Source organism: Micromonospora sp. WMMA1363 (assembly GCF_030345795.1).
Classification (GTDB): Bacteria; Actinomycetota; Actinomycetes; order Mycobacteriales; family Micromonosporaceae; genus Micromonospora.
Map to the genome: position 1 here is coordinate 788,014 of NZ_JAUALB010000001.1, position 113,818 is coordinate 901,831.

101 protein-coding genes, 4 pseudogenes and 1 riboswitch (1 of these 106 cut by a window edge) are annotated in these 113,818 nt (G+C 72.0%); of the genes and pseudogenes, 67 read left to right on the forward strand and 38 right to left on the reverse strand.

Going from position 1 to position 113,818, the window contains the following annotated elements; genetic code table 11:
- Both QTQ03_RS03615 and QTQ03_RS03620 read left to right on the forward strand, forming a co-directional pair.
- Positions 1 to 124, forward strand: the end of a protein-coding gene (locus QTQ03_RS03615; RefSeq protein WP_289276711.1) for an ABC transporter permease. The gene continues 632 nt to the left of window position 1, outside the view; the window shows 124 of its 756 coding nt (coding positions 633–756); the start codon falls outside the window, past its left edge; it ends in the stop codon at positions 122 to 124.
- Entirely contained in the window at positions 121 to 2,061 is a 1,941-nt protein-coding gene (locus tag QTQ03_RS03620; RefSeq protein ID WP_289276712.1) for a TOMM precursor leader peptide-binding protein, read from the forward strand. Before QTQ03_RS03615 ends, QTQ03_RS03620 begins: the two co-directional genes overlap by 4 nt.
- A gap of 185 nt (positions 2,062 to 2,246) precedes the next feature.
- Here the strand turns inward: QTQ03_RS03620 and QTQ03_RS03625 are convergent, their stop codons facing one another.
- Positions 2,247 to 2,423 carry a thiazolylpeptide-type bacteriocin gene (locus QTQ03_RS03625; RefSeq protein ID WP_012182712.1) on the reverse strand — a complete coding sequence of 59 codons (177 nt, stop codon included), beginning with the start codon at positions 2,421 to 2,423 and terminating at the stop codon, positions 2,247 to 2,249.
- 148 nt (positions 2,424 to 2,571) lie between these two features.
- Between QTQ03_RS03625 and QTQ03_RS03630 the strand changes: the two genes are divergently transcribed.
- Positions 2,572 to 3,858: an amidohydrolase gene (locus QTQ03_RS03630; RefSeq protein WP_289276713.1), complete on the forward strand. Its 1,287-nt coding sequence runs from the start codon at positions 2,572 to 2,574 to the stop codon at positions 3,856 to 3,858.
- Positions 3,859 to 3,986: 128 nt separating this feature from the next.
- Here the strand turns inward: QTQ03_RS03630 and QTQ03_RS03635 are convergent, their stop codons facing one another.
- Positions 3,987 to 6,239, reverse strand: a complete 2,253-nt coding sequence (locus tag QTQ03_RS03635) for an FUSC family protein (protein ID WP_289276714.1) — start codon at positions 6,237 to 6,239, stop codon at positions 3,987 to 3,989.
- Between the two features lie 198 nt (positions 6,240 to 6,437).
- On the opposite strand from QTQ03_RS03635, the pseudogene QTQ03_RS03640 reads away from it, so the two are divergent.
- From QTQ03_RS03640 to recD2, 4 genes and pseudogenes are all read left to right on the forward strand, one after another.
- Positions 6,438 to 6,611, forward strand: a pseudogene (locus tag QTQ03_RS03640) (YrrC family ATP-dependent DNA helicase); the annotation flags it as partial.
- Positions 6,612 to 6,671: 60 nt separating this feature from the next.
- Positions 6,672 to 6,992: a transposase gene (locus tag QTQ03_RS03645; RefSeq protein WP_502889683.1), complete on the forward strand. Its 321-nt coding sequence runs from the start codon at positions 6,672 to 6,674 to the stop codon at positions 6,990 to 6,992.
- Positions 6,989 to 7,885 (forward strand): IS3 family transposase, encoded by an 897-nt coding sequence (locus QTQ03_RS03650; RefSeq protein ID WP_289276716.1) that lies wholly within the window; start codon positions 6,989 to 6,991, stop codon positions 7,883 to 7,885. The genes QTQ03_RS03645 and QTQ03_RS03650 overlap by 4 nt, the downstream gene beginning before the upstream one ends.
- 34 nt (positions 7,886 to 7,919) lie before the next feature.
- Positions 7,920 to 9,980 (forward strand): annotated as a pseudogene (recD2, locus tag QTQ03_RS03655) (SF1B family DNA helicase RecD2); the annotation flags it as partial.
- 352 nt (positions 9,981 to 10,332) lie between these two features.
- Here recD2 and QTQ03_RS03660 read toward each other — a convergent pair.
- The 3 genes from QTQ03_RS03660 to QTQ03_RS03670 all read right to left on the reverse strand — a co-directional run bounded on the left by QTQ03_RS03660 (position 10,333) and on the right by QTQ03_RS03670 (position 13,075).
- Positions 10,333 to 11,118 (reverse strand): MBL fold metallo-hydrolase, encoded by a 786-nt coding sequence (locus QTQ03_RS03660; protein ID WP_289276717.1) that lies wholly within the window; start codon positions 11,116 to 11,118, stop codon positions 10,333 to 10,335.
- A gap of 227 nt (positions 11,119 to 11,345) precedes the next feature.
- Entirely contained in the window at positions 11,346 to 12,821 is a 1,476-nt protein-coding gene (locus QTQ03_RS03665) for an MFS transporter (protein WP_289280656.1), read from the reverse strand.
- Complete coding sequence (locus QTQ03_RS03670) at positions 12,815 to 13,075, reverse strand: hypothetical protein (protein WP_289281028.1); 261 nt, start codon at positions 13,073 to 13,075, stop codon at positions 12,815 to 12,817. The genes QTQ03_RS03665 and QTQ03_RS03670 overlap by 7 nt, the downstream gene beginning before the upstream one ends.
- 466 nt (positions 13,076 to 13,541) lie before the next feature.
- Between QTQ03_RS03670 and QTQ03_RS03675 the strand changes: the two genes are divergently transcribed.
- The 4 genes from QTQ03_RS03675 to QTQ03_RS03690 all read left to right on the forward strand — a co-directional run bounded on the left by QTQ03_RS03675 (position 13,542) and on the right by QTQ03_RS03690 (position 15,985).
- On the forward strand, positions 13,542 to 14,627 hold the full coding sequence (locus tag QTQ03_RS03675) for a metallophosphoesterase (protein ID WP_289276718.1): 1,086 nt from the start codon (positions 13,542 to 13,544) through the stop codon (positions 14,625 to 14,627).
- Complete coding sequence (locus QTQ03_RS03680) at positions 14,624 to 14,995, forward strand: hypothetical protein (protein WP_289276719.1); 372 nt, start codon at positions 14,624 to 14,626, stop codon at positions 14,993 to 14,995. Before QTQ03_RS03675 ends, QTQ03_RS03680 begins: the two co-directional genes overlap by 4 nt.
- 171 nt (positions 14,996 to 15,166) lie before the next feature.
- Entirely contained in the window at positions 15,167 to 15,397 is a 231-nt protein-coding gene (locus QTQ03_RS03685; protein ID WP_502889836.1) for a LamG-like jellyroll fold domain-containing protein, read from the forward strand.
- A gap of 156 nt (positions 15,398 to 15,553) precedes the next feature.
- Positions 15,554 to 15,985 carry a DUF2399 domain-containing protein gene (locus QTQ03_RS03690; protein ID WP_289276720.1) on the forward strand — a complete coding sequence of 144 codons (432 nt, stop codon included), beginning with the start codon at positions 15,554 to 15,556 and terminating at the stop codon, positions 15,983 to 15,985.
- Positions 15,986 to 16,045: 60 nt separating this feature from the next.
- On the opposite strand, the gene QTQ03_RS03695 is transcribed toward QTQ03_RS03690, so the two are convergent.
- From QTQ03_RS03695 to QTQ03_RS03705, 3 genes are all read right to left on the reverse strand, one after another.
- On the reverse strand, positions 16,046 to 16,924 hold the full coding sequence (locus QTQ03_RS03695; protein WP_289276721.1) for an LLM class flavin-dependent oxidoreductase: 879 nt from the start codon (positions 16,922 to 16,924) through the stop codon (positions 16,046 to 16,048).
- Positions 16,925 to 17,297: 373 nt separating this feature from the next.
- A complete protein-coding gene (locus QTQ03_RS03700) occupies positions 17,298 to 18,707 on the reverse strand; it encodes an acyl-CoA synthetase (protein WP_289276722.1) in 1,410 nt (469 codons plus the stop codon).
- A 193-nt stretch (positions 18,708 to 18,900) separates the two neighbouring features.
- A complete protein-coding gene (locus tag QTQ03_RS03705; protein ID WP_289276723.1) occupies positions 18,901 to 19,902 on the reverse strand; it encodes a calcium/sodium antiporter in 1,002 nt (333 codons plus the stop codon).
- Between the two features lie 366 nt (positions 19,903 to 20,268).
- Between QTQ03_RS03705 and QTQ03_RS03710 the strand changes: the two genes are divergently transcribed.
- Positions 20,269 to 21,333 carry a MerR family transcriptional regulator gene (locus QTQ03_RS03710; RefSeq protein ID WP_289276724.1) on the forward strand — a complete coding sequence of 355 codons (1,065 nt, stop codon included), beginning with the start codon at positions 20,269 to 20,271 and terminating at the stop codon, positions 21,331 to 21,333.
- A 238-nt stretch (positions 21,334 to 21,571) separates the two neighbouring features.
- Here QTQ03_RS03710 and QTQ03_RS03715 read toward each other — a convergent pair whose 3' ends face one another.
- Positions 21,572 to 22,792, reverse strand: coding sequence for a PucR family transcriptional regulator (locus QTQ03_RS03715; RefSeq protein WP_289276725.1), 1,221 nt, complete (start codon positions 22,790 to 22,792; stop codon positions 21,572 to 21,574).
- 84 nt (positions 22,793 to 22,876) lie between these two features.
- Here QTQ03_RS03715 and QTQ03_RS03720 point away from each other — a divergent pair, with 84 nt between their 5' ends.
- Together QTQ03_RS03720 and QTQ03_RS03725 are read left to right on the forward strand one after the other, a co-directional pair.
- Positions 22,877 to 23,968: a ferredoxin reductase gene (locus QTQ03_RS03720; protein WP_289276726.1), complete on the forward strand. Its 1,092-nt coding sequence runs from the start codon at positions 22,877 to 22,879 to the stop codon at positions 23,966 to 23,968.
- A gap of 14 nt (positions 23,969 to 23,982) precedes the next feature.
- Complete coding sequence (locus QTQ03_RS03725) at positions 23,983 to 25,116, forward strand: fatty acid desaturase family protein (protein ID WP_289276727.1); 1,134 nt, start codon at positions 23,983 to 23,985, stop codon at positions 25,114 to 25,116.
- 127 nt (positions 25,117 to 25,243) lie between these two features.
- Here QTQ03_RS03725 and QTQ03_RS03730 read toward each other — a convergent pair whose 3' ends face one another.
- Together QTQ03_RS03730 and QTQ03_RS03735 are read right to left on the reverse strand one after the other, a co-directional pair.
- Positions 25,244 to 26,362: a glycosyltransferase gene (locus QTQ03_RS03730; protein WP_289276728.1), complete on the reverse strand. Its 1,119-nt coding sequence runs from the start codon at positions 26,360 to 26,362 to the stop codon at positions 25,244 to 25,246.
- 27 nt (positions 26,363 to 26,389) lie between these two features.
- Entirely contained in the window at positions 26,390 to 27,418 is a 1,029-nt protein-coding gene (locus tag QTQ03_RS03735) for a glycosyltransferase family 2 protein (protein ID WP_289276729.1), read from the reverse strand.
- Between the two features lie 279 nt (positions 27,419 to 27,697).
- Between QTQ03_RS03735 and QTQ03_RS03740 the strand changes: the two genes are divergently transcribed.
- Together QTQ03_RS03740 and QTQ03_RS03745 are read left to right on the forward strand one after the other, a co-directional pair.
- Positions 27,698 to 29,080, forward strand: a complete 1,383-nt coding sequence (locus QTQ03_RS03740; protein ID WP_289276730.1) for a glycosyltransferase family 4 protein — start codon at positions 27,698 to 27,700, stop codon at positions 29,078 to 29,080.
- Entirely contained in the window at positions 29,077 to 30,654 is a 1,578-nt protein-coding gene (locus tag QTQ03_RS03745) for a glycosyltransferase family 2 protein (RefSeq protein ID WP_289276731.1), read from the forward strand. The genes QTQ03_RS03740 and QTQ03_RS03745 overlap by 4 nt, the downstream gene beginning before the upstream one ends.
- Before the next feature lie 202 nt (positions 30,655 to 30,856).
- Here the strand turns inward: QTQ03_RS03745 and QTQ03_RS03750 are convergent, their stop codons facing one another.
- The 4 genes from QTQ03_RS03750 to QTQ03_RS03765 form a co-directional block, all read right to left on the reverse strand.
- Positions 30,857 to 31,033, reverse strand: coding sequence for a hypothetical protein (locus QTQ03_RS03750; RefSeq protein ID WP_289276732.1), 177 nt, complete (start codon positions 31,031 to 31,033; stop codon positions 30,857 to 30,859).
- Between the two features lie 97 nt (positions 31,034 to 31,130).
- Complete coding sequence (locus QTQ03_RS03755) at positions 31,131 to 31,847, reverse strand: polyamine aminopropyltransferase (protein WP_289276733.1); 717 nt, start codon at positions 31,845 to 31,847, stop codon at positions 31,131 to 31,133.
- 74 nt (positions 31,848 to 31,921) lie between these two features.
- On the reverse strand, positions 31,922 to 33,322 hold the full coding sequence (locus QTQ03_RS03760; protein WP_289276734.1) for an MBL fold metallo-hydrolase: 1,401 nt from the start codon (positions 33,320 to 33,322) through the stop codon (positions 31,922 to 31,924).
- A gap of 127 nt (positions 33,323 to 33,449) precedes the next feature.
- Entirely contained in the window at positions 33,450 to 33,719 is a 270-nt protein-coding gene (locus QTQ03_RS03765; RefSeq protein ID WP_289276735.1) for a metal-sensitive transcriptional regulator, read from the reverse strand.
- 226 nt (positions 33,720 to 33,945) lie between these two features.
- Between QTQ03_RS03765 and QTQ03_RS03770 the strand changes: the two genes are divergently transcribed.
- From QTQ03_RS03770 to QTQ03_RS03790, 6 genes and pseudogenes are all read left to right on the forward strand, one after another.
- Positions 33,946 to 34,533 (forward strand): rhodanese-like domain-containing protein, encoded by a 588-nt coding sequence (locus tag QTQ03_RS03770; RefSeq protein WP_289276736.1) that lies wholly within the window; start codon positions 33,946 to 33,948, stop codon positions 34,531 to 34,533.
- On the forward strand, positions 34,530 to 36,296 hold the full coding sequence (locus QTQ03_RS03775; protein ID WP_289276737.1) for a SulP family inorganic anion transporter: 1,767 nt from the start codon (positions 34,530 to 34,532) through the stop codon (positions 36,294 to 36,296). The genes QTQ03_RS03770 and QTQ03_RS03775 overlap by 4 nt, the downstream gene beginning before the upstream one ends.
- A gap of 2 nt (positions 36,297 to 36,298) precedes the next feature.
- Positions 36,299 to 36,634 (forward strand): annotated as a pseudogene (locus tag QTQ03_RS30190) (carbonic anhydrase); the annotation flags it as partial.
- A 147-nt stretch (positions 36,635 to 36,781) separates the two neighbouring features.
- On the forward strand, positions 36,782 to 38,167 hold the full coding sequence (locus QTQ03_RS03780) for an MBL fold metallo-hydrolase (RefSeq protein ID WP_353890624.1): 1,386 nt from the start codon (positions 36,782 to 36,784) through the stop codon (positions 38,165 to 38,167).
- Between the two features lie 193 nt (positions 38,168 to 38,360).
- Positions 38,361 to 39,749, forward strand: a complete 1,389-nt coding sequence (gene eccB, locus QTQ03_RS03785; RefSeq protein ID WP_289276739.1) for a type VII secretion protein EccB — start codon at positions 38,361 to 38,363, stop codon at positions 39,747 to 39,749.
- A 119-nt stretch (positions 39,750 to 39,868) separates the two neighbouring features.
- A complete protein-coding gene (locus QTQ03_RS03790; RefSeq protein WP_289276740.1) occupies positions 39,869 to 40,279 on the forward strand; it encodes a DUF2267 domain-containing protein in 411 nt (136 codons plus the stop codon).
- Positions 40,280 to 40,323: 44 nt separating this feature from the next.
- On the opposite strand, the gene QTQ03_RS03795 is transcribed toward QTQ03_RS03790, so the two are convergent.
- Both QTQ03_RS03795 and QTQ03_RS03800 read right to left on the reverse strand, forming a co-directional pair.
- Positions 40,324 to 41,565 carry a hypothetical protein gene (locus QTQ03_RS03795; RefSeq protein WP_289276741.1) on the reverse strand — a complete coding sequence of 414 codons (1,242 nt, stop codon included), beginning with the start codon at positions 41,563 to 41,565 and terminating at the stop codon, positions 40,324 to 40,326.
- Positions 41,566 to 41,597: 32 nt separating this feature from the next.
- On the reverse strand, positions 41,598 to 41,963 hold the full coding sequence (locus QTQ03_RS03800) for an NUDIX domain-containing protein (protein ID WP_289276742.1): 366 nt from the start codon (positions 41,961 to 41,963) through the stop codon (positions 41,598 to 41,600).
- 382 nt (positions 41,964 to 42,345) lie between these two features.
- Here QTQ03_RS03800 and QTQ03_RS03805 point away from each other — a divergent pair, with 382 nt between their 5' ends.
- Positions 42,346 to 42,828: a type II toxin-antitoxin system PemK/MazF family toxin gene (locus QTQ03_RS03805; protein WP_289276743.1), complete on the forward strand. Its 483-nt coding sequence runs from the start codon at positions 42,346 to 42,348 to the stop codon at positions 42,826 to 42,828.
- Positions 42,829 to 42,924: 96 nt separating this feature from the next.
- On the opposite strand, the gene QTQ03_RS03810 is transcribed toward QTQ03_RS03805, so the two are convergent.
- Entirely contained in the window at positions 42,925 to 43,575 is a 651-nt protein-coding gene (locus QTQ03_RS03810) for a flavodoxin family protein (protein ID WP_289276744.1), read from the reverse strand.
- 113 nt (positions 43,576 to 43,688) lie between these two features.
- A complete protein-coding gene (locus QTQ03_RS03815) occupies positions 43,689 to 44,339 on the reverse strand; it encodes a GGDEF domain-containing protein (RefSeq protein ID WP_289276745.1) in 651 nt (216 codons plus the stop codon).
- A 252-nt stretch (positions 44,340 to 44,591) separates the two neighbouring features.
- Here QTQ03_RS03815 and QTQ03_RS03820 point away from each other — a divergent pair, with 252 nt between their 5' ends.
- From QTQ03_RS03820 to QTQ03_RS03835, 4 genes are all read left to right on the forward strand, one after another.
- Entirely contained in the window at positions 44,592 to 44,831 is a 240-nt protein-coding gene (locus tag QTQ03_RS03820) for a DUF397 domain-containing protein (RefSeq protein ID WP_289276746.1), read from the forward strand.
- Positions 44,832 to 44,963: 132 nt separating this feature from the next.
- Complete coding sequence (locus QTQ03_RS03825) at positions 44,964 to 45,851, forward strand: Sco1979 family transcriptional regulator (RefSeq protein ID WP_289276747.1); 888 nt, start codon at positions 44,964 to 44,966, stop codon at positions 45,849 to 45,851.
- A 206-nt stretch (positions 45,852 to 46,057) separates the two neighbouring features.
- The gene (locus QTQ03_RS03830; protein ID WP_289276748.1) at positions 46,058 to 47,515 is read left to right on the forward strand and encodes a serine/threonine protein kinase; all 1,458 of its coding nucleotides are present in this window, start codon (positions 46,058 to 46,060) and stop codon (positions 47,513 to 47,515) included.
- A 161-nt stretch (positions 47,516 to 47,676) separates the two neighbouring features.
- A complete protein-coding gene (locus QTQ03_RS03835; protein ID WP_289276749.1) occupies positions 47,677 to 48,486 on the forward strand; it encodes a DedA family protein in 810 nt (269 codons plus the stop codon).
- 77 nt (positions 48,487 to 48,563) lie between these two features.
- On the opposite strand, the gene QTQ03_RS03840 is transcribed toward QTQ03_RS03835, so the two are convergent.
- Entirely contained in the window at positions 48,564 to 50,000 is a 1,437-nt protein-coding gene (locus tag QTQ03_RS03840; protein WP_289276750.1) for a glycine hydroxymethyltransferase, read from the reverse strand.
- Positions 50,001 to 50,018: 18 nt separating this feature from the next.
- A riboswitch (ZMP/ZTP riboswitch) is annotated at positions 50,019 to 50,109 on the reverse strand.
- A 161-nt stretch (positions 50,110 to 50,270) separates the two neighbouring features.
- Here QTQ03_RS03840 and QTQ03_RS03845 point away from each other — a divergent pair.
- Complete coding sequence (locus QTQ03_RS03845) at positions 50,271 to 51,149, forward strand: metallophosphoesterase family protein (protein WP_289280658.1); 879 nt, start codon at positions 50,271 to 50,273, stop codon at positions 51,147 to 51,149.
- A 133-nt stretch (positions 51,150 to 51,282) separates the two neighbouring features.
- Positions 51,283 to 51,513 carry a hypothetical protein gene (locus QTQ03_RS03850; RefSeq protein ID WP_289280659.1) on the forward strand — a complete coding sequence of 77 codons (231 nt, stop codon included), beginning with the start codon at positions 51,283 to 51,285 and terminating at the stop codon, positions 51,511 to 51,513.
- A gap of 54 nt (positions 51,514 to 51,567) precedes the next feature.
- Here QTQ03_RS03850 and QTQ03_RS03855 read toward each other — a convergent pair whose 3' ends face one another.
- The gene (locus tag QTQ03_RS03855) at positions 51,568 to 53,811 is read right to left on the reverse strand and encodes a WD40/YVTN/BNR-like repeat-containing protein (protein ID WP_289276751.1); all 2,244 of its coding nucleotides are present in this window, start codon (positions 53,809 to 53,811) and stop codon (positions 51,568 to 51,570) included.
- A gap of 138 nt (positions 53,812 to 53,949) precedes the next feature.
- Here QTQ03_RS03855 and QTQ03_RS03860 point away from each other — a divergent pair, with 138 nt between their 5' ends.
- From QTQ03_RS03860 to QTQ03_RS03875, 4 genes are all read left to right on the forward strand, one after another.
- On the forward strand, positions 53,950 to 54,915 hold the full coding sequence (locus QTQ03_RS03860) for a DNA polymerase domain-containing protein (protein ID WP_289276752.1): 966 nt from the start codon (positions 53,950 to 53,952) through the stop codon (positions 54,913 to 54,915).
- Between the two features lie 79 nt (positions 54,916 to 54,994).
- Positions 54,995 to 55,384, forward strand: coding sequence for a MerR family transcriptional regulator (locus QTQ03_RS03865; protein WP_289276753.1), 390 nt, complete (start codon positions 54,995 to 54,997; stop codon positions 55,382 to 55,384).
- Positions 55,381 to 56,385 (forward strand): aldo/keto reductase, encoded by a 1,005-nt coding sequence (locus tag QTQ03_RS03870; RefSeq protein WP_289276754.1) that lies wholly within the window; start codon positions 55,381 to 55,383, stop codon positions 56,383 to 56,385. Before QTQ03_RS03865 ends, QTQ03_RS03870 begins: the two co-directional genes overlap by 4 nt.
- 234 nt (positions 56,386 to 56,619) lie before the next feature.
- Complete coding sequence (locus QTQ03_RS03875; protein WP_289280660.1) at positions 56,620 to 58,053, forward strand: ISKra4 family transposase; 1,434 nt, start codon at positions 56,620 to 56,622, stop codon at positions 58,051 to 58,053.
- 148 nt (positions 58,054 to 58,201) lie between these two features.
- Here QTQ03_RS03875 and QTQ03_RS03880 read toward each other — a convergent pair whose 3' ends face one another.
- Positions 58,202 to 58,708, reverse strand: a complete 507-nt coding sequence (locus tag QTQ03_RS03880) for an Lrp/AsnC family transcriptional regulator (protein ID WP_289276755.1) — start codon at positions 58,706 to 58,708, stop codon at positions 58,202 to 58,204.
- Positions 58,709 to 58,780: 72 nt separating this feature from the next.
- On the opposite strand from QTQ03_RS03880, the gene pdhA reads away from it, so the two are divergent.
- On the forward strand, positions 58,781 to 59,977 hold the full coding sequence (gene pdhA, locus QTQ03_RS03885) for a pyruvate dehydrogenase (acetyl-transferring) E1 component subunit alpha (protein WP_289280661.1): 1,197 nt from the start codon (positions 58,781 to 58,783) through the stop codon (positions 59,975 to 59,977).
- Positions 59,977 to 60,981 carry an alpha-ketoacid dehydrogenase subunit beta gene (locus tag QTQ03_RS03890; protein ID WP_289276756.1) on the forward strand — a complete coding sequence of 335 codons (1,005 nt, stop codon included), beginning with the start codon at positions 59,977 to 59,979 and terminating at the stop codon, positions 60,979 to 60,981. The genes pdhA and QTQ03_RS03890 overlap by 1 nt, the downstream gene beginning before the upstream one ends.
- Positions 60,982 to 60,992: 11 nt before the next feature.
- On the opposite strand, the gene QTQ03_RS03895 is transcribed toward QTQ03_RS03890, so the two are convergent.
- Positions 60,993 to 61,622 carry a transposase gene (locus tag QTQ03_RS03895; protein WP_353890625.1) on the reverse strand — a complete coding sequence of 210 codons (630 nt, stop codon included), beginning with the start codon at positions 61,620 to 61,622 and terminating at the stop codon, positions 60,993 to 60,995.
- Positions 61,623 to 62,246 (reverse strand): IS110 family transposase, encoded by a 624-nt coding sequence (locus tag QTQ03_RS03900; RefSeq protein ID WP_289276757.1) that lies wholly within the window; start codon positions 62,244 to 62,246, stop codon positions 61,623 to 61,625.
- 275 nt (positions 62,247 to 62,521) lie between these two features.
- Between QTQ03_RS03900 and QTQ03_RS03905 the strand changes: the two genes are divergently transcribed.
- From QTQ03_RS03905 to QTQ03_RS03915, 4 genes and pseudogenes are all read left to right on the forward strand, one after another.
- The gene (locus QTQ03_RS03905; protein WP_289276758.1) at positions 62,522 to 63,913 is read left to right on the forward strand and encodes a dihydrolipoamide acetyltransferase family protein; all 1,392 of its coding nucleotides are present in this window, start codon (positions 62,522 to 62,524) and stop codon (positions 63,911 to 63,913) included.
- Positions 63,914 to 64,216: 303 nt separating this feature from the next.
- Positions 64,217 to 65,202 (forward strand): annotated as a pseudogene (locus QTQ03_RS03910) (L,D-transpeptidase); the annotation flags it as partial.
- A 30-nt stretch (positions 65,203 to 65,232) separates the two neighbouring features.
- The gene (locus QTQ03_RS30195; protein ID WP_353890657.1) at positions 65,233 to 65,454 is read left to right on the forward strand and encodes a hypothetical protein; all 222 of its coding nucleotides are present in this window, start codon (positions 65,233 to 65,235) and stop codon (positions 65,452 to 65,454) included.
- A gap of 258 nt (positions 65,455 to 65,712) precedes the next feature.
- Positions 65,713 to 66,081 (forward strand): STAS domain-containing protein, encoded by a 369-nt coding sequence (locus tag QTQ03_RS03915; protein ID WP_289276759.1) that lies wholly within the window; start codon positions 65,713 to 65,715, stop codon positions 66,079 to 66,081.
- A gap of 112 nt (positions 66,082 to 66,193) precedes the next feature.
- On the opposite strand, the gene QTQ03_RS03920 is transcribed toward QTQ03_RS03915, so the two are convergent.
- Complete coding sequence (locus QTQ03_RS03920; protein WP_289276760.1) at positions 66,194 to 66,571, reverse strand: FKBP-type peptidyl-prolyl cis-trans isomerase; 378 nt, start codon at positions 66,569 to 66,571, stop codon at positions 66,194 to 66,196.
- 465 nt (positions 66,572 to 67,036) lie between these two features.
- Between QTQ03_RS03920 and QTQ03_RS03925 the strand changes: the two genes are divergently transcribed.
- Positions 67,037 to 67,945, forward strand: a complete 909-nt coding sequence (locus QTQ03_RS03925) for a TerC/Alx family metal homeostasis membrane protein (RefSeq protein ID WP_502889837.1) — start codon at positions 67,037 to 67,039, stop codon at positions 67,943 to 67,945.
- On the opposite strand, the gene QTQ03_RS03930 is transcribed toward QTQ03_RS03925, so the two are convergent.
- Positions 67,926 to 68,657, reverse strand: a complete 732-nt coding sequence (locus QTQ03_RS03930; RefSeq protein WP_289280663.1) for a helical backbone metal receptor — start codon at positions 68,655 to 68,657, stop codon at positions 67,926 to 67,928. The two genes, QTQ03_RS03925 and QTQ03_RS03930, sit on opposite strands and share 20 nt — an antisense overlap.
- 193 nt (positions 68,658 to 68,850) lie before the next feature.
- Between QTQ03_RS03930 and QTQ03_RS03935 the strand changes: the two genes are divergently transcribed.
- The 3 genes from QTQ03_RS03935 (at position 68,851) to QTQ03_RS03945 (ending at position 71,375) form a co-directional block, all read left to right on the forward strand.
- Positions 68,851 to 69,417 (forward strand): nitroreductase family protein, encoded by a 567-nt coding sequence (locus QTQ03_RS03935; RefSeq protein ID WP_502889838.1) that lies wholly within the window; start codon positions 68,851 to 68,853, stop codon positions 69,415 to 69,417.
- Between the two features lie 312 nt (positions 69,418 to 69,729).
- Positions 69,730 to 69,867: a hypothetical protein gene (locus QTQ03_RS03940; protein ID WP_289276763.1), complete on the forward strand. Its 138-nt coding sequence runs from the start codon at positions 69,730 to 69,732 to the stop codon at positions 69,865 to 69,867.
- 551 nt (positions 69,868 to 70,418) lie between these two features.
- Complete coding sequence (locus QTQ03_RS03945; RefSeq protein ID WP_353890562.1) at positions 70,419 to 71,375, forward strand: hypothetical protein; 957 nt, start codon at positions 70,419 to 70,421, stop codon at positions 71,373 to 71,375.
- Positions 71,376 to 71,637: 262 nt separating this feature from the next.
- Here QTQ03_RS03945 and QTQ03_RS03950 read toward each other — a convergent pair whose 3' ends face one another.
- Together QTQ03_RS03950 and QTQ03_RS03955 are read right to left on the reverse strand one after the other, a co-directional pair.
- On the reverse strand, positions 71,638 to 72,480 hold the full coding sequence (locus tag QTQ03_RS03950) for a transposase family protein (protein WP_289276277.1): 843 nt from the start codon (positions 72,478 to 72,480) through the stop codon (positions 71,638 to 71,640).
- 219 nt (positions 72,481 to 72,699) lie between these two features.
- Positions 72,700 to 73,044 (reverse strand): histone-like nucleoid-structuring protein Lsr2, encoded by a 345-nt coding sequence (locus QTQ03_RS03955; RefSeq protein ID WP_289276764.1) that lies wholly within the window; start codon positions 73,042 to 73,044, stop codon positions 72,700 to 72,702.
- A 305-nt stretch (positions 73,045 to 73,349) separates the two neighbouring features.
- On the opposite strand from QTQ03_RS03955, the gene lon reads away from it, so the two are divergent.
- The gene (lon, locus tag QTQ03_RS03960; protein WP_289276765.1) at positions 73,350 to 75,686 is read left to right on the forward strand and encodes an endopeptidase La; all 2,337 of its coding nucleotides are present in this window, start codon (positions 73,350 to 73,352) and stop codon (positions 75,684 to 75,686) included.
- 223 nt (positions 75,687 to 75,909) lie between these two features.
- Here the strand turns inward: lon and QTQ03_RS03965 are convergent, their stop codons facing one another.
- The 5 genes from QTQ03_RS03965 to QTQ03_RS03985 form a co-directional block, all read right to left on the reverse strand.
- Positions 75,910 to 77,673 carry a DEAD/DEAH box helicase gene (locus QTQ03_RS03965; protein ID WP_289276766.1) on the reverse strand — a complete coding sequence of 588 codons (1,764 nt, stop codon included), beginning with the start codon at positions 77,671 to 77,673 and terminating at the stop codon, positions 75,910 to 75,912.
- A gap of 111 nt (positions 77,674 to 77,784) precedes the next feature.
- The gene (locus tag QTQ03_RS03970) at positions 77,785 to 79,977 is read right to left on the reverse strand and encodes an MMPL family transporter (RefSeq protein WP_289276767.1); all 2,193 of its coding nucleotides are present in this window, start codon (positions 79,975 to 79,977) and stop codon (positions 77,785 to 77,787) included.
- Positions 79,978 to 80,444: 467 nt separating this feature from the next.
- A complete protein-coding gene (locus QTQ03_RS03975; RefSeq protein WP_289276768.1) occupies positions 80,445 to 81,425 on the reverse strand; it encodes an NAD(P)-dependent alcohol dehydrogenase in 981 nt (326 codons plus the stop codon).
- A gap of 10 nt (positions 81,426 to 81,435) precedes the next feature.
- Positions 81,436 to 81,717, reverse strand: a complete 282-nt coding sequence (locus tag QTQ03_RS03980; protein WP_289276769.1) for a hypothetical protein — start codon at positions 81,715 to 81,717, stop codon at positions 81,436 to 81,438.
- Entirely contained in the window at positions 81,717 to 82,067 is a 351-nt protein-coding gene (locus QTQ03_RS03985; RefSeq protein ID WP_289276770.1) for an ArsR/SmtB family transcription factor, read from the reverse strand. The genes QTQ03_RS03980 and QTQ03_RS03985 overlap by 1 nt, the downstream gene beginning before the upstream one ends.
- A gap of 125 nt (positions 82,068 to 82,192) precedes the next feature.
- Here QTQ03_RS03985 and QTQ03_RS30200 point away from each other — a divergent pair, with 125 nt between their 5' ends.
- The 4 genes from QTQ03_RS30200 to QTQ03_RS04000 all read left to right on the forward strand — a co-directional run bounded on the left by QTQ03_RS30200 (position 82,193) and on the right by QTQ03_RS04000 (position 84,057).
- On the forward strand, positions 82,193 to 82,492 hold the full coding sequence (locus QTQ03_RS30200; RefSeq protein ID WP_353890563.1) for a hypothetical protein: 300 nt from the start codon (positions 82,193 to 82,195) through the stop codon (positions 82,490 to 82,492).
- Entirely contained in the window at positions 82,492 to 83,244 is a 753-nt protein-coding gene (locus tag QTQ03_RS30205) for a polymorphic toxin-type HINT domain-containing protein (protein WP_353890564.1), read from the forward strand. The genes QTQ03_RS30200 and QTQ03_RS30205 overlap by 1 nt, the downstream gene beginning before the upstream one ends.
- Before the next feature lie 6 nt (positions 83,245 to 83,250).
- Entirely contained in the window at positions 83,251 to 83,655 is a 405-nt protein-coding gene (locus QTQ03_RS30575) for a DUF6896 domain-containing protein (protein ID WP_502889687.1), read from the forward strand.
- 105 nt (positions 83,656 to 83,760) lie between these two features.
- On the forward strand, positions 83,761 to 84,057 hold the full coding sequence (locus tag QTQ03_RS04000; RefSeq protein WP_289276771.1) for a hypothetical protein: 297 nt from the start codon (positions 83,761 to 83,763) through the stop codon (positions 84,055 to 84,057).
- 202 nt (positions 84,058 to 84,259) lie between these two features.
- Here the strand turns inward: QTQ03_RS04000 and QTQ03_RS04005 are convergent, their stop codons facing one another.
- A complete protein-coding gene (locus QTQ03_RS04005; RefSeq protein WP_289276772.1) occupies positions 84,260 to 84,526 on the reverse strand; it encodes a flavin reductase in 267 nt (88 codons plus the stop codon).
- A 174-nt stretch (positions 84,527 to 84,700) separates the two neighbouring features.
- Here QTQ03_RS04005 and QTQ03_RS04010 point away from each other — a divergent pair, with 174 nt between their 5' ends.
- The 9 genes from QTQ03_RS04010 (at position 84,701) to QTQ03_RS04050 (ending at position 96,191) form a co-directional block, all read left to right on the forward strand.
- Complete coding sequence (locus tag QTQ03_RS04010) at positions 84,701 to 85,894, forward strand: helix-turn-helix domain-containing protein (RefSeq protein WP_289276773.1); 1,194 nt, start codon at positions 84,701 to 84,703, stop codon at positions 85,892 to 85,894.
- Positions 85,895 to 86,375: 481 nt separating this feature from the next.
- Positions 86,376 to 87,167: an ABC transporter ATP-binding protein gene (locus QTQ03_RS04015; RefSeq protein WP_289276774.1), complete on the forward strand. Its 792-nt coding sequence runs from the start codon at positions 86,376 to 86,378 to the stop codon at positions 87,165 to 87,167.
- The gene (locus QTQ03_RS04020) at positions 87,164 to 87,943 is read left to right on the forward strand and encodes an ABC transporter ATP-binding protein (protein WP_289276775.1); all 780 of its coding nucleotides are present in this window, start codon (positions 87,164 to 87,166) and stop codon (positions 87,941 to 87,943) included. Before QTQ03_RS04015 ends, QTQ03_RS04020 begins: the two co-directional genes overlap by 4 nt.
- Positions 87,944 to 88,019: 76 nt before the next feature.
- Positions 88,020 to 89,912 (forward strand): AMP-dependent synthetase/ligase, encoded by a 1,893-nt coding sequence (locus QTQ03_RS04025; RefSeq protein ID WP_289276776.1) that lies wholly within the window; start codon positions 88,020 to 88,022, stop codon positions 89,910 to 89,912.
- Positions 89,909 to 90,793: a branched-chain amino acid ABC transporter permease gene (locus QTQ03_RS04030; protein ID WP_289276777.1), complete on the forward strand. Its 885-nt coding sequence runs from the start codon at positions 89,909 to 89,911 to the stop codon at positions 90,791 to 90,793. The genes QTQ03_RS04025 and QTQ03_RS04030 overlap by 4 nt, the downstream gene beginning before the upstream one ends.
- On the forward strand, positions 90,790 to 91,905 hold the full coding sequence (locus tag QTQ03_RS04035) for a branched-chain amino acid ABC transporter permease (protein WP_289276778.1): 1,116 nt from the start codon (positions 90,790 to 90,792) through the stop codon (positions 91,903 to 91,905). Before QTQ03_RS04030 ends, QTQ03_RS04035 begins: the two co-directional genes overlap by 4 nt.
- Position 91,906: 1 nt before the next feature.
- The gene (locus QTQ03_RS04040; protein WP_289276779.1) at positions 91,907 to 93,220 is read left to right on the forward strand and encodes an ABC transporter substrate-binding protein; all 1,314 of its coding nucleotides are present in this window, start codon (positions 91,907 to 91,909) and stop codon (positions 93,218 to 93,220) included.
- A 390-nt stretch (positions 93,221 to 93,610) separates the two neighbouring features.
- Complete coding sequence (locus QTQ03_RS04045) at positions 93,611 to 94,579, forward strand: DUF5715 family protein (RefSeq protein ID WP_289276780.1); 969 nt, start codon at positions 93,611 to 93,613, stop codon at positions 94,577 to 94,579.
- Positions 94,580 to 94,583: 4 nt separating this feature from the next.
- A complete protein-coding gene (locus tag QTQ03_RS04050; protein ID WP_289276781.1) occupies positions 94,584 to 96,191 on the forward strand; it encodes an asparagine synthetase B family protein in 1,608 nt (535 codons plus the stop codon).
- 47 nt (positions 96,192 to 96,238) lie between these two features.
- Here QTQ03_RS04050 and QTQ03_RS04055 read toward each other — a convergent pair whose 3' ends face one another.
- The gene (locus QTQ03_RS04055) at positions 96,239 to 97,675 is read right to left on the reverse strand and encodes an LVIVD repeat-containing protein (RefSeq protein ID WP_289276782.1); all 1,437 of its coding nucleotides are present in this window, start codon (positions 97,673 to 97,675) and stop codon (positions 96,239 to 96,241) included.
- Positions 97,676 to 97,961: 286 nt separating this feature from the next.
- Between QTQ03_RS04055 and QTQ03_RS04060 the strand changes: the two genes are divergently transcribed.
- From QTQ03_RS04060 to QTQ03_RS04080, 5 genes are all read left to right on the forward strand, one after another.
- Positions 97,962 to 98,642 (forward strand): DUF305 domain-containing protein, encoded by a 681-nt coding sequence (locus QTQ03_RS04060; RefSeq protein ID WP_289276783.1) that lies wholly within the window; start codon positions 97,962 to 97,964, stop codon positions 98,640 to 98,642.
- Positions 98,643 to 98,699: 57 nt separating this feature from the next.
- Entirely contained in the window at positions 98,700 to 99,911 is a 1,212-nt protein-coding gene (locus tag QTQ03_RS04065) for a sensor histidine kinase (RefSeq protein WP_289276784.1), read from the forward strand.
- Complete coding sequence (locus QTQ03_RS04070) at positions 99,908 to 100,573, forward strand: response regulator (protein WP_289276785.1); 666 nt, start codon at positions 99,908 to 99,910, stop codon at positions 100,571 to 100,573. The genes QTQ03_RS04065 and QTQ03_RS04070 overlap by 4 nt, the downstream gene beginning before the upstream one ends.
- Positions 100,574 to 100,718: 145 nt before the next feature.
- Positions 100,719 to 101,078 (forward strand): ATP-binding cassette domain-containing protein, encoded by a 360-nt coding sequence (locus tag QTQ03_RS04075; RefSeq protein ID WP_289276786.1) that lies wholly within the window; start codon positions 100,719 to 100,721, stop codon positions 101,076 to 101,078.
- 4 nt (positions 101,079 to 101,082) lie between these two features.
- Entirely contained in the window at positions 101,083 to 103,566 is a 2,484-nt protein-coding gene (locus tag QTQ03_RS04080) for an ABC transporter permease (RefSeq protein ID WP_289276787.1), read from the forward strand.
- Between the two features lie 14 nt (positions 103,567 to 103,580).
- Here the strand turns inward: QTQ03_RS04080 and QTQ03_RS04085 are convergent, their stop codons facing one another.
- A complete protein-coding gene (locus tag QTQ03_RS04085; RefSeq protein WP_289276788.1) occupies positions 103,581 to 104,939 on the reverse strand; it encodes a serine/threonine-protein kinase in 1,359 nt (452 codons plus the stop codon).
- 597 nt (positions 104,940 to 105,536) lie between these two features.
- Here QTQ03_RS04085 and egtA point away from each other — a divergent pair.
- Genes egtA through egtD form a run of 4 tightly spaced genes read left to right on the forward strand, consistent with a single transcriptional unit; the run spans position 105,537 to position 109,866 of the window.
- Entirely contained in the window at positions 105,537 to 106,772 is a 1,236-nt protein-coding gene (gene egtA / locus QTQ03_RS04090; protein ID WP_289276789.1) for an ergothioneine biosynthesis glutamate--cysteine ligase EgtA, read from the forward strand.
- Positions 106,769 to 108,118, forward strand: a complete 1,350-nt coding sequence (gene egtB / locus QTQ03_RS04095) for an ergothioneine biosynthesis protein EgtB (RefSeq protein WP_289276790.1) — start codon at positions 106,769 to 106,771, stop codon at positions 108,116 to 108,118. Before egtA ends, egtB begins: the two co-directional genes overlap by 4 nt.
- On the forward strand, positions 108,118 to 108,864 hold the full coding sequence (gene egtC, locus QTQ03_RS04100) for an ergothioneine biosynthesis protein EgtC (protein ID WP_289276791.1): 747 nt from the start codon (positions 108,118 to 108,120) through the stop codon (positions 108,862 to 108,864). The genes egtB and egtC overlap by 1 nt, the downstream gene beginning before the upstream one ends.
- A gap of 36 nt (positions 108,865 to 108,900) precedes the next feature.
- A complete protein-coding gene (gene egtD, locus QTQ03_RS04105; protein WP_289276792.1) occupies positions 108,901 to 109,866 on the forward strand; it encodes an L-histidine N(alpha)-methyltransferase in 966 nt (321 codons plus the stop codon).
- 225 nt (positions 109,867 to 110,091) lie between these two features.
- On the opposite strand, the gene nhaA is transcribed toward egtD, so the two are convergent.
- A complete protein-coding gene (nhaA, locus tag QTQ03_RS04110; RefSeq protein ID WP_289276793.1) occupies positions 110,092 to 111,408 on the reverse strand; it encodes a Na+/H+ antiporter NhaA in 1,317 nt (438 codons plus the stop codon).
- A 299-nt stretch (positions 111,409 to 111,707) separates the two neighbouring features.
- On the opposite strand from nhaA, the gene QTQ03_RS04115 reads away from it, so the two are divergent.
- Positions 111,708 to 113,168, forward strand: a complete 1,461-nt coding sequence (locus QTQ03_RS04115) for a tyrosine-protein kinase domain-containing protein (RefSeq protein ID WP_289276794.1) — start codon at positions 111,708 to 111,710, stop codon at positions 113,166 to 113,168.
- On the opposite strand, the gene QTQ03_RS04120 is transcribed toward QTQ03_RS04115, so the two are convergent.
- Complete coding sequence (locus QTQ03_RS04120) at positions 113,149 to 113,706, reverse strand: arsenate reductase/protein-tyrosine-phosphatase family protein (RefSeq protein ID WP_289276795.1); 558 nt, start codon at positions 113,704 to 113,706, stop codon at positions 113,149 to 113,151. The two genes, QTQ03_RS04115 and QTQ03_RS04120, sit on opposite strands and share 20 nt — an antisense overlap.
- Positions 113,707 to 113,818: the final 112 nt, after the last annotated feature.

The following is a 113,818-nucleotide window of genomic DNA, read 5'->3' on the forward strand; positions in this document are numbered from 1 at the left end:
GTACGCCTTCACCGGCTTCGGCACCATGAATGGCTACCTGCTTTCCTGCGCCGCGCTGGTCGCTTTCACCGCGGTGTTCGTGGTCGTCGGGGTGCGCACCTTCCGCTGGAGCAACGACTCATGACCCGCACCGCGGCGGCGGCAGCGCGCCCTACCCCGCTCTCCGCCGCCGCGGCCCGGCTGCGAGGGCACCTGCGTCGCCGGTGGACGGCGCAGCCGGTGGGCGGTGAACCGCGGGTGGTGACGCTGGGCGACGCCGACGCACTCGCAGCGCCCGCCGCGGCCGATCCCGACCGTCGCGACGCGGCCGTGCACCTCGACGCCGCCACCGTGCTGATCGGTCCGTCCGGCGGCGCGGCGGGCCGGGCCTGCGGGCACTGCCTGGCCATCCGGTGGCAGCGACTACGTACCCGTAGCCAACGCGACGCCCTGGAGGTCGGCGACCGGACGACCGCGGTCGGTCCGTGGCCGCAGCTGACCGCCTACCAGCTCGACGCCGTCTGGGATCTCTACCGCGCCGTCCACGCCGGCCCACCACTGCCACCGCCGCCGAGCTGGGACCGGCACAGCACCCAGCTGCCCCGGGTCAGCCAGCTCGACCTCGGTAGCCTGCGGGTACGCAGCTACCCGCTGCTGGCCGAGCCGCGCTGCCCCAGTTGCTCCGTTCCACGACCCGATGCCCCCGACGGTCCGGTGCTCGCGCAACAGTCCCGGCCCAAGCCGCGCCCCGACGGGTACCGGCTGCGCGCACCGGACGGCTATCCGCTGCCGCGAACCGCGCTGGTCAACCCGGTCTGCGGCATGCTTGGCGTGGGCACCCAGCTCACCATCACATCACCGACAACCGCGCCGGTGACCGGCAGCGTCTTCATCCGCGGCTACGGCGGGCTGCTCGACGTCTCGTGGAGCGGCCAGTCCAGCGGCTACGACGCCAGTCGTTCGTTGGCGTACCTCGAAGGGCTGGAGCGCTACGCGGGGACCCACCGGCGGCGCAACGTCAGCCCGGTCGTCGCCGCGTACGCCGACCTCGGTGCGCAGGCCCTGCACCCGGATCGCTGCGGCGCCTACCCCGACGCGGTGTACGAGGCCGACCCGATCCTGCGCCGGTTCGACCCGCAGCGGCCGATCCCCTGGGTGTGGGGGCGGAACCTGCACACCGACACGCCCGTGCTGGTGCCCCGTCGGCTGTGCTTCTACAGTTCGCCGGCCGCCGGCGACACCTTCGTGCTGGCCTCCTCCAGCGGCTGCGCCACCGGTAGCTGCCTGGAGGAGGCGGCCCTGTTCGGGATGTTGGAGTTGATCGAGCGCGACGCGTTTCTGCTCGCCTGGTACGGCAACCTGACACTGCCCCGGATTGACCTCGACACCTGTCCGTCGGTGGTACGTGCGTTGGTCGATCACGCCGAGTTGCAGGGCTACCGCCTCTACGCCTTCGACAACCGGATCGACCTCGACGTCCCTGTGGTCACCAGCCTCGCCGTCCGTCACGATGGTGGTCCCGGCCTGCTGTCGTTCGCTGCGGCAGCGCACATCGACCCGTCGCAGGCGGTCACCGGTGCGCTCGCCGAGGCGCTCACCTACATTCCGCACCAACCCGCCACGGTGCGTCGGCGGCGGGCCGAGCTGGAGCGGATGGCCGACGACTACACTCTGGTCCGACGGCTGCCGGACCACTCAGCGCTCTTCGGCCTGCCCCGCATGGCCGTGCACGCCGACAGCTACCTCAACAGTGGTGATCCGCTGCCCGCCGGCCAGGTGTTCGCCGGCTACCGCCCCCCGGGCACCCGGGACCTGCGCGACGACCTGCACCGGGTGCTCGATCTGCTGGGTGCGCGGGGGTTCGAGGCAATCATGGTGGATCAGACCTCACCGGAACAGGAAGCGGTCGGTCTCCACTCGGTCTGCATGATCGTGCCCGGCCTGCTTCCGATCGACTTCGGCTGGATCCGGCAGCGGGCGCCGTACCTGCCGCGGCTGCGGACCGCGCCCGCGGTGGCGGGCCTCGCCGACGCCGACCTCACCGACGCCGATCTCCGCCTCGTACCGCACCCCTTCCCGTAGGCCGGTTCCACGAGTGGGACGGGGAGCCACAGTGTCGCGAGGTTCCCGGCGACGGGCACGTCGCACGGATCAGGATCGTGCCCGGTCGCCCCGCGCGGACGTGTCCGCGCCGGGACGTCGCGCCGCGCCGGGCACACGGAGACGTCGGGCCGCGACCGGGCGGCCCGACGTCGTGCCGCCGGCGGTCAGGCCGAGCAGCTGGTGGTGGAGGTGGTGCTGCTGCACGTCGAGGTGGTAGCCGACGAGGAGCACGAGGCGAGGATCGCCTCGGACGCGTCGGCGTAGTCGGAGATCGCGAAGGTCTCCGACTCCAGTTCCAGGATCTCCTCGGCGAGGGCGTTGAGGTCGGTCTCGGGCGCCATGGTGGCTCCTCACGGTTGGTGTCCGGCCGGCTTGTCCGGCCCACCGCAAGCACACCCCAGCGCGCTCACCGATCGCCCACAGCCACCATCGCAAACCGCTGTCATCCGATGTCAGTGGGGTGACAGCGGCCTGCGCTTGGCTGGTGTCATGGCACCACCCGCAGCGCAGACCGCCACCCGCCCCGCTGATCCGACAGTCGATCGGGAGATCGTCGCCGCCGCGGCCCGGCTCTACCGTGACCTGCACGCACATCCGGAGCTCTCCGGGGCGGAGGAGCGCACCGCGGCCCGCTTCGCGGCCGCGCTGCGGGGGATCGGGTGCCAGGTCACGACCGGGGTCGGCGGGCACGGAGTGGTCGGCGTCCTCCGCAACGGGGCCGGCCCGAGTGTCCTGATCCGGGCAGAGCTGGACGCGCTTCCGGTCGCCGAGGAGACCGGCCTGCCGTATGCCAGCACCGCTACCGGCGTGGCCGCCGACGGCCGGACCGTGCCCGTCATGCACGCCTGCGGGCATGACCTGCACCTGGCCGCGGCGGTCGGCGCCGCCGCCCACCTGGCCCGGGACCGGGACGACTGGCGGGGAACGCTGCTGATCCTGGGCCAGCCGGCCGAGGAGACCCTACGGGGTGCGGCGGCGCTGCTCGACGACGGCCTCTACGAGCGCTTCGGCCGCCCCGACCTGCTCCTTGCCCAGCACGCCGCGCCGCTACCGGCCGGAATGGTCGCCCACGGCACCGGCCCGATGACGGCTGGCTGCGTCACGCTGGACGTCACCGTGCCCGGACGTGGTGGGCACGCCGCCACTCCGCACCTCTGCGTGGACCCCGTGGTGCTCGCCGCGACCATCGTCGTGCAGTTGCAGGCCGTGGTGGCCCGGCAGGTCAGCCCGGCCGATCAGGTGGCGCTCACCGTCGGTACGCTGCGCGCCGGCCACCATCCAGGCGTGATCGCCGAGCAGGCCAGCCTCGGGGTGACGATCCGGGCGCTGCACGAGCCGACGCTGGATCGCGTGCTGGACAGGGTGACCCGCACCGTCCGGGCCGCCTGCGAGGCCGCCGGCAGCCCGCGTGAACCCACGGTACGGGTCGTCTCGCGTACCCCCGTCTATCTGGGGGACCGGGCCGCGACCGCGCGGGTGCGGGCCGCCCACGAGCGGGTGTTCGGGCCAGAGCGGGTCGGTTGGTGGCCGCCCTCCCTGGCGTCCGAGGACTTTCCGCTGTTGACCGCCGGGGGAGTACCCAGCAGCTACTGGATGCTCGGCACCGTGGGGCCGCGCCAGTGGCGGGCGGTGCCCGGCGCCAACGCGGCCGAGAAGCTCGGTGGCCTTCCGACGAACCACAGCCCGGCCTTCGCTCCGAGCGTCGAGCTGGCCCTGCCGACTGGTGTGGTGGCCCTTGTTTCCGCCGCCCGGACGCTACTCGCCACGAGTTCGTGACCGGCTGCGCCGATGTCCGTGCCGTGGCGGTCGGCCCCGCATGCCGGTCGTGAACCGTGCCGACGGCTCCTCTGGGTGCCAGCGACACGACCTGGAGACCGTTCAGTGGGCGACTTCGTCGGCGCTGGTCACGGACCTGGCGATGGTGGATCATCGGTGGTGCGGACGGCCCGCCGGGCCGGTGCGGGGACCCGGGTGAGGCATCGGGCGAGGTCGGCGAGCCAGAAGTCGACCGCGACCAGGCACAGGACGTCGGCCCGGCGTTCGCCGCCCTGGATGATCTGGTGGACCTGCTCGACGACACCCGTCGTGGCTGTCGAGTCGGGCGCTACGGGCCGGAATCGGCCCTGCGGCAGGTGGCTGGCAACATCGGTGTAGGCGGAGCGCAGCCGCTCGGCCCGGCGCACGAGCCGGGCCGTGGGCTCGGGCCACCACGGTGTCAGTGTTCTGGCCCGGTCACCGGCGAGGAACTCCTCCGCGCCGCGCACGATCCGATGCCCGGCGGCCAGGATCGCCTCCCAGTTCACCTCGGCCAGTCGCGGATCGTGGCGCTCGGAGTGGTACTGGCAGAACGACGCGTCGGTCAGGGCCTGCGCCCGGTGCGCCGCCTCGACCGCATGTCGGCCACCGTTTCGTCCCGCCAGTGTCGTGACGGTCTCCTCGATCGCGTGGGCTCCGGCGTCGAGGTAGGCGGCCATGCGGCGGCAGAGTTCACCGCCACCGCCCCGCGGCCACATGAGGATGCCGGAGACGACGCCGACGGCCGCGCCGATCAGGACGTCCAGCAGGCGGACACCGGCCAGTTGCCAGTCGGTCGGGGTGAGCTGAGCGAAGACGGCGATCAGCAGCAGTGTGAGCAGCGCCTGCCCCCAGACCAGCCCGAGCAGTGGACCCACGCCCAAAGCCAACAGCAGGGTCAGTGGCAGAATAACCGCGTACGTCTCCGGCCGGGGGGAGGCCAGCAGGAGCAGGGCTCCGGCGGCGGCGCCGACGACCGTACCGGTCAGCGCCAGGCCAAACGTGGCGCTGGTGTCCGCGGCGGAGGTCCGCAGGAGGGTGAGGACGGCCAGGAGCACCCAGAAACCGTGCATCAGGTCCAACGTGTCGGCGATCAGCCGGGCAGCGGCCAGAGCAACGGCGAGCCGAAGCGCCCACTGGAAGTACACCGAGCGCGGGGTGAGGTGCGTGCGCAGCCGTTGCCAGTACAGCGACGGGACGCTGCGCCGCACATACCAGAACACGTCCGGTCCGGCCGGCGGTTGCGTCGTGTCCAGCCGGTCGGCGTGGTTGTTGAGCACCGCCCGGCGTCGGCCGCCCGCGACCCGGACGGCCGACGCGACGAAGTCGGTATGCTGTGCCAGCGTCTGGGTGATCGTATCCACGCGCAGGTGGCTGGCGGTAGCCGACCGCCACGCGTCCGGCCGCCGGCGCCGCGTTGTCACGGCGGAATCCGGAGGCGCGGGCTCCGTTCCCCACGGTGCCACGGCCGCGTCCGGAGACGCCGGCTCCGTTCCCGACAGGGCGTCGGCGGAGCGGCGGAGGGACGCCGCGCAGCTCCGGAGTAGCGCGGCCGCGTCCACGTCTGTTGTCGCCGCGCCGTTCGGCAGGAGTGCCTCGGCGATCCGGACCGTCTGGTGCAGGCCGGTGGTCGCGTCCCGCAGCGCACGGTCGCGCCGGCTCGCCGACGTCGCCCGCTCGGTCGGCGGCAGGCGCCACATCTGTGTCTGCTCGACGGCGTCGTCCGCTCGGGCGTGGCGCCGCCGTGCCTCCTCGTCGGCGCCCGGTTGCCCGGCCAGTACGTCCGCAAGCGCGGCGACGAACGCGGCGACGCCTCGCGCGGCACCGGCCAGGCGCTGTGCGAAGGTGACCGGCGCGGGGCCGGGCCAAAGCGTCACCTGGGCGACGCCGACCAGCCCGACGGCGAGCGTTACCCCGGCCAGCCGGGCCGGCAGCGTGTCGGGCTGGTACGGCGGGAAGCAGGCCAGGATGTAGAAGAGCTGAAACGCGCCGGCCAGGCCGATCAGACGAGGTCCGCCGACACCGGCGAACGCGACGGTGAACCCGACCACGAACATGCCGGCCGCGGCGGCCCAGGGGTTCGCGGCCAGCACCGTGCCGGCGGCCACCAGCATCCACACGACGGGCAGCGCGGCGAGCAGCGTCCGTGTCCGCTGGGCCGGCCGCCCCGGCAGCGGGGCGAACACTCCGGTGGCGACGACACCGAGCAACGCGTACGTCGCCATGATCGGGTTACCGAGGCCGTAACGGCATCCGTAGAAGGCAAGGCAGCCGACGAGGGTCAGCCGTGTCGCGCGGCGGGTGAGGCGGTAGTCCGGGTCACGCTGGTGAAGCCGGTCCAGGACACCGCGCCGCGACCACACGTGCGCAGGCTATCGAACCGACCGCTGGCCATCCGGTTTTTCGGCGGATCGGGAAAGCGCCCCTGCTCGTTCTCCATCGGCTGGTTCCACGTGTTTCGGCACACCTGCCACGTCACTTCGTGGCGGGTGTGCCCAGTACGTGCGGCAGGCGAGCGGCTGGCCGGGTGGGTGTCGGTGGCCCGGTCGGCAGGCGGCACGATGGGTACCGTGAACGCTCCTGCCCGCGCACCCCTCGCCACGTTGGAAGCGGTGCTCGAACGGCTGACCTACGTCAACGAAGACACGGGCTACACCGTCGCCCGGGTCGCCACCGACCGGGGCAGCGACCTGTTGACTGTGGTGGGCGCGTTGGTGGGCGCGCAGCCGGGCGAGTGGGCCTGACCCGGTTTGACGGACATCCCAGCTCAGAGGGGCTGTGTGCTCCTCGGGAGGATGTTCATCATGGAAGGCATGGGCAAGAAACCACGCCGGCCGCGCAGAGCGTTCACGCCGGAGTTCAAGGCGGAGATCGTCGAGGTGTGCCGGCGGGGTGACCGATCGGTGGCGCAGGTCGTGAGGGACTTCGACCTGACCGAGACCGCGGTCCGTGAGTGGGTCAGGCAGGCCGACATCGACGCCGGCACCCGCAGCGACGGGTTGACCAGCGACGAGCGCGACGAGCTGGCGCGGCTGCGGCGGGAGAACCGCCGGCTCCGCGAGGACGTCGACATCCTGAAACGGGCCACGGCTTTCTTCGTGAGGGAGACCCGGTGAACGTGTACCCGTTCATCGAGGCGGAGAAGGCGCGGCCCGACGGGAACGTGAAGCGTTCCTGTGAGCTGCTGGAGGTCTCCCGGTCCGCCTACTACCAGCACCGTGCCGGGCCGTCGCGGCGGGAACGCGACGACGCAGACCTCGCCGCCCGCATCGCGCAGATCCACGCCGACTCGGCCGGCACCTACGGCGCACCCCGGGTCCGCGCCGAACTCGCCGGCCAGGGGCGGCGGCACTCCGGCAAGCGGGTCGCCCGGCTGATGCGGGGCGCCGGGTTGTGCGGCCGCACGCCGAAGCGGTGGCGCACCACGACCGTGCCCGACCCGGGGGCGGCGTTGTCGGCGGACCTGATCCGCCGGGACTTCGACGTCGCCGCCGGCCGGGTCGACACCCGCTGGTGCGGCGACATCACCTACATCCACACGTGGGAGGGCTGGCTGTACCTCGCCACCGTCATCGACATCGCCTCACGCCGGGTTGTGGGCTGGGCGACCGCCGACCACCTACGGACCGATCTGCCCGCTCAGGCGTTGTCCAACGCGATCGCCGTCCGACGCCCGACCGGGCCGGTGATCTTCCACAGCGACCGGGGTTGCCAGTACACGAGTGCGCAGTACGCCCGGCTGGCCGACCGCAACGGGGTGCGGTTGTCGGTTGGTGGGCGGGGTCAGTGCTGGGACAACGCCGTCGCGGAGTCGTTCTTCGCCACGATCAAGACCGAACTGCTCGACCGGAGGGCGTGGCCGACCCGGGCCGCCGCCCGTGCGGCGATCTTCGAGTGGATCGAGGGGTGGTACAACACCCGCCGCCGCCATTCCACCCTGGACTACATGAGCCCGGCCGAGTATGAGGCGACGGCCTATTCCCGCAGGCCAACGAGCAAGGTAGCGTGAGATCAACTTACCGACCCTGTCCGTCAAACCGGGTCAACCCCACGAGACGTTGCGGTTGCACGGGCGGTGGTCGTCGCATCCGCGCTACGGTCGGCAGTTCGAGGTCGACTCCTACACCACCGTGCTGCCGGCCACCATCCAGGGCATCCAGCGCTACCTCGGGTCCGGACTGGTGAAAGGCATCGGGCCGGTGTTCGCCGAGCGGATCGTCGCTCACTTCGGCCTGCAAACCCTGCGGGTCATCGAGGAGGAACCCGCCCGGCTGGTGGAGGTGCCGGGGCTGGGTCCGAAACGCACGGCGAAGATCACCGCGGCGTGGGAGGAACAGAAGGCCATCAAGGAGGTGATGGTCTTTCTTCAGGGCGTCGGCGTCTCGACCTCCCTGGCGGTGCGGATCTACAAGCAGTACGGCGACGCGTCCACCGACGTGGTCACCAAGGAGCCGTACCGGCTGGCCGCCGACGTGTGGGGCATCGGGTTCAAGACGGCCGACACCATCGCCCAATCTGTGGGAATCCCGCATGACAGTCCGCAGCGGGTCATGGCCGGCCTGCAGTACACCCTGTCCGAGGCCACCGACAACGGCCACTGCTACCTACCCGAACCCGAGCTGGTCGCCGACGCGACGAAGATCCTCGACGTGCCCGCCGCCCTCATCACCCGCTGCCTCGGCGACCTGGTTGCCGACGAGGGTGTCGTCCGTGAGTCCCTGCCCCGCGACGGCGGCCAGCCGGTGAGCGCGGTGTACCTGGTGCCGTTCCACCGCGCGGAGCAGTCCCTTGCCACCTGCCTGACGCGCCTGCTCAACGGCCCGGCTGACCGGCTGCCCCACTTCGCCGCCGTCGCCTGGGGGAAGGCCCTGGCCTGGCTCAAGGCCCGCACCGGCAACGACCTCGCCCCGGAACAGGAGCAGGCGGTCCGCCTCGCCCTGACCTCGAAGGTCGCGGTACTGACCGGCGGGCCGGGCTGCGGCAAGAGCTTCACCGTACGGTCGATCGTCGAACTCGCCACCGCCAAGAAAGCCAAGGTCACCCTCGCCGCCCCGACCGGCCGGGCCGCCAAGCGCCTCGCCGAGTTGACCGGGCACCCCGCCGCGACCGTGCACCGGCTGCTCCAGCTGCGCCCCGGCGGGGACGCCTCCTACGACCGGGACAACCCCCTCGACGTCGACCTGCTCGTCGTCGACGAGGCATCCATGCTCGACCTCATCCTCGCCAACAAACTCGTCAAGGCCGTCCCGCCCGGCGCACACCTGCTCCTGGTCGGCGATGTCGACCAGTTGCCCTCCGTCGGCGCCGGCGAAGTCCTACGGGACCTGCTCGCCGCTCCCACCGTCCCGCGGGTGCGGCTGACGCAGATCTTCCGCCAGGCCGCCCAGTCCGGTGTCGTCACCAACGCCCACCGCATCAACGCCGGCCGCCCACCCCTGCTCCAAGGCCTACCGGATTTCTTCCTGTTCGCCTGCGACGACACCGAGACCGCCGCGGCGCTCACCGTCGACGTCGCCTGCACCCGCATCCCCGCGCGCTTCGGGCTCGACCCGCGCCGGGACGTGCAGGTCCTCACCCCCATGCACCGTGGCCCGGCCGGCGCGGGCGCCCTCAACGGCATGGTGCAGCAGCGGCTCACCCCGCACCGCGAGGGCCAGCCGGAGCGGCGGGCGGGCGGGCGTGTGTTCCGCATCGGCGACAAGGTCACCCAGATCCGCAACAACTACGACAAGGGTCAAGCCGGGGTCTTCAACGGCACCCTCGGCATCGTCACCGCTCTGTCCACCGAGGAACAGACTCTGACGGTCCGCACCGACGAGGACGAGACCATCGACTACGACTTCGACGAGCTCGACGAACTCGCCCACGCCTACGCCATGACCATCCACCGCGCGCAAGGCTCCGAATACCCCGCCGTGGTCATCCCCCTGACCACCAGCGCCTGGATGATGTTGCAACGCAACCTGCTCTACACCGCCGTCACCCGCGCCAAACACCTCGTCGTCCTCGTGGGGTCCCGCCGCGCCCTCGCCGCCGCCGTGCGCACCGTCGGCGCCGGGCGCCGCCACACCGCCCTCGGAAACCGCCTCGCTGCCGGTCGCTGACACGCTCGGCGGCAGCCGCCGTCCTGGCGCCGGCGCTCCTGCCACCGATCGCCGTCACGTTCACCGACGCACGCGGGCGCGCCAATGCGTTCGGCGTCTACGGGCCCCGCAGGGCGCGGGCGGAGCCGTACGCACCGCCCACCGCTGCCCGCCCCTGCCAGCCGTCCCGCGCCGCGACCGTGCGGCGGTGCGGGACGGCGGCACCGGGCCCGGATGCCGTCGAGGTGTGACAGACTCCGCGGTCGACAACCTCGTCCGCAACATCCTACGGCGTGTCACACGCGCCCCGAAGGACGCGGATTCGCCCTGCTCGAGCCGGCCGAAAGCACTGGGCGAATCGCCGGCGCGGACGCTAGCCGGCGGTGCTGAGGATGGCGAACGCGGCCGGGTCGTGAGCGGAGAAGATCGTCAGATCCGGTTCCGCGCTGGCCTGCACGGCTGCGAGGCGGGCGTGGTTCTCGTGTACCTTCTTGCGATCGTATGCGACGAGAGTCTCCATCGCGCGCAGGGCGAGCGGCACGCCGCCGCGTCCGCCGATACTGCCCGGGTGATAGAAGGCGTCGCCGGCATGAAACAGCCAGCGATCGCCCGCGTCAACCGCCACGCAGGCGTGGCCGCGGGTGTGACCAGGCAGGGGGACCAGCACGATCCCGGGTGCGATCTCGTCCAGGGGCTTCGCGGCCGCGAAACCGCGCCACGGCTCGCCGGTCGTACCGTGTTCGACGATGCGTGGACCGTGCTCCCACTGGGCGGGGCGGAACCGGCTCCGCTCGCGCCAGGTCGGCGGGGTCCGGGCGCCGAGCACCTCGTCGGCGGTGGCGTGAACGGTCGCGTGCGGGAAGTCGGAGAGGCCGCCGATGTGGTCGGCGTCGAAGTGGGTGACGACGATGTGTCGTACGTCGTCACGCCGGAAGCCGAGGCGTTCCACGTGCCGTGCGGCTGTCTCGTCGGGATCGAGCACGGGCCGCACGACGCCCCGCACCGGGCCGATGCGGCGCTTGGGATCGGCGATGTCGTCGAGGCCGTGGCCAGTGTCGACGAGGACGAGGCCGTTGTCGGTCTCGACGAGCAGCACGTGGCACACCAGAGTCGCGGTGAGTATCCGCATGGTCCCGCAGTTGAGGTGGTGCACCTTCACTGTGCTGCGGCCTGACGGGGCGGTTCGGGCGGGGCGGTGTGGGCGGAGTTCACCGGCAAATTAGATCTACTGTGTGGGTTCCTGTCCAGTGGCCCCGGTGAATGCGACCCGAGCTTGGAAGATCCACCGCCGGCGAGGCCAACCTGGTCCGGCCACGATACCGCCGGGTGAGACGAGACCAGAGTTCCGCTGGACTACCTGGCCTCAGCCAGACGACTGTGCCGGTCTTACGCGTTGGTGCGGTGTCGCCTGAGGTGGTGGAGATCGGCAACTGCCGCGACGAGCCCGATGACCAGAAAGCAGATGATGATCAGCAGCGGCAGCCGGAACGCGAGTGTCCAGGTGCCGGTGCGGTCCAGGCTCTCGAAGAGGGCGGCCCCGACGACGGCGACCCCCAAACCGCCGCCGAACCGCTGCCCGGTCTGGAGCATGCCACCGGCGCTGCCCGCTTCGGCGCGCGGGACCTCGGACAGCGTCAGCGTCTGGTTCGGGGCCACGACCATCCCGCCGCCCACGCCAGCGGCGGCCAACCCACCACCCAGACCGGCCAGCAACAACGGCAACGTCGCCGTGTGCGGTGAGCCCGGGCCGGGCAGGAAGATGTCGACGACGGTCAGCGCGGTGATCCCCACCGCCGCCAGGAGCAGCCCCGCGGCGACCAGCGGGCGACCGATCCGCCCCGCCTTCGCCCCGGCCACGACCGAACCGACGGTTGCGCCCAGGGCCAGTGGGGTGAGAGCGACTCCGGCGGCCAGTTCGTCGTGCCCGAGCCCGTCCTGCAGGTACTCCGAGAACAGGTAGTAGAGGGCGTCGTAGCCGGCGTGGTAGAACGTCGCGACGAACAAACCCAACGCGAACGAGCGGACCCCGAACAGGCTCAGGTTGAACAGCGGTTCACCACGCCGGGTGTAACGACGCTCCCAGACCGCGAAGCCCACCAGGGCCGCCAGACCGGCCAGCAGGAGCAGCGCCCGCACCAGAAGCGACAACCCCTCGCCCTGGATCAGCCACAGCGACGTCAAACCGGTGACCAGCAACAGCACCGCCACCACATCCATCTTCGGCCGCTCGGCGGACTCGGCGACGGGGAACAGCCGCCACCCCGCGACAGCGACGGTCAGCCCGATCGGAACGTTCAGCAGGAACACCCACCGCCAGCCGAACTCGGTCCCACCGGCCACGATCAGCCCACCACCGAGCAACGGCCCCAACAGCCGGGCGAGACTGACCCCCGCCGCCACCACACCGAACGGCAGACCCCGATCCCGGGGTGCGAACAGACGCTGGATCAGCCCGAACACCTGCGGCGTGGTCATCCCGGCCGCCAGGCCCTGCACCAGCCGGGCGACGATCAGCACTCCCCCCGACGGGGCCGAACCCGCGACCACACTGGCCACCACGAACAACGCGGCACCGACCACGAAGATGTTGCGCCGCCCCCGCACGTCCCCGTACCGGCCGGCGGGCACCAACGCCAGCCCGAACGTGAGGAAGTAGCCCGACACCAGCCACTGCTGGTCACCGTCGGTCAGGTCGAACACCTCGTCGATGAGCGGCACCGCAATGATCATCGCGGAGATGTTGAGTCCCGCCATGAACGCGACGAGGGCACTCACCGCGACCACCGGCCAACGCCGAACCGGCCGCCCCTTCGCCGTCCGGGGCGCCTGGTCCTCTTCGGGCACGCGTTCCGCGTTCACCAGACCGGTCGGACGAGGTGGCGGGCGCGGCCGGGACTGCCGGGCGCCGAACGCTCGCAACCCGGTGGCACCCGCTCCGCTCCCGCCCACGACGCCGACACCAGCCGACCGGCGGTCTGGATCTCACCGCGGGTTCCGACCTGCTGGACCGGACCATCCGTACCGGCACCGGCCAGCGGGACGACACGGCTGACCGGACGATGCCGGGCGGCGGTCCGGCCGGGTAGCTCGTACGCACCACGAGCTGACCGTTGCATAGGATCTTCGCCCCCCTTTCTGGGACGCCCTACCCCAGGCCGGCGAGCGGGTTTCCCCATCCAGCGCCGATCATGCCGCGGTTCGTGGCCGGATCCGTGGGCCGGTGCGGCGTCGCGCCGCCGCGACTACCGGGACGCGATGCGCGCGGGTTGGCGCCCGGACGACCCCGGGCGGGCGCACGAGCACCTCGCCACCGGTCACGAGTGATCCGCTGCTGCCGCGCGCCCACCCGTACGACACCCGGACCAGCACACCGGCGACCAGCTTTCCGGCCCGAGAAGTCCCAGCTCACGGGCGCCTGAGGAGCCACCGACCTGCGTCTGCCGATGGCAGACGGGCCGAGTTCCGGCGCGGTACAGGTCTTCGGTCGGCAGCCCGACACCGTTCAGATCGGCGTCGGAGAGCGCTCACCGCGGTGCGGGAGGGTGCACGGCGTTCACCCGCAGCAGCTACCCGGGAGGCCGGATGACCACCAGCGGCGACCAACCGAACGTCGATCGGCGGAGCCTTCTGCAGGCCGCGCTGGCCGCGCCTGCGGCGGCCGGCGCGGCCACGGCACTGCTCGGCGCCCCCGCGGCGGCCGAGGCGGCGCCTGGCCGGGTGGATTCGGACAGCCCCCGCTTCGCGCTCGCGGTGCTGCCGGACACGCAGTACCTCTTCGACGAGGACAGCTCGGACCCGGAGCCGCTGAAGGCGACCTTCCGCTACCTCAGCCGGGAACGCAGGGACGCGAACATCGTGTTCATGACCCACCTCGGTGACGTGACCGAGCACGGCACCGAACACGAGATCACGCTCGCCAGCGACGCCTTTCACCGGCTCGACGGCAAGCTGCCGTACAGCGTCCTCGCCGGCAACCACGACATCCGCGGTGGTGACGACCAGCGCGGTGACAGCGTCTATCTGCGCGCCTTCGGACCGCAGCGGTTCGCCCGGATGCCGACGTTCGGCGGCGCCTCGCCCGACGGCTACAACAGCTACCACGTCCTGCGCGCGGGTGGACGCGACTGGCTGGTCATGGCGCTGGACTGGCGGGTGTCGGACAAGGGGCTCGGGTGGGCGCTCGGGGTGCTCGACGAGCACCGCAGCCTGCCGGTCATCCTCACCACCCATGATCTGGCCTGGGCCGACGCCGCCGGTGAGGCCCGCCTGTCGAGCCACGGCCAACGGCTCTGGGACCGGCTGATCCGGGACAACGACCAGATCTTCCTCACCCTCAACGGCCACTACTGGCCGCCCGGCCGCACCACCCTCACCAACGCCGCCGGCAACGACGTGCAGGTCCACATCACCAACTACCAGGACCGCTACTACGGTGGCGCGGCCATGATCCGCCTCTACCACTTCGACCTGGCCCGCAACGTCATCGACGTCGAGACCTTCTCGCCCTGGTTCCTCTCCCGAGACCCACGGAAGCGGACGCCCCTGGAGGCCGAGACGATCGAACTCACCGGCCCGGTCGACCGGTTCAGCATGAAGATCGATTTCGCCGCTCGGTTCAGTGGGTTCGCGCCGGTGACCCCGCCGGCCCGCGTCCCCCGGTCGCGGTGACGCCGCGTGGCACGGTCGGATACTGGCGGTTCGACTCGTACGGGCTGACGACCGGTGCGGCCGGCAGCCCGGTCGCCGACGGAACCGTCGTACGGGACCTCAGCGGAAACGGAAACAACCCCACCGCCCGGCGTATCAACGCCGGTGGCTCCGACGCGCTGACCTACTCGACCGAGCACCACCCTGGCCAGCCGGCACACGCCAGCCTTCGCTTCGACGGTGGCAAGGGCCCGGACCGTGGCGCGATCCTGCAGGCCGCTCCGGACGCACCGATCAACAGTATGACGTTCACCAGCGGCTACACCATCGAGGCGTTCGTCAAGCTACCCGACCCGTACGAAGGCGACCACGCCTGGATCCTGAGCTGAGAGGGGCGCAGCGGCGACGCCGGCAAGACCACCGGCTGGTCCCCCCTGGAGTGCACCTGCAGCCTCAACATCTCTCCGGAACGGTTCCTCCAGTACGTCGTCTACCCGGCCAAGCAGGACGCCGATCCGACCTCGTGGAGCCATACCCTTCCGATCGGACGCTGGACCCACATCGCGGTGGTCAACGACGGCCGGCAGACCGTCGTGTACATCGACGGGTCGAAGATCGCCCGGAACCCCACCCAGCCGTCGACCGGCATCGCCACGCTCGGCCGTCCGTTCGTGATCGGCGCCACCTCCTTCGACCTCAGGTACGGCCAGGGCTTCTACGGCTGGATCGGAGACGTCCGGATCACCGCGAAGGCGTTGCGCCCGAAGAACTTCCTGGCACCGTACGCGTAACGTGCAGCCACCCGTCGACAGGACACTTCCGTCCTTGACGAGATGATCCCGAGGCCGTCCGGTCGGCTTCCTGCCCGGTCGCGCCCGGGCTGGGGAGAGGGGTTGGCGGCCACTCGCCGGCCGGACGGGGGCGTAGCCCTGGTCACGCTTGCGCAGGTGCGGCACGAGCCGCTCGGGCCGCTGCCCGCAACGGTCTTCGTCGTCGAGAACCCTGCCGTCGTCGCGGCCGCTCTCCGCCGCTTCGGCGCCGTCTGTCCACCCGTGGTCTGTACTGCCGGCTGGCCCAGCACGGCCGCGATCCTGCTGTTGCGCGGCCTCGCTGCGGCTGGGGCGCAGCTGAGGTACCGCGGCGATATCGACGGGGACGGCCTGCGGATCGCCGCCCACGTGATGAGCAAGACGACCGCCCGGCCATGGCTGCTCGGCGCCGACGACTACCAGCGTGCCGTTCCGGTCGCCGGTCCACCGGTGGGCCGGGTCGACCACACGCCGTGGGACGCACACCTGGCTGAGGCCGTCCGCGCACACGGCGTCGCGCTGCTCGAGGAGGGGGTCGTCGACTCCCTCCTCGCCGACATGAGCCGCTAGGCCGAGACGTCCGCGGCGCGGGCCGGACGAACGGGCCATCCGCGGGCCCCGCCCGTCGGGTCAGAGCTCAGGCAGAATTTCCGCTACCTGTTCCAGCACCGTCATGCTGGCGTTGAACGGTGGTTGGTCGGGAAACGGCACGACCATGTCGGTGATACCCGCCTCGGTGTATGCGGCGACAGCCGACCGGAACGCGCCCAGGGAGGCGAGCACCGACGGCTCTCTGTTCACGTTCATCAGCAGCCTGCGCACGGTTGCCGGGTCGCGGCCGACGTGCTCGCAGCGGCTGGCGAGTTGACGTACCTGTGTCGCGACGTCGTCGGGCCTTGCCACCGGCGGAACGAGGCCGTGGCGTGGCGACCGGCCGTTCGTGACCCAGGTGGCGGCGAGACGCGCCGCCAGTGCCATGCCACGTTTCCCGGTCGCGGCGATCGCCAGTGGAATCTGTCGAGGCGGCGCGTCCACCGGCGTGATGTGCGCCCGTCGAGCCTTGTAGAAGGTGCCGTTCGCGTCGGTGACCGGTGCGGACAGCAGCTTGGCCGTCAGCTCCACGAACTCGGCGAACCGCTGGGCGCGTTCGACCGGTGTCCATTCTTCTTGCCCGAGGCAGTTGGCGTCGAGCCCGCCGCCGCCGGCGCCGAGCCCCACAACGAACCGTCCACCGCTGACGTCGTCGAGCGTGATGATCTCTTTGGCGAACGGCACCGGATGGCGGAAGTTCGGTGACGAGACGAGGGTGCCGATCTGGATTCGACGCGTCCCGACCGCCGCGGCGGCCAGCGACGGCACCGCGGCGTACCACTCCTGACCGGCCAGGTCCTGCCACGCGATGTGATCACTCGTCCAGGCGTGCGCGAATCCCATCTCGTCAGCGAGTTGCCACATGCGTTCTGCGCGTTTCCACGTCGTGGACGGCAGAATGAGCACTCCAATCCGCATGATCAGACCTCACCGTTGGCGACAGCGCCCGCAGCTGCCCGGACTGTGGTCGAGTACGAGCACCTCGACGAAGGCGACACGACCCGGCAGGGTGCTGCTCGTGCGACCCTGTCAGCTCGATCATCCTAATATAGACTAATGGGATAATTCTGGCTGCGGTTGTCCGAGTGCGGACAACCGCAGCCGCCCAGCGCCGCCACACTCATGCCGGCCGTTGCCCGCTCGGCCCCACACCACCGCGGGACCGCAGAACCAGCCACACCGGCCCTCGACGAGCGTGCCGACCCGCAACAGGGCGGGCGCCTGTGGACGCCGACGGACCGCCAGCGCGGCCGTACGGCCGTCGACCACTGGTCCATCTCTCCCGGCTGGGTCAGTCCGCCGTCAGCCGGGACTTCTGCACCTTGCCCAGGGCGTTGCGTGGCAGCGCGTCGACCAGCCGCACCTGACGGGGCCGCTTGTGCCCGGACAACCGCCGGGCCACGAAGTCGATCAGTTCCGCCTCGCCCACGCCGTCGCCCACCACGTACGCGGTCACCTGCTCGCCAAGGTCCGGGTGGGGTGTGCCGACCACGGCGGCCTCCCAGACGCCGGGGTGTGCCAGCAGGGCGTCCTCCACCTCCCCGGCACCGATGCGGTATCCGCCGCTCTTGATCAGGTCGGTGGCGGCCCGGCCGACGATGCGGTGCCAGCCGTCCGGGCCGATCGTGGCCACATCGCCGGTGCGGAACCAGCCGTCGGATGTCCGGGCGGCCGCGCCGGCGTCCGGCCGGTTCAGGTACCCGTCGAAGAGTGTCGGCCCGTGTACCTGCAACTCGCCCATCGACGTGCCGTCCGCGGGAAGGACACCACCCTGCTCGTCGACCAGCCGGGTGCACACCCCGGGCAGCGGCACCCCGACGGTGCCGGGCCGGCGGGGTCCGTCGGCCTGGGCACTGATGGTGATCAGTGTCTCGGTCATGCCGTACCGCTCCACGACCTGGTGGCCGGTGAGTGTGGCAAGGTCGGCGAAAACCGTCGCGGGCAGCGCGGCGCTTCCCGACACGAGTAACCGGGCCGATCTCAGCGCACGGGCCGCGTCCGGGGCTGCGGCGATCCGGGACCAGATCGTGGGAACGCCGAAGTAGAGCGTTCCGGCTGCGGCGGCGTACCGCTCCGGGCGAGGCTGTCCGACGTGGTGCAGCCGGCCGCCGAGCCGCAGCGGACCCAGCACGCCCAGTACGAGGCCGTGTACGTGGAACAGGGGAAGCCCGTGTACGAGCAGGTCGTCGGGTGTCCAGTGCCAGGCCTCGGCGAGCCCGTCCAGGCATGCGGCGACGGCCCGCCGGGACAGCACCGCGCCCTTCGGCGCGCCGGTGGTGCCGCTGGTGTAGAGGATCAGCGCCGGGTCCGCCGGGTCCGGTTCGGGGTGCACGGTGCCGGCGTGGCGGCTCAGGTCGACCGGAATCACCGGCCGTCCCCATCGGGTGCCCGGATGCTCGTCGCGCGCCGGGACGAGCACCGCGCTGGCCGCCGAGTCCGACAGGACGTGGTCGCGTTCCATCGGCCCGGCGTCCGGCGGCACCGGCACGACCGCGACCCCGGCCAACAGCGCACCAGCCGCGCCGACCACCGTTTCCAGGCTGGCGGTGGCTCCGATCGCCACCCGGTCGACCCCGCGCAGGTCGTCGGCGACGGCGGTGGCCAGGTGGCGCAGCTCTATCCAGGACACCGCCCGGTCGCCGACCTTGACCGCGTCCGGCCGGTCGTCGGTGGACTCGGACAGCCAGGTCAGCAGCCGCACGATGACGCCCCTCTCTCCCGGTCGAACCCCTGCTCCGGCGTGCGGGTACGGCCGGCCCGGCAGGTGGTGGACCACAGCCGGCGTTCACGCCGGACGCCCCGACCGTAGTCGGGACGCCCCGCCGCGGCCACCCCGTCGGCACCGAGCCACCACCCGTCGCGTCGGCCCGGCCTCCACGGGCGGAACGTTCCGCTCACGCGGCCAGCAGCAGCGGCATCGTCAGCACGTACGCCGCGAGCAACACCGAGCCCTCCGGGCGGGTGAGTGAGTTGCTCCGACGTAGCAGCGCCCACGCCGCCAGCGCGGTCAGGCCCATCACCACGACGAGTGCGACGTTCGCACGGGGGACGCTGGCTGGCGCGGCGAAGGCGATCACCGCACCGCCGACGAGGCTGTTGAACAGATTGGACCCGAACAGGTTGCCCACGAGCAGGTCGGACTCACCGCGTCGCTGGGCCTGGATCGTGGTCACCAACTCCGGCAGCGAGGTGCCCACCGCGACCAACGTGATCCCGACGACCAGCTGGGGGACACCCAGGTCGGTGGCGATGGTGGCGGCGTTGACGACCAGCAGCTGCGCCCCGGCCAGGACCCCGGCCAGGCCGAGCACGGTGCGGACCGGCTCGAACCAGGCCGGCCGTTGCCGCTGTGCCGCCTCGCGTGACGCGGCGACCGTAGCCGGGTCGGCGCCGGTGACGTCATCGCCGTCCGCGTAGTCGATGATCTCTCTGGCCAGGGCGGTGTTGCGTCCCTCGCCGGCCCACCGCACCAGCAGCCACAGGGCCCCCGCGACGGCGAGCACGAGCACCGCGCCGGTGACGACCGTCAGGCCGGTCCAGGCCAGGAGACCGAAGAGCAGCACCGCCGTGACCGCCAGCGGCACCTCGCGGTGGATCACCGTCGACCTCACCGTGACCTTGGCGACCAGCGCGGCGACGCCGAGGACCATGGTCAGGTTGAGGATGTTGGAGCCGGTGATGTTGCCCAGGGCGATGCCCGCGTCGCCTCGGGCCGCAGCCACCGCGGAGACCAACAGCTCCGGTGCCGAGGTGCCCAGGCCGATCACCACGACGCCGACGACGACTGGACTGATCCGTAGCCGGGGGGCGAGCCGGGACGCACCGACAACGAGGTGGTCGGCGGCCACGGCGAGCAGCAGCAGACCGGCGACGGCGAGGAGAATCCGGATCGTCATGAATGCGCTCCACATAAGGCGTCGACCACGTTGCCCTGATAAGGCGTCGACCACGTTGCCCTGCCGACCAGGCGTCCGGCATACCGGCGCCCAACCTACCGGCTCGTCGACCCCGGGCCGGGTGCGGGCGTCGGTGAACCGGCGCGCGCCCCGTCGACCGGCGTGGGGACGTGGTGCCCGAGGGGATCCCGCTGACGGCCTCGGTCATCTGGTCCGGTCCAATCCGATGCGAGCCGGACGAGGCGGAAGCTCACGGCGCCCGGACGTCCGGGCGGAACGGGCGCCGGCCGGTCGTTTGACCCTGCCCCTGGGGGAAGGCCCAGCCTGGGTGCCGGCCGCGGTGGCCGGCACGAGGAGGACGGCGACATGGAGCGGCTGACCATCGGGTCATCCGCCCGGGCGGCGGGACTGACACCGAAGGCGCTGCGCCTGTACGACGGGACGGGTCTGCTGCCACCGGCCGCCGTCGACGGCGAATCCGGCTACCGGTTCTACGCCCCGGATCAACTTGACCGAGCCCGGTTGATCGCCACGCTGCGCCGGGTCGGCATGCCACTGGTCGAGATCGGGAGGGTGGGCGAGCTTCCGCCGGCTGCGGCGGCCGAGGCGATCGTGGCGTACCGGCGGACGGTTGCCACCGACGCCGTGACCCGGAGCCGGGCCGCCACCCACCTCGTGGATTTCCTCTCCGGAAGGGACTCGACGATGACCGACCCGAACCACGCCCTGGGCCTGCGCTACGCCGTGCGCTGCGAGACCGGAGCGGTACGCGACAGCAACGAGGACGCCGCGTACGCGAGCGGACGGTTGTTGGCCGTCGCCGATGGGATGCGCGGACCCGGTGGTGCGACGGCCAGCGCTGCCGCGGTCGACGCTCTCCGGCCGCTGGAGTTCGCCGAGGTGCCGGCGACTGAACTGCTCGCCCTGCTGGCCGACGCGGTCGTCGACGCCGACCGCGCCGTCCGCCGGGCGGGTACCGGCGACCACCAGCCGGTCACCACCCTGACGGCACTGCTGCGCTCCGGCGACCGATTCGCGCTGGTGCACGTCGGTGACACCCGGGCGTACCTGCGGCGCGACGGGGAACTGTCCCAGCTGACCAGCGACCACACGTACGTCCAGTCGCTGGTCGACCAGGGCCGGCTCGGCGCCGACGCGGTGGCGTCCCATCCGCGGCGGGCGCTGCTGGTGCGGGCGCTGGGCGCTGGCCCCGACGTGGAGGTCGACCTGGCGCTGCGCACGGCGCATGTCGGCGACCGGTACCTGCTGCTCGGACGCCTGTCGGCCGTCGCGGACCGCGCCGAGTTGTCCGCCGTCCTCAGCGCCGACGCGGATCCCGAGCAGGCCGTGGATCGGCTGACGGAGCTGGCGCACGCCCACGGCGCGCCGGACAACATCGCCTGCGTCGTCGCGGACGTCGTCGCCGCGTAGGGCGCCCCGCCGTCCGTCGCGCCAACGTGGCCGGGGTGGGTGGGTGACCGGCCCGTGGGCCCGGCTCACCCACCCGCCGAGCCGCCAGGCCCCGCAGTCGCCAAGCCCGGCGGAGCCGCTGCGACATGCCGAGCCGGGCGTTGGGCTCGACGAATCCCGTCATGCTCCGACGCGCGGTCGACCTGCTCCAGGAGCGGGCGGCGGCGTCGGTGGCGCCGCGGCTGATGGACGGGCGGCGTCACAGCGCCGGCGGCCCGGCGGCGAGGGCGAGGGTGAGGTCGAGGACCGCCCGCGGATCGGTGAGGCGATCACCATACAGCTCCCGGAGTTGGCCCATCCGGTAGCGCACGGTCTGCGGGTGAACGAACAGGTCGGCGGCGACGTCGTCGCGGCGACCGTGATGCAGCAGCCACGAGCGTAGCGTTTCGGCGAGCCGGCTGGCGGTGGCCGGAGGCAGCGCCGCGAGTGGTCGCAGCACCTGGGCCCGCAGGTCGGCCAACGCCTCGGTGTCGGCCCCGAGCAGCAGTTCCGCCAGGTGCCGCTCGGTGTCCAGCGGCCCGTGGTCGGCGGGATGAGCGATCCCGAGGGCGAGTAGGCGGGTGGCCCGCCGGTAGGAGCTGGCGACCCGGGTCCACGGCCGGGCGGGGCCGAGCACCGCTCGGCCGTCGTGCAGGATCCGCGCGAGCTGCCTCCGCCGGTCACCGTGCCCGTCGGGGACCAGGAGCACGGCCCTCTCCTCGCCCGGCCCGGTCGCCGGCAGGTCGTCGCCGCTTTCCAGGGTGTGCTCGTCGAGCAGCGCCAGCGTCGGCCGCAGGTTGGTGCGGGGCAGCAGAACGACGGTGAGCGTCTGCGGGACCGGCCAGTCGGCCCGCTCGGCACTGTGGGTGAGCACCTCCTCGGGTTCGCCGGCGAGTAGCTGCTGGGCGAGGCGCTCCAGGTTGCGGCGACGGGCCCGACCGACGCTGGCCAGCTCGTCGGCGTGCCCGGCGACGCTCGCGGCGGACAGTTCGTCGATGTAGGCGAACATCAGCTCGGCGAACTCGGCGACGGTCCCCGCCGTGAGCCCACCGCGCACCGCGATGGTGGACATCTCCCGCCAGGAGACCCGGGCCCCCACCCGGTACGCGGCCAGCAGCGCGTCCACGCTCCGCCCCGAGCGGGCCTCGCCGCTGCCCAGGGCGTACGCGGCCTCCAGGGCGGGGACCAGGGGGGTGCTCGGGTCCGGGCCGTGGGAGCGTTCGATCAGCTGCAGGAACGTGCCGAGGGCGATCTGCACCGCATTCTCGATCTTGTCCCGCATCTGGCCGGTGAGGGTGCCGGAATAACTGGGAACCTCGGCGGTGATCGCGGTCACGGTCCGCTCGGCGAGCAGGGGCAGTCGGTCGCACAGCGCGCCGGCCACCCGCTCGTCGAGATCCAGTCGGGCGGCGCGACGGGTCGCTTCGGACCGGTCCGGCACGATTGTTCCCTCCGTACAAAACGATGGGCCCAGTTCACCTGCGCGGGCCAAGATTTTATGTCAGTGTGCCGCAACCATCGGGATATGACCACCACCGTCCCGCGTCCACCCGCGACGGCGTCGCTGCGGCGCCGGATTCTGCGGCTCGCCGCGGCGGTGACCACCCCGCTGCTACCCGACGACTACCTCGACCTGGTCGCCCCGCTGCGCGCCGGCGCCGACCTGCGGGGGCGGATCGTCGCCGTGCGGCCGGAGACCCGGGACGCGGCGACGGTGGTCGTCCAACCGGGACGGGACTGGCGGGGGCACGTCCCCGGGCAGTACGTCCGCTTCGGCGTGGACGTCGACGGCGTACGGCTCTGGCGGGCGTACTCGGTGACCTCCGCTCCCCGGGATCGCCGCGGCCCGATCTCGATCACCGTGAAGGCGATCCCGGACGGGGTGGTCAGCAACCATCTCGTCCGGCGCGTGCGGCGGGGGACGATCGTGCAACTCGACCAGGCCCAGGGTGACTTCGTGTTGCCCACGCCGGCGCCGGCGCGGGTGCTCTTCGTCACCGCGGGCAGCGGGATCACCCCGGTGATGGGGATGCTGCGCGGTGGTGCCCTCGCCGGCGCCGACGTCACCCTCGTGCACTCCGCGCCCACCCCGGCAGAGGTGATCTTCGGCGCGGAGCTGCGTGAACTCGCCAAGACGGGCGCGCTGCGACTGGTGGAGCGGCACACCGACCGCGACGGCGAGCTCGGTGTCGCCGACCTGGCCGATCTCGTACCCGACCACCTCGACCGGGAGACCTGGGCGTGCGGCCCGGTCGGTCTGCTCGACGTCCTGTCGGCGCACTGGGCCGCCGCGGGCCGGGCGGAGCGGCTGCACACCGAGCGGTTCCGCCCGACGGTCGTCTCGCCCGGCGAGGGCGGCACCGTCACGTTCGGCCGGACCGGTGTGACGGTGACCGCCGACGGCGCCACGCCACTGCTCGACGCCGGTGAGGCGGCCGGTGTGCTGATGCCCTCGGGCTGCCGGATGGGCATCTGCTTCGGCTGCGTCCTGCCACTGCGCCAGGGCGCGGTCCGCGACCTGCGTAACGGGGCGCTCACCACGGCGGTGCCCGGCGACGGCGTCCTTATCCAGACCTGCGTGTCGGCCCCGGCCGGCCCCTGCGACCTCGACCACTGACCCGGAGTGCCTACGTGACCGTCATCCAGCGCAAGTCCGTCAGCCCGATCGCTCACCTCACCGCCCAGGACATCGAGGTCATCGGCAAGGAACTCGACGCGATCCGGGACCGGGTTCTGGCCGACCGGGGCGAACGGGACGCCCGGTACATTCGCCGGGTCATCAAGACCCAGCGGAGTCTGGAACTGGGCAGCCGGGCGGTGCTGCTGTTCTCGCTCTTCCCGCCCGCGTGGGTCGTCGGTACGGCCGGGCTCACCGTGGCCAAGATCCTGGAGAACATGGAGGTCGGGCACAACGTCCTGCACGGCCAGTGGGACTGGATGCGCGACCCGAAGATCCACTCGACCACCTGGGAGTGGGACCACGTGTCCCCGGCCGACCAGTGGAAGCACTCGCACAACGAGCTGCACCACCGCTACACCAACGTGGTCGGCAAGGACAACGACCTCGGGTACGGCATCATGCGCGTGGACGAGGACCAGCCGTGGCACCCGGCTTACCTGGGGCAGCCGTTGTGGAACTTCATCAACGCCTGCTTCTTCGAGTACGGCATCGCCGCGTACGACCTGGAACTGGGCCGCAACCTGAAGAAGGGTCGGCACAAGGACCCGGAGTTCCGGGCCCGGGCCCGGGCGGTCGGGCGCAAGATCCGCCGACAGGTTCTTAAGGACTACGTGCTGCACCCGCTGCTGTCCGGCCCGTCCTTCCTCAGCACCCTCGCCGCGACGTTCACCGCGAACCTGATCCGTAACCTGTGGAGCCACTCAGTGATCATGTGCGGGCACTTCCCGGAGGGCGTGGAGACCTTCGAGAAGAGCTCGATCGAGGGCGAGACGCGGGGTGAGTGGTACCTGCGGCAGATACTCGGCTCGGCCAACATCAGCGGCAGCCGGCTCATGCACATCATGACCGGTAACCTGTCCCACCAGATCGAGCACCACCTCTTCCCGGACCTGCCCAGCAACCGCTACCGGGAGGTCGCCCCGCAGGTGCGGGCGCTGTTCGACCGGTACGGGCTGACCTACACGGCGGGTTCCCTGCCCCGGCAGGTGTTCTCGGCGTGGCGGAAGGTCTTCCGCCTGTCGCTGCCCAACCGTCGGCGGACCGATGACCGGTCGACGCGGGCGCTTGCCCCGTCCGGCGTCTGAGAAGGTCTCGCACGCGCCGGCCGACGGGACCGCCGTAGCCGGGCCGGTCGTGCGGGATCAGGCGGACGTCGTCGGCGACCAGCGGTTCCGACGCCGGGACGTCGACCTCGACCGTCAGGGCGGCAGCCTAGCGACCGACCGGCGGGGTTCCGGCGACCTCGTCGTACAACTTCTCCAGCCGGCGGGTCTGCTTGTGCAGGTCGAAGCGGTCCTCGACGTGCCGGCGGGCCTCGTGGCCGAGCCGCTGGCGCAGGGCGTCGTCGTCGAGCAGGCGGGCGATGTTCCCGGCCAGCGCCGGCCGGTCGCCCTCGGCGCCGAGCAGGCCGGTCTCGCCGGGCACGACGGCCTCGGGGATGCCGCTGTGGTACGTCGACACGACCGGCAGGCCGAGGCTTGCCGCCTCGAGGATGGTGATGGGCAGGCCCTCGGAGTCGCCGTCCGCCGCCGTTCGCGACGGCGCGGCGAACAGCTTCGACTGCGCCAGGTGGTGGCTGACCACCGCCGGTGGCTGTGCGCCGAGGAACGTGGCGTCGAGGTCGAGTTGTGCCGCCCGGGCGCGCAGCGGCCCCTCCAGCGGCCCGGTGCCGATGAACAGCACCCGCGGCCGCCGGGGCCGTAGCAGCCCGAGCGCCTCGACGAGATCGTCGACCCCCTTCTTCTCGACGAACCGGCCGACGAAGGCCACGTCCCACACCGGCGGGGTGGCCGCCGGCAGGGCCGGGATCGGCACGCCGATGTGGTGCACCTGGACCTTGGCCGGGTCGGCGCCGAGGGCGATCGCCCGGTCGCGGATGAAGTCGCTGACCGCGACGACGACCGCCGCTCGCTCGAACGCCACGCGCAGGTTGCGCCGCTGCCGCGCCCCGCGTAGGCCGGGAAGGGCGGGCTGGCGGGTGACGTCCCGGCCATGCACGGTGACGACCAGGGGGATGCGCAGGTCGGCGGCGGTGCGGCTGATCAGCCAGCCGTCGCCGCCGAAGTGGGCGTGTACCAGAGCCGGCCGCAGTCGCCGCAGCAGTCGGGTGAGCCGGGCCGACCGGCCGGTGACCTTCAGCGCGAGCAGGTCCCGCCGGTCCGGGCCGGTGCCACGGAAGGCGAGCACGTCGGTGTCGCGGGACAGCGCGGACACGACCCGCACGGCCCCGAGGTAGGTGGGCCGCCAGGTGGTGAGCGCGTCGGCCTGGTTGCGGATGAACGTCTCCGAGCCGGCCAGCAGGTGGCTGCGCCAGATGACGACGTGGGGCATCGATGGATCAGGATACCGCAGCACGGGTCACGGGTTTCCGGAGTCGGCGGCGACCTGGTCGGACCGGGCTGGTGGGAGGTCCGCGCCGGTGTGGTCGGCAGCCGTCCGTGGGCCGGTCGGACGGCGACGGCGGTCCAGGATCCGATCCCGCAGGGCGTGCCGGAGATGCGGTGGGACCATCCAGATCTGCAGGTACGTAAGGTAGTCGATCGCGCCCGGCTGGCCGTGCCGGCGGGCGTCGGCGAGCACCGTCCGGAAGACCTTCGGGTCGCGTGTCGTCGCCGCCATCGAGCCGACGACGCTGAGCGCGATGGCCGCGTACGCTTTGCGGGTGAGCAGGGGGCGGGTGGAGCGTAGCCACTCGAGCTGCGCAGCCCACGGGGAGGAGAGGCTGATCCGGGGCCGGTCCTCGTCCTGGTGCCACAGCACCAGCGGCTCGGCGGCCATCAGCAACTCCACGTCGTCGTGCTCGAGGGCCCGCAGCGTCCAGTCCAGCTCCTGCTGCCGGCGCAGGCCGACGGTGAACGGGACTCGGCGCAGCAGCTCGGTGGGTGCCATGATCGTCGAGGTCTGGATGAAGCCGTCGCCGTGGAACAGGCCTCGCCGAACGGTGAGGTACTCACAGATCGGCTCGCCCGCCGCGGGTAGCCGGCGGGGCAGCACGAACTCGGCGCGCGGGGTGCGGTTCACCAGGCGGCTGGCGACGATCGGGGATCCGGCCGTCGCGGTGGCGGCGAGGGCGAGCTGCACCTCCAGCTTGCGGGGCAGCCACTCGTCGTCGTCGTCGAGGAACGCCGTCCAGCGGGCACGGGCCGCGCGGACCCCGACGTTGCGGGCGTTCGGCGCGCCGCCCCGCTCGGGTAGCGGCAGCACGCGCAGCCGCGGGTCGGGGATCGCGGCGAGCGCGGCCTGCGTGCCGGCGTCCGCTCCATCCACCACGACGACGACCTCGATCTCCGCCACCGACTGAGCGAGGGCGCTGCGGACCGCGCGGGTCACCAGGGCCGGCCGGTCGCAGGTCGGGATGACCACGCTGACGTCAGGTGTGCGCGACATGAATACCCGCTTACGCATTGATTGCGGTTGCCTCGGGAGCCAGCGAATCGAGGGTGCCCGGGGTCGACCGGACCACCTTACCTGACCTCACCGGGTCGAGGGTAAGTGCCGATGAGGCGACGATGTCCAGCAGGTATACGAACGGTTGCTGGATCGCTGCGCAGGGTGCGGGTGGTGGGAAGTCGTCACGGCGCGGGGCAGCGCCTGATCCATGTCGCGGGACGAAACTGCCGTAGACTCGCCGGGCGTCCGCTGGTCTGAGGAATCGGAGAACCATTCGTGCAGCTCGACGGTGTCGCCGCGGCCGGCGGTGGCCGGGTGGTCATGCTCGTGGACAACGGGGTCGACGGCGACTCCCGGGTGCAGAAGGCGGCCCGGTCGGCCGCCGACGCGGGCTGGGACGTCACACTGCTGGGCTGCGCCGACGTCGAGCGGGAGTGGCGGCTGGGCGGCGCCCAGGTTCGGGTGCTGCCGATGGGCGGGAACCGCGGCGGTGGCCGCACCGGCCTGCGGCAACGCCTGGTCGCCCGTGGCGGGCCGCTGCTGCGGGCGGCCCGGCTGGCCCGACGACCGGTCGAGCACGCCCAGGTCTTCTTCTGGCGCACGGTCGCCGGAGACCGCGCGTGGCGGCACCTCGAACCGGGGCTGTGGACCTACGAGCGGGTGTTCGGACCGGTGGTCGACGCCCTGGCGCCGGATCTGATCCACGCCCACGACTTCCGGATGCTCGGCGTGGCCGCGCGGGCGGTCGACCGGGCCCGGACCGCCGGCCGGGAGGTGCGGCTCGTGTGGGACGCACACGAGTGGCTGCCGGGCGCGAGACCGCGGCGCGACAACGTACGGTGGTTGCCCGCTCACCTCGCCTACCTGCGGGAGTACGTGTCGCACGCCGACGCGGTCGTCACCGTCTCGGAGGCTCTGGCCGAGCTGCTCCAGGACGAGCACGGGCTGGCCGAACGCCCCACCGTGCTGCTCAACGCCCCGGCCGTGACGGACCCGTCGCCGACCCCGGCGGAGGTGCCCGACCTGCGGGACCGGTGTGGCGTCGGGCCGGAGACGCCGCTGCTCGTCTACAGCGGCACGCTCGTCGAGCAGCGGGGGGTGGCGACGGTCGTCGAGGCGCTGCCCCGGCTACCCGGAGCCCACCTCGCGCTCGTGGTCGCCGACCCCTCCGCGCCGTACGTCAGGCGCCTGCTCGCGGTCGCCGCCCGGCTCGGCGTGGCCGAGCGGGTGCACCCCGTGCCGTACGTGCCGCACGGGCAGGTGAGCGCCTTCCTGAGCGCCGCGGACGTCGGACTGATCCCGATCCACCACTGGCCGAACCACGAGATCGCCCTGATCACGAAGTTCTTCGAGTACGCGCACGCCCGGCTCCCCGTCGTGGTCAGTGACGTCCGCACGATGGCCGACACCGTCCAGGCCACCGGGCAGGGCGAGGTGTTCCGGGCGGGTGACGCCACCGACCTGGTCCGCGCCGTGCGGGCCGTGCTCGCCGACCCACAGCGGTACCGCCGGGTGTACGACGGCCCGGCCTCACCGCTGCCCGACTGGACCTGGGAGGCGCAGGCCGAGCGGCTCGACGCCGTCTACCGGCGCCTGCTGGGCGGCGGGGATCCACCGGGTCGGTCTACCACCACGCCGGCTGTGGTGCAGGCGCCGTGAGCGCGCCCGACGTCACCGTGGTGGTGCCGGTCTACAACACCATGCCGTACCTGACCCGGTGCCTGGACTCGCTGGTGGGGCAGACCATCGGGCTGGACCGGTTGCAGGTGGTGGCGGTGGACGACGGCTCCACCGACCGCAGTGGCGCCGAGTTGGACCGTTTCGCCGCCCGGCACCCCGGCGTGTTCACGGTCATCCACCAGGCCAACTCCGGCGGTCCGGCCGGCCCGTGTAACCGCGCGCTCGACGTCGCCGCCGGCCGGTACGTCTTCTTCGTCGGCGCCGACGACCATCTCGGCCCGGAGGCGCTGCGACGGCTGGTCGCAGCCGCCGACGAGTGGGACTCCGACGTCGTGCTCGGCAAGGTGGTCGGGGTCAACAGCCGGCACATCTACCAGGACATCTTCGCCGCCAACCAGGTCGACGTCGATCTGTTCGACTCGCCCTTGCCCCGGTCGCTGGCCAACACCAAGCTGTTCCGGCGGGACCTGCTGGAACAGCACCGGATCCGCTACCGGGAGGACCTGCCGCTCGGCAGTGACCTGCCGTTCACGCTGGAGGCGTGCTACCGGGCGCGGCGCGTCTCGGTGCTGGCCGACTACGAGTTCTACTTCGCCGTCCGGCGGTTCAGCGCCACCAACATCACCTACCTGAGCCGACACCTCGACCGGCTGCGTACCGTCGAGGCGACCACGGAGTTCGTCGCTGACCTGATCGGTCCGGGTAAACAGCGCGACGCCGTCATGGCCCGCCGGTTCGACCACGAGATCGCCAAACTGGTCGAGGACGACCTGCTGCGGCTGGACCGCGACACGCAGCAGCGGGTACACGACGGCGTCGGGCGGCTGGCGGCGGCGTACCTCACCGATGACATCGCCCGCGAGCTGAACGCCGAGACACGCATCCGGCTCACCCTGACCCGGGACGGCCGACTTGACGACCTGCTCGCCGCGATCGGGCAGGACGCCTGCACCGGCGTGCCGCCGACGGTCGTCGAGGGCGGTCGTCGGTACGCGGCGTACCCCGGGTTCCGCACCGGCGTGTCCGATTCCTGCTTCGACGTCACGACGGCGCCGGACTGGACCGCGAAGCTCGACGTCACCGCCATCGCCTGGGAGACCGACGAGCGCGGCGAGCGGGTGCTCACCCTCACCGCGACCACCCCGGTGCCGGACCTCGGGCGGGTCAGTGTCAGCGCCGAGGAGATCGTCGCCGAGACCACGACGGTGTCGGCCGGCCCGGACGGCACCACGCTGCGGATTCGCTTCCGCGCCGCCGATCTGCTCGCCGCGACCGGACCCACCGGTCAGCGGCGGGCGTTGTCGGCCCAGCCCGGGGGGTTCGACCCCGGCCTGGCCCAGGGAGCCAACCGGGCCACCGGGGCGGGTGGCTCGGCGGCGCTTCGCGCGCCCCGCCTGCGGGCGACCGCGCCGCTGCTGCGTCGGCGCGGCGCCCGGCTGTACGTGGTCACGCCGGTCGTCGACGACTCCGGCCGACTGATGCTCTCCGTGGTGCCGGTGACCCCGAACCGGGTTTTCGCCCAGGTCCGTCGGACCCTGCGCCGACGCCACTAGCCGCCCCGCGCCGCGGACCTCGGCGGTGCCGGCCTCCGGCGCGGCCGGAGGGCGGCCGTCGCGCCGGAGCTGGCGTACCGGACCGATTGCCAGGTCCACCCCATGCTCGCGGGCGGCGGTGGCGAGCTTCTCGCCCATCGGGGCACGGCGGGCAGGAAGGCGGGGCGACGGAATACTCCACGGTCGCGTCGGTACGCGTCGCCTAGCGGCGGCTGGGCGGGCGATGCATCAGCTGCCGTCCCTTGACGACGGCCAGGGCGATCACCACGACCAGCGCGATCACGCCGATGATCATCAGCCACCGGGCCGCTTCCAGGAGCAGCCCGAGCAGGACGAGCGCGCCGGCGACGACGCCGACGACCCAGAGCATTGCCCGCATGTCGACCTCCCGTCCGCACCCCGCGTGCCTGCGGGGCGTTTCCGGTGACCTTCCCGCCCTCGCCGACAACATGCGAGCCGACCAGTGGAAACGGTCCTCAGGACGGGGTGTGTGCGCGGTAGACGGTGTTGGCGGATTCGCCGCCGGTCAGCGGGTTGGAGAAGTGGACGACGTGGGACACCGCATGCGTGAAAACGCTGGCGAGGAGGTCCTCGAACGCTCGATCGGGTGGGTCGTCGGACCACAGGGCGAACACCCCTTCCGGGCGTAGCGACGCCGCGAGCCGGCGCAGGCCGGCGCGTGTGTAGAACCCGGCGTGGCTCGGGTGCAGGAGGTTGCGCGGGGAATGGTCGACGTCGAGCAGCACCGCGTCGAACCGCCGCCCGGGGCGGTCCGGGTCGAGGCCCGGGCCCGCCACGGCGGCGAAGAAGTCGGCACTCACGAAGCGGGTGCGAGGGTCGGCGGCGAGCCCGGCCGCGAACGGCAGCAGGCCCCGCCGGTGCCAGTCGATGACGTCCTCGACCGCCTCCACCACCACCATCGAGGCGACCCGATCGTCCTCCAGCACGGTGCGCGCTGTGTAGCCCAGGCCCAGACCACCGACGGCCACGTCGAGTTCGCGCCCGGCGAGCGGGGCGAGCCCCAGCCGGGCCAGTTCGATCTCCGCGACCGGAAAGAGGCTGGACATCAGGAACTCGTCGTCGAGCTTCACCTCGTACACCTCGACATCGAGTGCGGGGTCGCGGCGCCGGCGCAGGCTGATGGCGCCGATCGGCGTCTCTCGCCAGGCCAGCTCCTCGAACCGTGTGCCCACGGATCCGGATGCTAGCGGCTGGCCGGAGCCGGGTCCGGGCGGCCCGGGCGGCCCGGGCGTGTCGGTCGAGCCGGTCAGACCGGGGCCACCATGGCCACCCCCGCCGCCTGCGCGTTCCCGAACCGGTCGTCGATGACGACGACCCGCCGACCGGCGTTGGCCAGCAGTGAGGCCGCGGCGGTGGCGCGGTACCCGGACCCGCAGTGCACCCACACGGTGCCCTGCGGGACCTCGGCCACCCGCCGCGGCAGGTCCGGTAGCGGGATGTGCACGGTGCCTTCGACGTGGCCGGTCTTCCACTCGTTGGTCATCCGCACGTCCAGGACGACGTCGGCGGCGGGGAGGCCGGACGGAGCGTTCCCCGCCCGGGCCGCGGCGAGTGCCGCGAAGTCCGCGACGGGCAACCGGCGCAGGTGGGTCGGATCGTCCACCCACTCCTCCGGGTGACCGGTCGCCCGGGCGGCGGGCCGGTCGATGCCGATGCGGACCAGCTCCCGCTGGGCCTCCGCGACCCGCTCCGGCGTGTCGGCGAGCAGGGTGAGCGGCGATCCCCAGTCGATCAGCCAGCCCAGCCAGGTCGACATCGGGCCGTCGAGTCCCAGGCTGACCGTGCCGGCCAGGTGCGACGTGGCGTACGCCGTGCGGTGTCGCAGGTCGACCACCCACTCGCCGCCGGCGATCCGCCCCCGCAGCGCGCCGGCGTCGGCGCGGGCCACCGGCGTGAGGTCGACCGGCGCCGGGCCGGCCGCGTTGGCCACGCCCATGTGGGCGTAGTACGCCGGGTAGGCGTCGAGTCCGGCCAGGGTCTCCCTGACGAAGTCGTCCGCGGCCAGCCGCAGCACGGGGTTCAACCTCTTCTCCCGGCCGATCGTGGACTCCGGCGCGTCAGCCTGGCCGGCGGAGCAGAAGCTGCCGAATCCGTGGGTCGGCCACACCTCCGCTCCGTCGGGAAGCAGGTCGGCCAGGCGCCACGCCGAGGCGTGTTGGCGTAGGGCCAGTTCGTGGGCGTGCTCCTGACCGAGCAGGTCGGTCCGGCCGGTCGTGCCGAACAGCAGTGACCCGCCGGTGAAGACCCCGCTCGGCGTCCAGCCGTCCCCGTTGGGTTCCTGGAGAACGTATGAGTGGTGGTGGAGGGTGTGACCGGGGGTGGTCACCGCCCGCAGGCGCATTCCGTCCGACACCTCGACGACAGCTCCGTGCTCGACGGGCACCCGTTCGAAGTTCACCTGCTCGGCGGCCGCGACCAGGTATGTCGCGCCGGTCACCTGGGCGAGTTGCCGGCCGCCGGACACGTAGTCGTTGTGCAGGTGCGTCTCGACCACGTGGGTGATCCGGACACCGAGCTTCCCCGCCAGGGCAACGACCCGGTCGATGTCGCGCTGTGGGTCCACGACCACGGCCGCCCGTCCGTCCGATGCCAGGTAGCTGCGGTCACCGAGGGACGAGGTCGCGATGACCGACACGTCGACTGCCATTGCGGCTGCTCCTTCGGAGACGCGCTACCCCATGGGGTATGTGGCGGCCGGAGGCCCAGACGGGCTGCCAGCGCGTCCGGGGTACCCGCCCGCCGCCGCGCTACACGTGGTGGCGGCGTCGGTCCGATCAGGCCAGGGCCAGGAAGAGCTTCTCCAACTCCTCCTCCGTCATCTCCGGTTCCTCGCCGCGCTCACGGGCCGCGTTGCAGTGCCGCATGCCGGAAGCGATGATCTTGTAGCCGGCTCGATCGAGGGCTTTCGACACGGCGGCAAGCTGGGTGAGGGTGTCGCGGCAGTCCTGGCCACTCTCCATCATCTCGATAACCGCGTTCAGTTGACCCCGCGCCCGCTTCAGGCGGGTCAGCGCCTCGCTCGTCATCTCGGGTCGAAGCCTCATCGCGTTAACCACCTCCTGCCGGGAAATATACCCGCGGGGGTACCTGGGCGCCACCCTGTTGCGTCGTCGTCGGCGGCGGCGCCCGCCCGGTGCTGGCGGCGGGTTGCGGCTCGCCGTTCGGCTCGCACATACTCGGAGGCAGATACCCCCGGGGGTACCCGGTTCTCCCTCGCCGGGCGGCACGTCGCCCCGAGTCCTGGATCGGAGGAATTGGAGTGAACACGACATGAGCCCGCAGAACGGTTCCACGATCGACGTGGCTACCGCCCGCGCCCTGATGGCGAACAACCCCGACACGCTCGTCGTGGACGTGCGGACGCCCGGAGAGTTCGAGACGGCGCACCTTCCCGGCTCGATCAACCTGCCGCTCGACCAGGTGGACGCGCACCTGGAGCGGATCGTCCGGGATGCCGGTGGCCGGATGCTGCTGATGTGCCAGTCCGGCAGTCGGGCCACCCAGGCGTGTACCAAGCTGACGAAGGCCGGTCTCGCCGGCGGCGCCGTCATCACCGGCGGCATGAACGCCTGGCTGGCGGCAGGCGGGCCGGTCGAGCGCGGACGCGAACGGTGGAGCCTCGAGCGGCAGGTCCGCCTCGTCGCCGGATCGATGGTGCTGGCATCGATCCTGGCGAGCATCTGGGCGCCGGCGGCCCGGTACGTGGCCGGCTTCATCGGTGCCGGATTGACCTACGCCGCCGTGAGCGACACCTGCGCGATGGGGATGCTGTTGGCGAAGCTGCCGTACAACGCCGGGGCGACCTGCGACGTCAACACCTCGCTGGAGCGGCTCCGGAGGGAGGAGTCGACGGCATGACCTCGGACGGGTACCTCCAGCGGGACACGTCCGGGGTCGCCCGCTTCCTGCCGCTGCTCGGCTGGCGGCGCGGTTACGACGGCAAGGTGCTGCGGCACGACCTGATCGCCGGCCTCACGGTCGCCGTGATGCTCGTGCCGCAGAGCATGGCCTACGCGGCCCTGGCCGGGATGCCGCCGGTGGCGGGGCTCTACGCGTCGATCGTGCCGCTGACGGTCTACGCGCTGCTCGGCACGTCCGGGTCGCTGGCCGTCGGGCCGGTCGCCATCACCGCGCTGATGACCAGCGCGGCGCTGGCCCCACTGGCCGGCAACGATCCGGCGCGCCACGCCGCGCTGGCAGGACTGCTCGCGCTCCTGGTCGGTGCGATCCAGGTGCTGATGGGGCTGCTACGTCTCGGCGTACTGGTCAACTTCATGTCCCATTCGGTGCTGTCCGGCTTCACCTCGGCCGCCGCGATCGTGATCGCTGCCAGCCAGGTGAAGGACCTGTTCGGCTTGCGGGCGGAACGCGCGGAGGCGTTCCCGGGGATCGTCGCATCCGTCTGGCATTCCGCCGGTACGGCGCACGGGCTGACCATCCTGGTCTCCGCGGTGAGCATCGCCCTGCTGGTGCTGCTGCGCCGGTACGTACCGAAGCTGCCCGGTGCCCTGCTGGTCGTGGCCGGGACAACCCTGGTGAGTGCCGCACTCTCCTTCGAGGACCGGGGCGTGCGGATCCTCGCCGAGGTACCGGGCGGCATCCCCGCACCCGCGCTGCCCGCGCTGTCCGGCCAGGACATCCGGGCACTGATGCCGGCGGCGGTGGCGATCGCTCTGGTCTCCTACATGGAGGGCATCGCGGTGGCCAAGTCGCTGGCCGCCAAGTCGCGCCTACAGGTCTCGGCGAACCAGGAGCTGGTCGGAGTTGGGGCGGCGAACATCTCGGCGGGTCTGTTCCAGGCATTCCCGGTGGCCGGCGGCTTCTCGCGCAGCGCCGTGAACTTCTCGGCCGGCGCCCGGACGCCGGTGGCGACGCTGGTGACGGCGGCGGTGGTGGCGCTGACCGCGGTCGCGCTGACGCCTGCCTTCTACCATCTGCCCAAGGCTGTGCTGGGGGCGATCGTGGTGGTTGCCGTGCTCGGCCTGGTCGACTTCAAAGGCGCGATGACGGTCTGGCGGGCCCGTCAGGTGGACGGCCTCACCCTGGTGCTCACGTTCCTCGTCACCCTGTGGTTGGGAGTGGAGCCGGGGCTTGCCGCCGGGGTGGCGTTCAGCCTCGGGGTCTTCCTGTGGCGCTCCGCCCGGCCGCACACGGCGGAACTGGGCCGGGTTCCGGGGACCAGCCTGTACCGCAACCTCGCCCGACACGGTGAACTGGCCACCGACCCCCGGGTCGGGATCATCCGGATGGACGGTCCGCTCTACTTCGCCAGCGCCCAGAGCCTCAAGGACCGGGTGCTCGGACTCGCCGACGAGCGGAAGGAGCTGACGGCGATCGTGCTCGATGCGAGCGCGATCAGCGACATCGACGCCGACGGCGCCCACGCCCTCGCGGATCTGCGCGACCGTACTGCGGACCGGGGGGTGGCGCTGCACCTCGCCACCGTCCGGGGGCCGGTGGCCGACCTGCTCGACCGGGCCGGGATGTGGCGGGCGCTGCGCGCGGCCGGGCGGGTGCACCGGGATGTGGCCGCCGCGGTGGCGGCGACCCGGATCGACGGCCGGCTCCGTCCCGAGTGGCCGGAACTCGAACAGGCCACAACGTCAGGAAACGTGTGGTGACCGTGCCTCGCTTTGCCACCTTGTTCACCTGTATCGACGGGCGCATCCAGCAGCCGCTCAACGAGTGGGTGACCAGACGGCTGGGCGTCGAGTACCTGGACACGATCACCGAGCCGGGGCCGGAGGCGATGCTCGCCACGACCGACGAGCGGTCACTGTCGGCCGTTCTGGGCAAGGTGGCCGTCTCACAGCGTGCTCACGGCAGCAGCGTGCTGGTCATCGCGGCGCACTCCGACTGTGCCGGCAACCCGGTCTCCGACGAGGAGCGCCGCCGTCAACTCCAACAGGGCCTGGCGCGTCTCGCCGGCAAGCTGCCCGGCACCAGGATCCTCGCGATCCACACCGGCCGCTGCGGCGACCGGTGCTGGGATCCCGAACTCGTCGCGGAGGCCGGGCCGGCGGCTGGCGACTCCATGTCGACCGGGTGGCGGCTGGGTCCCGGTCTGGCTGCATCGTTGGTTATCACTGCAAAGGAGGGCATCACCATGCTGTTCACCCAGTACTACCTGGATTGCCTGTCCCAGGCATCGTATCTCGTCGCTGACGAGGCAAGCGGCCGGGCGGTGCTCGTCGACCCACGCCGGGACATCGACGAGTATCTGGCCGACGCTCGGGAACGCGGCCTGACGATCGAAGGGGTGATCAACACCCACTTCCACGCGGACTTCCTGGCCGGCCACCTCGAGGTCGCCGCCGCCACCGGCGCCTGGATCGGCTACGGGTGGCGGGCCGAGACCGAGTACCCGATCCGCAAGCTCGCCGACGGGGAGCGGATCGAACTCGGCGACGTGACGTTGGAGATCATGGAGACGCCGGGGCACACCCCGGAGTCGATCAGCATCCTGGTCTGTGAGCACGCCGATGACACCGTGCCGTACGGTGTCATGACCGGTGACGCGCTCTTCATCGGGGACGTGGGCCGCCCCGACCTGCTTGCCTCGCTCGGCGTGACCGCCGACGAGCTGGGTCGGATGCTCTACGACAGCGTGCAGCGCAAGCTGATGGGTCTGCCCGACGGGGTGCGGGTCTTCCCCGCTCACGGGGCCGGCTCCGCCTGTGGCAAGAACCTCTCCACCGAGCGGCAGTCCACCATCGGGGAGCAGCGGCGCACCAACTACGCCTGCGCGCCGATGAGCGAGGAGCAGTTCCTCGAACTGGTCACCGGCGGGCAGCCGGCGGCACCCCGCTACTTCGCCTTCGACGCAGCGCTCAACCGCAAGGCCCGCGAGCTGTTCGACCACGGCAAGGCGCCACGGCCGCTCGGTGTCGCCGAGTTCACGCGGTCCCGGGCCGAAGGCGCCGTGGTGATGGACACCCGCGACCCGCAGGAGTTCGCCGCCGGCCACGTACGCGGAGCGATCAACATCCCCGCCGATGGCCGCTTCGCCGAGACGGCGGGCAGCGTGGTCGCGCCGGACCGCACGGTCGTCGTGGTGGCGCCGCAGGACCGGGAGGAGGAGATCGTGGTGCGGCTCGCCCGGATCGGCTTCGACCGGGTGGTCGGCTACCTGCGCGAGCCGGAGGGCGCCTTCCGCGAGATGGTCGCCGACATGGCGCCGGCCAGCCGGGTCACCGCCGTCCAGCTGCGCGAGTCGCTGGAGCGGAGCGAGCCGCCGATTGTCCTCGACGTCCGCAACGTCGGCGAGCGGGAGCAGGGGGCGGTCGAGGGGTCGCTGCACATCCCGCTTGCCGAGTTGGTCCGCCGCCTCGACGAGGTGCCGGCGGACCGGCCGGCGGTGGTGCACTGCGCCGGCGGATACCGATCCTCCGTCGCGGCGAGCCTGCTTCGCGACGCCGGCCGGGCCGACGTCTCCGACCTGCTCGGCGGGTACGGCGCCTGGCGGAGCGCGCTGGACTCCGCCGCTGCCTGAGTGCGGTTGGACCAGGGCGTGGTCGGCAGGTGACCGGGGCCCAGCCCTCGGTCACCTGCCGAGGATCGGGGGTGGACCGGCTGGAGGGGCCGACGGTCGCGGCTCGGCCGCGCGGGCGGTGGCGACGCTGGGTCCTCGGGACATCGACGCAACGCCTATCCTGTGCCCCGAACCCGCCACCGGAAGGGATCCCATGCCGTCGCGGCAGGACCAGCTGCACTCGTACCAGTTCACCGTCCAACGGGCGGTGGCCGCGTTGGTGATGCGCGAGACCGATCCCGCGCAGTCGCCGTTTCGGCGGTTGGCCGGTGCCGGGCTGGCCAGCATCCTGGTGGCGGTGATCGCGCTGGGCGGGTTCGCTGTGTACGGGCTGTTCGTCGGCGGCGGTAGCAAGTGGCGCGACGAGGCCGCGGTGATCGTGGAGAAGGAGTCCGGGGCCAGGTTCGTCTACCGCGACCAGAAGCTGCACCCGGTCCTCAACTACGCCTCGGCTCTGCTCGTCGTCGGGGCGGAGCAACCCAAGACGGTGTTGGTCTCCCGGCGCTCCATCGCGGGGGTGCCGCGCGGGCTGCCGTTGGGCATCGCCGACGCACCCGATTCGTTGCCCGCCGCCAGCGGACTGTCCACCGCGCCGTGGACGGTCTGCTCGGTGGCCGGCGCCGACGGCGGCGGGCCCGGGCCCCGATCCGCCCTCTTGATCGGCCGGGAGGCACCGGGCGGGCGTCCGCTGGGCGAGGAGGGCCTGCTGCTGCGGCACCCAGACGGCGGTCTGCACCTGGTCTGGCGGCAGCGCCGCCACGCGATCCGTGATCCCGACCGGGTGCTCGCCGCGCTCGCGGCCACCCGGGCCCGGGCCGTGCCGGTCGCACCCGCACTGCTGCACTCGTTGCCGGTGGGCGTCGACCTGGCCCCGCCGGCCCTGACCGGTGCGGGGGAGCCCTCGGCCCGGGTCGACGGCGCCCGCGTCGGCGACGTCTACCTGGTTCGCAACTCCGGCGGCGGCCGGCAGTACGCGGTGACGCTGCGCGACGGGCTGGCGGGCATCACCGAACTCCAGGCGAGCCTCCTGCTGGCCAGTACCGGTCAGCGGGAGCCGGAGCCGATCACGCTGGGCCGGTTCGCCAGCCTGCCGAAGGTGCCCGACCTGACCCCGGCCGGGCCGTCGGCGCCACCAGCCGTACCGCCGAGGCTGGCCGCCCCCGACGGTGCGCTCTGCGCGCGGGTCGGGCAGGACGGCACGATGGCCGACCTGCGGTACGCCGTGCGGCTACCCGACCTGAGCGCCGCCCCGCGCTCCGGGCTTCCAGCGGCGGCCGGTGGCGTGCTGGCGGACCACGTCATCGTGGAGCCGGGGCGCGGCGCGGTCGTTGAGGCGACCGCCGCGCCGGGGGCGACCGGTGGCGCGATCTGTCTGGTCACCGACCTCGGTCGGCGGTACGTGCTGGCCGGCGCCGAGGTGCTCGGCATGCTCGGCTACCGGGACGTACGTCCGGTTCGGCTGCCGGCGAGCCTGGTAAGCCTGGTGCCGTCGGGTGCCACGCTGGACCCGGCAGCCGCCCGGGTGGTCGCCACTCCGGCGTGACGGCCGGCTGCTTCGACGTCGGCGCTGGTGTGGACGCGGAGATCCGCGCTGACTCGGCCGGCGCCGTTTGTGGGCACCCGCCCCGGGTAAGCACCGGGTCGGTGACGACAGGAGGCGCCGTGCGGTTTCCCGTTTTCGTCGATGCGGTGTCCCGCCGGGCGAGCCTGCCGAGCGACCAGGCCGCCACGGTCTGCCGCGCCGTGTTGCAGACGATGGTGGAGCGGATGACCGGTGGAGAGGCCGCCGATCTGGCCGGGCACCTTCCCGACGAGGCGGGCGGCTACCTCGCCGAACCCGGGGCCGCCGCCCCGACCGCTGGCCGCCCACCGGCTATCGGTCCGGTCGATTTTCTGCGTCGGGTTGGGGAGCGGGCCGGGGTCGACGACGAGACCGCCCGGGCCGGCGCGGCGGCCGTCTTCGCCACCCTGCGCGAGGCGGTGACGGTCGACGAGTTCCGTGCCATGGTCGCCCAGCTACCTCGTGACCTCGACGGCACGACGCAGCGGCTTCCCCACTCGCCGGGCTGGTGAACGTGGGGGGCGGCACCGTCCGGTCGCTGGTCGCTCGCCGCGCCTCACCAGGCTTCCGGTGGATCCACGGCGTCGGCCTCGGGCAGCTCCTCCGGCTCGGCCACCCAGGCCGAGAAGACCGGCAGGCCGTGCCACGGCCCCGGCACGCCCGACCGGTCGTCGGTGGCGACGGCGACCACCGCGTACGGGTGCCCGAAGCGAAGCTCGGCGGAACGCCGTAGCCCCTCCGGCGGCAGCGCGGTCAGCACGGCGAACCCGGTGACGGCGGCGGCTTCGAAGCCGAACCGGCCAAAGCGGGCGGAAGCGGACTGGGCGGCCTCGAAGCGGAGACCGGGCCGCTCCAGCAGGACGCCGACCGCGTCGGCCGCAGGCCGGAAACCGAGCGTGGGTGCGGTCAGGTCGTGCCGGCTTCCGGCTGACCAGCAGGGCAGCACCGCGTCGACATGTTCCTCCCGGCCCGCGAAGGTCCGCACCGTCTCCTCCCGCAGTGTCCACAGCGCAGTGTCGCCCAACGGTAGGTCGTACAGGGACCTCCGGCCCACCGGTTCGCCCCCGTCGAGCACGCCCGCAGCCACCCCGTGGGCGGTGGCGAGGACGTCGGCGGACGCCACGTCGGGGGCGGCGGCAACCGACACCACGAGCAGCCCCGGCCCGTCGGTCTCGGTTGGGCGCGCGGGCGCGGCGTGGGCGATCACGTCGCCGGTCCGGTCGGTGGCGGCGATCCACGCCCGATGACCGTGCCGGGGAGTGCGCAACACCCGCCGCAGCCGGCCGGCCCAGACGTTGCCCGGCCCGAGCGCCCCCGCGTCGGTCACCTCGAACGGCTCCGCCCAGGACACCCGGGTGGCCAGCGCGCTGGCCAGCACCAGCAGCACGCCCGAGCGCACGTCCAGCGGAAACTCGTCGATCAGGCCGAGGGTGTGCTCGCGCGCCCAGGAGTCGAGGGCGGCCTGGTCGGGCACGGGACCGGTCCCGGTCGACGGTGGCAGTCCGGCCCGCCAGGCGGCGAGCCCCGGGGCGTCGACGCCTTCGCCCTGCCACAGACCGGTGGCCACCCCGACCAGCGGGTGCACGGCGGCGAGCAGCGTTCGGGCGGCGTCGGCGGCGGTTTCCGCGTCGGTGCCGAGCACCTCCGTCAGGTCGGTCCGGGCGGCCCCGGTGGCGGCGGGCGCGGCCAGGGCGAGCAGGAGCCAGGCGCCCAGTGGCGAGGCGACGTGGTGGCCGTCGCCGGCGCTGGCGTGCATCCGTTGCGCGTACCGGGCGACGCAGGCCGGGATGGCGGTCATCACACCACTGTGCCCGCTGACCGGGGAGTATGTCACGACCAGAGCTCGAACGGCTCGTCGATCTCGTCGCCGGCCAGGAACCCGGGCAGTAACTCGGGTAGTCGCCCGGGGTAGAAGCGCGCGTCGCCGGACACCACATCGGTCACCGACCACCATCGGAAACCGAAGTAGCACTCCAACTCGTACGAGAGCCGGTGCGTCTCGTCGACGTCCGGCCCGGGCACGTCCAGCCGGACCGGGACGACCACCTCGTGCTGGAGATGCCGACGGTGGCGGTGCAGGAAGCTGGCCCGCCGTCGCCAGGTCGGTGCCCCAACGCGGCCCGGATCCACCTCGACGCCGGTCTCCTCCCGCAGTTCGCGTACGGCCGTGTCGAGGTACGTCTCGCCCGGGTCCATTCCGCCGCCGGGTAGCTCCCCACCAGATGCCGAGCCGTGGGTGCGCCGGGTCGCGGGTGTGGAACAGCAGCACCCGCCCGTCGGCGTCGAGCACCACCAGCCGTACCGCCCGCCGCTCGAAGACCGGGTAGTCGTCCGGCAGTCGGATCACGACGGCCCCGGGATCGGCGCGGGCACGACCGCGCCGACGACGTCGGGTCGGATCCGGTGCCCGGCGACAGCCATGGTCCTGATCATGGCTGGTGTCGGGCGCCCGCGTCCACCCGGTTCGTCGGTCGACCGCCGCTCGCGGTGTGCCGTTCCCGGTTTCCTCGGCCGCGGGGTGGCGGGCGCGCCGCGTGTGGCCTTCGCACGGTCACGCCGAACGGCTAGGCTGCCGGCCGTGGCAGGTCTTCTGAGGAGTGTGGCCGCGCGTCTCGGCACTGTCGTCCCGTCCCCGCGTCGTCCGGGCCCCGCCCCGGCCCAGGTAGCGCGGCGACGGCAGGTCGCCGTGCTGCAACGTCGTCAGCTCGCGTACGCGCCGGAACTCGACGGGCATGCCGATCCGGGCGAGATCGTTTGGACCTGGGTGCCGTACGAGGACGATCCACGACAGGGCAAGGACCGCCCGGTGCTGGTGGTGGGCCGGCGGAGTCGGACGCTGTTCGGGCTGATGCTCTCCAGCCAGAGCGACCGGGACGGGCAGCGGCACTGGCTCGCTCTCGGTCCGGGCGGCTGGGACCGGGAGAGCCGTCCGAGCTGGGTCCGGCTGGACCGGGTGCTGACGATGCGCGAGGATGGCATCCGCCGCGAGGGCGCGGTGCTCGACCGGGAGCGTTTCGACCGGGTCGCCCGAGCGCTGCGCGCCGGCTACGGCTGGCGTTGACCCGACCGGCCGGCGCCCGACCGGCCGGCGCCCGACCGGCCGGCGCCCGACCGGCCGGCGCCCGACCGGCCGGCGCCCGACCGGCCGGCGGCGGAATCAGGCGGGTCCGTGGGCGGGTCCGCGGGCCGCGCCCGTGGTGTCCGGCGGCGGGTACGGCTGCTCGGACAGCAGCCGGGCCAGGTGTGCGCAGTTGAGCGCGAGGGCCTTCGTCGTCCGGCCGGTGGTGTCCGGCTTCGGGCGGGCGTCGATGTAGTCGACCTTGTGTAGCGCCTCCCCGACCCAGTAGGTCGCCGCGGCGGCCGGGCAGGTGAACCCGACCTCGTTGAGTGCCTGCTGCACCTGGCCGATGGTGTGGTGGGCGCCGTCTTCGTTGCCGACCACCGCCACCCCGGCCACCCTTCCGTACGTGAGCAGCCGCCCCTGCGGGTCGGTCTCGTCGAGTTCGGCGTCGAGGCGTTCCAGCACCATCTTGCAGACCGCCGACGGCTGACCGAGCCAGATCGGTGTGGCGATGATCAGGATCTGCGCGGCCAGCAGTTTCGACCGGATCGCCGGCCAGCCGTCGCCGTCGCCCTCGTCCACCGTGACCCCGAACCGGACGTGGTGGTCGACGACGCGGAGTAGCTCCCCGTCGACACCCTGCGTACGCAGGGTGTCGAGCACCTCCTGTGCGAGTAGCGCCGAACTGGACGGGGCGGGGGACCGTTTCAGCGTGCAGTTCAGGACCAGGGCCCGGATGGTCGACATGGCGGGTTCCTCTCGGCAGCGGTGCGAGTGACACCGGCGGCATACCCGCACTTCGGCCGCCGGACACCTGGGTCGACAGCGGGACGAAGCGGGCCCGTCGTGGTGCTGGCGGGTCAGCGGTCGGTCGTGCCCGTGCTGTCGACCAGTTGCGGGCGCGGGCGGGAGGAACCGAGGCGCTTCGCCTGATACATTGCCGCGTCGGCCCGGTCAAGCGCCTCGACGAGTTGTCCCGGACCGGTCACTGGCGCGAGGCCGACCGAGGCGGTCACCCGGACCGCCAGCCCGCGCACGGAGATCGGTGCGGCGAGGAGGTCGCTGAGCCGGCGGGTGGCGTGGTCGATCCACAGCCGGTCGACGCTGGGGCTTCTCAGCAGCCCCGCGAACTCGTCTCCGCCGAGCCGGGCGACCAGGTCGTCGCCGGCGAAGGTGGAGAACCGTTGGGCGACGATGACCAGCACCTGGTCACCGGCGGCGTGCCCGTACCGGTCGTTGATCTGCTTGAAGCCGTCGAGGTCGAGGACGACGGCGATCAACGGCCGTTCGGCCGCCCCCGTCAGCAGCGCGGTGGACAGCCGGTAGAAGGCTCGCCGGTTGGGCAGGCCGGTGAGCGGGTCGTGGCTGGCGGCGTGTCGTTCCCGGGACAACTCGGCCTCGAGGAGGGTGCGCTCCGTCTCGGCGCGGATCGCGCGACGGCGCAGCTGCCAGGACGAGACGAGGGCTCCCGCGGCGCAGATGCCGGACGCGATGGCCAGCGGATCCGGCACGAACCCTCCCGTCACGCCGACGCCTCGGTTCCGCCAGCGGTCGCCGACATCCGTGTTTCCCCTGGTCGTAGCCCAGTTCAGGTGACTGTCAGTGAGCGGATGGGTACCGCGCACGTTCGGCTATCATGCTCGCTGTCCAATGCAGATGCAATAGCAGATGCACGTGCACGACGCCCGTCCACAGGCGGCACCCACTGGCACCTCGGTCACGGCCGGGGGTGGCCGACGGGGTGCGTGAAGAGAAAGAGGCGCATGCAGCAGCCACCGAACGGCGTACCCACCAACCAGTTGCCGCCGCTGCGGTGGCAGAAGAGCCAGCGCAGCAACCCCAGCGGGAACTGTGTCGAGCTGGCCGAGCTGCCCGGCGGGGCGGGTGTCGCGGTTCGCAACTCCCGCCACCCCGACGGCCCCGCCCTCATCTACACGGTGGACGAAATCGCGGCTTTCGTGCTCGGCGTCCGCGACGGCGACTTCGACCACCTGATCCGCTGACCGCCGTCACGCGGCCGGGACGGGCCCGCCTCGGTCGCCGCGATTCACCTCACTGACCGTTCATGGCATGCTTACCCATCGGGTCGCCGGTGGGTAGCCCGGCCGACGAGGTCTGCGTGCGGAGGGGCGGCAGTGGCGATGGTTCCCGCCGAGAGCGGTCCGGCGACCGGCCCGACCGTCCTGCGCATGCTGCTCGGCGCGCAGTTGCGCCGGCTTCGTGAGGCCAGCAGGGTGACCCGCGAGGGCGCGGGATGGGAGATCCGCGCCTCGGAGTCGAAGATCAGCCGGATGGAGCTGGGGCGGGTCGGTTTCAAGGAACGCGACGTCGCCGACCTGCTCACCCTCTACGGCGTGACCGAGCCGCAGGAACGGGAGGCGTTACTCAAGCTCGCCCGGGACGCGAACAGCCCCGGCTGGTGGCACCGGTACGGCGACGTCCTGCCAACCTGGTTCCAGGCGTACCTGGGGCTGGAGGCGGCGGCATCCCTGATCCGGACGTACGAGGTCCAGTTCGTTCCCGGCCTGTTGCAGACCCGCGACTACGCGCGAGCCGTGGTGCTCCTCGGCCACGGCCGGGCCACGCCGATGGAGATCGAGCGGCGGGTCGCGCTGCGCATGCAACGGCAGCGCCTGCTGCGCCGGAGGAACCCGGCCCAGCTGTGGGCGGTCGTGGACGAGGCGGTGTTGCGCCGGCCGATCGGCGGCCCGGAGGTGATGCGTGACCAGGTGGTCGCGTTGCTCGAGGCGACCAGGTCACCCCACGTCCGGCTCCAGATCATGCCGTTCGCCGCGGGCGGGCACGCCGCCGCCGGTGGAGCGTTCTCGATCCTGCGTTTCGGCGACGCCGACCTGCCGGACATCGTCTTCATCGAGCAGCTCACCAGCGCGCTCTATTTGGACAAGCGTGACGACCTGGAGAACTACGTGGTGGCGATGGAGCGGCTCTGCGTGGAGGCGGAGCCGCCGGAGCGGACACCGGAGATCCTCGGCGGCATTCTGGACGACCTGTACGCGCGGTGACGCCGTCCGGGGGTACCCGACGGGCCCGCCGGCTCGACCAGGGCCACGACCAACGACGGCCGCCGCGCACGCCCTGTCCCGCCCCGGCGTGGCCCGCCCGCCGAGCTTTCCGGGTCCGGCTTTGCCGTGCGTGATCCGCTCAACACGGTCGTAACCGGGCACGGTCGGCCGTGGCGTCCGGCGTCGGCCAGGCAGACTGGAGCCCTATGCCCGCGTTCACGCCCCGTCTGCGGCTGCACGATCGGTACGTCCTGCGCGAGCGCATCGGCCGCGGTGGGATGTCCGAGGTGTGGCGCGCCGACGACGAGGTGCTGCACCGGCCCGTGGCGGTGAAGTCCCTCGTCGGGGAACTCGCCGCCGACCCGCAGCTGCGGCTCACCATTCAGCGCGAGGCCCGCGCCGCAGCCCGGCTGAGCCATCCGCATGTCACCCAGGTGTACGACTACGGCGAGGCGGCGCTTCCCGACGGGACGGTCGTGCCGTACCTGGTGATGGAGCTGGTCGAGGGGCGGAACCTCGCCGACCGGCTCGCCGCCGGCCCACTGCCCTGGCCCGAGGCCGTCCGGATGGCCGGCCAGGTGGCGGGGGCACTCGCCGCCGCCCACCGGATCGGTGTGCTGCACTGTGACATCAAGCCCGGAAACGTCATGCTCACCGCCACCGGCGCCAAGGTGCTCGACTTCGGCATCGCCGCCCTGGCCGGGCCGGAACACCCGCTGGCCGGGCAGATCGGTGGGCTGCTGATGGGAACACCCGCGTACGTCGCCCCGGAACGCATGCGGCCCGGTCCGCCGACCCCGGCCAGCGACGTCTACGCCCTCGGCGTGCTGCTCTACCGCACGCTCACCGGCCGCCCACCCCTGCCCGTCGACAGCTGGGAGGACGCGGTGCGGGTGTACGCCCGGGGCGGGCCGGTGCCGCCGCCCGCTGTCGCCGGCCTGCCGGCGGACGTCGCGCACCTCATCCTCGCCAGCCTCGCCGCCGACCCGGCCCGCCGGCCCACCGCTGCGCAGCTCGCCGCGTCCTTCCGCGCGTACCGGCCCGCCGACCGCCCGGCCGACCCGCCCACCGCGGTGCTTCCGTCCGCGGCCGGGGCGGCCCCCGCCCAACCGCGGACGCTGGTCGATGGTCGCCCCGCCGCTCGTGCCGGCGAGCTGGGGTGGCCCGCCACCCCGTCCCGGGCACCCGCCCGCCGGTCAGATCGGCCGGTCGCCGTCCTGGTCGCCGCCGGCCTCGCGCTGCTCGTCGCGACCGTCGCCGTGCTCGTCCTCGGCGACCGGACCGACCGGGCCACCACCACCGAGCCGTCCGCCCCGACGGCGCCCGTCGAGGCGCCGAGCAGCTCGGCGCCGCCGCAGAGCACGGCACCGTCCCCCACCACCGCCCCTGAGCCGGTCGGCCCGCGGCAGCTGGCCGCCGAGTTCGCGGCGGTGCTCACGCTGGCGGTCGCCGAGGGCCAGGTGGACCGCAGGACCGCGGAGCAGTTGGTCAGGGACCTGGCCGAGCTGAGCCGCCGGGAGCGGGGCCGCGCCGAGCGGGTGGAGAAGCTGCGCGACCGCCTCGCCGACGCGGCCGACGACGGCAAACTCGACCGGCAGGTGGCGTCTCGGCTCGATGCCCTGCTCGACGGCGTCGACATCAGCGGTGGCCGCGGCGACGGCTGACCGCCGACCGGATCGCCCCGGAGGGTCCACAGCGTGCGGCATAGCTCGACAGCCTGCGGCCCTGTCGGGGGCGGTCACGGCCGGTGGTCCGGCGCCGGTCGTGTCAGACCTGAGCCGCCCTCGTGGCAGGCTCTCAGGATCGGGTTCGTAGCGTGTAGCCCATGTCTCGCACCGTGCCCGTCCTGCTCGCCTCCGGTACCGCCGCCGGGGAGGCGGCACCACCACCCCAGGACGGCATCGTCGGTCACCTCACCGGGTTGGTGGAACGGCTCGGTGGGCCCGGCGCGGGTCTCGCCGTTGCCCTGGAGAACCTCTTTCCACCGATCCCCAGCGAGGTGATCCTGCCGCTCGCCGGGTTCGTCGCCGGACAGGGACGGATGAGTCTGGCCAGCGCGATCTTCTGGACGACACTCGGCTCCGTCCTGGGTGCGCTCGCGCTGTACCACATCGGAGCGGCGCTCGGGCGGGAACGGATGCGGGCGATCGCCGCCCGGCTGCCGCTGGTGAAGCTCGACGACGTCGACCGGACCGAGGAGTGGTTCCGCCGGCACGGCGTCAAGGCGGTCTTCTTCGGGCGGATGATCCCGATCTTTCGTAGCATGATCTCGATTCCGGCCGGTGTGGAACGGATGCCGGTGCTGACCTTCGTCGTCTACACCACCCTGGGCAGTCTGATCTGGAACACCACCTTCGTCATGGCCGGCTACCTGTTGGGCGACAACTGGCATCTGGTCGAGGAGTACGCCGGCATCCTCCAGAACGTGGTCATCCTCGCCTGCGTGGTCGGTGCCGGCTGGTTCGTCGTGACGCGCCTACGTCGGTCGCGCACCTCCGGGGGCGTGCTCCCCAACGGGCCGGACGACGAGTTTCCCAGCCCGGTCCCGTCCGTCGACGGCGGCGTCGTCCCCGACCCGTACGGGCGGGGGACGCTCTACCGCAGCACCTGGTCCCAGGGGCGGGACGTGGGCTAGCCACTCCTTCCGGGGAAGAGTGTGTCCGCTGGCGTCCGGGAAGGTGTGTCTCCGCCGGCCGGTGGGGGAGTGCCGAATCAGCCCAGGTCGACGGCGGGGTACAGCGGGAAACCGGCGAGCAGCTCGGTGGCCTGCCGGCTGACCTTGTCGGCGGTGGCCGGGTCCAGGACGTACTTCGCCTTGGACGGGGTGCCGTCGGCGTTCGTGCCCGGGGTGGTCTGGCTCAACACCGTGTGGATCAGCTCGGCGGTGGCGTCCATCTCCGCGGTACCGAGGCCCCGCGTGGTCAGCGCCGGGGTGCCGATCCGGACGCCGGACGTGTACCACGCGCCGTTCGGGTCCTGTGGAACGGAGTTGCGGTTGGTGACGATGCCCGAGTCGAGCAGCGCCTGCTCGGCCTGTCTGCCGGTGAGGCCGTATCCGGTGACGTCGATGAGCACCAGGTGGTTGTCGGTCCCGCCGGTGACCAGGGCGGCGCCGCGCCGCAGCAGGCCGTCGGCGAGGGCGTGCGCGTTGCCGACGATCCGTTGGGCGTAGTCGGCGAAGTCGGGGCGGCGGGCCTCGGCGAGTGCGACCGCCTTGGCGGCCATCACGTGCGGCAGCGGGCCGCCGAGGACCATCGGGCAGCCCCGGTCGACCTGCTCGGCCAGTTCCGGGCCGCAGAGCACGAGGCCGCCGCGCGGCCCGCGCAGCGACTTGTGCGTGGTGGAGGTGACGATCTGCGCGTGCGACACCGGGTCGAAGTCGCCGGTGAAGACCTTGCCGGCTACCAGGCCGGCGAAGTGTGCCATGTCGACCATGAAGGTCGCCCCGACGGAGTCGGCGATCTCCCGCATGATCCGGAAGTTGATCTTGCGTGGGTATGCCGAGTACCCGGCGACGAGGATCAGCGGCTTGAACTCGCGGGCGGCCTCGGCGACCCTGTCGTAGTCGACCAGCCCGGTCACCGGATCGGTGCCGTAGCTGCGCTGGTCGAACATCTTGCCGGAGATGTTCGGCCGGAAGCCGTGGGTGAGGTGGCCGCCCGCGTCCAGCGACATGCCCAGCATCCGCTGGTCGCCCAACTCCCGGCGGAGCGCGAACCAGTCGGCCTCGGTGAGGTCGTTGACGTGGCGCGTTTGCGCGCGCCTGAGCGCCGGTGACTCGACCCGGTCGGCCAGGACCGCCCAGAAGGCGACCAGGTTGGCGTCGATGCCCGAGTGCGGCTGGACGTACGCGTGCGGCGCGCCGAACAGCTCCCGGGCGTGCTCGGCGGCGAGCGCCTCCACCGTGTCGACGTTCTGGCAGCCGGCGTAGAACCGGCGCCCCACGGTGCCCTCGGCGTACTTGTCGCTGAACCAGTTGCCCATGGCCAGCAGGGTGGCCGGAGAGGCGTAGTTCTCGCTCGCGATGAGCTTGAGCGACGCGCGCTGGTCGGCCAGCTCGGCGCGGATGGCATCGGCCACGCGGGGCTCGACGCCGCCGATCACTTCGAGCGCGCCGCGGAAGGCGGTGGACTCGGGGTTGCGCGGCATGTGACCTCCTGATGACGTACGGAAGGCCCAGGCGCTCGGCATGCGTCCTCGTGACGGGACCGCTCCCCGATGGTTCTCCATCTCCAACGCGCCAGTCACGGCCCGAGGGAATCCTACCGGGTACGCCGGTGCCGCCGCCGCACCGGCGTACGACCGTTCCGGCGACTCCCGCGCAGGGTGGATCGGCGGATCCGACCCGAGCCCCGTTGTCACCGGCATCGGACCGGTACGGCCTTCGGGGGTGGTCGAGCGGGTGTCGCACGGCCTAAGATCGACGGCGTGGCGGGGGTGGGCAGTGGTGGGAGTCTTCTGGCTATCAGCGATCTGCACGTCCGCCACCCCGACAACCGGACCGTCGTCGAGGGGCTGCACCCGGAGTCGCCGGACGACTGGCTACTCGTCGCCGGCGATGTCGGCGACACCGTCGCCGACATCGAGTGGACGCTGCGGCTGCTGGCCGACCGGTTCGCGAAGGTCGTCTGGTCACCTGGCAACCACGAGCTGTGGACACCGCCCGGCGACCCGGTGACCCTGCGGGGCGCGGCGCGTTACGCCCACCTGGTCGACCTGTGCCGGGACCTCGGCGTGATCACCCCGGAGGATCCCTACCCGGTCTGGGCGGGGCCCGCGGGGCCGGTCACCGTGGCGCCGCTGTTCCTGTTGTACGACCACAGTTGGCGCCCGGAGGGCTTCGACACGCAGGAGGCGGCGCTGGCCGAGGCGTACCGGACCGGAATCGTCTGCACCGACGAGTACCTGCTGCACCCCGACCCGTACGAGAGCCGGTCGGCGTGGTGCGCGGCCCGGGTCGCCGAGACCGCCCGCCGTTTGGCCGACCGGGACCCGGCGCTGCCGACCGTGCTGGTCAACCACTGGCCGTTGGTCCGTGAGCCGACCCGGATCCTCCGGTACCCGATCTTCGCCCAGTGGTGCGGCACCGAGGCCACCGCCGACTGGCACCGTCGCTTCGACGCCGTCGCGGTGGTCTACGGCCACCTGCACATCCCCCGCACCACCTGGTACGACGGGGTGCGGTTCGAGGAGGTGTCGGTGGGCTACCCGCGGGAGTGGCGGCGGCGGAGGGTACCTCCGGGGCAGCTGCGGCGGATCCTGCCCGCGCCGGACCACGTGCCGCCGACCGCCTGGTGACTTTCCGCCCGGCCCGGCCGCCGACCTTCTCCTGCCCCCGTCCAGCCGGCGCAGGTGACCGGCGTGAAGGGAGCGAGGCTGGGTAAGCGCTGGTTCCAGGCACGATCGACAGGGGAGGTGTGCCGTGGCCACGATGGTCAGGGAACCGATGAGCCCGGTCAAGGACAAGAACTACGACCTGATCCACGCGGTGCAGATGTCACTGCAGCATATCTGGCAGGTGGAGACGTACATCGCCGACGCGGAGGCCAACGGGGACACGGAACTCGCCACCTGGTTCCGCAGAATCCAGGAGAACAACCGCAAGGCGGGCGAGCAGGGTAAGAAGATGCTCATGGAGCGTCTACAGCGGGAAAACGGCTGAGGAGGCCGGCGGGCCACCGGCCGGACGGACACACCGACCGGCCGGCGCCCACGCTCACCGCGTCCGCAGCTGGTAGATCCCGCGCCCGAAGGTGGCGGCGACCAGACGGTGGTTCGTCGCGTCGTACTCGATGTCGTCGACCGGCACCAGCGGCAGGCCGTCACCCTGGCGTAGCCAGACCCCGCCGCCGCTCGGGCTGACGAACACGCCCTGGTCGGTGGCGACGTACAGGGTCAGCCCACGGCCGATCACCAGGTCGTTGACCGGGGCCCGGGGCAGGGTGCCGCCGAGGTCGACGAAGCGGCGGCCCCCGTCGAGCGATCCCAGCACGTGCGGCCGGTCCGACCCGGACCGGTACGCCGACAGCGTCACGTACAGCCGATTCGGCCGTTGCGGGTCCACGACGACCCGCGTCACCCAGGGCTGCCCGGAGAGCAGCTGCTGCCAGGAGGCGCCGAGATCCCGGGTGACCCACACCCGGCCGTCGTCGGTGCCGACGTAGACCGTCCGCCCGTCGCCGGCCGGGGCGATGGTGGTGATCGTGCCGTAGTTGGTGTAGACCGGGTCGCGCCCGGGCCCGCCGGTCAGGTCGTCGCTGATCGGGGTCCAGGTCCGGCCGCCGTCGGTGGAGCGGTTGAGCACGTTCGCGCCGTAGTACATGACCGACGGGTCACGCGGGTCGAAGACAACCGGCGCGAACCAGTTGCGCCGAGCACCGGTGACCTTGTTGCCGAAGTAGGTCATCGTGTCGCCACCGTCGACCGACCAGAAGCAGTTGCCGTACTGGTAGCAGGCGTAGACGTTGTCCTTGTCCCGCGGGTTGATCTGGTTTTCCTCGCCGTCCCCGCCCAGGTACTCGTTGAACGCCGGCCCACCCCACGAGCGCAGCGACCCGTTGTCCTGGGTGCCGCCGGAGATCCGGCTGACGTCCTGCGGGGTGATCGCCACGCTGTAGAACTGGGTGTACGGCTCGTGGGTGGCCTTGACCCACCTGCCGTCGCCGTCGGCGTCGGAGCGGTAGATGCCGCCGTCGTTGCCGAGGTACACCCGCTGCGGGTACCGGGGGTCCCACACCATCGCGTGGTGGTCGACGTGAATGGTGGTGGCGTCGGCTGTCCACGTGCGCCCGCCGTCCTTCGTGGTCAGCAGCGGCACCCCGGCGACGTGCACGTGCAGCGGCTCGTCCGGATCCACCCAGACCTTGCCGAACCACCAGCCGAACGTCGACTGCGAGGCGGTCAGCACCGGGGTGTCGGGCAACCGGGCCCAGGAGTCGCCGCCGTCGGTGGTGCCGTAGAAGCCGGCGAACGGGCCGGCGGTGGAGTTGACGATCGCGTACAGCCGGTCCGGCTCGGACGCGGACTGCCCGAGGCCGATGCGACCCCCCTCCGGCCCGGCGGCCGGGAGCCCGCCCGCCAGACGCTGCCAGGTCGCCCCGCCGTCGGTCGAGCGGTGGACCCCCGACCCGACCCCGCCGTACGTCCGCAGGTCCGGGGTGCGCCGATGGTCCCAGAGCACGGCGTACAGCCGCTGCCGGTCGCGCGGGTCGAGCAGCACCTCGGTGGCGCCGGTGAATTCGTTCTCGCCGGCGAGGATCCGTCGCCAGGTGGCGCCGCCGTCGGTGGACGCGTACACACCCCGCTCGCCTCCGGCGGTGTAGAGCGAGCCGGCCGCCGCGACGAAGATCCGCCCCGGGTCGGCCGGGTCGACGGTGATCGCGCCGATCGCGCCCGAGTCGCGCAGCCCGAGGTGTCGCCAGGTCCTGCCGCCGTCGCGGGACGCGTACAGGCCGGTGCCCTCGTAGGTGATGCTGCCACCGCCCGGGTTGACCTCGCCGGTGCCGGCGTAGAGGGTGCCGTCCGGGCCGGTCGCCACCGCACCCATCGCCTGTGTCCAGCCGTCCGGCCAGGCGGGCTCGAAACGTTGGCCAGCGTCTCGGCTGACCCAGACGCCACCGCTGGCCGCCGCGGCGTAGACGGTGTCGGGCCGCAGTGGATCGAGGGCGAGCGAGGTGATTCGTCCGCCGATGTTCGTCGGGCCGACCAGGTCCCACCGGCCACCCACGGCGGGCAGCCGACGGGCCGCACGCGCGGCGTCGTCGTACGCGTGCCGGGGCAGTGTCTGCCCGGGCAGGGTCTTCTGCATGTGGCGGTAGTCGGCGGGCGCCGAGGGCCCGCGGACGGGCCGGTAGTCGTCGACGGGTGGCGGTGGGCCGGCGTGCCCCGGAGCGGGGACACCGGTGGCGCCGACGAGCAGCGCCGCGACCAGGGTGAGGGGGAACGTTCGTCGTCGGGTCACAGGGATCCCTTCGCCGATGCGGGGAGAGAGCGCCGGACATCGCCGAACCTACGGAGACGGTTGTCGATGGTCAACCGCCGTCCGCCGTGGTCGGCGCGGATGGCCCGCCGCCGTTCCCGCCCCGCTACGGTGTGAGGTGTGGCGGCGGAGGAGATCCGGGTGGGGGAGCGGCTGGTGCGCGTGTCCAGCCCCGACAAGCCGTACTTTCCGGAGCTCGGTCTGACCAAACTCGACGTGGTGCGCTACTTCCTCGCCGTCGGCGACGGCATCCTGCGCGCCGTCCGGGACCGACCGACCATGCTGGAGCGTTGGCCGCGCGGCGTCTTCGACGGTGCCAAGGTCGCCACCCGGACGGACAACCGCGGCGACGCCTTCTACCAGAAGCGGTTGCCGGCCGGAGCGCCCGCCTGGGTGCGGACCGCGCACATCACCTTCCCGAGTGGCCGCACCGCCGACGAGGTGGCGCCGAGCGAGCTGGCCGTGGTGATCTGGGCGGCCAACCTCGGCACGCTGCGCTTCCACCCGTGGCCGGTGTCCAGCGGCGACGTCGAGCGCCCCGACCAGCTCCGCATCGACCTGGACCCGCTGCCCGGCGTGGGTTTCGACCAGGTGGTGCCGGTGGCGCACGAGGTCCGGGCGTTCCTCGACGAGCTGGGGCTGACGGGTTACCCGAAGACCACCGGCGGCCGGGGGCTGCACGTCTACCTCACCGTCGAGCCCCGGTGGAGCTTCGGCGACTGCCGGCGCGCCGTGCTGGCGCTGGGCCGGGAGATGCAGCGCCGCCGACCGGACCTGGTCACCACCACCTGGCGGCGGGACCAGCGAGACCGGCCGGTCTTCGTCGACTACAACCAGATGGCCCGCGACCACACCGTGACGTCGGCGTACTCGGTCCGGCCGACCCCGGCGGCGCTGGTGTCCGCCCCGCTGGACTGGTCCGAGCTGGACGACGCCCGGCCGGAGGACTTCGACGTCACCACGGTGCCGTCGCGTTTCGTCGAGCGCGGCGACCCGCACGCCGGCCTGGACGAGCGTGCGTACTCGCTGCAACCGCTGCTGGAACTGGCCGACCGTGAGGGCCTGGAAGCGCCGTCGGAGCGCTGAGGCAGCCGCCTTGACGTGAGTTGTGCCCCGACGCGCAACGGTTGACGTCGAGTGCTCTCGAACTGGAAGCCTGGGGTGCGTGGACATCAGCACGCGGAAGATGAGCCTCACCGTCGGCGAGGCGGCGGAACGGGTCGGCCTGACCACCTACACCCTGCGCTGGTACGAGCAGGAGGGCCTGGTAGCCCCGGTCGGGCGGGACTCCTCGGGGCGCCGGCGCTACACCGAGTCCGACGTCAACTGGCTGTTGCTGCTCACCCGGCTGCGCCGGACCGGCATGCCGGTCCGGGACATGCGTCGCTACGCCGAACTGGCCCGGCAGGGCGACCGGACGCTCGGCGCCCGGCGGGCGCTCTTCGAGACGCACCGCGCTCGGGTGCTGGCCCGGATAGTCGGACTGGAGGAGGACCTCAAGGTGCTCGACTACAAGATCGACAAATACCGCAGGGCGGAGGAGGAACTGGCATGATCTGGCGACGGGTGGGCGCGACCGGCCCGAAGGTCTCGGCGATCGGTCTGGGCTGCATGGGCATGAGCTTCGGGTACGGCGGGGCGGACGACGCCGAGTCGACGCGGACCCTGCACCGGGCCCTCGACCTCGGGGTCAATCACCTCGACACCGCCGACATGTACGGCTTCGGCGCGAACGAGCGGCTGCTCGCCCCGGTGGTGCGGGCCCGGCGAGACGAGGTCTTCCTCGCCACCAAGTTCGGCAACCGCACCACCGGCGACAGCTTTGGCGGCACCGGCACCCCCGGTGCCTACGTGGACAGCAGCGCCGCCTGGGCCCGACAGGCCTGCGACGCCTCGCTGGGCCGGCTCGGGGTGGAGACCATCGACCTGTACTACCTGCACCGGCGTAACCCGGAGACGCCGATCGACGAGACCGTGGGCGCGCTCGCCGACCTGGTCACCGCCGGCAAGGTCCGCCTGATCGGCCTGTCCGAGATCAGCCCGGCCACGCTGCGGGCGGCGCACTCCGTACACCCGGTCGCGGCGGTGCAGATGGAGTACTCCCTGTTCACCCGGGACGTCGAGGGGGAGATGCTGGCCACCTGCCGTGAACTGGGGGTGTCTCTGGTGGCCTACTCGCCGGTTGGGCGGGGGCTGCTCACCGGGACGATCACCAGCCGGACGCAGCTCGCCGAGGACGACTGGCGACGCACCGTGCCGCGCTTCGCCGAGGGCAATCTCGACGCCAACGTGAAGCTGGCCAACGCGGTCCGCGAAGTGGCAGGGGAGATCGGCTGCACTCCGGCCCAGGCGGCGCTGGCCTGGTTGCTGGCCCGGGGCGAGGACATTCTGCCGATCCCCGGCACCAAGCGGGTCCGCTGGCTGGAGGAGAACGCGGCGGCGGCCGACATTCGGCTGACCCCGGAGCAGCAGATCCGACTCCGCGAGGCGGTGCCGGCCGGCGCTGTGGTCGGTGCAAGGTACACCGAGGCAGGAATGCGAACCGTCGGGCACTAGCCGCCTGGGTGATTCACGGTGGCTGTCAATTGATGCGGGTGCGGCTCTGGTGAGGTGCGGCGACACGCTGTGTGGCCTGGGGATGTGTTACTGGTTGTGATGGTGAAAGGGATCCTCCCGCTATGTTCGTCGGTTGCGAGACACGAACATCAGCAAAGAGGGAGCCCGGTGCAAGAGTACGCATCCGAGACGGCGGACGATGCTTTCGCCGGCTCATCCGTGCGGTTCGGCGCGATGGTGGACTTCCTGTCCGGTGAGCATGCGGCGGGGATGACTCACGCCGAACTGGAGGAGCGGCTGCATACCGATGGCATGCGGTTGCTGTGTCAGTTGTTGCAGGACAGTCTGGATCTTCGTGCCAGTCGGGAGGAACGGCTCGACGAGGTGACCGACGCCGATAGCCATCTGCGGGGGTGGGCCGAGCGGGGGCGGCAGCGGACGCTGGCCACCCGGTTCGGTGAGGTGGTGGTGACGCGTATCGCCTACCGGGCGCGGGCGCGGGCCGATCTGAACCCGGCGGACGCGGTGTTGAACCTGCCCGTGGAGAAGCACTCGCATGGACTGCGCCGGTTGGCCGCGGCCGAGGCGGCCCGCGGCTCGTTCACCGACGCGGCGGCCGCGATTGAGCGGGCCACCACGGTGCGTATCGGGAAACGGCAGGTCGAGGCGTTGGCCGCCGCAGCGGCGATAGATGTGGATGCCTTCTACACCGCCCACGCCCCGGACTGGTCGGCCGATGATGATGTGCTGGCGTTGTCCTTCGACGCCAAAGGGGTGGTGATGCGCCCCGACGGGCTCCGCGCGGGCACCGCCAAGGCCGCGGTCAGCCAGAAACTGGCCGGCCGCCGGTCCAAGGGCGAGAAACGCAACCGCAAGCGGATGTGCGAGGTCGCCGCGGTCTTCGACGTGACCGGCAAGCCGCGCACCATCGCCGACATCCTGCCCGAGGACCCCGAAGCGGCCCAAACTGCTACCCCGGCGCCGGTCACCTCCGGCAAGTGGCTGCACGCCAGCGTGACCGACGACGCCGCGGCGGTGATCGCCGCCGGGTTCGCCGAGGCCGACCGCCGCGACCCCGACCACGCTCGGACCTGGATCGCCCTGGTCGACGGCAACACCCACCAGATCGACCGGATCCACGCCGAGGCCAAAACCCGCAAGATCACCTTGCCGGTTGTTGTGGACTTCATCCACGTCATCGAGTACCTCTGGAAGGCCACCTGGTGTTTCCACCCGGAGGGCGACCCGAACGCCGAACGGTGGGTCCGCGCCCAGGCCCGGCAGGTGTTGGCCGGACGGGCCGGCATAGTCGCCGCAGCCATCCGACGCAAGGCCACCTACCACGGCCTGGACCCCGGCAAACGCAAACCCGCCGATGTCGCCGCCGCCTACCTGCTGGCCAAAAAACCGTACCTGGACTACCCGACCGCGCTGGCCAACGGGTGGCCGATCGCCACCGGGGTGATCGAAGGCGCCTGCCGCCACCTGGTCAAAGATCGTATGGACGTCACCGGCGCTCGCTGGGGCCTCGACGGCGCCGAAGCAATCCTCAAACTCCGCACCCTGATCAGCAACGGCGACTTCGACCAGTACTGGACCTGGCACCTGGCCCAGGAACAACAACGCATCCACAACAGCCGCTACCTCGGCGGTGCCATCCCACAATAGACGATCACCTCAGAGGAGCCGCACCCAATTGATGCACGTACCCGTGCTGCCAGGTGGACCGGGCGAAGCCGGCGGGCGTGGTCGCACTCGGCGGCGCTGCTCGGCGGTCGGGCATGACCGGGCACGGGTCGCTGAACCGGCCGCCGGGTCACTCCCAGGGGTTGGTCTCGCCGTCGAACTCGTGGAAGACCAGCCAGGTGCGGGTCGACAGCACCCCGGGGATGCTCTGCACCCGACTCAGCACCACGTCCCGCAGGGCGGCGTTGTCCGGCGCGCGGACCAGCGCGAGCACGTCGTGGTCGCCGCCGAGCAGCGCCGCGTGCTCGATGTAGCGCACCCGGGCCAGCTCGGCGGACACCTCGCGCCAGGTGTTCTGCTCGATGGTGATGGCGACGTACGCCGAGGTGCCGAGCCCGGCCGCCGCCGGTGCCACCTGCGCCCGGAATCCGGTGATCACGCCGTCGCGCAGCAGCCGCTCCACCCGGGCGTACGCGTTGGTGCGCGAGATGTGGATGCGCTCGGCGAGCGTACGCACCGACGTGCGCCCGTCCCGGGCCAGCTCGGCCAGGATCCGCCGGTCGACCTCGTCCAAAGCGCGGGCCGATCGTCCCGTTCCGACCGTCGGGTCCACCTCCGGTCCGGACTCCTGGCTCATGAGCACCCCTTCTCACCGCCATTCATCCCGCGTTCACCGGGGATCTTGAGTCAATCATCCGACAGCAGGAGCATAGGCGCACCAGATGTCCAGGAGGTGCCCGCCGTGACGACCACACCCCAGGCGGTCCGCAGGGAGTCCCGACGCGGATCCCGGCCGGCCACCACGCCGGACCCGGCCCGTGCGTTGCTGCCGGCCGGCGAGCCGGTCCGCCTGCTCGCCGCCGACGGCACCCCGCTGCCGGCCCCCGCCGACTACCCCGAGCCGCCCGTCGAGGCGCTCGTCGAGCTGCACCGACGGATGGTGATCGGTCGCCGCTTCGACGTCCAGGCCACCGCGCTGACCAAGCAGGGCCGGCTGGCCGTGTACCCGTCCGCGCGGGGACAGGAGGCCTGCCAGGTCGGCGCGATCCTCGCCCTACGCGACGACGACTGGGTCTTCCCCACCTATCGCGAGTCGATGGCGCTGACCGCCCGGGGCATCGACCCGGTCGAGGTGCTGACGCTGCTGCGCGGCGACTGGCACTGCGGGTACGACCCGGCAGTCCGGCGCACCGCCCCACAGTGCACCCCGCTCGCCACCCAGTGCGTGCACGCCGCCGGCCTGGCGTACGGGGAGGCGTACCAGGGGCGGGACACGGTGGCCGTGGCCTTCGTCGGCGACGGCGCCACCAGCGAGGGCGACTTCCACGAGGGGGTCAACTTCGCGGCCGTGTTCAAGGCGCCGGTGGTCTACTTCGTGCAGAACAACCGGTACGCGATCAGCGTCCCGCTCTCCCGGCAGACCGCCGCGCCGAGCCTGGCGTACAAGGGCGTCGGCTACGGCGTGCCCAGCGAACAGGTCGACGGTAACGACCCGGTCGCCGTGCTCGCGGTGCTCACCCGCGCGGTGGCGCACGCCCGCGCCGGTCACGGTCCGTTCCTGGTGGAGGCGCACACCTACCGGATGGAGCCGCACACCAACGCCGACGACGCCACCCGCTACCGGGACGCCGACGAGGTGGACGCCTGGCGGGATCGCGACCCGCTCGCCCGGCTGGAGACGTATCTGCGGGCCCGCGGCGCGCTCGACGACGCGGCCGTGGCCGCGGTGGCCGGGGAGGCCGAGGCGTACGCAGCCGACCTGCGCGACCGGATGCACGACAAGCCCACCGTCGACCCGCTGAGCCTGTTCGACCACGTCTACGCCGAGCCGACCCCGCACCTGGTCGAGCAGCGCGAGCAGGTCCGCGCCGAGCTGGCCGCGGCCGAGCAGGAGGGGGACGCCTGATGGCTGCCATGACCATGGCGAAGGCGCTCAACGCGGCGCTTGCCGACGCGCTGCTCGACGACGAGCGGGTGGTCGTCTTCGGCGAGGACGTCGGCCAACTCGGCGGCGTCTTCCGGATCACCGACGGCCTGGCGGCCCGGTTCGGCGACAAGCGCTGTTTCGACACCCCGCTCGCCGAGGCCGGCATCGTCGGCTTCGCTGTCGGCCTGGCCATGTCGGGCCTGCGGCCGGTGGTGGAGATGCAGTTCGACGCGTTCGCGTATCCGGCGTTCGAGCAGATCGCCTCGCACGTGGCGAAGCTGCGCAACCGCACCCGGGGTGCGCTCAGCGTGCCCATTGTCATTCGCGTCCCGTACGCGGGCGGTATCGGCGGAGTGGAGCACCACTGCGACTCCTCCGAGGCGTACTACGCGCACACCCCCGGCCTCAAGGTGGTCACTCCGGCGACCGTCGAGGACGGGTACTCGCTGCTGCGTGCGGCGATCGCCGACCCGGACCCGGTCGTGTTCATGGAGCCGAAGAAGCTCTACTTCGCCAGCGCCGAGGCCGTGCTGCCGGCCCGGACCGAGCCGTTCGGCCGCGCGGCCGTCCGCCGCTCGGGCTCCGACGCCACCCTGGTCGCGTACGGGCCGGCGGTGCCGGTGGCCCTGGAGGCCGCCGAGGCCGCCCGCGAGGAGGGCTGGGATCTGGAGGTCGTCGACGTACGGACGATCGTGCCGTTCGACGACGGCACCGTCACCGCGTCGGTGCGCAAGACCGGTCGTTGCGTGGTGATCCAGGAGGCGCAGGGCTTCGCCGGAGTCGGCGCGGAGATCGCCGCCCGGGTGCAGGAGCGCTGCTTCCACTCCCTGCACGCCCCGGTGCTGCGGGTGTCCGGCCTGGACATCCCGTACCCGGCGCCGATGCTGGAGCACACCCACCTGCCCGGCGTGGAACGCGTCCTCGACGCGGTGGCCCGTCTTCAGTGGGACGACCGGCCCGACGAGCGCTGGGTGGCGGCATGAGAAGCCCTGTGTCAACCTACCGCTTGTTGATCTTGGTTGATGAGTCGTTGCAGGGCCCGGTGTTTGGTGGGGTCGTAGGCGACGCCGTCGTGCCAGCAGTGCCAGATGACGGTGATCCGGGCGCGGGCCAGGACGCGGACGGCGTGTGGGTGGTCGTGTCCACGTTGGCGGGCCTGCCAGTAGAGGTTGGCGGCCCACGGGTTGGCCTTGATGGAATCGCCGGCGAAGTCGCAGACGGCGTCGCGGAGTTGTTTGTCGCAGGCCCAGCGGAACCCGACGACACGGGACTTGCCGGACTGGCGGGTGGACGGCGCGGTACCGGCCAGGCAGATCAGCGCTTCGGCTGTGGGGAATTTGGCTCGGCAGTCGCCGATCTCGGCCAGCAGCCGTGCCGCTCGGACCTGCCCGGAGCGGGGCAGGCTGGTGAAGATGTGCCGGTCGGCGTGCCGGGCGAGTTGGGTGCTGATCTGGGCCTCCAGGGCCTTGATCTGCTTGCCGACGACGGTCAGTGCGGCGACGAAGGATTCGGTGATCGCGGTGTGCGCGGCGGCTTTGTCGCCGACGGCGCCGCGGGGCGCGGCGGTCAGGTGGGTGTGCAGTACGACCGGGTTGGTGCGACCGGAGTAGGCGACCGAGGACAGTCACTTGGCCAGCCGGGCTGGGGTGAGCCAGTCGGCCTTGTCCTGGGTCGGGAAACGGATCAGGAATGCCAGGCTGATCAGCGAGTCGATCTCGCTGAACAGGCCGACCGCGCCGGGGAAGACCAGGCGCAGGTGGGCGCGCAGGTGGTTGGCCAGAGCGACCCGGTGCGCGACCAGGTCGCGTCGGGCCCGGACCGTGCGGCGCAGCGCGATGGTCTGCGGGCTGTCCGGAACCAGCGGCTGGAGGCGGGCCCGGTCGGTGCGCAGGGTGTCGGCCAGCACGAACGCGTCGAACCGGTCGTCCTTGTTGCCGGCCGAGCCGTACCGGCCACGCAGGTTCTTGACCTGGTTCGGACTGATCACGACCACGGTCAGCCCCGCATCGAGCAGGGTGTCGACCACCGGCCCGTCGGGGCGTTCGATCGCGACCTCCCGGCAGCCCGCGGCGGCCAGCACGGTGATCAGCTCGCGCAGGCCGGCGGCGGTGTGCTCGACCGTGTGCCGGGCGATCTCGCGGCCGCGGCCGTTGACGACCGACACGGCGTGATCGTCGCGGGCCCAGTCCAGGCCAGCGGTCACATCGTTCGGAGCTTCCTCGGGCAGGGTGTTACTGGCAGACTTCACGTCAGCCTCCTCGCTGCTAGTCCCAGTGGGGAGGCGCCCTCGTACGGTGCCGATGGTGCCGGGACGTGGCAGCCGGTTCGCTCACTGATCGGCGCTCGCAGCACGAGGCTTTGGCGCTCAGCCCTGTCGACGGTCGGCACGTCCCGGGGAACCGCCAGATCTCGCAGATCTCATGCTGGACATCAACCGTGTCAAGCGAGCAGGGCGATGACCGGGCGGCACCTCGGGCGCATCACCAACCCCGACGGGATCAGTGACCTGAGGATGGTGCACCAGTGAGCGAGAAGGTTTTCCTCCTGCCGGACCTCGGGGAGGGGCTGACCGAGGCGGAGATCGTCGAGTGGCGGGTCGTCGTCGGCGACACGGTGACCGTGGACCAGACCGTCGTCGAGGTGGAGACCGCCAAGGCCGTCGTCGACGTGCCCTGTCCGTACGCCGGGCGGGTGGTGGCCCTGCACGGCGCGGCGGGTGAGGTCCGCCCGGTCGGCCAGCCGTTGGTCACGATCGCCCCACCGGACACGGCCGGGGGGTCCGCGCCCGACGACGGTTCCGAGCCCGCCGCCTACCGGGAGGAGGAGCGGGCCGGCTCCGGAAATGTCCTGATCGGCTACGGCACCGGCCACGGCGGCGCAGGCCGGCGGCGCCGACCTCGTGTCGTCGTCGCGCCGGAGTCCGGGGCGGGCGTGCCGACGCCGGCCGGCACCTCGGTCGCACCCGGCGGTTCCCCGGCCGCCGCCAGGGCGTCCACGTGGCGCTCGGTGGACGGCCCGGACGTGTCACGGACCGCCCCGCTGGTCATCTCCCCGATCGTCCGGCGGTTGGCGCGGGAAGGCGGCATCGACCTGGCGTCCCTGCACGGCACCGGGCCCGGCGGCGTGATCCGCCGCGCCGACGTGGAGGTTGCCGTGGCCTCGCCGACCGCGCCGCTCACCGCCGTGCCCGACGCCCCGGTGGCGCACGGCGAGCTGAGCGACGGCGACGTGGTCGTGCCGCTGACCGGCATCCGCAAGGCCATCGCCGACAAGCTGTCCCGCAGCCGGCGGGAGATCCCGGAGGTGACCATCTGGGTGGACGTCGACGCGACCGCCCTGCTGGAGACCCGCGTGGCGATCAACGCGACCACCCCGGACACGCCGGTGAGCGTCCTGGCGCTGCTGGCCCGGGTCTGCCTGTCGGGCCTGCGGCGGTTTCCGCAGCTCAATGCCCGGGTAGAGACCGAACGGCAGCGGGTCGTCCAGTCCGCCGGCGTGCACCTGGGCATCGCCGCCCAGACCGACCGGGGCCTGGTGGTGCCGGTACTGCGGGACGCGCAGCGGCTCACCACCGCCGAGTTGGCCGTCGCGCTGGCGGACACCACGGCGGCGGCGCGGGCCGGTACCCTCCCGCCGGCCCGGCTCACCGGCGGCACGTTCACGCTGAACAACTACGGCGTGTTCGGTGTCGACGGTTCGACCCCGATCATCAACCACCCGGAGGCGGCGTTGCTCGGTGTGGGGCGGATCGTGGACAAGCCGTGGGTGGTCGACGGGCAGCTCGCAGTGCGGAAGGTGACCCAGCTGAGCCTCACCTTCGACCACCGGGTCTGCGACGGCGGGGTGGCCGGCGGCTTCCTGCGGCACGTCGCGGACTGCGTCGAGCGACCGGCGGTGTTGATCGCCAACCTGTGAAACCAGAACGCGGAAGCCCTGGACGCACGTCCAGGGCTTCCGCGTTCCTGGCCGGGGCGTGCGTCGGCGGGCGAGGAAGGCCGGTGGAATGGGCGAACCAGGCGGGTCGGGGTCGAAGGCGGACGGCCAGTGGTGTTCGGGCACGGTCGGTAACGGGCGGCGCAGCTCGCGCCGGATCGGAGAATGGGGGTCGATAACTGCGCCCGGGGATTCAGCGAAATTGCGTGCGTAAGTGTGCGGGGCGGAGAGAATGTGGCGGAGGAAGGCGAGAGCGGGGGGAGCATCATGGATTTCAGGCGACGAATGACGCTGCTCGCGGCGGCCGTCGCGATCGTACCGTTGGCCCTCGGCGGATGCACCGTCGACCGCAACGCACGATCGGAGGAGGGCCGGACTGCCCCGGAGTTGGCCGTCACTCCGGCCGACCGGGCCCGGGACGTCCCGATCAGCGCCGAGGTGGGCGTCGCCGTCAAGGGCGGCAAGGTGACTTCGGTCCGGATCACCGACGACAAGGGAGCGGACGTCAAAACGGAGCCCCGGGAGGACGGCTCGGCCTGGGTGCCGAGCGCGCCGCTGCGGCCCCGCCGGACCTACACGGCTGAGGTGACCGCCACCGGCGACTCCGGCAAGACGGCCACCCAGCGGACGACCTTCACGACCATGCCGAAGTCCACCAAACCAGCAATCACCAGCACGTTGTATTTCGCCGGCAATCGGACGTACGGAACGGCCATGCCGGTGACCGTCGCGTTCGATCCGCCCATTCCGAAAGAGGCCAGGGCGACGGTGCAGCGCCGATTGTTCGTTAAGACCAATCCGCCCCAGCCTGGCGTTTGGTCCTGGGTGTCCGACGGCAGCCAGGTCTACTACCGGGCACCCGATTTCTGGCGTCCGGGAACCACGATCAGCGTCCGCGCCGGCCTCGAGGGGCTGCCGATCGGCAAGGAGCATGTCGGCGACTCCGACCGGAGGGCGACCTCGAAGATCGGCCGGCAGGTCTCCCTGGAGATCGACAACGCCACCAAACAGATGTCCGTGCACCGCGACGGCAAGCTGATCCGCCGGATCCCGGTGAGTCTGGGCAAGCCGAGCACACCGACCTCCAGCGGCAAGATGGTGATCATGGAGAAGCACCAGTACGCCACGTTCGACACCCGGGGGAGCCGAACGGCGGCTACGTGGTCGACGTCGAGGACGCGCAGCGCCTCACCTGGGGCGGCGAGTTCATCCACGCCGCGCCGTGGTCCGAAGGGGACCAGGGGTACACCAACGTCTCGCACGGCTGCACCAACGTCTCCTCCGCCGCCGCGGACTGGCTGATGGGCGTCACCCAGGTCGGCGACCTGGTCACCTTCAAGGGCACCGAGGTCGAGTTGACCGAGGGCAACGGCTGGACGGCCTGGAACGTGAGCTGGGACCAGTACGTCAAGGGCAGCGCCCTGCCCGTGCCCGCCGGGCTCAAGCCGAGCCCCACGCAGGCGCCGCATCCCGGCATGGTGGCCGGCGGCTCGCCCTCGCCGGTGCCGTCCGAGAGCGGCTGAACCAGGGGACGCGGGGGACCGGCCGGGAGCGGGTGGGTCCCCCGCGGCGTCCCGGTCCGGCGGACCGTCAGCGGGACGGTACCCGTCCGCCCGCCGCCCACGGCCTCTGCTGAACCGTTCGCCGGACCCGGTGGGCGGTTCTCCCGGGTGCCACCCGGAAGGGGGATCCCCGACCCGTGGGGGTGCGACCCTGGTCGTACCCGGATCCCGGCCTGCGGGGGGACGAAACTGTCGGTGGGGCGGGCTAGATTCGTCGGTATGGGGCAGCGGGACGATCGGTTCCACGTCGAGGTCGACATGGGTGACCGGGTGGTAGACGTGCGAGCCGTCGGCGAGGTGGACATCGCGACCGTCGGCGTGCTGCGCTCGGCGCTGTGGGCGGTGCCAGCCCGGTCGGTGCTCCGGCTGGACCTGTCCGGCGTCAGTGTCCTCTCCGCCGTCGGGGTGCGCGCGCTGGTCGCCGCCCACCTGCGGCTCCGCTCCGGTGGCGGGGAACTGGTGCTGGTGCGCCCCGACCCGGTGGTGGCCCGGGTGCTGCGGGTGACGGGCCTGCTCCGGGTGGTCCGGGTCGTCGCAGCCGATCCGGCCGCTCCCGTCCCGACCGTGCGGGAGCTGATCGCGGCCTGAGCGCCAAGGCGGGCGTCGTCCGGGCACGCCCGGGGCTCGGCCGACCGATGCCACGGGCTCGCGGGCGAATCTTGTCCCCGCGCTGGCGGCTGGCTGTGCGGGGCGGCGGAGGTCAGCGGACGTCGAGCAGGTCGACGACGAACACCAGGGTCTCACCCGGCTTGATGACGCCTCCGGCGCCCCGGTCGCCGTAGCCGAGGTGCGGCGGGATGGTCAGGCGACGACGACCACCGACCTTCATGCCGACGACACCCCGATCCCAGCCGGCGATGACCCGTCCACCCCCGAGCGGGAACCCGAACGGCTCCCCCCGGTTCCACGACGCGTCGAACTCCCGGCCGGTGGAGTGGGCGACACCGACGTAGTGGACGTTCGCGACCTGCCCCACCTGCGCCTCTGGCCCCTCCCCGATGGTGATGTCCTCGATGACGAGATCGGCCGGGGGCGCGCCAACGATCGGGCCCACTTCGGGCTTGCCTGCCTGGTCCATCCGGGAGTCTCCTACCGTGTCGGTCGTGACGTCGTTCGCACCGTGATCCTGCCGGATCGTGATCCGCCGATGCCTGTCGGGCGCGGCCACATCGTCGGAGTGCCGCGGCAGGCCCGCGGCTGATGGGACAACGGGCCGGTGAACCGCCTGCCGTGCTGGACGAGCGGGGCGGCTGGTCGACATCGTCACGCGCGGTGAAGGCGCGGTGACCGGTCGCGGGTGTGCCGCCCGTGGGTCGGCCCTCGGCGGGCGTCGAGTTCGGCGGAGCCACGACGACCAGCCGGCCGGCTCGCCTAGTCTCGGAGGCGACGACGCGGCCCGGTCCGGTCGACGATCCGGCGGGCCCGGCCGCCCCGCACCGTCGGCGGGGCGCGGCGTCACGGATGCGGAGGGCGCCGGGTGGACGAGGCGACGTTCGCCGTGCCGCTGTGGGGCTGGGCGGCGGTCGGCGCGGTCATCGCCGTCATGCTCGCGGTCGACGTGCTCTCCCACCGCGACAACCACCTCATCGAGCTGCGCGAGGCGCTCGCCTGGTCGGCGGTGTGGATCACCGCCGGTCTCTCGTTCGGACTGGTGGTCCTGATCTGGCTGGGCGGCCAGCCCGCGGGCGCGTACTACTCCGGCTACCTGCTCGAGAAGGCCCTGTCCATCGACAACGTCTTCGTGTTCGCGCTGCTGTTCCGCTACTTTCGGGTCCCCGACGAGTTCCAGCACAAGGTCCTCTTCTGGGGAGTGGTTGGCGCCCTCGCCTTCCGGCTCGTCTTCATCTTCGCCGGCGCCCACCTACTGGACCGGCTGGCCTGGGCCGGGCTTGCCCTCGGAGCGTTCCTGGTCTGGACGGGCTGGCGACTCGCCGCGCGCGGCGAACCCGAGGTCGACCCGGGCCGCAACCCGGCCGTGCGGCTCGTCCGGCGGCTGGTGCCGACCGATCCGCATTACCACGGTAGCCACTTCACGGCCCGGGTCGACGGCCAGCGCAGAGCCACGCTGCTGCTGGTCGCGCTCGCCGCGATCGAGGGCACCGACGTGGTCTTCGCGATCGACTCGGTGGCGGCGATCCTCGCCATCACCACCGACACGTTCCTGGTCTGGACGGCGACCGCGTTCGCCGTGCTCGGCCTGCGGAGCCTCTACTTCTGCCTGGCCGGTCTGCTGCGGCACTTCGGCTACCTGCGGTACGGACTGGCGGTCGTGCTCGCCTTCGCCGGAGTGAAGCTGATCCTCGCCGAGACGCCGGTGGGCGAGGTACCGGTCTGGCTCACGCTGACGGTGGTGGTGCTGGCCCTGTCGGCCTCGATCGCCTGGAGCGCTGTCGTCGCCCGCCGGGGACGCAACCGGGCCGGCCAGCGGCGGCTCATCCCGCCGGATCGCTGACTGCCGCCGCGAGCTGGGCCGCGAGCCGGGCGGGCGCCTCGCCCAGCGACGGCCCGTACCAGGTCAGGTGCCGGCCGGAGACCAGGGCGCACGGCACACCCGGGAACGCCTCCGGGCCGTCGCCCGGGGCGAACGGGTACGGCTCGTCCGGCAGCACCACCAGCTCCGGCTTCCGCGCCCGCAGCTCGGCCAGGGGCGGCCGCGGATACCGCTCGGCGTGGTCGGCGTACAGGTGGGTCACGCCCAGCCGGCGCAGTACGTCACCGGCGAACGTGTCCCGACCCAGCACCACCCACGGCCGCCGCCAGACCGGCACCACCGCCCGACGTGGCGGCGCGTCGACCGGCACGGCGCTCCACGCGTGGCGGGCAGCAGTCAGCCAGCCCGGCTCGGCCGCCGCGCCCAGCTCCGCCAGCAGGGCGGCGAGCTCGGTGAGCGCGTCGTCCACCGTGCGAGGGTAGGTGACCCGCACCGGCACGCCGGCCGCCGCCAGGGCATCGGCGTCTTCGCGTCGGTTCTCCTCGACGTTGACCAGGACCAGGTCGGGCCGGAGCGCGCGGATCCGGTCCAGGTCCGGGTATTTGCTGCCGCCGACCCGTGGCACGTCCAGCCCGACGGGGTGGGTGCACCAGTCGGTCGCCCCGACCAACAGCCCGGGGAGCGTCGACGCCACCGCCTCGGTCAGTGACGGCACCAGTGACACCACCCGCATCCGCCCGTCCACCCCCTTCGTCTGCCGGCTCACGCCGATCATGCCGCGTGTTCGGCTGGCCGGGGCGGGGTGGGGTGTCGACAATGACACGGTGCCCCCGAACACCCCCGCGGATCCACCCACTCGGCCCGTACCCGACTACGGCGTATCTCCGACGGAGGCGCTGGCCCGGTCCCGGGCCTTCGCCGACGCGATGGTGCGACGTCGCACCATCCGCGACTTCGGCGACCGACCGATCCCGGCCGGCGTCCTTGACCAGGCGTTGCGTGCCGCGGCTTCGGCGCCGAGCGGCGCCAACCGGCAGCCGTGGCGATTCGTGGTGGTCACCGACCCGGAGCTCAAGCGCCGGCTGCGGGTCGCCGCCGAGGCCGAGGAGCGCATCTTCTACGAACAGCGCGCACCGGAGGAGTGGTTGGCGGCGCTGGCGCCGCTGGGCACCGACGCGAGCAAGCCGTTCCTGGAGACCGCGCCCGCGGTGATCGTGGTCTTCGAGGTGCACCGCGGTCCGGACACCCCGCGCCCCTACTACGTCAAGGAGTCGGTGGGGATCGCGGTCGGACTCCTGCTCGCCGCGCTGCACCAGGCGGGCCTTGCCACCCTCACCCACACTCCGAGCCCGATGCGCTTCCTCAACGAGCTGCTGGACCGGCCCACCGAGGAACGGGCCAACGTGGTCATTCCGGTGGGTTACCCGGCGGACGGGGCCACCGTTCCGGCCATCACCCGTAAGCCGCTCTCCGAGGTGGTCGTCTGGCGGTGAGCCGTCCGTCCACGCGGTGGCGCGGAAGGCGGCTGGCTGCCGGGCGGTGCCCGTGGACAGCGTGCGGGCTCCGTGTTGACCTGAGGTGACGAGGTCGCGCACGGCCCGCGGCGGCTGGGAGACCTGGTGCAGCGGCGTGTGCCCGGTGTCACCGGTCGCCAGTGGACCGGCGCCCCGTGGGAGACCTACGACGTCGCGGTCTGCGTCGCGAAGACCGGTCGCCCGACCTCGCGGAGCTGGTGACGGTGGTGGAGCACCGGTTCTCCACCGGGATCGACCGGCTCGCCGAGGATCTCGCCACGCTGGCCGTCGGTGCGCCTGCGCGCTCGGGAGAGCGCCGCGCGGGCGCTGACGTCGCGGGACGGGTTGCGGGCCGGAATCCGCCGGTCAACCGCCCGCCGCGACGAGCTGGTCGACGGCTTCGCTTTCGACCACCTCTGCGTCGGCTGACGAGGCACTCCTGGCGCGCCCGCAAGCATCGCGGCGAGTTTTCCACGCCGGTGTTGAACCTCCGCCGACGTGGCCCCGTACTCATGCGGGAATGGACAGGATCTTCCCGACCGCGTCAATCAGACGCGGAAGACGGTGCGGGAGGGCATCGTCGGTCATCGACGCGCCGCCGGGTACGCCCCGACGCCTGACGCCGGGTGTGCCATCTCAATTCCGTAGGTCCGCCGAGGTCTCGATTCAACAACCGGATCGCGAAGGAGTAATTCGATGCGCAGGTCCATACGGGTGCGCCGGTCATCCGGCAACGCGAGGAGCAAGCGACTGATCGCTGTGATCGGCACACTCGCGGTCTTCGGCGGCATCGTCGCCGTGACCCAGATCTCGTCGGCCGGGGAGCGACGGTCGAACAAGCCCCGACGGGCGGCCGCCGAGTGCGTGCCGCCCAGCCCGGGCGCGACCGCGCCGGCCGCTACCGGCACCACGACCCGTACCTGGCAGAACGGCCGGTGGGTGCGTAACCACTGGGGTGACGGTCAGCAGTCGGTCGAGGAGTGCCAGGAGACCCGGACGGCGACGCCCCCGCGGACAACGGCGGTACCGCCGTCGCCTGTCCCGACGTGGCCGGTGCGCTGCCGCAGGTGCCGGAGCGGGCCCGCGCCGAGGTGGATCGGAACCTCGCCCAGCTGCAGGACCAGATCACCGAGGCCGACCGGCGGCTAGCCGCCGAGGGGCGTCGCGGCGAGAGGTTCATCCGAAGCGCCATCCTGGCCCCGCTGGCCAGCAAGCGGCAGGCGACGCTGAGCCGTATCGCCAGCGCCATCGACCGGTTCGGTCCGCGCCCCCGCAACCTGTCCCAGCTTGCCGGGTGCCAGGTCGCCCCGACCGGCGACAACAACGACGGCGACAACAACGACGGCGGCAACGACGATGACGGCGGCGGCGACAACGCGCCGGGTGCAGGACTCGATGTGCTCGCAAACAACTGCGACAACAGCCAGCTCCAGCCACACGACGGATTCCAGAACGGCAACCGCTGTGTCAGCACCGCTTTCGGTGAGGTCGGTGCCGCCGCGAACAACCCCTCTCTGCTGATCACGGACTTTCCGCAGCAGGTGGAGCGCGACGAGCCGTTCACCTTGCGGGTCTCCACCAAGAATCTCATCCGGGACCGGTTCCTGGCCGCCGGTCAGGGCGGCTACTACGTCGAGAGCTCGCTGCTCAACGACCAGGGCCTGACGCGCGGGCACTTCCACACCGCGTGTCGAATGCTGGAGAGCACGTCGGAGGCGCCGGCGAACCCGGAGGCGGTACCGGCGTTCTTCGTCGCCACCGAGGACAACGGGGGCGGAGCCCGGCCCGACCAGGTCACGATCCAGGTTCCCGGGCTGCCGGAGTCCGGCGTCGCCCAGTGCGCGGTCTGGGCCGGTGACGGCTCGCACCGGGTGCCCATGATGGAGCGGGCCAACCAGACCCCGGCGTTCGACGTGGTCCGGGTCGAGGTCAACTGAGCGGGGCCGCGGGCCGTCCGGGGGCGTGCCCGGGCGGCCCGGCGCCGGGTCGGCTTGCCGCCGAAGCCAATCGGGTCAGCGGATCAGGCGGATGTTCGGACCCGGAGCGCGGTGATTCCTCGACCCGTCCCGGCCCTGGCCAGCCGCTGCTCCGTAACGGCCCGTCAGCCTTGTGATCAATTGCGGCGCATGGTGTGACGAAGGGGTGACCGCCGCCGGTGTGGGTGACGCGCCACGCTTCGGTGGGCGGAATGAAGTAATCTCAGCGACTTTGCGGTAGGTACTTGTACTCGAAATGGGTCAGGTGGAGTGCGGCGGCGAGGATGTCGCTGATCCGGTGTGGGCTGGCGGTGGTATGCCGGAGGGTTTTCCAGCGTCCGACCAGGATCGCGAAGCCGCGTTCGCCCTGCCAGCGCAGTCCGCGTAGCAGCCGGTTGTAGGCGCGGTTGTCGGGAGCGAGCCGCTGCCCGTCGGTGGGCTGCTTGACCGGGACTTTGACGCCTTGACCTGCGCCTTCGTAACCGGAGTCGGCCAGGGTAGGCAGGTCGAGTTCGGAGGCGGCCCAGTTCAGGGCAGCCGTGATGCCCTGCTGTTGGGCGCAGGTCAGATCGTGCAGATGCCCCGGCATCGCCGCGGAGGTCCACACCGGCAGGCCGTCCGGGCGCATGACCGCTTGAACGTTTCCGCCGAAGTCACGATGCTTGCCGGAATACCAGGCGTCGATCGTGTCGCCCTTGACGCTGAGGGTGGTCTCGGCCACCCGGTCGCAGTCGAACAGCTTTCCGTCCAGGATCACGTACGACCAGCCGTCGTCGGCGACCCGGCGCAGGGCTGTGTGTAGATCCTGGGCCTGCGCGGCCAACACTGCGACACCCTCGGCCATATACCGGTACGCAGTGGCCCGGGAGATGCCGAACCCGGCGCCCAGCAGGGTCGCGTCCTCGCCTTTGCGGAACCAGACGAGCACCAGGAGTGCCTGGTAGAAGCAGGTCAACGCGCGGGTGTCGCGCCGTGTCCCCTTGGCTCGGCGTTGCGCGGCAAGCAGCCGGCCGAGGTACTGCACGAGTTCCCTGGGGACGTCGACCATGGCACGATAGGCAATCACGTGGAGCCCTCTCGAAGACGTGGATCTTGTCGCAAAGACCTGTCTATCGATGGCTCCACGCCCACTTCCAGCACCGTCCGGCGTGACCCGGTTCGCCCGTGTCGTACCAATCAACACATTCGCGTCGCTGAGATCAGCTCAATGATCGGCACGCGAATACCGGCGGGGCCGCACCCCCTTCAAGCGCGACCCCGCGCGCGGGTTGGGCCCGCTGCTGGCTCAGCGCTTCTTGTAGGCCTCGACGACCTCGACCGGGATCCGACCGCGCTCGGAAATCTTGTAGCCGTTCTTCGCGGCCCATTCGCGGATCGCCCGGTTCTGCTCGCGGTCCATTCCCGCCGCCGATCCGGCTCCGCGACGGGATGTCCGTGACGTGTCGACGCCACCACGGCCGATCCGCCGCCCGGCGTTGAGGTACGGGTCCAACGACTTCCGCAGGACGCCCGCGTTCTCGTCGGAGACGTCGATCGTGTACGCCACGCCGTCCAAGCTGAACTCGACGGTCCGATCGGCCATTCCGCCGTCGAGGTCGTCAGTCAGAACTGTGATTACTTTTCTGGCCATCGCCGATTACTCCCTGTGTGGGGATGGGGTGTGGTCAAAGTTTGACGTATCCCGCGGCACTATCGCAAGAAAGCGCGTCGTCTTCATTCCGGCGAGTCGAGTAATCCTCCAGCGAAATTCGATGGTCGACCCAGCCGGAAACTGCTCCCGGCGGGTGGGGCGGACCGCTGGCCGGTGCCTGCGGCGGGTGTCCCTCGGGTGTCGCCCAGCACAGCGTCACGTGTCGTAGGTCACAGGCAGGAACAAGGGGTACGGTTTGTTACTTGAGTTGAACACGCTCAACTCAACGCGATGGCAGGTGTTCGATGGCGACTCTTCCGGTACTTCCCTTGACCGACGCCGTGCTGCTGCCCGGCATGGTGATCCCGGTGACCCTTGACCCGACCACCCAGGCCGCCGTCGACGCGGCCCGAGCCGCCGGTGACCGTAGCTTGCTCGCGGTGCCCCGCCTCGATGGCGAGTACGGTCCCGTCGGCGTCGTCGCCACCATCGAGAAGGTCGGTCGACTTCCCAGCGGGGAACCAGCCGCCGTGATCCGCGGCCTCACCCGGGCCCGGATCGGCTCCGGTGTCCCCGGACCCGGCGCCGCCCTCTGGGTCGAGGCGACCGAACTGTCCGAGCCCGCCCCCGCCGGACGCGCCCGGGAACTCGCCCGCGAGTACCGGGCCCTGATGACATCGGTGCTTCAGCAGCGCGGTGCCTGGCAGGTCATCGACGCGATCGAGCGGATGACCGACCTCTCCGAACTGGCCGACTCGGCCGGCTACGTTTCCTGGCTCAGCCTCGCACAGAAGACCGAGCTGCTCGCCGCGCCGGACGTCACCGCCCGACTGGAACTGCTCGTCGGCTGGGTCAAGGACCACCTGACCGAGCAGGAGGTGGCCGAGCAGATCAACACCGACGTCCGCGAGGGGTTGGAGAAGTCCCAGCGCGAGTTCCTCCTCCGCCAGCAGCTCGGCGCGATCCGCAAGGAACTCGGCGAGGACGCGCCGGACGGCTCCGCCGACTACCGGGCGCGGGTCGAGGCGGCCGACCTGCCCGACAAGGTCCGTGAGGCGGCGCTACGCGAGGTCGGCAAACTGGAACGGGCCAGTGACGCCTCCCCGGAAACCGGCTGGATCCGCACCTGGCTGGACACGGTGCTGGAACTGCCGTGGACCACGCGGACCGAGGACAACACCGACCTGACTGCGGCCCGCGCGGTGCTCGACGCCGACCACGCCGGCCTGGCCGACGTGAAGGACCGCATCCTGGAGTACCTCGCGGTGCGTAACCGGCGAGCGGAGCGCAACCTCGGCGTGGTCGGCGGTCGCGGCTCCGGCGCGGTGCTCGCCCTCGCCGGCCCGCCCGGGGTCGGCAAGACCAGCCTCGGCGAGTCCGTCGCCCGGGCGCTCGGTCGCAACTTCGTCCGGGTCTCCCTCGGCGGTGTCCGCGACGAGGCGGAGATCCGCGGCCACCGGCGTACGTACGTCGGCGCGCTGCCCGGCCGGATCGTCCGCGCCCTGCGCGAGGCCGGCTCGATGAACCCGGTCGTGCTCCTCGACGAGGTCGACAAGCTGGCCGTCGGCTACGCCGGTGACCCGGCCGCGGCCCTGCTGGAGGTGCTCGACCCGGCCCAGAACCACACCTTCCGGGATCACTACCTGGAGGTCGACCTCGACCTGTCCGACGTGCTCTTCCTGGCCACCGCCAACGTGGTGGAGACCGTCCCCGGCCCGCTGCTGGACCGGATGGAGTTGGTCACCCTGGACGGCTACACCGAGGACGAGAAGGTGGCCATCGCCCGTGACCACCTGCTGCCCCGGCAGCGGGAGCGGGCCGGGCTGACCGTCGACGAGGTCAGCGTGACCGACGAGGCGCTGGCGCGAATCGCCGGGGAGCACACCCGGGAGGCCGGAGTGCGGCAGCTCGAACGTGCCCTGGCGAAGATCCTGCGAAAGGTGGCCGTCGCGTCGGCGACCGACCCGGCCCCGGTCCGGGTGGACGCCGACAACCTGACCCGCTACCTGGGCCGGCCGAAGCACACCCCGGAGTCGGCGGAGCGGACGGCGGTCCCGGGAGTGGCCACCGGCCTGGCGGTCACCGGCGCCGGCGGTGACGTGCTCTTCATCGAGGCCACCAGCATGGACGGCGAGCCGGGGTTGACCCTGACCGGTCAGCTCGGCGACGTGATGAAGGAGTCTGCGCACATCGCCCTGTCATACCTGCGGTCGAACGGGCGGCGACTGGGGCTGGACCCGAACGCGCTGGCCGGGCGGCGGATCCACCTGCACGTCCCGGCGGGCGCGGTGCCCAAGGACGGCCCCAGCGCCGGCATCACCATGGTCACCGCCCTGGCGTCGCTGGCCAGCGGCCGGCCCGTCCGCCCCGAGTTCGGGATGACCGGTGAGGTGACCCTCTCCGGTCGGGTGCTGCCCATCGGTGGCGTGAAGCAGAAGCTGCTCGCCGCGCACCGGGCGGGTCTGACCGAGGTGATCATCCCGAAGCGTAACGAGCCGGACCTCGACGACCTGCCGACCGAGGTGCGCGAGGCACTGACCGTGCACACCCTCGCCGACGTCGCCGACGTGCTCGCCCTGGCGCTGCGCCCGGCCGACCTCGATCCGGCGCAGGACGGTCCGGCGTTGCTCACGGCGCGGTGACGGCAGTACCGCGAGGAGCGGCGACGTCTTCCGGCCGTACTCGAACCATGCTCGACAGCCACGAGAACGGGGGAGCGGGATCGGGGGCAGCGATGCCGGCAGGTGCCAGTGGTCGGCGCCGACAACGTGGTCAGCGAAAACGTCGAGTAGCGACGCCGTCGTAGCCGAGTCGGCGGGTGGGGCGAGTCACCGGTTGCCCGTCCCACCCGTTGACCCGGGCGGGTCAGGGCTGGTCGCGGCGCCGGTCACCGCGGTCGAACCGCCGGTCCCGGTCGCCGTCGCCGTCGCGGTCCCGGCGCACCGTCGCCCTGCGACCCTTGATCGTGCTTCCCCGCAAGCCATTGATCACCTCGTCAGCCACCCCGGCCGGCACCTCCACCAGGGAGAACCGGTCGGCGATCTCGATCGAGCCGATGTCCCGCCCGCGCACCCCGGTCTCGCCGGTGATCGCACCCACCAGGTCCTGTGGCCGGACCCCGGCGCGCCGGCCCAGGCCGATGAAGACCTGCGTCGTACCCGTGCCCCGGGGCCGACCGCCGCCACGGCGTTCGCCGCGGCCCTCGTACCCAGGCCGGGCCGTCCTGGGCGCGCGGACCGCGACCTGCGGGATCTCCTCCTCGTCCGCGGTGCCGGGGAGCGTGGCCTCGTGCGCCAGCCGCACCGCCGCGAGCGCCACCTCCATCAGGTCGAACTCGTCGCTCAGCGACTCGACGATCACGCGGAACGGTTCGAGGTCGTCCTCCAGCAGGCTCTCCCGCAGCGCGGCCTGCGTCAGCTCCAGCCGGCGCGTGCGCAGGTCCGCGACCGTGGGAATCTTGTCGATGGTGATCCGCTGACCGGTGACCCGCTCGATGGTCTTGAGCATCCGGTGCTCGCGTGGCTCGGCGAGGGTGATCGCCACCCCCTCGCGGCCGGCGCGTCCGACCCGACCGATCCGGTGCACGTACGACTCGGGTGCCGACGGCACGTCGTAGTTGACGACGTGGCTGAGCTGCTCCACGTCCAAGCCCCGGGCCGCCACGTCGGTGGCCACCAGCAGGTCGGCGGTGCCGGCCCGCAGCCGCCCCATCACCCGGTCCCGCTGCTCCTGGCTCATCCCGCCGTGCAGCGCCTCGGCCCGGTACCCGCGGCCGTTCATCGTCTCGGTGAGCCGGTCGACCTCCTCCCGGCTGCGGCAGAAGACGATCGCCGCGGTGGGGGACTCCACGTCCAGCACCCGCCCGAGCGCGGCCGGCTTGTGCGCCCGCGCCACCAGGTACGCGCTCTGCCGCACCCGGGGGGCCTCGCCGGCCACCGGCTGCTCGCGGGCGATGAGGATGCGCACCGGGTCGGTCAGGTGCGCGCGGGCCAGCCCGTCGATGCGGCTGGGCATCGTCGCCGAGAACAGCACTGTCTGCCGCTGCTCCGGCGCGTGCTCCAGGATCGCCTCGATGTCCTCGGCGAAGCCCATGTCCAGCATCTCGTCGGCCTCGTCCAGCACCACGGTGGCGAGATCGGTCAGGCGCAGGGTGCCCCGGGCGATGTGGTCCAGCGCACGGCCGGGGGTGGCCACCACGACGTCCACCCCTGCGTCCAGCGCACGCAGCTGCCGACCGATCGGCTGCCCGCCGTAGATCGGCAGGACCCGGGTACCGAGGTCCTTGCCGTAGCGGTGGAACGCCTCGGAGACCTGTACCGCCAGCTCCCGGGTCGGCACCAGCACCAACGCCACCGGATCCCCGCCGGGACGGTCGTCCGGCAGCCGTTGCAGCAGCGGCAGTGCGAACGCCGCCGTCTTGCCGGTGCCGGTCGCCGCCTGCCCGAGCAGGTCCCGCCCGGCCAGCAGCGGCGGGATCGCCTCCCGCTGGATGGGGGTGGGCTCCTCGTAGCCGAGCGCGGACAGCGCGGCCAGCAGTTCGGCGCGCAGGCCGAGGTCGGCGAAGGCGGTCGCCTCGTCGCCCACGGGCGGTTCGGCGGGTGGATCGTGCCGTACGGGTGTGGAACTCATGCGTCAAGCCTTTCATCACCGCCGCACGACCAGTCCGGCGGCCGGCACGTCACGACGATCGGTAGCCTGCCCGCCGACGTGCCGGCGGGCAGGCAAAACCGACGGGATGGGTCAGGCTCGGGTCAACTCCGGCTCGCGCTCGTTGGACGCGTCGGTGGTCGCGGGGTTGAGGCGGTGGTGGAGCTGGTCGCCCTCGACGTCGACGGCGGGGAGGAGCCGGTTGAGCCAGCCGGGTAGCCACCAGGCCGCACGCCCGAGCAACGTCATGGTAGCCGGGACGATGGTCATCCGGACGACGAGGGCGTCGATCAGGACTCCGACGGCCAGCGCGAACCCCATCGTCTTGATGAACATGTCGTGGGAGGGTACGAAGCCGACGAAGACGGCCATCATGATGACGGCGGCGGCGGTGACCACGCGGGCACCGTGCTGGAACCCGTTGACGACCGCCTGCCCGGCGGGGGCACCGTGAACGTACTCTTCCCGCATCCGGGTGACGAGGAAGACCTGGTAGTCCATGGCCAGCCCGAACACGATGCCGACCAGGAAGATGGGAATGACGCTCGGGGTGGGGCCGACCTGGTCGACGCCGACCACTTCTGCCAGCCAGCCCCACTGGAACACCGCGACCACGGCGCCGAAGGTGGCGGCGACGGTGAGCAGGAATCCGAGGGTGGCCTTGACCGGGACCAGGACCGAGCGGAACACCAGCGTCAGCAGCAGGACGGCCAGGCCGATCACGAGCAGCAGGTAGGGCGGGAGCGCGCCGGTCAGCCGGTCGGACACGTCCTTCTGCAACGCGGTGTGCCCGGTGACGGCTACCTCGGTCCCGAGATCCCGGCCCCGTAGGGCGGTGACGAGGCCGCTGGTGGCCTCGTCGGTGGGGCCGCTGGCCGGGATCACCTGAAGCAGCGCGGTGTCACCGGCGGCGTTGACCGCCGCCGGGCTGACCGCCGCCACGTTCGGCATGCCCGCGATCATGTCGGCGACCTGCCGCGCGGTCGCCTGGGCGTCGGCGCTGCCGGTCGTGTCGACCACGGCCAGGAGCGGGCCGTTGAAGCCCGGCCCGAAGCCCGCACTGAGCAGGTCGTACGCCTTGCGCTGGGTGGTCTGTGGCCCGGCCACGCCGTCGTCGGGCAGGGCGAGGCGCAGATCGGACGCGGGGATGGCGATGACGCCGAGGCCCACGACGGCGGCCAGCAGCGCCGTGACCGGGCGCCTGGTGACCAGGCGCGCCCAGCGTAGTCCCACGGTCGGCCGGTTCGGGGCGCTGCCCGCCTCGGGGTCGCGGGCACGGCGTCCGAGTACCCGACGACCGGCGATGCCCAGCAGCGCCGGGAGCAGGGTCAGCGCGATGAGGACGGCGATCGCGACGGTGCCGGCGGCAGCAAGCCCCATCTGGGTGAGGAAGGGGATGCCGACCACGGACAACCCGGCAAGGGAGATGATCACGGTGAGGCCGGCGAACACCACGGCTGAGCCGGCGGTGCCGACCGCGCGGCCGGCCGCCTCGCCCAGGTCACGTCCGGCAGCCAGTTCGTGCTGGTACCGCGAGACGATGAACAGCGCGTAGTCGATGGCGACCGCCAGCCCGATCATCAGGGCCAGTGCCGTGGCGTTCGAGGACACGTCCACGACGGCGGTGAGCGCGGTGATCCCGGCGATCCCGATCCCGATTCCGATGATCGCGGTCAGCAACGGCAGGCCGGCCGCTGCCAGCGAGCCGAAGGTGACCAGCAGGACGAGCGCGGCGACCCCGACGCCGATCACCTCGGTGGCACCGGTCTGCGCGGGGTCCTGTACCGCGTCACCACCGACCTCGACGGTCAGCCCGGTGTCCCGGCCGTGCGCGGCGGCGTGGCGTAGCGCGTCCCGCGCGGCGTCGGTCATGTCGCCGAACTGCACCTGGTAGCTGACCTGGGCGTAGCCGACGGTGCCGGTCGGGTTGACCGCCCCCGCCGCGTACGGGTCCACCACGTGGGCGACCTGGGGCGCGCGCCGGAGCTCGGCGACGACGTCGGAGACCGCGTTCTTGACCTGCGGATCGGTGAGCGTCCGCCCGTCGGGTGCGGCGAACACGATTCGCGCGGTGGCGCCGCCCGCGGCCGCTTCGGGGAACTTCTCCGTCAACTGGTCGATGGCCCGTTGTGACTCGGTCCCCGGAATTCTGAAGGAGTTGTCGACTGGCTCGGAAAGCGTGGCGGCGGCGACCCCGGTGGCCGCCAGCAACGCGATCCACAGTGCGACGAACACCCGCCGACGCCGAAACGACAGCCGGCCGAGGCGGTAGAGGAATGTTGCCACAGGTACTCCTGTCTCAGGCAGTTCAACGGCGGGGTGGCTACGCCAGGACCGACGGAGCCGCTGGGTCACCGCGGTGCCGGGAGGCGTCGGCTATCGACGGGGCGTCCGCGTGATGGTGTGGGGGCGAGTGCGGTGCGTCGGGAGACTCGCGGTCGGGCACGCCGGTGCCGAGCTGGCGTCCGCCCGCACAGACCAGCTCGACCAGACGCGGGTTGGCTGGGCCGCCCGCCCACGTGCCGGGTGCTGACGTGTCGCACGGTGGCGGCCGTGGGCGGTAGCCTCGGATAGAGAGCACGGTCCGGGTCTGTCCCGGTTCGATTCGCGATCGTGGTGGCGATCGATCGGCCTATCTGTTCGCCGATCGGTCCATCTGTTCGTCGATCGACCGCGGTAGGATGAGCGGTGTCTTCGCGGAGGTGGCTACGGCTGGTCGAGCTCCGCGCGGATGGTGATCTTCCTGAGGTCCGTCAGACGGTGATGACGATCTTTCCCCGGGCGTGGCCTGCTTCGAGGTGGCGGATGGCCGCGGGAAGCTCGTTCAGCGGGTATGTCCGGTCGATGACCGGCGTGACCTTTCCGGATTCGAGAAGGTCGCGGACCGCCTCCAGGTCGTCCTTGGTCGGGCGGGCCAGGAAGGGAACGAGGCGCTGCCGTACGAACAGCGACAGCGCGAGCGCGTGGAGCATGCGGCCCAGGGGACCGACGACATGGCCGCCCGTGCCACCGATGGGGACGATTGTTCCCCGCGGGGTGAGGGCACGCAGGCACGCGGACAGCGGATGGTTCCCGACGTTGTCGAGGATGATGTCGTGGCGTCGTCCGCCGCGGGTGAAGTCCTCTTTGGTGTAGTCGATGACGTGGTCGGCGCCGATGGACCGGACCAGCTCGGCGTTCCTGGTGCTGCACACGCCGGTCACCTCGGCACCCAGCGCCTTGGCGATCTGCACCGCGAACGTCCCCACTCCGCCCGCCGCGCCGTTGACGAGGACCTGCTGACCGGGGCGCAACCGCCCGTGGTGACGAAGAGCCTGGTAGGCGGTGAGCGCCGCCACGGGCACGGACGCGGCCTGCTCGAACGTCAGGCCGACCGGTTTCAGCAGCACTCCGGCGTCGTGAGGCATGGTGACGTACTCGGCGAACGTTCCGGCGCGCTCCAGGTTCCGGCAGCCGAACACCTCGTCTCCCACCCGCAGCGTGGTGACGTTCCTGCCCACCGCCTCGACGCGCCCTGCCAGATCGAGGCCCAGCTCGTTCGCCTTGGGGCGGGACAGCCCGCCCCGCAGCCGCACGAGGTACGGCGTGCCCCTCATCAAGTGCCAGTCCGCGGGGTTGACCGAGGCTGCCCGCACGCGGATCAGCACGTCGTCGGCACCGACGGTGGGCATGCCGAGGTCCTGAAACGTGAGGACCTCGGGCGGGCCGTACGTGTAGAAGCGGATGCCTTCCATGATGTCCCTCTCATTCCACGCTGCGCAGTAGTTGTTCGATCGACGTTGTACGTGCCCGCAGTTCGGCCAGGTCGGCGGCTGTTCGCTGCTGGGCGTCGAGGGTGTTCTCGGCGAGTTGCTCGTAACGGTGCACGAGCTGACGCAGATCGTCCGTCTGGGCGGCGGCCTGCTTCTCCTTGCGGGTTTCGAACAGGCCGAGAATGACCATCGCGACCAGGAAGGCCGCCACGACGACCACGACGAGCAGGAAGATCGCCGATGGCCAGGACATTTCCCCTCCGAAAGGGTCCATCAGGTTGACTCCTTGGGCGCGGGACCCTTCTCCGGGTCCGACCTGGTGAGGGTCTTGACCGCCTCGGCTACCGCCGACGCGGTCAGGTGCAGACTGAAGTCGGTGACTTCGTAGTACTTCATGGCCTTACCGTCCTCAGAGAGCTCCAGGCGGCCGGCGATCAGGCCCGCGGCTTCCAGCCGCCGCAAGTGCATGTGTAGGAGCGGACGACTCACTCCGATCTCGCGGGCCAGATGGCTCACGTAGTCGCGGCTGCCGGCCAACGTCGCGACGATGCGCAGTCGTATCGGGTTGGCCAGCGCCGCCAGTATCTCGACCAGGTCGTCTCCGGTCGGCCCGCTTGCTGTCACAAGACCCCTTCACGTGTAAGAACTCTCTTACATGTGAAAACCGTAGCATCCGCAGTTCGTGTCGACAATGGGGGCCGCGGCGCCGTCGCGGCGACTACCCGATCGGCTGGACCGGTGTCGGTGCGGTGGCCTGCGGTGCCCTCGCGGGTGCGGTCGGCGCGGCGGTCCCCGGCTACATGAACGGCGAGCGCGGCTGGGGCCTGGCCGGCGATGCCGCGCTGGGTGGTCTCTTCGGTGCGGTCGGCGGCGGCCTCAGCTCCATCGCCGGTCAGGCGCTCGGCGCCGGGTTCCGGGCACTCGGCGGAGGCATGCGGGCGGCCGGCAGCAGAGCGGTCAGCGCTGGCATGGCGGAGGCCCGCAGCATCGGCCGGGGCCTGGTTGGCAAGGGCTGCCGCAACAGCTTCACCCGTCAACCGGGGTCTTGATGGCCGACGGCAGTCGCAAGGCGATCAGCGAGGTCAGGGTCGGCGACAGGGTGCTTGCCACCGACCCAACCACCGGCCGGCCCGAGGCACGTGCCGTCACCGCTCTCATCGTCGGCTCGGGCAGCAAGAACCTCGTCGAGGTCACCATCGACACCGATGGCGATCTGGGCAACCAGACGGCCAAGCTGACCGCCACCGACGGCCATCCCTTCTGGATCGACAGCGAGGGCCGCTGGGCAGCGGCGAAGGACCTCAAGCCCGGGTACGCCTTCGAGACAGCAGATCACCGTCCGGTCACGGTGGTCGCCCTCCGTAAGTGGACCGAGCAACAGAAGGTCCACAACCTGACCGTCGACGGCCTCCACACGTACTATGTGATCGCCGGCGAGACTCAAGTACTTGTCCACAACTGCGGCTGGGCTAGTCCTTCAGACTTGAAACCCGTGCACCGCATTTCCGGCGACTCGTCGACAAAGAACGTAGCTAGACTCGGCAAAGATGTGCGAGCTGGTACTTTCGACTGGGGGCAGAGTCCTTTGTCGGTCGTTCGGCACGAAGGCACGACCTACGTACTCGATGGTCATCACCGCCTAGCTGCCGCCAAATGGGTCGGAGTGGGGCGCGTAGGAATCCGCGACGTTACCGATGAACTTCTCAACGGTGGCTTCCGGGGCTACAAGGATATGGCGGACGTCCTGGATACGGCGTCTCGATTCCAAGGAAATCGACTAAACCCCTACAAGCTGAGGTGACGAAGTATGTCGCGCGAGGTTTTGAGGACCATTGAGGACGCAGTCCGCCAGTTCTACTCAGCTAAGGCCCTGGTGGGGGCAGTCTTAGGGGTCACGTCGGCGTCGGAACTCACGGAGCGGGTTCTCCGGGACGAGGTCGTCCGTCATGGGCACTGCCGAGGCCTCGAGTACAACGTTCACGGCGTCGGGTACACCGTCGTGCTGCCGGGAGGCGCACCGGTGCATATCGACAGTTTGGGCGATAGCGATGGTTTCACCGTTTATGACATCAGGGCCTATTTGGAAGGAATTAAAGAAGTCGCCCCGGCAATTGATGAGATACGCCTTGCGTGCGACCAATTCGCAAATAGGGGAATGATCGCTAGGGTTGATCGAGTCACGTACGGTCTTATTCCTCGGTCTGCGGAATGATCGTCGCTTATGGAGGCCGGAAGGACTTGTGCGCCTGATGCCCTGGCACGGTAGGCCCGATGTTTCGCGGCGAGAAGGGCTGAACGTGAAGTGAGGGAGAGTCTGGTGTTGCTCGTGCTGGTCGCGGTGATCGCAGCCATCCCGCGGACGCAGGGCGTGGGGGCGACGGTGAGTCCGTCAATGCCTGCGGTGGAGCGTAGCGGCCAGTCGGCGCGTACCGAGGAGGTTGTCTTCCCGACCAGGGAGGTCTCGTTGTGGGAGCGGATGCTCTCGCCGGACAACCTCGGTCGGGCGTTGAAGCGTGTGGAGTCCAATCGGGTGCGCCTGGTGTGGATGGCCTGGCGACGCACGAGCTTCGTGAGTGGCTGCACCAGCACTGGGGGCAGGTCCGGACGGCTTTGAACGCGGGCACGTACCGGCCGCAGCCGGTACGCCGGGTGGTGATCCTCAAGCCCGGGGGTGGTTCGATACGCTGGCACTGCCACGTCCGCCTGCAACGCCAGGCCGTCGAGTCCATGGACCAGGCGCTGTAACCCGACCAGCCCGACGACGACACAGCCTCCGACGGCCGAACACGACCAACCGAGAACGCGTCCCGCTGGGATCACTGCCTCGGGGGGACGCTCTCGTCGCTGTGGCTGCCGCCGGTCGGCTCGTACGGCCAGGTGAAGAACCGGCGATACAGGGTCCCCGACGTCGTGGCCGGCATGTCCACGCACGCCTCGACGAAGAACCGCGACAGGTAGAGCATCAGCGACACCCGCGCCCCGGCGAACTCGGCCAACAGTTGACGTTTGCGGGTGAGGCACGGCCACGCCTGCCCACACCCGGCGCAGGTCCAGGCCGGGCGAACCGGCACGTGCATCGACATCGCTGTTCAACCCTCCGGGCACGTCCGTGGTCTACGGTGGGAGGGCCGGGCACGTACCCGGGTATGAAGAATGCCGATCTTCGTGCCCGTCCCGGCCCTCCCGGAACAGGACCAGTCAGGTCCGGACTCGATGCGCGTCCCCGCTGGGCCTGCCACCAGAATCAGGGGAAAGAGATGACCATGGAACAACCGGAGGGTCTTCCCCCGTCTACACCCGACACCGCTGACCTCGGCGTCCATCTGCGGGCCGCCCGCGAGGCTGCCGGGCACAGTCTTGCCGGCATGGCCGCGCTCACCCACTTCAGCAAGCCCTACCTCGGCCTCGTCGAAACCGGCCGCCGCCCCGCCACCCCCGACGTCGTCGAGCGCTACGAACACGCCCTCGGCGTGCCGATCGGCACCCCAGCAGACCCGGTCCGCCTCACCCACGAATGGCTCCTCGGCGACCCACCCGTCCCCCGGCAGTTACGCGCCGGCCGTCGTATCGGCACCAGCCTCATCGAGACGCTGGAATCCCGGGTGATCGAACTTCGCCACCTGGACGACACCGTCGGCAGCCGCACCCTGCTCCCCGTCATCCGCACCGAACTCGACCAGGCCGAACACCTCGCCCGCACCGCCTCCTACACCGACGCCTCCGGCAAGCGGCTGTACACCGTGATCGGTGAACTCGCCCAACTCGCCGGCTGGGTCGCCAGCGACGCCGGCCGCTACCCCGACGCCCAACGCCTCTACCTCTCCGGCGTCACCGCCGCCGACACAGCCGGAGACAGGGCACTCGGCGCGCAACTGCTGTCCAGCCTCGCCTACCAGATCACCAACGTCGGCAAACGCGACGACGCCCTGCTCATCGCCCGCTCCGCCGTCACCGGCGCACCCCATGCCAGTCCACTCGTCCGGGCGCTGCTGCTGGAACGCCTCGCCTGGGCCGCCGCCCGAGCCCGCGACACCGACACCACCCGCCGCGCCCTCGACGCCGTCGACGACGCCTACGACCAGCGCTCCGACGGCATCGCCGAGCCCGAATGGGTGTACTGGCTCAACCGTACCGAGATCGACGTCATGGCCGCCCGCTGCCTCATCGAACTCGGCCCCCCAGCCGCCGCCGAACCCCTGCTGACGCGAGCACTCGCCACCTACAACCGCGACCACGCCCGCGAGGTCGCCCTCTACCAGACCTGGCTCGCCGAAAGCCACGCCCGTGCAGGCGACCTCGACGCCGCCCGTGAGGTCCTCGCTCGCATCGACACCACCGCTATCGATGCCGGCTCCGCCCGCCTCCACCGCCGCATCGCCGCCGTCGATCGCCTCATCGAGCGCAGCGCACAGAAGAAGCCCGCCACCGGCACCAGACGACCGACCCAGTAGACGCCCCCGGTGCCGTTGGTCGCCGTCGCCGATGGACCTCCGCTGCTGGTTGGAGCGTCCTTCCGGTATGGACGCAATGATGGTGGGCAGCGGAGGTGGCAGGATCGGCCGGAAACTGCATGAGCAGGGCAGAAAGCCCGCCTCGACAATCGGTGAACAGGCTTCAGCGCGGTCTGGACCATGCGGTCGGTGAGGGTGGTCGGCACGTACATGATCGCGGCGAACACCGCCGCGCATCGTTCTACGGCCTACCTCCGCCCCGTTGACGTCGTGGTGGCGGTATCAACGGGGGGCGGCTGGGCGCTGACAACTCGCCGGACACGGTCGGCCCAGGGTCGGCGGAGACCCGCTGTGTCCAGCCTCGGTCGCACCGCGTTCTGTCGAAATCCCACCCGATCCGATCTTTTGCGGCGGTGTTTCCCGGGGTTTAATGCTCGGTAACCTGTGACGCGTAGCACAGGCAACCCTGGGGGCGCCCGCCATGCTGCAGGTGCGGAATCTCGAGGTCGTCTACGACGACGTGATGCTGGTCCTGCGCGGCCTGAGCATCACCGTCCCGCCGGGCGGGATCGTCGCGTTGCTCGGCGCGAACGGCGCGGGCAAGACCACGTTGCTGCGGGCGATCACCGGCCTGCTCGACATCCACCACGGGAAGGTCTCCCGGGGTGAGGTCACTTTGGACCGGGAGCCGCTGCACCGGCTGCGGCCGGCCACCATCGTGCGGCGTGGTGTCGCCCAGGTGATGGAGGGGCGACGCACCTTCGGCGAGCTGACCGTCGAGGAGAACCTGCGCCTCGGCGGGCACACCGATCCGCGCCGGGTCACCGACCGCCTCGACGAGGTGTACGCGCTGTTCCCGGTGCTCGCCGAGCGGCGTCGCCGGACGGCCGGCTACCTGTCGGGTGGGGAGCAGCAGATGCTCGCGATGGGGCGGGCGTTGATGGCCGGCCCGCGCTACCTGCTGCTGGACGAACCGAGCCTGGGTCTCGCCCCCCGGCTCGTCGAGCAGATCCGGGAACTGATCCTGACGATCAACGCGGCTGGCACGGCGGTCCTGCTGGTCGAGCAGAACGCGACGATGGCGCTGTCGATCGCGGCACACGGCTATGTGCTGGAGACCGGCCGGGTGGTGCTCGACAAGCCCGCGGAGCAACTGCTCGCCGACGACGACGTCCGCGAGTTCTACCTCGGGCTGCACGGCGGCGACGGGGCTGCCCGGCGGTCGTTCCGGGACGTCAAACACTACCGGCGACGGAAGCGGTGGTTGTCGTGACCGACGAGCCGATCCTGACCTTCGACGACGTGCGGCTCGCCTTCGCCGGTGTGCGGGCGGTCGACGGGGTGAGCTTCACCGTCGGCCGGCAGGAGTTGCTCGCGGTGATCGGGCCGAACGGGGCCGGCAAGACGTCCATCTTCAACGTGCTCTCCGGCGTCTACCGGCCGCAGTCCGGCCGGGTCGTCTTCGACGGTATCGACCTGGTCGGCCGCCGCCCCCATGACATCGCCGCGCTCGGGCTCGCCCGCACCTTCCAGAACGTCGAGCTCTTCGCCAACCTCACCGTGCTGGAGAACCTGCTGCTCGGGCGGCATCACCACATCCGCTACGGGCCGCTCGCGGCCGTGCTGTGGCGGGGCCGCGCCCGCCGCGCGGAACTGGCCGCCCGCGCGGCGGTCGAGGAGATCGTCGAGTTCCTGGAGCTGGAGCAGTGGCGGCGGATGCCGGTCGGGCTGCTGCCGTACGGGGTGCAGAAGCGGGTGGAGCTGGGCCGGGCGCTCGCCATGGAGCCGAAGCTGCTGGTGCTCGACGAGCCGGTCGGCGGCATGAACCTGGAGGAGACCGAGGACATGGCCCGCTACATCCTCGACGTCCGCGAGGAACTGGGTATCCCGATGGTGCTCGTCGAGCACGACATGGGCCTGGTGATGGACCTCGCCGACCGGGTGCTGGTGGTCGACTTCGGGCAGCCGGTGGCCACCGGCACCCCAGCCGAGATCCAGCAGCACCCCGACGTGGTCCGCGCCTATCTGGGAGAGGTGACCACCACATGAGCGAGCCTCCGCGGGCGAACCATCGGCGCCGCGTGCCAGCGTCCCGTGCGGCGGCGGAGCGAAGCGGAGCGGCCGGATGAGCACCACCACCGCCGCGTCGGGTACGCCCGCCGCCGGCGCCGCCGGCGCCGCCGCCACCACGGTCGCCTCCCGGGTCCGCGCCCGTGCCCGCGCCACTCCCGACCGGGTGGCGATGCGGGAGAAGATCCGCGGGGTCTGGTCGGAGGTGACCTGGGCGTCCTACTGGGACACCGTGACGACGGTCGCGCACGGCCTGCTCTCCCTCGGCGTCCGGCCCGGCGACCGGGTGGCCGTGCTGGCGGAGAACCGGCGCGAGTGGCTCTGGACCGACGTGGCGGCCGTCGCCGTGCGCGCCGTCACCGTCGGGCTGTACCCGACGAACCCGGCCGGTGAGATCGGCTACCTGTTGGCCCACTCCGCTGCGCGGGTGCTCGTGGTCGAGGACCAGGAGCAGGTCGACAAGGTCCTCGACGTCCTGCACGACTGCCCGGACCTGAAGCACGTGGTGTACGTGGAGCCGCGCGGTGTCCGCAACCGCTACCGCCACGCCGCCCTGCTGCACTGGGACGACTTCCTGGCCCTCGGCGAAGCGCACCGCGTCGCGCACCCCGACGCGGTGCAGCGCTCGATGGCCGCCGCGACCGACACCGACCTGGCCACCCTGATCTACACCTCGGGCACCACCGGCCGCCCCAAGGGTGCCATGCTGACCAACGCCAACGTGGACTTCGCCGTGCGGACGGTCACCGACGGAGGCGGGCTGGCCGACCCGCCGCCCGGCCCGCACGACCTGATCCTGTCGTACCTGCCGCTGTGTCACGTCGCCGAGCGCATCTTCACCACCTGGAGCAACGCCGGCGCGGGCGTACAGGTCAACTTCGCGGAATCCATCGCCACCGTGCCGGCGAACCTGCGCGAGGTGCAGCCGACCCTGCTGTTCGGGGTGCCGCGCATCTGGGAGAAGATCCTCGCCACGGTCACCACCCGGATCTCCACCGCCGCGCCGCTCAAGCGGACCGTCGCCCGGTTCTGGTTGCGGGTCTCCGACCGGATCGGGGCCCGGCTCGTCGCCACCGGTGGGCGGCACACCCCGGCCACCCGGCTGGCGTACGCGGTCGGCTGGGTCTTCTGCTACCGCGCCCTGCGGGAACGGATCGGTATGCGGCGGGTCCGGTACGCCGCCTCCGGTGCCGCCCCGATCGCCCCCGAGGTGTTGCGCTTCTTCACGGGCATCGGCGTGCCGATGTACGAGGTGTACGGCATGACCGAGAACTCGGCCATCGCCACCGCCAACCACCCCGGGCGGGTGAGGCTGGGCACGGTCGGCGAGCCGCAGTCCGGTGTGGAACTGCGTGTCGACGAGGCGACCGGGGAGATCCTCACCCGCAGCGGCGGGGTCTTCGCCGGCTACCTCGACGACCCGGACGCCACGGCGGCGGTGCTGGAGTCGGACGGTTGGCTGCACACCGGCGACGTGGGGGAGTGGGTGGGCGGCACGCACGTGCGGATCACCGGCCGGGCCAAGGACATCATGATCACCGCTGGCGGCAAGAACATCGGCCCGGCCGGGATCGAGAACGAGTTGAAGGTTTCCCCGTACGTCAAGGAGGCGGTGCTCATCGGTGACCGGCGCCCGTACCTGGTCGCGCTGATCGGCGTCGAGCCCGACACGGTCGGCCAGTGGGCGCAGGCGCATCGCCTGCCGTACACCACCTACCGTGACCTGACCAGCAAGCCGGAGGTGGTCGAGCTGGTCCGGGCGGTCGTCGACGAGGTCAACCGCCGCCACCCGCCGGTCGAGCAGGTCAAGCGGTTCAGGCTGCTGCCCAAGGAACTCGACCAGGACGACGGCGAGCTGACCGCCACCCAGAAGGTGCGCCGGGAGGCCGTCACCCGGGCCTTCGCCGGGTTGGTCGACGAGCTGTACGCCCCGGGCGGTGACCGGTGACCGAGCTGATCGAGAGCGTGCTGCGCGGGCTCGGTACCGGCAGCGTCTACGCGCTGCTCGCGCTCGGCTTCGTCATCATCTACAAGGCCACCCGGGTGATCAGCTTCGCGCAGCCGGCGTTCATGCTCGCCGGCGTCGTCGCGGTCACCTACCTCACCCCGGCGGTCGGTTTCTGGGCCGCGGTGCCCCTCGCGGCGTTCGGCACCGCGCTGCTCGCGCTCGGGGTGGAACGCACCGCGGTCCGTCCGATGGTGGGCCGACCGGCGTTCGTGGTCGCCATCATCACCCTCGGCGTCGACGTGGCCGTCCGGGTGGTGGTCAACGCGTTCATCGGCCTGGACGTGCGGCACGTCGGCGACCCGTGGGGGCTGCGCACCGTCGCCCTCGGCCCGGTGGCGATGCAGCAGCGGCACCTCGCCGCGGTGGTCGCGGCGGTCCTGCTGGTCGCCGGGCTCTTCGCGTTCTTCCGGTTCACCCGCACCGGGCTGGCGATGCGCGCCGCCGCGCTGGACCAGGAGGCCGCGCTCGCCCACGGCGTCTCGGTGGGCGCGGTCTTCGCGGTCAGCTGGGCACTCGCCGGCGGGCTTGCCGCCGTCGCCGGCACCTTCGCCGCCGCCGGCGGCAGCGTGGACGGGGCGCTGTGGCTGATCGCGTTGACCGCCCTGCCCGTGATCATTCTCGGTGGGCTGGACTCGCTGCCCGGCGCGGTCATCGGCGGGCTCGCCGTCGGCGTCCTGCAGGAGTTCGTCGCCACGTACGCGAACGACGTCGCCTGGCTCGGCGGCAACGTCTCGGTCATCACCCCGTACCTGCTGATGCTGGTCGTGCTGCTGCTGCGCCCGTACGGGTTGTTCGGCACCCCGGAGGTGGAACGGGTATGACCAACTCCCGGCCGCGCGGCCGGCCGCTGCTGCGCACGTCGTACGACGAGGACCTGGCGTTGCTGGACACCCCGGCGAAGCGGTGGTGGACCGGTGCCGTGCTCACGCTGGCGGTCGGGCTGCCCTTCCTGCTCACCGACGACCTGCTGCAACTACTCGCGGTCTGCTGCGTCGCCGCGATCGGGGCGATCGGGCTCGGCCTGGTTACCGGGTACGCCGGGCAGGTCTCCCTGGGTCACGCCTTCTTCCTCGGCATCGGCGCGTACACCGCCGCGGCGCTCAGCGGCGACCCGGACGGGCGGGTGATCGGTTTCGGTGTCACCGACATCACGATCTGGCTGCCCGCCGCCGGTCTGGTCGCCGGCCTCGCCGGGGTACTCGTCGCGCCCCTCGCGACCCGGCTGCGTGGGCTCTACCTGGCCATCGTCACCCTCGGCCTGGTCTTCATCGGCCAGCACATCTTCAGCGGGTGGTCGTCGCTGACCGGCGGCGCCGGGGTCGGCCGACCGGCGGCCACCCTGGAATTCCTCGGGTGGCCCCTCGCCGTCACCGGCCCGGCCGGCACCCGCGACCAGAAGCTGTACTGGTTGATGCTGGGGCTGCTGTTGGTCTTCGCGCTCGCGGCAGGCAATCTGGCCCGCTCCCGGATCGGGCGGGCGTTCACCGCGATCCGTGACCGGGACATCGCCGCCGGGGTGATCGGGGTGAACCTGCCCCGCTACAAGACCATCGCTTTTGCCGTGTCGTCGTGTTACGCCGGGTGCGCCGGCGCGCTGCTCCACACGATCACCGGCTTCTTCGATCCCGGCTCGTTCAGCCTGCTGCTGTCCGTGCAGTACATCGCCATGGTGCTGATCGGCGGAGCGGGCACCGTCTCCGGCGCGATCGCCGGGGCGTTCTTCATCACCCTGCTGCCCCGGCTCACCCGGGAACTGCAGGCGTGGGTGCCCTTCGTCAGCAGCCAGCCGAACGAGGTGCCGAACGTCTTCCAGGTGGAGACGATCCTCTACGGCGTACTCATCATCGTCTTCCTCATCTTCGAACCACGCGGGCTGTTCGGCCTCTGGGTCCGGGCCCGCACCTACTGGAAGGCGTGGCCGTTCTCCTACTGACGTGAGCGAGGAAGCCATGGGAAGACCGATGTCGCGGATCGCCCTCGGGACGGCCGTGCTCCTGCTGGCCGGCACCCTCACCGCCTGCCGCGGCGGTGACACCTCCACCGACGCGTCCGGGCTGAGGACCGATGTGGGCGTGACCTCCGAACCGTGCCCGCAGCCGGTGGACCGGAACAAGGGCTGCATCTACCTCGGCATCATCTCCGACCTCACCGAGGGACCGTTCCGGGCGCTCGCGGTGCCGATCACCGACGCGCAGAAGGCGTTCTGGAAGCGGGTCAACACCGCCGGCGGGATCGGCGACTACGAGGTGGACGTCACCCGGTACGTGCGCGACAACAAGTACAACCCGCAGACCCACAACCAGGTCTACCAGGAGATCAAACCGGATGTGCTGGCGCTCGCGCAGAGCCTGGGCTCACCCACCACCAGTGCGATCCTCCGTGACATGACGGCGAACAACGTGATCGCCGCACCGGCGGCGTGGACGTCCGGGTACGCCTTCGAGGACGTCATCATCGAGTCCGGTGCCAACTACTGCATCGAGTCGATGAACGCCCTCGACTACGCGTGGGAGGCCTACCAACCGACGTCGGCGATGGCGGTGCACCTGGCCGGCGACTACGGCGACGACGCCGCCGCCGGGGTGAAACTCGCCGCCGAGGCCCTCGGGATGACCTTCACCGACGTCAAGACCGACTCGGGTGCCGACAAGCAGGCCGGCGCCATCCAGGCGATCCTCACCGGCGAGCCGGACGTGGTGGTGCTCACCACGGGCCCGGCCGACGCGGCCACCATCGTCGGGCAGGCCGTCGCGCGCGGCTACCCGGGGCGGTTCATCGGCACCAGCCCCACCTGGAATCCGGCACTGCTGCAGAGCCCGGCGGGGCCGGCGCTGGTGGCCCGCTTCGAGCAGACCGCGCCGTGGAACGCCTGGCCCACCGACACCCCCGGCCACCGGGCACTGCGGGAGGCGCTGCCCGGTGTCACCCCCAACGACGGCTACACCGCCGGCTGGGTGTGGTCGTATCCGATGAAGGCGGCCCTAAAGAAGGCCGTCGCCGACGGTGATCTCACCCGCGCCGGGCTGCTCAGGGCGGTCAAGTCCCTGACCAGGGTGGATTACGAGGGCATGCTGCCGGAGAACGCCGGCAACTATGCCGCCGGGCCGAACGACGCGGCGGTCCGGGTTACCGCGATCTACAAGCCGGACCGGGCGGCCCCGACCGGGGTGCGCCAGGTGCGGGACCTGTTCACCGGGCCGACCGCACAGGCGTACACCCTGGACCGGCCCTGCTACGAGAAGCTCTGAGCGGTTGTCGGGAGCGTCCCCGGAGTGTGCATCGGGGCTGACGGGACTCCTCGTCGCGTCGGGCTCGCTGCGGCCGGGACCGACGGCCCGGGAACGTGCCGCGCGACCGGGCGGTTCACGGTCGGGCGGTTCACGGTCGGTGAGCTGGGCGCGGCGCGACCAACCACCGGGGCGCCGCCGGTGAGCGGTCGAACCCGGGCGTCCCGTCCTACCCGGAGGCGGCGCGGTTGTGCCGGCTGTCCCAGGAGGAGCGGTTCCCACCTCCGGGGTCGCGCCGATTCCGTGTGGGGGAGATAGGAGGATCGTTCGGACTGCTGCCACCATGTGTGGTTACGGTATCGCAGAGGGTGACGTACCCCGCGATGCTGTGACGGGAGAGAGGACCCGACCATGCGCGTGCCCAGTCGAAGCCCGGGACAGCAGCCGGGGCCCACCGTCTCGTCCGCCACGCCGGCCCGGCGGCGTCCGCCCTCCGCACTGCCCCACCGGGCGCCGGCGGCCGCGCCGGACCTGGACGCGTACCGGGCCGCCGTGGCCGACCTGCTGGTCGAGGTCGGCGCGCTCGCGGGGGCCGCCAGCACCGCTGCCCGGCAGGTGCTGGTCGATCAGCGGCTGCGTGAACCCGCGATCGCGGCGGTCCTCGACGACACCCCGCAGGGCCTCATCGGTGCGCGCGAGACGCTGCTGCTGGAGATGGCCCGCTACCAGCCGAACGAGCGCAGCTCGGCCGCCGACCTGACCGCCCTGATCCGGATCTACCTACTGTCACGCGTCGACGTGATGTGGTGGCGGGACGAGCCAACCTTCCTCACCGACGAGCAGGTCAACGGCAGCCCGGAGCTGGTCGACCTGGAGTGGCTGCGCCGGCGCGACCTCCTGCGTTTCCGGTACCAGGAGCAACCGGCCACGCTGCTCGGCCGGGGGGTGCGGGCGGCGCGGCGGCGGCTGCTGCCGGCCGCCACCCCGCGTACGGCGGGCCTGCTGTTCCGCCGGGCCCGTCGGGAGGTCGTGGCACTGCTCAACGACGTCGGCCGGGAGTTCGCCGCCCGCACTCCGGCCGGCACGCCACCGTTGTGGGTGAACAGCCTGGTCCGCAGCGCCGAACACCAGCACCGGCTGCGCCGCCTCGGATACGCGGCGATGGTGCCCAGCGGTCACTGCCTGGGCTGGGCGGTGGACGTGGAGATGGCGTGGTTCGACCGGTTCGGTGTCCGGGACACCCTGGCCGAGCTGTTGCTCGCGCGGCAGCGGGCCGGCGAGGTCAACGTCGTCGACGAAGGACAGGCCTGGCACCTGTGTCTCGCGCCCGCGGCGCGTCGCCGGCTGCGCCGGGCGTACGAAGCCGAGATGGCGGTCTGAGCCGATGTGTGGCCTCGTGCTGAGCGCCGGCCCCGAGGCCGATCCGGCCATCTTCCGGCGCATGCTGGCCACCCTGGAATCGCGCGGTGAGGTGACCGAGACGCGGTACGAGAACGGCCTGCTCACCGGTGTTCGACGGCTGCGGGTCGTGGATCGGGACCGGGCGGTGCAGCCCTGGACCGATCACGACGAGCGGTTTGTGCTCTGTTACAACGGCGAGGTCTTCAACCATCACGAGCTGCGGGCTGAGCTGACCGCGCTCGGGCACCGCTTCCGCAGCGCGAGCGACACCGAGGTGGTGCTCGCCGCGTACCTGCGCTGGGGCGAGGAGATGGTCAGCAGGCTGCGCGGCGAGTACGCGTTCGCCATCGCGGACCGGGCCAGCGGCCGTGCGTACCTGGTGCGTGACCCGCTCGGGGTCAAGCCCCTGTACTGGGCCCGGACCCCGGGGTGCCTGCACGTGGCGAGCGAGGTCAAGGCACTGGTCGGCCTCGGTACGCCGATCCTCGAGGTGCCGCCCGGGCACCACGGCTGGGCGGACGCCGGCGCGCCGGTTCGGCTGCGCCCGTACGTCGACCTGCTCACTCTCGGCGACGAACTGCCGCCGGTGGACGACCCGGACGAGGCCGCCCAGCTCGTCCGTGCGGCCCTCACCGACAGTATCCGGACACGGGTGGACACCGACCTCACCGTCGGTGTGGTGCTGTCCGGTGGCCTGGACAGTTCGCTGACCCTGCTGCACGTCCGCGAGATGCACCCGGACTGCGTCGCCGTCACCGTCGGTGTGCCGGAGAGCCCCGACCTGGTGCACGCGCGGCGGCTGGCGCGTGACCTTGGCGTGCCGCACGAGGTGGTGGAGCTACGGCCGCGCGACATCCGACTGGCGGAGGTCCGGGAGGCGATCCGGATCTCCGAACTCACCGAGTATGGCGACATCATCAATGCGGTGGTGTCGGTGCCGCTCTTCCGGCGGCTGCGCGAGCTCGGCGTGAAGGTGGCGCTCACCGGCGACGGCTCGGACGAACTGTTCGGCGGATACCCCATGTACCACCAGGTCGGGCCGGCGGCGGCCCGCCGGCTCTTCCGGTACAAGCTGCGCAACCTCGGCCGCACGGAGTTGCAGCGCGTCGACCGGACGAGCATGGCCTACGGGGTGGAGGCGCGGGTCCCGTTCCTCGACCTGGGCGTGGTGGAGCTGGCGATGCGCCTTCCCGTCGGCCTGAAGATGCGCGAGGGCCAGGAGAAGTGGATTCTCCGCGAGGCGTTCGCGGACCTGCTGCCCGACTACATCCGGCGTCGGCCGAAGAACCCGATGTCGTACTCCTCCGGCCTGCACGAGCGCGCCCGGCTGTACAAGCCGTTGTTCGCCCGGCTGCATCGGTCCTTCCACTACAACCTGCTCGAACCGGTCCGCCGGGACTTCGACACCGTGCTCACCCGGTGCGGCAACGACCTGGACCGGGCGATCGCCGCCGGCCGGGCCCGGCCCGACTACACCATGCTGGAGCACGCCCGGGACCTGGTGGGCGCGGCGAAGTGGAATGCGGTGCCGATGGTGCGCCGGTTGGTCGGGCCACGCCGCTCCCGCGGGGACGCGCCGCTGCCCGGGTGACCGGGTCCCGATCCCGTGCGGGATCGGGCCCGGCGGGGTCGGCAGGGTCAGCCGCCCGGGTAGCGGGGTTGGGTTTGGACGTTCAGCTCGCGGTAGCGGACCAGGTTCGCCGTCCAGGTTCGCCGGTCGGTGAGCTTGAGGACGTCGAGCCCCTTCACGATGTCGTTGGAGTAGATGTAGCCGTTGTACCAGTACGCGGACCAGGAGCCGCCGCCGGTGAGGCGCTCCGCGTTCAGCGGGCCCCGCTCCCAGTACGCGATCTCCGTCGGATTGGCCGAGTCGGTGAAGTCCCAGACCGAGACGCCGCCCTGGTACCACGCCTGGACCATGATGTCCCGTCCGAACACCGGCACCAGCGAGCCGTTGTGCGCCACGCAGTTCTCCGTGTCGGCGTTGGCGCGCGGGATCTTGAAGTAGCTGCGGAAGGACATGGTCCGGGCGTCGCCACGCCCGCGGATGTCGTAGACCGCGTCGGCACCCCGGTTCGGCCCGACCGCCTCGTTGCAGGTGGCGGCCCCGCCGCCGCCCAGCTCGTCGGTGAAGACCACCTTGGTGCCGGCGTTGTTGAACGTGGCCGAGTGCCAGAACGCGAAGTTCTCCGTGTCCCGCACCCGATGGATGACCCGGGGCGCCTCCCGGTTCGAGATGTCCATCAGGATGCCGTCGCCCATGCAGGCGCCGGCGGCCAGGTTCTTCGACGGGTAGACGGTGATGTCGTGGCAGCCGCTGGTAGCCGACTTCTGCCCGGGCACCCCTGCGAAGCCGCCGTCGGGGAAGAGGTTCGGCACGGCCACCAGGGTCGCGTCCGTGGGGGAGCGCACCGGTACCTTGATGATGGAGATCGAGTCGTGCGGCGGGGGGCAGCCGACGTACGTGTCCGACGGGCCGTACGAGGAGACGTAAACGTACACCGTCTTGCGGTTCTTGCCCGGCACGAGCGTGTGGGTGTGCGAGCCGCAGGCGGTCTGCACGCTCTTGACGTACCGTGGGTTGGTCTTGTCGCTGATGTCGAAGATCTTGATGCCCTCCCACCGTGTCTCGCTCGACGGCACCGCGCTGCTGGCGCAGGAGTCGTCGCTACGGGGCGAGTCGGTGGAGAGGAAGAGCAGGTCCCCCTGGACGGAGATGTCGTTTTGCGACCCGGGGCACAGTACGCGTGACACGACGGTCGGCGCGGCCGGCTCGGAGATGTCGTAGATGACGAAGCCGTTGTAGTTGCCGGCGAACGCGTACCGGCCCTGGAAGGCGAGGTCACTGTTCGTGGCGTCGAGTGGGGCCTCCTTCGGCAGGTTGGCGACCTGCCTCAGGTTGGGGCTGCTCCGGATCTCGTCGACGCCCGGGATGGTGTCGACGGTGCCGGACGGGGTGGTCGCCACCCCGGCACTGCCCGGTGGGGCGGCGACCACGCTGGCGAGGAGGATGCCGGCCGTGGCCAGGCTGACGGTGCCGAGCCGGCGGGACCGCGGCGTGGGAAAACTGATCATCGGCGGCGCCCTTCGCAAGGGGATGATGATTGAACCTCTCCACCGTGACCGTCCGCGGGGTGCACCTCGTTCCTCACCTCCGGCGGTGGTGCAGCGAAAATCGAAGAGGTTCATTGGTTATATCCTACCGGTCACCTATGCTGGTCGATGTGACTCTGGTCATAGCTGGGAATCTTTTCGATATACATGTCGGTGTTGACCTCTACCGTCAGGGACTCGGACCACCTCAGCCGTCCGCCGTCGATGGGTGTGATCGCCACGACCTCGACCCCGCAGGGGGTGTCGGATGAGCGTGCGTGGCAGATGGGTGCTGGCCGTCGTCACAGCAGCGGCCCTACTGGTCGTGGCTGCCGCGCTACTTCGGCCAGGACCTGCTCCGGACAGGGCGTCACCTGCGCCGAGGGCCGCAACTGGATCAACTGGAATCGATGACATGTCGGTCATCGTGCCGGGCCGGCCGGGGGAGCCGGCCAGGGTCCGCCCCGCCGAGGAGGTGCGGAAGACCGCGTCACCAGACCACAACTCGCTGGACACCTGGTTCGTGCGGATGATGATCCCGCATCACGAGCAGGCCCTGGAGATGGCCGAGCTGGTCCCGTCCCGCGCCGCCGATCCGCGGGTGAAGGCTCTCGCCGAGCGGATCCGGGCCGGCCAGGGGCCGGAGATCGGGATGCTGCGGGCCTGGTTGCAGGCGCGGGCGTTGTCCGCCGAGGTCGCCGGCCACGACCACAGCACCATGCGGGGCATGCAGTCGCCCGAGGCGATGCGCCGGCTCGCCGACGCCCGGGGTGCCGGCTTCGACCGGCTCTTCGTGCAGATGATGAGTGACCACCACGCGGGCGCCGTCGAGATGTCCACCGACCTGCTGAAGGTGGGCGCGGAACCGCTGCTCCAGGAGTTCGCCAACTCCGTCGCCGTCGAGCAGAGCGTCGAGATCGACCGGATGTGGGAACTCCTCGACTCCTGAACCGCCCGGGCCGGCTCCGGCACCGCCACCCGCGAATCCGCCGGCAACGTACGCTGGGTGACCGTGAACCGGACGATCCTCGGCCGCCCGCTGCGCGGCGTCGCCTTCGACGTGTTCGTCTCCGGCGTCGTGGTGCTGCTCGCCCTCGCCGGCATGGCCGGCCAGCCCGGCGGCGGGGCGGCCACCCTGGTCGGTGTCGCGATGGCGGTGGCGCTGCTGTTCCGGCGCGCCCACCCGTCGGCTGTCGCCGCCCTGGTGGCGATGCTGGCCGAGGTGCAGGTGCTCGCCGGCTGGGGGCCGCTGGTGTACGACGTGGCCGTGCTCGTCGCGCTCTACAGCGTGGTCAAGTACGCTGAGCGGCTTCGCGACGGCGTGCTGGCCGGTGCCGTCGCCGGAATCGGCGCGGTGCAGGCAGCTCTCCAGACCGAGGGCCCCGAGTGGTGGGCCGCCGCCCTCTATTTCGGCCTGGTGACCGGTGCGGTCTGGCTGGTCGGGCTCAACGTGCGTACCCACCGGCGCTACGTGTTCAGCCTCGAGGAGCGCGCCGCGACCCTGGAGCGCGAGCGGGAGGCCGAGGCGCGGGCCGCCGTGGCGGGGGAGCGCGCCCGGATCGCCCGTGAGCTGCACGACGTCGTGGCACACAGCATAGCGGTCATGATCGTGCAGGCCGACGGTGCCCGCTTCACGATCGACCGGGATCCGGCGGCCGCCCGGGACGCCGTGAAGGTGGTGGCGGACACCGGTCGTCAGGCACTCGAGGAGATGCGTCGGCTGGTCGGGGTACTCCGCGAGCCGGACCCGCCGGAGCCGGCGTCGGCGCCTCGACCCGACGACGGCGGGGTGGCCGAGCCGGAACACCGGCGCCCCGCCCTGGCCGAACTGCCCGCGTTGCTGGACCGGTTCACCGAAGCCGGCCTGCGGGTGCGCTGGGCCGTCACGGGCGAGCCCTCGCTGCCGCCCGGCCTGGAGTTGACCGTCTACCGAGTGGTGCAGGAGGGGCTCACCAACGCCCTCAAACACGCCGGGGTCGGCGCGGCCGTCGAGGTCACCCTGGAACGCGACGCCGATGCCGTCTCGGTGTGCGTCGTCGACGACGGCCGGGGCCGGTCGCCGGTGCGACCGGCGCCGTCCGGCGGGCACGGCCTGGTCGGAATGCGGGAGCGGGTGGGGGTATATGACGGTCGGTTCACCGCCGGCCCCCGACTCGCCGGCGGCTGGCAGGTCCAGGTGCGGCTGCCGCTGCCGTCGACCGAGGCGGTGGCGGCGTGACCGTCCGCGTGGTGATCGTCGACGACCAGGCACTGGTCCGGGCGGGCTTCCGGATGGTGCTGGACTCCCAGCCCGACCTGGCGGTGGTCGGCGAGGCCGTCGACGGCGCCGACGCACTGCGCGTGCTGGCGCGTGTCGAGGCCGATGTCGTGGTGATGGACCTTCGGATGCCCACCATGGACGGCGTGGAGGCCACCCGTCGGCTGTGCGCCGGCCGGCCGCCCGGTCCACCGCGCGTGCTCGTGCTGACCACCTTCGACACCGAGGCGGATGCCTTCGCCGCGCTTCGGTCCGGTGCCAGTGGGTTCCTGCTCAAGAACGTGCCCCCCGAGGAACTGCTCACCGCGATCCGGGTGGTCGCCCAGGGCGACTCGGTGGTGGCGCCCTCGATCACCCGCCGCCTGCTCGACCGGTTCGCCGACCGGCTCGGACCCGGCCCCGCGGAGGACCCGCGTCTCGGACAGCTGACCGATCGGGAACGGGAGGTCCTGCTGCTGGTGGCGCAGGGACTGTCCAACGCCGAGATCGCCGACCAGATGCACGTGGCCGAGGCGACGGTGAAGACCCACGTCGGGCGGATCCTGGCCAAGCTCCAGCTCCGGGACCGCGTCCAGGCGGTGGTGCTGGCGTACGAGAGCGGGCTCGTCACCCCCGGCGGCTGACCCGGCGTACGCCTCAGGTCGTACCGGCCGGTCCCGGCACCCCACCCCGGGACGCACCGGGATCGAGCGTGCGGGCGGACGCCACCAGCGCGGTGCACCCCATAGCGTCGGAGCCGTCCGGTTCCGACCTCCACGGGGAGCACGCATGCCCGTCGCACCTCCCGCGCACGCCACCGCCGGTGTCGCGGTCACCGTCCGCGGCCTGTCCCGCCGCCACGGCGCCGGCCCGGCCGCGGTCGTCGCTCTCGACTCCGTCGACGTCGACGTCGCCGCCGTGTTCACCACCATCATGGGCGGCCCGTCCGGCTCCGGCACCCCGACGCCGTTGCACTGCCTCGCCGGCCTCGACGTGGTCATGATGACCCGTGATCAGGTCGGCGCGAGCGACGCCGACCGGGGGACGTTCCTCGACGGCCGGCTCGTCACGGAACCGACCGACCTCACCGGCGAGCGGGCGCTCGACACCCTCGCCGGCTTCGACCCGGCCCGCCAGGTGGGAGGCTGACTCGATGATTCGGCTGACCCTGCGTTCGCTGCGGACGGAGGCGCTACGCCTGCTGCTGTCCGCCCTCGCCGTGGTACTGGGCGTCGCGTTCGTCGCCGGGACGCTGATGTTCGTGGACGGCATGCGGGCCGGCACCTACGACCGGGCGGGCAGCTTCGACCGGTACACCGACCTCGGCGTGTACCCGGCCGACCGGGAGGTGCTGCCCACGTCACTCGTCGGGCGGGTCCGCGGTGTCCCCGGTGTCGCCGCCGCCGAGGGGGAACTGCTCGGCTCCGGCGGGGTCGTCGGCACCGACGACCGGCCGGTGCTCGGCTATGCCGTGCTCGCCGCCGTTCCCACCGACCCGGCGCTGCGCTCGTACGACGTGGTCGCCGGTCGACTGCCGGACCGCCCCGGCGAGGTCGTTCTCGACGCGCCCACCGTGGCCGAGCAGGGCTTCACCCTCGGCGCCCAGGTCCGCGTCGGTGGCGCGGGGGGTGCCGCCCGCCCGTACACCCTGGTCGGCACCGTCGACGTGGCTGGCACTTCACGCGATGTCGGCGGCCCGTTCATCGGCCTGGTCGGCGCGGACGCCCTCGCCGTGACCGGCCGGCGCGGCTACGACCGGATCCTGGTCGCCGCCGAGCCCGGGGTCGACGGGGCCGGCCTGACGGACGGGGTGGCCGTGGCCGTGGGCACCGGGGCGACCGTGAAGGCACGGGCGCGCATCCTCGATGAGGCGGTCGACGACGCAGTCCGCGATCTGGAGCAGTTCAACCTGGTGCTGCTCGCCTTCGCCGGGGTGGCGCTGGTGGTGTCCGGGTTCGTCATCGCGAATACATTCGCGATCGTCCTGGCCCAGCGGACCCGCCGGACCGCGCTGCTGCGGCTGGTCGGGGCCACCCGCGGGCAGCTGTTCCGGGCCGCGCTGCTGGAGTCCGCGGTGGTCGGGCTGGCCGCCTCGGCGGCCGGGGTGCTGCTCGGGGTGGGACTGGCAGGTGGCCTGAACCGGCTGATGTCCTGGCTGGATGCGCCCGTCCCCGGCCGGCTGACCGTCACCGCGTCCACCGTGCTGGCCGGCCTGCTGGTGGGCGCGGCGGTCACGGTGGGCGCCGCCCTCATGCCGGCATGGCGGGGAACCCGGGTGGCGCCGGTGGAGGCCCTGACCGACGCGGCCGTACGGCCCGGACGCCGGGCCGGCCGGCTCCGGCTGGCCGCCGGCGCGGTGGTCCTCGCCGCCGGGATCGCGGCGCTGGTCGGTGCCGCGCCGGCGGTCCAGGTGCTGCTGGTCGCGGTCGGCGGAGTGCTCGGCTTCTTCGGCATCGTCCTGTTCGGCCCGGTGCTGGTTCCCGCCCTGGTTCGGGTGTTCGGCGTACCGGTCCGGCGGTTACTCGGGGTGACCGGTAGCCTCGCGGTCACCAACGCGGTGCGCAACCCCCGCCGGATCGCGGCGACCACGACCGCGCTGGTGATCGGCATCGGACTGGTGTCCGCCTTCGTGGTCGGCGGGCACAGCACGAAGGCGGGCATCGAGCGCACCGTAGACGCCGAGATCGGGGTGGACTGGCTGGTCACCGGGATCGGCGGTCCGCTGCCCGCCCTGGTCACGGCCGAGCTGCGGACACGGCCGGAGCTCGCGGTCGTCCACGAACAGCGCAGCACGGTGTGGTCAGGGATGGAGATCCGGGCTGCGCACCCCGCGCTGGTGGGCCGGATCCTGACCGGTGTGCGCGACGGCGACCCGGACCGGTTCGGGCCGGGTTCGGTGCTCGTCGGCCGAGAACTCGCCGAGGAGCGGGGGTGGACCGCCGGCAGCACGGTCACCGTGCGGGACCGGCCGCTGCGGGTGGCGGCGGTGGTCACCGCTGACGGACCGGCGGTCGCGGAGGGCACGGTGCCCGCCGGCCACGTGGTCCAGCTGGTTGAGGCGGACTTCACCGCCCTTTTCCCAGACGAGCGCGGCGTCCTCGCCGAGATCGACCCGGCCGAGGGCGTCACCGCGGCGCGGGCCCGCGCGGCGATCGAGGCGGTGGTCGCCCACTACCCGACGGTGACCCTGATGGACCAGGGCGCGTACAAGCGGATGCTCACCGGCACGGTGGACATGCTGCTCGCCATCGTGACCGGGCTGCTCCTCCTGGCCGTGGTGATCGCGCTGGTCGGGGTCGCCAACACACTGACCCTGTCGGTCGTCGAGCGGACCCGGGAGAACGCCGTACTACGGGCGGTGGGCCTGACCAGGGGACGGATGCGGGCGGTACTCGCCGTCGAGGCGATGCTGACCGCGCTGGTGGGCGCGGTGCTCGGGGTGGCGCTCGGTACGGCGGTGAGCGCTGCCGCGATGGCTCTGCTGGCCCGGATCGGCGGGGATTTCGCGGTGGTGCTGCCGTTGGGCCGGCTCGGTCTGATCCTCGGCGTGGCGGTGGCCGCTGCGGTGGCCGCCTCGGTGCTGCCGGCCCGTCGGGCGCTGTCCCGGCCGGTGGTGGAGGCACTCGGCGCGTCATGAGCCGGGCGTGGCGGTCAGACGCCCGGCTTGTTGGCCGGCTCGGTGGTGGTAGCCGTCGGGTCCGGGGGCGGCGGTGTGGTGGTGGTCGCCCCCGGGTCTGGGGTGGTGGGCTTGGGACTGGGTGTCGGCGGGGTGGTCGTCGGGGGCGCGGTGGTCGACTGCTCGGGGGTGGGGCTCGGCGGCTCCGAGGGCGTCTGGCTCGCCGACGGCGACGGACGGCTGGTTGATCCGGTGGTCCGGTAGGACCGCTGCGGCGCGATGCTGGTCTCCTGCGGCACCACCACCGGCACGGCCGCGCCATCGGTGTCGTCGGTCGGCACGGTCGCCTCGGACACCCTGACCGCCGGCGCATCCGCCGCCCCGCTCGTTCCGAGCGCCGCCGCGAGGCCGGCCAGCCCCACCAGCACGGCGGCGGCGGCGCCGACCAGCGGCGCGCGCCCACGCCGGCGGCCCGCGGTGGCCGGCGAGTCCGTCCGGGTGGCCGGGCCGGCGGAGCGCAGCGCCGCCGGCGCTGCCGTGAGCATCAGCGCGGTCGCTGCCGACGGGTCGGACAGGGCGGACTGCGCCGCCTCGGCCATCGCCGCTCCACTGCTGAACCGGGACGCCGGGTCCTTCGCCAGGGCGCGGGCGACCAGCGCCCGCACCGCCTCGGGGATGTCGTGGGGCAGCTCCGGAGGTTCGTCGTCCAGGTGCCGGACGGCGACCTGGAGCGGATTGTCGCCGGTGAACGGCGGGGCGCCGCTGAGGCAGCAGTACGCCACGGCGCCCAGCGCGTAGATGTCGGTGGCGCCCGAGACGGGTCGCCCTGCGGCCTGCTCGGGTGCCATGTACAGTGCGGTGCCCGGCACCGCGTTGGTGCTGGTGATGCTCGTCACGTTGGTCGACCGGGCGACCCCGAAGTCGACCAGCACGACGCTGCCGTTCTCCTGCACCAGCAGGTTGCTCGGCTTGACGTCGCGATGCACGATGCCGCCCCGGTGCGCGGCGTGCAGCGCCTGCGCCACCTGCGCGACGATCGACATCGTCTCGGCCACGTCGATCCGGCCGGCGACCTCGATCCGCCGGGACAGCGGCTCGCCGTGGACGAACTCCATGACCAGGAAGTCGGCGCGGCCGCCATCGGCGAGTCGGTCCTCGCCGTAGTCGAAGACCTGGACGATGCCCGGGTGCCGCAGGGCGGCCATGATCCGCGCCTCCGAGCGGAAGCGGGCGGTGAAGTCGGGGTCGGACACGAGCGCGGGCAGCAGGACCTTGACCGCCACCGGCCGGCCGAGGACCAGGTCGGTGCCCCGCCAGACGTCACCCATGCCGCCGGTGGCGACACGTTCGTCCAGCCGGTACCGACTGCTGAGCACGACCCCCGGAGACAACACGGTACTACCGTACCCAGCGTGGGCGAGGTCGGCTCGTCGCGACCGGGCCGCGACGAGCGCCCCGACGTCGATCGCATCGCAGCCGGTGGGTTTTCGACACCGGACGGCTGTCACCGGATGGGCACGGATCGTGACATGATTCGTCCGTCTGGGCCGTACGCTGGGCGAATGCCCTCTCCTGTGCTGATCGGTGCTCGTTGAAGCATCGCCGGGGCGACGACGTGTTGCGGCGATGCGTCGTCCGAGACACTTGATTATTCTCACTCTTTCCCGAGCCAGACCGACGCGGGCCGCCGGCCCGGTGGGGACTCGGGTGCCGGTGCCGGTGCCGGCACGGGGCGGGTCGGTTACCCGTCCGTTGTCCGCGGCCGCGGCGTGCGGTGCTGGGTCGCCCGCGGCTGCGGCGTGCGGTGCTGGGTCGCCCGCGGCCGACGCCGACACCTCGGCGACACGCTGAACATCACTCGCGTTCGCCCCGGCCGCGCCGAGTTCGTCTGGTAGACAGAAGGAGGTCGCCCAGCGGGCACCCGCCGATGTCGGTGGGTCACGCTACGGTGACACGGACCGGACGTCGGCGCGGCGAAGGGGGCGGAACCTGTGGTGACGTCTCCCGAGGTTGACCGGTCCGACATCCTCTCCTCGTCCGCCGCCGCGGTGGGGCATCTCGCCCGGATCTGCTTCAAGACCGGCCCACCCCGACACACGGGGGTCGAGCTCGAATGGACGGTGCACGACGCCGTCGATCCCGCCCGCCCGGTCGATGTCGGGCGACTGCGGGCAGCGCTCGGGCCGCACTGCCCCCGCACCCTGGACAGCACGAGCCCCGCCCAGCAGCTCCGGCACGGCAGCTCCGTGACCGTCGAGCCGGGCGGGCAGGTGGAGATCTCCACCCCGCCGCGCACCTCGCTCGCTGCGCTCGTCCCCGCGACGGATGCCGACATCACGCAGCTCGCGGCGCTTCTCGAAGCCACCGGTCTCGTACTTGGCCGCGGCGGCATCGATCCGCACCGGCCCCCGAACTCCGTCATCCAGACCCCGCGCTACCGCGCGATGCGTCGCGTCTTCGACCGGCGTGGTCCCGCCGGACGCACGATGATGTACAGCACCGCCGGGCTCCAGGTCTGCCTGGACGCCGGTGAAGCCCACCAACTCGCCGACCGGTGGGCCGCGGTGCACGCGATCGGCCCGCTCCTGGTCGCCGCCTTCGCCACCGCCGGCCGGCACGCCGGGCGGCCCACCGGATGGGCGTCGGCCCGGATGGCCGCCTGGCTCGCCATCGACCCGGCGCGTACCCGTCCGGTCTGGACTCCCGAACACGGCGACGCGGACCCGGTCGCCAGCTGGACCGCCTACGTCCTCGCCGCCCCGCTGCTCTGCCTGCGTACCGACGGGCCGGACTGGACGCCGCCGGCGGGCGTCACGTTCGCCGACTGGCTCGCCGGCGCGCTGCCCCAGCCACCCACCACCGACGACCTCGACTATCACGTGAGCACGCTCTTCCCGCCGGTACGCCCGCGCGGCTACCTGGAGGTGCGCTACCTCGACGCGCAACCCGGCCGCGGGTGGTCGGTGCCGGTGGCGGTGGTCGCCGCCCTGTTGGCCGACCCTGACACGGCCCGTGCGGCTCGGGCGGTCGCCGGTCGGCAGGCCCACCGATGGTCCGCGGCGGCCCGCCACGGACTGCACGACCCGGGCCTCGCGACCGCCGCCGCCGACCTGTTCGACCTGGCGTTGGCCGCGCTGCCCCGGCTGGGGTTCCCGGCGGCGCTGCACGACGAGATCGACCGAGACGTCCGGCGGCGGCGCACCGTCGCGGGGAGGAGGAAGCCGTGACGGAGACGATGGCCGACCGGCGAAACGATGAGGACCTGCGTGGCCGGATCGCGGCGGAGCTGGACCGCACCCGCGCCCGCACGGCCGCGTTGACCGACGCGGTCGGCGACGAGGATCTGGTGCGGCAGCACTCGCCCCTGATGTCCCCGCTGGTGTGGGATCTCGCCCATGTCGGCAACCAGGAGGAGCTGTGGCTGGTGCGGGACGTCGGCGGGCGGGAGGCGGTCCGTCGGGACATCGACGACCTGTACGACGCGTTCAAACAGCCCCGCCGGGACCGCCCGTCCCTGCCGCTGCTGCCACCGCCCGAGGCGCGCGCCTACGTGGCGACCGTGCGGGACAAGGTGTACGACCTGCTCGACCGGGTTGCCTTCACGGACCGGCCACTGGTCACCGACGGGTTCGCCTTCGGCATGATCGTCCAGCACGAGCAGCAGCATGACGAGACCATGCTCGCCACCCACCAGCTGCGCTCCGGCCCGGCGGTGCTGGACGCCCCACCACCGCCCGAACCCCGGGCCCGGGTCGGCGGGGAGGTGCTGGTTCCGGCCGGCGAGTTCACCATGGGCACCGACACCGACCCGTGGGCGCTGGACAACGAACGGCCCGCGCACCGGGTGCGCCTGCCGGCGTACGCCATCGACGCGGCGCCGGTCACCAACGGCGCGTACGCCGCGTTCATCGCCGACGGCGGCTACGACGACCCCGGCTGGTGGAGCCCCGCCGGGTGGGCGCACCGACAGCAGGCGGGGCTGACCGCTCCGCTGCACTGGCGCCGCGACGGCGACGGCTGGGCCTACCATCGCTTCGGCCGTTGGGCGCGGGTGCGTGACGACGAACCGGTGGTGCACGTCTGCTGGTACGAGGCGGCGGCGTATGCCACCTGGGCCGGCAAGCGGCTGCCCACCGAGGCGGAGTGGGAGAAGGCCGCCCGCTGGGATCCGGCGACCGGCCGCTCCCGGCGCTACCCCTGGGGCGACGAGGACCCGACGCCCGACCACGCCAACCTGGGCCAGCGTCACCTGTGGCCGGCGCCGGTCGGCGCGTACCCGGCCGGCGCGTCTCCGCTCGGCGTCCACCAGCTCATGGGCGACGTCTGGGAGTGGACCTCGACCACCTTCCGGGGCCACCCCGGCTTCACCGCCTTCCCGTACCGGGAGTACTCGGAGGTCTTCTTCGGCGACGACTACCGGGTGCTGCGCGGCGGCTCGTTCGGCACCGACCGGGCCGCCTGCCGAGGCACCTTCCGCAACTGGGACTATCCGATCCGGCGGCAGATCTTCAGCGGGTTCCGCTGCGCCCGGGACGCCGCACCGGGCGAGGCCCCCGGCGTGAGGACCGTCTGATGTGCCGCCACCTCGCCTATCTCGGGCCGCCGGTGACCCTGCGGGAGCTGCTGTTCGACCCGCCGTACTCCCTGGTGCGTCAGTCCTGGTCGCCGCGCGACATGCGCGGCGGCGGGACGATCAACGCCGACGGCTTCGGTGTCGGCTGGTATCCGAGCGGAGGCGCACCGGTCTGCTACCGGCGGGCCCAGCCGATCTGGAGCGATCCCACTATCGCGCAGCTCGCCGACGTCACGTCCGCCGGCGCGGTTCTCGCGGCGGTGCGATCGGCGACGGTCGGCATGGCGGTGCTCGACTCCGCCGCCGCGCCGTTCGCCGAGGGGCGGTGGCTGTTCAGCCACAACGGGGTGGTGGGCGGCTGGCCCGACAGCGTGGTCCCGCTTGCCGGCGCACTGCCGGTACGCGACCTGCTCACCCTCGACGCCGCCACCGACTCGGCGCTGCTGTGGGCGTTGGTCCGGCACCGGCTGCGGGCCGGGGTCAAACCGGCCCGTGCCGTCGCCGAGACGGTCACCGCAGTCGCCGGAGCCGCCCCGGGGTCGCGGCTGAACCTGCTGCTCACCGACGGCCGCACGGCGGTGGCGAGCGTGGCTGGGCACGCGCTGTCGATCCGCACGACGCCGGCCTCGGTGCTGCTGGCGTCCGAGCCGCACGACGATGATCCCGGCTGGCAGGCGGTGCCGGACGGGCAACTGGTGGAGGCCACCGACACCGGGGTGCGGATCCGCGCCCTGGCGGAGGTGTGACCGCCGGCGCTGACACCTCGACCAGGAAGGGCAAACATGAGCGCGGAGCCGTTGGAGATCCACCTCGAAGAGCAGGACCTGGGACGCAGCCTGCGGGCCGACGTCCGCACCGGGCTGGCCGCCGAGGAGAAGTGGTTACCGCCGAAGTGGTTCTACGATGCTCGGGGCAGCCAGCTCTTCGAGGAGATCACCCGGCTGCCGGAGTACTACCCGACCCGCGCCGAGCGTGCGGTGCTCGCCGAGCGGGCCGGCGACATCGCCGCCGTGACCGGGGCCAAGACGTTGATCGAGCTGGGCTCGGGCTCGTCGGAGAAGACGCGGCTGCTGCTGGACGCGTTTACCCGGCACGGGGACCTGGGCACGTTCGTGCCGCTGGACGTGTCGGTGAGTGCCCTGCGGCAGTCCACCGCCGAGATCGCCGCCGACTACCCGGGCCTTCGGGTCCGTGGCATCGTCGGCGACTTCACCCGGCACCTCGGCCGGCTGCCCGCCGGTGGCCGGCGGCTCGTGGTGTTCCTCGGCGGCACGCTCGGCAACCTGTTGCCGGCCGAGCGCGCGGACTTCCTGACCGCGATGCGCGCGGCCCTCGAACCGGGGGACTGGCTGCTTGTCGGCACCGATCTGGTCAAGGATCCGGCGGTGATCGTCCCGGCGTACGACGACGCGGCCGGGGTGACCGCCGAGTTCAACCGCAACGTGCTGCGGGTGATCAACCGCGAGTTGGGTGCCGAGTTCGATCCGGCGGCCTTCGCTCACGTCGCGCGCTGGTACCCCGAGCGGGAGTGGCTCGAGATGCGGCTGCGGGCGCTGCGGCCGATGCGCGTCCAGGTCCTCGACCTCGACGTGCCGTTCGCCGCTGGCGAGGAGCTGCGAACCGAGGTCTCGGCGAAGTTCCGGCCCGAGGGGATCGCGGCGGAGCTCGCCGCCGCCGGCTTCGACGCCCACAGATTCTGGACCGATTCCGAGGACCTTTTCGGCGTCACTCTCGCCCGGGTCGACTGACCGCGACGGATCCTGGTGGGCCAGCCAGCTCGGCACCCGCCTCGCACCGTCCCGACGCGGGTGTCCCACCATGCCGCGGGCCGGGAGGAACGTTCACGAGCCGCCGTCGACGGTGGGCGGTGGAAGCGGGCGTTCCGGGTGGCTGATCTCTTGAGCGGGCCTGACGAGCCCAACGAGTGACGGGTTCGCCGGTGGCGCGACCGGCGCCACCGGCGTCCCGGCCGCTCAGCCTTCGCGGTGCTGGTAGACGTCCGGCACTCCGTCGTGGTCGGCATCCATCCGTTCCGTCTCCGCGATGCGCCGGTAGGCGGCGTTGCGGCGGACCAGGACGACGGTGGCGAGCAAGGCTGAGACCACCGATCCGCTCAGCACGGCAGCCTTGACGTTGTCGTCGGCGGCGCTACCGGTGCCGAAGGCCAGCTCGCCGATGAGGAGCGACACGGTGAATCCGATGCCGGCCAGCAGGGCGACACCGAGCAGGTCCGACCAGGTGATGTCCCGATCCAGCTCGGCTCGGGTGAACCGAGCCAACAGGAACGTCGAACCCAGGATCCCGATCATCTTGCCGAGTACCAGGCCGGCGACGACCCCGATGACGATCGGGTCGGTGACCACCGCTGCCAGGTCGGCGGTGCGCAGGGACACCCCGGCGGCGAAGAACGCGAAGACCGGGACGGCGAAGCCCGCGGAGACCGGCCGCAAGCGGTGCTCCAGGTGCTCGGCGAGCCCGTGCCGGTCACCCTCCTTGCCGTGCAGCACCGGCACGGTGAAGCCGAGCAGTACGCCGGCGACCGTGGCGTGGACCCCCGAGGCGTGCACCAGCGTCCAGGCAACCGCGGCGAGTGGGATGAGGGCCCACCACCAGGTCCGGCGGCGCTGCACCAGAAACCCGAAGACCGCGATCGGCACCAGGGCACCGAGCAGGGGGAGCAGGCTGAAGTTGTCGGTGTAGAAGACGGCGATGATCGTGATGGCGAAGAGGTCGTCGACGACGGCGAGGGTGAGGAGGAAGGCCCGCAGCCCTTGCGGCAGGTGGGAGCCGATCACGGCCAGCACTGCGAGGGCGAAGGCGATGTCGGTCGCGGTGGGAATGGCCCAGCCCCGCAGGCTGTCGCCTCCCGCGGTGAGATTGACCGCGACGTAGATGAGGGCGGGCATGGCCATCCCGCCGACCGCGGCGATCACCGGCAGGGCGGCCCGGCGTGGGTCCCGTAGCTCGCCGGCGACGAACTCCCGCTTGAGTTCCAGGCCGACCACGAAGAAGAAGATGGCCAGCAGGCCGTCCGCGGCCCACTTCGCGAGCGTCAGGTCCAGGTGCAGCGCCGAACCGCCGGGCCAGGGCACCCACTTGGTGAGGGCGGTGTAGGCGTCTCCCCACGGCGAGTTGGCCCAGACCAGCGCCGCTATCGCGCCGAACAGCAACAGGCCGCCGCCGACGGTCTCGGTCCGTAGCACGTCGGCCAGGAACCGGGCCTCGGGCCAGGAGGTACGCGAGAACAGGCGGTGGGAGCGGCCGTGGTGCGGAGTGCGGGGTGCGGTCATACGCGGGGTCCATCCCGGGGTGTCGAGAGCAGCAGGAATCGAGCGCCGACCAGGCTTCCCGGCACACCACTACGACCCTATCCAGCCCGGCCGGGGGCCGCGAGCGGAGACGACGTGACTCTCGTCCCCGCCCTTCCGTTTGTCAGGTGGGGAATGTGCTCCCAGCCGATCAGTAAAAAAGACATAACTACGGACATTTCATGCATGGGGACGCTTTAATAGTTCCACGCGATTAAGACGACCTTGGGGGTTTTCGTGAATTTCTTTGGCGTTACCGGCTTGATACGGAGGCGCGCCTGATGGACCTGTACCGCCACCTTCGCCTGGTGCGCCGGCACTGGTGGATCGTCCTCCTCACGCTCGTGATCGCGCTGGGCGTCACCGCCCTGGTCACCGTCCGGGCCCAACCCCGGTACGTCGCCTCGGTGACCTTCTTCGTCACCACGCCGAGCCAGGGGGTAACCGACGCCTACCAGGGCGGACTGTTCCTCCAGCAGCGGGTGAAGTCGTACGCGGAACTGCTGACCAGCGACCGCCTCGCGCAGAGCGTGGCGGCGGACGACGCGGTCGGGCTCACCGCGGAGCAGGTCCAGAGCCGGGTCAGCACCGCCGCCGAGGCCGGGACCGTCCTGCTGCGCGCCTCGGTCACCGACACCGACCAGACACGTGCGCTGCGGGTCACCGAGGCGCTGTCGGCCAGGTTCGTCGAACTGGTGCAGAATGTCGAGACCAAGCCGGACGGCACCGCCGGACCGATCAAGATCGAGGTGGTCAGCGGGCCGCGGGTCAGCCCGGCACCGGTCTCCCCGCAGCCGACCCGCAACCTCACGGTCGGCGCGCTGATCGGCCTGCTCGCCGGCATCGGTCTGGCGATCCTGCGTGGGCTGGTCGACGTCCGGCTCCGTGACGCCGTCGGCCTCCAGCGCACCACCGGCAGCCCGCTGCTCGGTGAGATTCCGTTCGAAGGCGCCGCGAAGGCGTCCCCGCTGATCGTCGGCGAGGCGGCCACCTCCGCGCGGGCCGAGGCGGTGCGGAAGCTGCGGACCAACCTGCGCTTCGTCGACGTGCACGAGCCGGCCCGGGTCATCGCCGTCACCAGCGCGCTACAGGGCGAGGGCAAGACGACGCTCTCCTGCAACCTCGCCATCTCCCTGGCCGAGGCCGGCTGGCGGGTGCTGCTGGTCGACGCCGACCTGCGCCGCCCGAAGGTCGGAGAGTACCTCGGGCTGGACAACGGCATCGGGCTCACCGACGTGCTGGTCGGCGACGTGCAGGTCGGCGACGTCGTCCAGCGCTGGGGGGACAAGTCGCTGCTGGTGCTCCCGAGCGGTTCGGCACCGCCCAATCCGAGCGAACTGCTCGGCTCGAAGGCCATGGCGGACCTGCTGCTCGCGCTGCGCGAGTCGGCCGACATCGTCATCATCGACACCGCGCCGCTGCTCGCCGTCACCGACGGCGTGGTGGTGGCCGTCCAAGCCGACGGCGCGCTGCTCGTGACCCAGCAGGGCCGGACCTCCCGCTCGCAGGTGGCCAACGCCGCCCGGTCGCTGCACTCGGTCTCGGTGCGGCTGCTCGGCTGTGTCCTCAACATGGCCAAGGTGCCCAAGGCTGAGGCCTACCAGTACGAGGCCTACCGGGTGGTTGCCGGTGAGCGGCCCGCCGTGGTGTCCGAGCAGGTCTCGACCCCCCGGCACGCCGCGCCCGCCGGTCCGGGGGCGGTCAGCGACCGTACTCAGGAACTCACCCGGCTGACCCGATGAGCGCCGCGAGGGGTCGCAGCGACCGTTGGATCTCCTCGGCGCAGCGGCGGAAGTCCGTGGCTCTGCCGCCGATCGGATCCCGCAGGTCATCCGTGCCCGGGGCGGCTGGTTGCAGCTGTCCCCGGGCGCGGACCGCGGCCCGCACCGCCGCCCGCAGCGGGTCGTCGCCGACCGCCCCCGGAGCCGGCTCCGCCGCGGCGGCGAGCCGGCCGAACTGGCGCAGCGTGAACGTCCGGTGCAGCGCGACCGGCGCGAGGGCGGTGCACACCGAACGCTGGCGCCGGGTCGCGGTCAGCACCAGCGTCGCGCCGAGCAGGTACTCGCGGCGCAGCCGGCGGCTGCGGAACCCGGCCGGGTCCACCCCGGTGCCAGCCGCGACCGCCGCCGCGTACGGGTGCATGGCCAGGTCGTCGACGGCGTCGGTGCCGGCGCTGGCCACCTCGATCGGCCGGTCGGCCAGCAGCCGGCGGGCGAGATACTCGGCCATTGGTGACCGGCACAGGTTGGCGTGGCAGACGAACAGGACCCGGTCGACCATCAGGACCCCTCTCGTGGACACGGAGACGGCAGGCGTCCAGGGCGGACAGCCGGACGCGGAGGGGTTGCCGGCATCGTACGCGGACGCCGGCCGGGTGCGTCACGATGCCGCG

What these genes read in the sequence shown, in the direction of transcription:
- QTQ03_RS03730 (WP_289276728.1), bottom strand. Translation starts at nt 26,362, where the DNA reads ATGCCCCACGTCGTCATCTGGCGCAGCCACCTGCTGGCCGGCTCGGAG.
- QTQ03_RS03760 (WP_289276734.1), bottom strand. Translation starts at nt 33,322, where the DNA reads ATGGCAGTCGACGTGTCGGTCATCGCGACCTCGTCCCTCGGTGACCGC.
- QTQ03_RS03625 (WP_012182712.1), bottom strand. Translation starts at nt 2,423, where the DNA reads ATGGCGCCCGAGACCGACCTCAACGCCCTCGCCGAGGAGATCCTGGAA.
- QTQ03_RS03800 (WP_289276742.1), bottom strand. Translation starts at nt 41,963, where the DNA reads ATGGACCCGGGCGAGACGTACCTCGACACGGCCGTACGCGAACTGCGG.
- QTQ03_RS04120 (WP_289276795.1), bottom strand. Translation starts at nt 113,706, where the DNA reads ATGGTCGACCGGGTCCTGTTCGTCTGCCACGCCAACCTGTGCCGGTCA.
- QTQ03_RS03850 (WP_289280659.1), top strand. Translation starts at nt 51,283, where the DNA reads ATGGTCAGGGAACCGATGAGCCCGGTCAAGGACAAGAACTACGACCTG.
- QTQ03_RS03620 (WP_289276712.1), top strand. Translation starts at nt 121, where the DNA reads ATGACCCGCACCGCGGCGGCGGCAGCGCGCCCTACCCCGCTCTCCGCC.
- QTQ03_RS03890 (WP_289276756.1), top strand. Translation starts at nt 59,977, where the DNA reads ATGGCTGCCATGACCATGGCGAAGGCGCTCAACGCGGCGCTTGCCGAC.
- QTQ03_RS03925 (WP_502889837.1), top strand. Translation starts at nt 67,037, where the DNA reads ATGCTCGCGGTCGACGTGCTCTCCCACCGCGACAACCACCTCATCGAG.
- QTQ03_RS04005 (WP_289276772.1), bottom strand. Translation starts at nt 84,526, where the DNA reads ATGTCGATGCACGTGCCGGTTCGCCCGGCCTGGACCTGCGCCGGGTGT.
- QTQ03_RS03820 (WP_289276746.1), top strand. Translation starts at nt 44,592, where the DNA reads ATGCAGCAGCCACCGAACGGCGTACCCACCAACCAGTTGCCGCCGCTG.
- QTQ03_RS03705 (WP_289276723.1), bottom strand. Translation starts at nt 19,902, where the DNA reads ATGACGATCCGGATTCTCCTCGCCGTCGCCGGTCTGCTGCTGCTCGCC.
- QTQ03_RS30575 (WP_502889687.1), top strand. Translation starts at nt 83,251, where the DNA reads ATGTCGCGCGAGGTTTTGAGGACCATTGAGGACGCAGTCCGCCAGTTC.
- QTQ03_RS04080 (WP_289276787.1), top strand. Translation starts at nt 101,083, where the DNA reads ATGATTCGGCTGACCCTGCGTTCGCTGCGGACGGAGGCGCTACGCCTG.
- nhaA (WP_289276793.1), bottom strand. Translation starts at nt 111,408, where the DNA reads ATGACCGCACCCCGCACTCCGCACCACGGCCGCTCCCACCGCCTGTTC.
- QTQ03_RS03735 (WP_289276729.1), bottom strand. Translation starts at nt 27,418, where the DNA reads ATGTCGCGCACACCTGACGTCAGCGTGGTCATCCCGACCTGCGACCGG.
- QTQ03_RS04035 (WP_289276778.1), top strand. Translation starts at nt 90,790, where the DNA reads ATGACCAACTCCCGGCCGCGCGGCCGGCCGCTGCTGCGCACGTCGTAC.
- QTQ03_RS03920 (WP_289276760.1), bottom strand. Translation starts at nt 66,571, where the DNA reads ATGGACCAGGCAGGCAAGCCCGAAGTGGGCCCGATCGTTGGCGCGCCC.
- QTQ03_RS03870 (WP_289276754.1), top strand. Translation starts at nt 55,381, where the DNA reads ATGATCTGGCGACGGGTGGGCGCGACCGGCCCGAAGGTCTCGGCGATC.
- QTQ03_RS03975 (WP_289276768.1), bottom strand. Translation starts at nt 81,425, where the DNA reads ATGGAAGGCATCCGCTTCTACACGTACGGCCCGCCCGAGGTCCTCACG.
- QTQ03_RS30205 (WP_353890564.1), top strand. Translation starts at nt 82,492, where the DNA reads ATGGCCGACGGCAGTCGCAAGGCGATCAGCGAGGTCAGGGTCGGCGAC.
- QTQ03_RS03930 (WP_289280663.1), bottom strand. Translation starts at nt 68,657, where the DNA reads ATGCGGGTGGTGTCACTGGTGCCGTCACTGACCGAGGCGGTGGCGTCG.
- QTQ03_RS30195 (WP_353890657.1), top strand. Translation starts at nt 65,233, where the DNA reads ATGGGCGTCACCCAGGTCGGCGACCTGGTCACCTTCAAGGGCACCGAG.
- QTQ03_RS03810 (WP_289276744.1), bottom strand. Translation starts at nt 43,575, where the DNA reads ATGTCGACCATCCGGGCCCTGGTCCTGAACTGCACGCTGAAACGGTCC.
- QTQ03_RS04050 (WP_289276781.1), top strand. Translation starts at nt 94,584, where the DNA reads ATGTGTGGCCTCGTGCTGAGCGCCGGCCCCGAGGCCGATCCGGCCATC.
- QTQ03_RS04010 (WP_289276773.1), top strand. Translation starts at nt 84,701, where the DNA reads ATGACCATGGAACAACCGGAGGGTCTTCCCCCGTCTACACCCGACACC.
- QTQ03_RS03880 (WP_289276755.1), bottom strand. Translation starts at nt 58,708, where the DNA reads ATGAGCCAGGAGTCCGGACCGGAGGTGGACCCGACGGTCGGAACGGGA.
- QTQ03_RS03670 (WP_289281028.1), bottom strand. Translation starts at nt 13,075, where the DNA reads ATGCAACGGTCAGCTCGTGGTGCGTACGAGCTACCCGGCCGGACCGCC.
- QTQ03_RS04025 (WP_289276776.1), top strand. Translation starts at nt 88,020, where the DNA reads ATGAGCACCACCACCGCCGCGTCGGGTACGCCCGCCGCCGGCGCCGCC.
- QTQ03_RS03695 (WP_289276721.1), bottom strand. Translation starts at nt 16,924, where the DNA reads ATGCGGATTGGAGTGCTCATTCTGCCGTCCACGACGTGGAAACGCGCA.
- QTQ03_RS03775 (WP_289276737.1), top strand. Translation starts at nt 34,530, where the DNA reads ATGACCTCGGACGGGTACCTCCAGCGGGACACGTCCGGGGTCGCCCGC.
- QTQ03_RS03915 (WP_289276759.1), top strand. Translation starts at nt 65,713, where the DNA reads ATGGGGCAGCGGGACGATCGGTTCCACGTCGAGGTCGACATGGGTGAC.
- egtD (WP_289276792.1), top strand. Translation starts at nt 108,901, where the DNA reads ATGAGCGCGGAGCCGTTGGAGATCCACCTCGAAGAGCAGGACCTGGGA.
- QTQ03_RS03750 (WP_289276732.1), bottom strand. Translation starts at nt 31,033, where the DNA reads ATGCGGGCAATGCTCTGGGTCGTCGGCGTCGTCGCCGGCGCGCTCGTC.
- QTQ03_RS03965 (WP_289276766.1), bottom strand. Translation starts at nt 77,673, where the DNA reads ATGAGTTCCACACCCGTACGGCACGATCCACCCGCCGAACCGCCCGTG.
- QTQ03_RS03770 (WP_289276736.1), top strand. Translation starts at nt 33,946, where the DNA reads ATGAGCCCGCAGAACGGTTCCACGATCGACGTGGCTACCGCCCGCGCC.
- QTQ03_RS03840 (WP_289276750.1), bottom strand. Translation starts at nt 50,000, where the DNA reads ATGCCGCGCAACCCCGAGTCCACCGCCTTCCGCGGCGCGCTCGAAGTG.
- QTQ03_RS03710 (WP_289276724.1), top strand. Translation starts at nt 20,269, where the DNA reads ATGGAGCGGCTGACCATCGGGTCATCCGCCCGGGCGGCGGGACTGACA.
- QTQ03_RS03935 (WP_502889838.1), top strand. Translation starts at nt 68,851, where the DNA reads ATGGTGCGACGTCGCACCATCCGCGACTTCGGCGACCGACCGATCCCG.
- QTQ03_RS03835 (WP_289276749.1), top strand. Translation starts at nt 47,677, where the DNA reads ATGTCTCGCACCGTGCCCGTCCTGCTCGCCTCCGGTACCGCCGCCGGG.
- QTQ03_RS03830 (WP_289276748.1), top strand. Translation starts at nt 46,058, where the DNA reads ATGCCCGCGTTCACGCCCCGTCTGCGGCTGCACGATCGGTACGTCCTG.
- QTQ03_RS03765 (WP_289276735.1), bottom strand. Translation starts at nt 33,719, where the DNA reads ATGAGGCTTCGACCCGAGATGACGAGCGAGGCGCTGACCCGCCTGAAG.
- QTQ03_RS03645 (WP_502889683.1), top strand. Translation starts at nt 6,672, where the DNA reads ATGTTCATCATGGAAGGCATGGGCAAGAAACCACGCCGGCCGCGCAGA.
- QTQ03_RS04055 (WP_289276782.1), bottom strand. Translation starts at nt 97,675, where the DNA reads ATGATCAGTTTTCCCACGCCGCGGTCCCGCCGGCTCGGCACCGTCAGC.
- QTQ03_RS04075 (WP_289276786.1), top strand. Translation starts at nt 100,719, where the DNA reads ATGCCCGTCGCACCTCCCGCGCACGCCACCGCCGGTGTCGCGGTCACC.
- QTQ03_RS04115 (WP_289276794.1), top strand. Translation starts at nt 111,708, where the DNA reads ATGGACCTGTACCGCCACCTTCGCCTGGTGCGCCGGCACTGGTGGATC.
- QTQ03_RS03630 (WP_289276713.1), top strand. Translation starts at nt 2,572, where the DNA reads ATGGCACCACCCGCAGCGCAGACCGCCACCCGCCCCGCTGATCCGACA.
- QTQ03_RS04015 (WP_289276774.1), top strand. Translation starts at nt 86,376, where the DNA reads ATGCTGCAGGTGCGGAATCTCGAGGTCGTCTACGACGACGTGATGCTG.
- QTQ03_RS03875 (WP_289280660.1), top strand. Translation starts at nt 56,620, where the DNA reads ATGGTGGACTTCCTGTCCGGTGAGCATGCGGCGGGGATGACTCACGCC.
- QTQ03_RS03955 (WP_289276764.1), bottom strand. Translation starts at nt 73,044, where the DNA reads ATGGCCAGAAAAGTAATCACAGTTCTGACTGACGACCTCGACGGCGGA.
- eccB (WP_289276739.1), top strand. Translation starts at nt 38,361, where the DNA reads ATGCCGTCGCGGCAGGACCAGCTGCACTCGTACCAGTTCACCGTCCAA.
- QTQ03_RS03780 (WP_353890624.1), top strand. Translation starts at nt 36,782, where the DNA reads ATGCTGTTCACCCAGTACTACCTGGATTGCCTGTCCCAGGCATCGTAT.
- QTQ03_RS03675 (WP_289276718.1), top strand. Translation starts at nt 13,542, where the DNA reads ATGACCACCAGCGGCGACCAACCGAACGTCGATCGGCGGAGCCTTCTG.
- egtC (WP_289276791.1), top strand. Translation starts at nt 108,118, where the DNA reads ATGTGCCGCCACCTCGCCTATCTCGGGCCGCCGGTGACCCTGCGGGAG.
- lon (WP_289276765.1), top strand. Translation starts at nt 73,350, where the DNA reads ATGGCGACTCTTCCGGTACTTCCCTTGACCGACGCCGTGCTGCTGCCC.
- QTQ03_RS03980 (WP_289276769.1), bottom strand. Translation starts at nt 81,717, where the DNA reads ATGGACCCTTTCGGAGGGGAAATGTCCTGGCCATCGGCGATCTTCCTG.
- QTQ03_RS04045 (WP_289276780.1), top strand. Translation starts at nt 93,611, where the DNA reads ATGCGCGTGCCCAGTCGAAGCCCGGGACAGCAGCCGGGGCCCACCGTC.
- QTQ03_RS04060 (WP_289276783.1), top strand. Translation starts at nt 97,962, where the DNA reads ATGAGCGTGCGTGGCAGATGGGTGCTGGCCGTCGTCACAGCAGCGGCC.
- QTQ03_RS03795 (WP_289276741.1), bottom strand. Translation starts at nt 41,565, where the DNA reads ATGACCGCCATCCCGGCCTGCGTCGCCCGGTACGCGCAACGGATGCAC.
- QTQ03_RS03720 (WP_289276726.1), top strand. Translation starts at nt 22,877, where the DNA reads ATGACCACCACCGTCCCGCGTCCACCCGCGACGGCGTCGCTGCGGCGC.